We start from the raw sequence: 113,131 nt of genomic DNA, 5'->3' as shown, positions 1-113,131 counted from the left end.
TGCCCTGGCACGAGGGATGTATGACGAGAGGCCCCAGTCTGCGACCGTGAACAGAACGGCGCAGATGCCGGCTATGATCCCCACGGTTCCGAAGTCCCGAACACCGGCCCAGCGTGCGAGCAGTATGAAAGTCAGGGCCTGGACGGCCGTCGCAAAGACCCGGGCCAGCAGCAGTGCAAGGAACTGCGTTTTCATCCAGCCTCCGAAGTCGCCATTGCGGGCTATTGCGCTCTCCCAGCTAATAACGGGCGCCCCGTGTCCACCAGCGAAGTCGGGACTGGTCTTTGGTGGCCGGCATACGCATGTACAGTGCCGGTCTACTCATGCCGTGCCGATACATACTTGTGCGGCAGTTGCCTGCTACGCGGATTCAGCGGCGCATTACTGGACTTACGCGTCCCCCGGGAAAATCCGGTGACCTCTGCCACCGCACGCCTATAAACTCCCGGGAAAGGGGACATCCACACCGCGATGCTAAGGAATCGATATGGCCGGAACATCCCGCCCCGAGTCCGGGTCCTCCTCCGGGTCCGGGTCCTCCACCCCGTGGTCCAGATTCCTTGAGTACGAGACCCGGCGCCGGACAACTGTTCTGATGGGACTCGCCGCCGCGGGTGCGGTCGCTTTTTCCACGCGAACCCAGGCGAGCGCTGCGGACACCGCCACGGTTCTGCGCATCAATGCCGGGGGTCCCCAAATCACGACCGGCGGCGTTACGTGGGGTGCTGATCGCTACTACTCCGGTGGTAAGTCTTTCTCTAATTCCGCTGTGTCCTCAATAGGCGGCACCGCCGATGACGCGCTTTACCTGACCGAGCGGAGTGCCACGTCGAATCTCGGTGGCTTCAGCTACTCAATTCCGGTGCCGGCCGCCGGGGACTACACGGTAGTGCTGCACTTTGCCGAGATCTGGTTCGGAGCCACCGGGGGAGGCCCCGGTGGTGCGGGCAAGCGGGTGTTCAGCGTCAACTTCCAGGGCGGAGCAGCGGAACTGGTCAACTTTGACCTGTTCGCTGCTGCCGGGGCGATGAATGCCGTCACCAGGCAGTTCGTGGTCCCGGTCAGCGGCAGCAGCCTGGACATAGTGTTCACTGCCACGGTGGACCAGCCCAAGATTTCGGCCATTGAGGTGGTCTTTCCGGCAGCGCCGCCGCCTCCCGAACCGGCCGGCCAAGTGCTGAGGATCAATGCCGGCGGACCGGCCGTGACCGCAGGCGGCGTCCAGTGGCGCGCGGACCAGTTTTTCACGGGCGGCAAATCGTATGTGAACAGCAGTGTCGGGGACGTTGCAGGAACCACGGACGACGTGCTTTACACGTCTGAGCGCAGTGCCACGTCCAACCTGGGTTCCTTTGGCTACGCCATCCCGGTAACGGCCGCGGGCACCTATCTCGTAAAGCTGTACTTCGCGGAAATCTGGTTCGGTGCGCCAGGAGGCGGCCCAGGCGGGACAGGGAAGCGTGTCTTTAGCGCGAACCTGGAGGGTGGAGCGGTGGAACTGCAGGACTACGACATCTACGCAGAGGTCGGCGCGGCCCGGGCAGCCGTGAAAGTGTTCAGCGTACCGGTGAGCGACGGCACCCTGACCATCGACTTCACGGCCAAAGTTGACCAGCCCAAGATATCGGCACTGGAGATTGTCTTCCCCGACGGGGCACCGTTGCCGCCGGCGTCAACCGTGCCGTGGCCCTCGGCCTGGAGCCAGGGCGCCCCGTCTCCCGTTGCCTGCTTTGAGGGAGCAGGCCTGGCCCTGGGCGGCCTGCTGTACCGTTTCGGCGGATTCGATTCCTCGTTCCGCGTTCTGCGCAGCTACGGGACCTACAACCCCGCTACCAACTCGTGGTCCGCCCTGGGCACCCTTCCGGCTGGAATGGCGGAAAGCCACCTTGGAGTGGCCGATGATGGCCGGTACATCTACCTGGCGGGAGGCTTTGCCGGCAACCTCGATACAACCAAGACCCCCACCCAGACCGTCAGCGACAGGGTTTACAGTTTTGACCCCGGCTCCGGGGTTTTCCGCCTCATTACGAGGCTGCCCAAGCCGCGCGGGGCGGGAGCGCTCGCCTACCTGGACGGCAAGCTGCACTACATCAGCGGAAACCCCGCCGACCGGGTGACAAATGTGGGAGACCATTTCGTCTTCGACCTAGGCACTGGCACCTGGACATCCGCCGCACCGCTGCCGAATCCGAAGGACCACATGAGCTGCGCGGTGCTCGGGGGCAGGATCTTCATTATCGGAGGCGAACACGGCCACGATGTCCTGCACGAGCAGCAGGCGGACTGCCACGCCTATGATCCCGGAACCAACAGTTGGACTGCCGTTGCAAGCCTTCCAATGGCCAAAAGCCACATCGAGTCGGGAACGTTCATCTCCGACGGACGGATCATCATGGCCGGCGGGCAGACGGACAACTTCCAGCCCACCTCCCAGGTGGTGGCACTGGACGTGCCGAAAAATGCGTGGACGGTCCTTCCGTCCCTCCCCGCCCCCCGGCAGGGAGCGCTGGTTCAACGCGTCGGCAACAGGATCGTCATGGCACTGGGGGGAATCCAGACCCACGAACCCCAAAAAAGCGTCTTCCTCGGGACCATCCAGTAGCCACCCCGGTTATGAGAATCCTCACATGTGCCGGCGCGGCCTGTGCCGCCCGCGCCGACGTCCGGCCCGCGGCGAAGAATTCCTAACCGGTCGCTGACCTGCACAGAGTGGTCCGCTGCCGCCGTGGCGGAAAACGGCTCCCGGGCCCAGCAGCCTTGGGCGCGGCCGTCCCGTGTCGGCGCGCCTATTCGCGCTGCCCTGCGGACGTTCGGTAACGTTCTGATCTCAATGTCCACCTATTAAGGAAGCGGTTTCGTTGTAGGTTTCCTGCGACGAACTACGGATGCTGGGGCAGCGCAAACCGCTAGAGGTCTCGAATGTCGTATGAACAGCAAAACCTATTAACCGGCCGGCCAGGCTCTGCGTTTCTGTCACGCAGCTCGTTCCTGAAAGGCGTTGCAGCCGTTGCTGCAGCGGCGGCAGGAGCTACCGCGACAGGCAGCGCCGCCCAGGCCGTGACAACACGCAGTCCCTGGAAGCATCCGTTTGCCTCCAGTTCGTTTTGGAACATCTCCCTTGGTTCCGGGGCCCGGTTCGAATCCGTGACGGGCACCAAGACCGCCAGCTTCATCTCGGGCAGCTGCTACATCAACTGCGAGCAATGGTCGATTCCGGTCGTCAACGCCCGCACGACCGATCCCGTCGCCACCGTGCGCACCAGCTCGACATGGGCTTGGAATTACCGGGTCCCAACCACTGCCCAGGTCGCACTGGGCACGGACGGCCACTCTGTGGTTACCCAGCCCGACTACGCCGCGATCGCCTACGAGAACTGGGTGATGCGGAAGATCAGTGACACGTCGTGGACGTCCAAGTTCCAGGTCAGGACTGACATGCGGGGCAGCGGAGGGGTGAACGGCGTCCGGGCGGCCGGTGTGAGCGCGCTGGGCGGACTCATCCGTGCCCACGAAGTTGCTGCGTTGAACATCCCGCACGCCTTGGCCGTCGCCATTCCGCGGTCAAAGCTGAAGCTCGGACCCGTGTGGCCGGCCAACCGCCAGGACGGCAACGCCAGTTCCACCTACACCGGCCCCATTCCGATGGGTACCCTGCTCGGCATACCTCCGCAGGTCAACATCTCATCGCTGGGGCTAAGCCCGGAAGGGCTCGCACTGGCACGCGCTCTTCAGGATTATGGCGCGTACGTGGTCGATGCGGCGGGCGGAACCGTCCTTTACGCGGAGCCTGCCGCGGCCGGAGCGGCCTTCAACCGAATGCGCAACGATTTCGCCAAGGTACGGAAGTACATGCGGGTGGTCACCAATAACTCCTCGACCAATGTGGGCGGTGGCGGAACCCGGCGCCGTCCGGCTGCAGCACCATTGGCCTGATCCTGGGTAATGACATCGCGGTCCGCAGGGGGCTGGGGCAGGTCACGGCCTGCCCAGCCCCCGGTACGTCCACCCTGCAGCGCGCCACTTGGCAGGGTCCAGGACATTGCGGCCGTCAAGGACCCGGGCCGAGGACACCAAGGACTTGGTTGAATACGGATCCAGCTCCCGGTAGAGCTTCCACTCGGTGAGCAGGAGAACGGCGTCCGCCCGGGTAAGTGCCGTTTCCAGGTCCGGCTCCATCGGGAGCTCCGGGAACCTTTTCGCTGCGTTGTCCAGCGCTTGCGGATCGGTGACCGTGACCACGGCACCCTGAAGCTGGAGCTGTGCGGCGGCGCTCAGCGCCGGCGAATCCCGGACGTCGTCGCTCTCCGGCTTGAAGGCAGCGCCGAGGACCGCGATACGTTGGCCGAGAAGTATGCCGCCGCAGAGTTCCCGGGTCAACTCGACCACCCGGGTTCTGCGCCGCATATTGATGGCGTCGACTTCGCGCAGGAAGGTCAGTGCCTGGTCTGCGCCGAGTTCCCCGGCCCGGGCCATAAAGGCGCGGATGTCTTTGGGGAGGCATCCGCCGCCGAATCCGATGCCGGCGTTGAGGAATTTGCGTCCGATCCTCTCATCCATGCCGATGGCGTCGGCCAGGCGCGTGACGTCCGCCCCGGTGGCTTCGCAGACCTCAGCCATGGCGTTGATGAAGGAAATTTTGGTGGCGAGGAACGAGTTGGCGGCGGTTTTGACGAGTTCCGCAGTCGGATAATCCATAATGAGCCGCAACGTCCCGGCGGAAAGCGCCGTCCGGTAGACCTCATCGAGGACCGCTACTGCCGGATGGTCCTCGTTGCCGTCCGGGACTCCGTAGACGAAGCGGTCAGGACGCAGGGTGTCGTCAACGGCATGGCCTTCGCGGAGGAACTCAGGGTTCCACAGGAGGGCGGCCGCCGGCTGCCTGGCGGCGATGACTTCAGCGAGCCTTTCCGCGGTCCCTACTGGAACAGTCGATTTGCCGGCCACTACGTCCCCCGGAGACAAGAAGCCGGCCAGTTCCGCCACGGCTGCATCCACGAAGCGCAGGTCGGCTGCGTTTTCTCCCCGTTTCTGCGGCGTGCCTACGCAGATGAAGTGGACCTCGCAGCCTCCTGCAGCCTCCATGCCGGTGGTGAAGCTGAGGCGTCCGGACTCCTCCAGCTCTGTCAGGAGGGCATCAAGCTCAGGCTCGTAGAACGGTGCCTTTCCCTCGCTTAGCCGGGCGACCTTGCCATGGTCGACGTCGATCCCCACCACGTCATGGCCAAGCTTTGCCATGCATGCTGCGTGGACAGCACCCAGGTAGCCGCAACCAATAACAGAGATCCGCACAGCTCCACCATCCCGCACTGCCGGGGACATAACCATGGCCCTGCGAAAACCCTGCGGGCTTCCACAGGGCTTCCGCAGATGCCTCGGAGACGGCGTCGGACGTGGCTGGCCCGCGCAGGTACTGCTAGCCCAAAAGCCCCAGAAGCCCGATGACGGCGGTGGCGGCGCCAAGGACCATCGAGACGCTGACCAGCACCAGGTGGACGGTCAGGAACTTCGTTGCCTTTCCTGCCGCATCCCGGGCGCGCGGGTCCTTCCGGACACGGCGCAGGAACTGCGGCCACACCACCAGGGACCAGATGCCGGACACAATGAGCACCAGGCCGGCAAGTACGGGCAACTCCACGGTGCTAGTGGCTTTCCAGCCAGGCCTGCGCCTGGGCTGCCTGCAGGTTCAGGGCCTTGGCCACCATGGGCTCAGCGGCGTCGGCGATCTTGCTGCCCAGGAACGGCACCGAGGAGGTGACGTTGCCGGCGAGCTCAACCCGGGTGCTCCCGCCCTCGGCCACCAGGCGCTGGACTGCGGTGACGTCCACCGGCGCGCCGGCAACCTTCAGGGAGATGTTGCTCTGGCGCGAACCGTCCGCGGCGGGGGCGTCCCAGTTCTCCACCTGGGTGACCTTCAGGTGATCGCCCACGAACTTGCGGGCGATCTCGGGCAGGCGGGTGGTCGGCAGGGTACGCACGGATGTTGCACTGAAGGCGCCGGCAACGTCGCCGTCGACGGTGAAGGATTCCAGCGTGCCGCCTACCAACTGGCTTACGTGGCGCTGGAAGTCCTCGTTGACCAGCACGGCAGCGACGCTGTCAACGGAGTGGGGAAGCATAGTGGTGGCGCTCAGGGCCATGGGTCCTCCTGGGGGACATTCGGAACGAAATTGGCTCCAAACATCCTATGGGTTTGAGCCCGTCCGCTCCGCATCGGTGATTTTTTGCGCCGCGGCAGTGATGTTGTGTGCCATGGCCGGGAAAATCACCGAATGGAATGGCAGCACCGCCAGCCAGTACAACCGGCCGCTGAGACCCTTCGGAAAGAAGATGGCCCGCTGCCGGTAGCGGCTGCCCTTCCCGTCGGGTTCCACTGACAGCTCCAGCCAGGCCCGGCCCGGCGCACGCATCTCGGCCCGCAGCCGCAGCAGCCGGCCGCGGTCGATGCGTTCCACACGCCACCAGTCCACCACTTCACCTACGGCAAGGCTGTGCGGATGCCGCCGCCCGCGCAGCAGCCCCGCACCGCCGGTGAGCTTGTCCAGCCAGCCGCGAACCTGCCACGCAAGCGGAAGCGAGTACCAGCCGTTCCGGCCGCCGATCCCCTCGATGATGGTCCACACGTGTTCCGGGTCCACGTCCCCGTGGAAGGTGCGTTCATCGATGTAGACCGTATGGCCGGACCAGTCGGGGTCGCTGGGCAGGGGATCGGACGCCACGCCGGCGTTGGCCCAAGTGGTTTCCACCTGTCCGTCCCGTTCCTTGCCCAGTGCCAGCGCGACGGCGGTCCGATAGGGCGTGAGGCCGCCGTCGGGCTGCGGGATGTACCGGTCGATGTCATGCTCGCTGGACACGGCGTCGTGCTGCAGGGACTGGACCAGCGGGAACGCCATGGACAGCGGGATGGGGGTGGTGAGCGCCACCCACATCCCGGCGAGCTTGGGGGCCGGGACCGGCAGGGCCAGCACCACCCGGTAGGGCAGGCCGGCCTCGGCGGCGTACTCCTTCATCATCGCGGCGTACGTGAGCACCTGTCGGCAGCCGATATCGAAGCTCCGGTTGATGGACCCGTCCAGGGATGCCGCGGCCACCAGGTAGTACAGAACGTCCCGCACGGCGATCGCTTCGATCCGGTTCCGGACCCAGCTGGGCGCCGGCATCAGGGGCAGCGTCTCGGAAAGGTGCCGGATCATCTCGAAGGACGCCGAACCGGAGCCGATCACCACGCCGGCCTGGAAGACGATGGCGTCCACCTGGCCGTCGAGGAACACCTGGCCAACGGCCTCCCTGGAACGCATGTGGGTGGACAGTTCCACACCCTGCGGATGCAGTCCGCCCAGGTACACGATCCTGCCCACTCCGGCATCCGCCGCCGCCTGGGCCGCCACGGCCGCCATCGCCTTCTCCTTGGCCTCAAAACCCGCCCCGGCAGCCATGGAATGCACCAGGTAGTAGAAGACCTCGACGCCGTCCAGCGCCTTGCGCAGCGCGTCACCGTCGTCCAGGCTGCTTTCCACCACCTCCACCTTGTCCCGCCACGGCACCCCTGCAATCTTGTCCGGAGAGCGGACCAGCACCTTGACGGTGTGGCCCGCCTCGAGGAGCCGGGGCACCAGCCGGCCGCCGATGTAGCCGGTGGCTCCCGTCACCAGGACTGTCTTGGGGATCTGCGGTGCATTGGTTCCGGTCATGCTCGCTCCTGTTCGTCCTCAGCGGTTCGGAGCGGCAGCCTGTCCGGACGGCCGCGCCCGTAAATCAGTGAGCCCTGCTGAACCAGCGGCCCCCTGCCAGCCTAAGCGCAGGGGCCGCTTCCGGGACTGGCGGGGGCCCGGAATGCCGCCCGTGCGCGGTAGGCTGGAAGTTCCCCGGGATTCGCAGCGAATTTCGGGTTTTCGCGTTGCCTGCGATCCCCTTGAACACCACAGGAGCTTCCGCCATGAGCCTTCCCGGCCCGTCCGCCGCCGGCACATCCACTGCAGGACCGTCGCTGGATGGCCTGCGGCGCGTCCTCGCCGAGGACCAGACCTTCGCGCGCGTCCGGGCGGAAGCCGCCAGGGGATTCAGCGTCCGCGGCCAGGACTACCAGATCAGCGCTCCGGCCGGCCTGCGGCCCGTGCTGCTTGCCGAGATGGCCGACGGGCTGGCGGCCATGGCAGGAAACGAAGACGGCGCGCCGGGTGTCGTGCTGGCAGTCACCGCCACGGGACGCGAAGCCGAGGACCTTGCCGCCGCACTGCGCGCGTACCTTCCCGCGGACGCCGTGGCCGAATTCCCCAGCTGGGAAACCCTGCCGCACGAGCGGCTATCGCCACGCTCGGACACCGTGGGGCGGCGGCTGTCCGTGCTGCGCCGGCTTGCGCATCCGGAAGGTTCGACGGCGGGGCCGCTGCGCGTCGTCGTCGCGCCCGTCCGCGCCGTGGTCCAGCCGGTAGTGGCCGGCTTGGGGGACCTGGTTCCCGTCACGCTCAAGGTGGGCCAGGACATCCCGTTCACCGAAGTGGTCCGCAGCCTGGCGGATGCCGCCTACGCCCGCGTGGACATGGTGACGCACCGGGGCGAGTTCGCCGTCCGCGGCGGCATCATCGACGTTTTCCCGCCCACCGAGGACCACCCCATCCGTATTGAGTTTTTCGGGGATGAGGTGGACCAGATGCGCTGGTTCGCCGTGGCCGACCAGCGCTCGCTGTCAGCCCCCGGAATCCACCATCCCACGGAACTGCACGCCCCGCCGTGCCGCGAAATCCTGATTACGCCGTCGGTGATGTCCCGCGCCGCCACGCTCAAGGCACAGCTGCCCGCGGCAGCGGACATGCTGGAGAAGATCGCCGGCGGCATCGCCGTGGAGGGTATGGAATCCCTGGCCCCGGTGCTGGTCGATGCGATGGTGCCGTTCGTGGACCAGCTTCCGGAGGGTTCCATTTCCGTGGTCATCGAACCGGAAAAGGTCCGCACCCGCGCCCACGACCTCGCGGCGACCAATGAGGAATTCCTCGAAGCTGCCTGGTCCACGGCGTCCGACGGCGGGACGGCGCCTTTGGACCTCAGCTCCCAGGCGTCGGCGGCGCTGCACTCGGCCAGCTTCCGATCGCTCGCCGAGACCCGGAGCTCGGCCCTGGCCCACCAGGTCTCCTGGTGGTCCATCACCTCGCTGGCCCAGGACGCGGAACTGCTCCCGGAAATCGACGTCCTGAACCTGCACGCACGGGAGCCCCGCGGCTACCAGGGCGACGTCGCCGAAATGATGGACTTCATCGGTTCGCATGTGCGCGACCAGTGGCGGATCGTCGTGGCCACGGAAGGCCCGGGCCCCGCCCAGCGGCTCGCGGAACTGTTCCACGACGCCGACATCCCCTGTGCCCGGGTGGACAGCCTGGACCACGAGCCCCAGCCGGGGATCATCGAGGTGACCACCGCCGCCGTCGGACGCGGTTTCGTCCTGGACGGCCTGAAACTGGGGCTGCTCACGGAAGCCGACCTTCTGGGCCGGACCTCCGCAGCCTCTACCAAGGACATGCGGCGGATGCCGTCCAAGCGGCGCAACGCCGTCGACCCCCTGCAGCTGGTGGCGGGGGACCATGTGGTCCACGAACAGCACGGCATCGGCCGGTTCGTCGAGCTCATCCAGCGCAAGGTGGCCGGCGGTGCCGACGGCGTGCGCGAATACCTGGTCCTGGAGTACGCACCGTCCAAGCGGGGCGCGCCGGGGGACCGGCTGTTCGTGCCGACGGACCAGCTGGACCAGGTGACCCGCTACGTGGGTGGGGACACCCCGGTCCTGAGCAAGATGGGCGGCGCGGACTGGGCAAGCACCAAGTCCAAGGCCCGGAAGGCCGTCAAGGAGATCGCCGGGGAGCTGATCCGGCTGTACTCGGCTCGGATGGCCTCGCGCGGGCACGCCTTCGGCCCCGACACCCCGTGGCAGCGGGAACTGGAGGAAGCCTTCCCGTACGTGGAGACGCCGGACCAGCTGACCACCATCAACGAGGTCAAGGCGGACATGGAGCGGGAGATCCCGATGGACCGCCTGGTGTCCGGGGACGTGGGCTACGGCAAGACCGAGATCGCCGTGCGCGCAGCCTTCAAGGCGGTGCAGGACGGCAAACAGGTGGCTGTGCTGGTGCCCACCACGCTCCTGGCCCAGCAGCACTACGAAACCTTTACCGAACGGTTCTCCGGCTTCCCGCTGCGCGTCAAGCCGCTGTCCCGCTTCCAGAGTTCCAAGGAAGCGAAGGAGACGGCGGAGGGTGTCAAGAACGGCGCGGTGGACGTGGTGATCGGCACGCACCGGCTGCTGTCCAAGGACTTCGAGTTCAAGGACCTCGGACTGGTGATAGTGGACGAGGAGCAGCGGTTCGGCGTCGAGCACAAGGAGGCGCTGAAGAAGATGCGCACCAACGTGGACGTGCTGGCCATGAGTGCCACCCCGATTCCCCGGACCCTGGAGATGTCCCTCACCGGCATCCGCGAGACCTCCACCCTGGCCACCCCGCCTGAGGAACGCCACCCCGTGCTGACCTACGTGGGCCCGTACACGGACAAGCAGACCTCCGCCGCGATCCGGCGGGAGCTGATGCGCGAAGGCCAGGTGTTCCTGGTCCACAACCGGGTGTCCACCATTGAACGGACGGCGGCGAAGATCCGAGAGCTGGTTCCGGAAGCCCGCGTGGAGGTGGCGCACGGCAAGATGTCCGAGAGCCGCCTGGAACAGATCATCGTGGACTTCTGGGAGCGGCGCTTCGACGTCCTGGTGTGCACCACCATCATCGAGACCGGCCTGGACATCTCCAACGCGAACACCCTGATCGTGGACGGCGCGGACAAGTACGGGCTGTCCCAGCTTCACCAGCTTCGCGGCCGCGTGGGCCGCGGCCGGGAACGTGCCTATGCCTACTTCCTGTACCCGTCCGAGAAGCCGCTGGGGGAGGTGGCGCTGGAACGCCTCAAGGCCGTGGCGGCGCACAACGAGCTCGGCGCGGGCATGCAGCTGGCCATGAAGGACCTGGAGATCCGCGGTGCGGGCAACCTGCTGGGCGGCGAACAGTCCGGCCACATCCAGGGCGTCGGATTCGACCTCTACATCCGGCTGGTGGGCGAGGCCGTGGCGGACTTCCGCGGCGAAGCAGAGGAAAAGGCCGCCGAGATGAAGATCGAGCTGCCGGTCAATGCCCACCTGCCGCACGACTATGTCCCGGGTGAACGGCTGCGACTGGAGGCCTACCGGAAGCTCGCTTCCGCGCTCACCAATGAGGCGATCGACGAAGTCCTGGCCGAACTGGTGGACCGCTACGGCGAGCCGCCGCTGCCTGCGCAGAACCTCGTGGCCGTGGCCCGCTTCCGGGTGGGCGCCCGCGAAGCCGGCCTTTCCGACGTCGCCCTGCAGGGGAACTTCATCAGGTTCTCGCCGGCCCGGCTGCCGGAGTCCAAGGTCATGCGCCTGAACCGGATGTACCCGGGGTCGCAGGCCAAGCCGGCACTGGACGCGGTGCTGATTCCCAAACCCAAGACCGCACGGATCGGCGGGCGGGACCTGCAGGACGCCGAGATCCTGGAGTGGGCCAATGGCGTGATCCGCAACATCTTCACCGACCAGCCGGTTGCCGCCGCACCCGCGGCGGACTGACCGTGATGGGAGGACACCACGCCGCGTCGGGAGCTGCGGCGTGGGTTGCTGTTGCCTCGACGGGTCCGTACACCCTGGGCTGGTACCCGCTGGACGCCACCGGCATCCTGATCGGCGGCATGGCAACGGCCGGAACTGCCCTGGTGTGCGATTGGGACCACCGGTCCAGTACCGTGGCACATTCCCTGCCGCCGTTGTCCAACGCCGTCGCGCGGGGAATTGAGAGCGCCAGCGGCGGGCACCGGCAGGGCACGCACTCCATCGTGGGCGGAGGGGCATTCGTGGCGCTTGCCGCCGTGGCCGGACAGATACACCTGGATACACCCCGGGGCCAGCTGTCCATTGGCGCGGGCCTGCTGTGCATGTTCATGATCAACATCGCCGCCAAAGCCCTGAAGCTGTTTCCGAAGAACGGCTTCATCTCCAACTGGATCTTCGCGCTGGTGATGGCCGGGCTGGTCACCATTTATGCGCCGGAGCAATGGATATGGCTGCCCATGTCCATGCTGATCGGTGTGGTGGCGCACATCGTGGGCGACCTCATCACCACCGGGGGAGTGCCGCTGCTGTGGCCGCTGGTGGTTCGTCCGCCCCGTTTCCTGCGGAAGATGCCGTTGCTGCGGGCAGTCTGGCGGCCCAATGGGGCGTTGGCCCTGCCGTTCCTGGGCCGCGCCGGGTCGAAGCGTGAATGGCTGCTGCTGATCCCGGTCAGCGCCTACGCGATGGTGGGCATGGCCGCGGCAGGATGGGCCCTCGTGCAAGGCCACTGGCCCCGTGTGGCCGCGTTGGCAGCTGATGCGTGGGCGGGCCTGGGCCGCTGAAGCGGGAAGCAGTTGGCCCGGCAAACAGCAACGGCCGTTATGAATGTTCATAACGGCCGTTGCTGTCTTGGAAGAATCTAGTGCTCGCCGGCGGAATCGGAGCGGCCGGTGATCGTCAGCGGAACCCAGAATGCCAGCGCGAACAGACCCAGGCAGATGGCCATGGGCCACGAGTTGTCCAGGGTGAGGAAGGACAGCGAGTAGATCGCGCCGAGGAACAGCACGATGCACACCACAAACAGCATGACGCTGGTGGCCAGGTTGTTCTCGTTCTGCGGGGTACGGATGGGGCGGTCTTCCGCCGCGTCGGCAGTGGCCGTGATTTTGCTGGACATTGTTCCTCCTTGGCCCCGCGGGGCCCTCAGTCTGTGGCGTCCGGCAGGGAGCCGTCAGTAAGCGGATGAACCCTGTTCACCCTTGACGATGGCAATCCCCGAGCTGGCGCCGATACGCGTTGCACCTGCAGCAATCATAGCCTGAGCGTCTTCGCGGGACCGTACTCCGCCGGAGGCCTTGACACCGAGGTCCGGGCCAACGGTGCGGCGCATCAATGCCACGTCTTCCGCCGTGGCGCCGCCGCCATTGAACCCGGTGGAGGTCTTGACGAAGTCCGCGCCGGCTTCCACGGAGGCCTGGCACGCCATGACCTTCTGGTCGTCGGTGAGCAGCGCGGTCTCAATGATCACCTTCAGGATGGCGCCGCCTGCGTGCACGGCATCGGCCACCGCGGTGATGTCCTCCACGAGGGCGCCCTTGTCACCGGCCCGTGCCGAGGCGATGTTGATGACCATGTCCACCTCGTCCGCACCATCCAGCACGGCGCCGCGGGCCTCGAAGGCCTTGACGTCGGTCGGCGTGGCGCCCAGCGGGAAGCCCACCACGGAGCATGTCAGCACGCCGGAGCCCTTAAGCGCGGTCTTGACGGTCTTCACCCAGACCGGGTTGACGCAGACGGACTTGAAGCCGTATTCGGCAGCTTCAGCGCAGACCTTCAGGATGTCGGCTTCGCCGGCTTCGGGCTTCAGCAGGGTGTGGTCGATGAACTTGGCCAGGTTGCCGGTGGCTGCATCCGCGGGGTTGGCGGAAGGGGCGTCGTTGCTCATGGTGGTCCTCTCCGGCAGGCCTTGTGGGCATGCCGCATTACAGCGTCCGGGGCTCTTTCGGGAACCATCTTGCCACACACCGCATCCCGCACCGCACAGCCGCCTCAGCCCGCACCCTACCGCAGCGCGCGGATACTTCCGGCCCGATAGCGGCAGGGCGCACAGGGCCGGGGGCGGCCCGCGCTGCTGTTCAGGCTGCCGTCAGCAGCTGCGTGGCGCAGGCGCCCGCAGCGGAAGCGGCGGCCACCAGAAGCCCCAGCCGGACGCCGTCGAACGCTGCGGCGTCGCCGATGGCCCAGATGCCCGGCACGGAGGTCCGGAAGTCCTGGCTGATGACGATCCCGCCGGTGGCCGCCGTCACCAGGCCCGCACTGGCGGCGAGGCCGTCCCGGGATGCGCGTTCTTCGGCCAGGACCACCAGGTCGCCGTACATGCTGCTGCCGTCCTCGAAAACCACACCGGCGGCGGCAAAGCCCGACGTTGATGGGGCAGGGATTACGGAAGCGGGGCGCGCCGTCGTACGGACGGGGCGAACACCGCGGGCCCGGAGGACGGCCTCTGCCTGGCCAGCGGCTGCGCCGGTACCCACCAGGATTCCCAGCGGACGCCGGCCCAGCTCCCTGGCCACCTGGCTCACGGCCTCTCCGACGCGTGCGGCGTCGTCGATGGTGGAGTAGCTCAAGCACCGGGCTGCTCCCTCGACGGGGCGGGCCACGGCTGCCGAGCCGGTGGCGATAACCAGCTGGTCGTAGGCAAAGTCCATGCCGTCGGAGGTGGTCACCGTGCGGTTCACGGCGTCGATGTGGCTGGCCGGCTGCCCGAACCGCACTGAGACCTGCGGCAGCATGGCTAGCTTGAGCAGTTCCGCCGGGGTGTCGTCCCGGCTGCTCAGCACAGTGATGGTGCCGGCGAAACGGGCCCGGTCAAGCCGGCTGACCAGTGCCTGGGCAGCCGGGCCGGCCCCTGCGATGACGATGCGGGTGGCGGAGGTGGGTACCGGAGCGGACATGTGCTGGCCCTTTCGCTGGCGGCCGGAAACGGCCGGAACTTCGTGATGGACCCAGCGTAGGCCCGCCTCTTTTCCGGGGTGTTTCCCCGCAGTTGCTGTTTATCAGGGCCGCGTTCGCCAGTGTTTACCGGCCGGTAACAGAACCCGTGACCGGCCTCTCATCCGTGCGGGAATCCGACACATTAGCCCGCTTTGGACACCCTAGAGGCGGATCCGGTAACCCCGTTTCACCACGGTCTCCACGAGCTTGCCGTCGGGCAGCGCGGAGCGCAGCCTGCTGACGGTCATGTCCAGCGCGTGGACGGATCCCCGCAGTTCCAGCAGCTCGGACAGCGACTCCCGCGAGAGCACCGCGCCCCCCGCACCCAGCAGCGCCCGGAGCAACAGCAGCGGAGCCGGCGGCAGCTCCACGGGCTCGCCATCGATCCGCAGGCAGCGCCCCCGCAGCTCAATCATTCCCGAGCGGGTTTCCAGCCGGCGCACGTGGTTCAGGGCAAGGTGCTCGCAGACCAGCCGGATCAGGGCGCCCATGCGGTACCGCTCCGGCACGATCGGCGTCACTCCGGCGTCCAGCAGCGGCTGCGCGGTCACCGGCCCCACCACGGCCGTAGTGACGTTTGTCTTCAGGCTGTGGATGAGGTCCTGGTACACGCCCATCTCGTGGGCCGTGCTCCAGACGGCGTCTACCGCCGGGGCGCTGGTGAACGTCAGGACGTCCAGGTTTCCGCTGCACGCGGCCTCGATCAGCCGCGGCAGCCGGTCCGCACCGTCGGGCTTGACCCAGCGGTACGGCGTGACAGTCAGGACGGTGGCGCCGGACATCCGCAGGCGTTCCAGCTGCCGCACGTCCGTATAGCCGTGCAGCTGCACCGCCACCGTCTTGCCGCGCACGCCCTCCGCCAGCAGCATATCCACCAGGGTGGCGGTGGTTTCGTCACTGCTGATGCCGACGTCGGCAAGACCGGCCGCGCGCACGGCGCCGCGCGCTTTGGGTCCGCGGACGAACATCCGGCAGGCGCCCAGCGTTTCGAGCAGTTCGTCGCCGATCCCGAATGAGTCGGCCGCCTCGCACCAGCGCCGCATGCCATACGCGGTGGTGGCGATGCACAGGTCCGGCTTGGCGGCGATGATGGCCCGGGTGTCCTCGATGAGGTGCTGATCCTCCCGTACCGGGGCGATTTTCAGCGCCGGGGCGTGCAGCACTTCCGCCCCGCGGCGCTCCAGGGCCTCGATCAGGTCGCGGGAACGCCGATGGGACGTCACGCCGATGCGGAACCCTTCCAACGGCGTTTCCGGCACCGGCACGGACTCGGCGGGGTCAGGCAGCGCCACGGGCTGGGCGGCCTCGGCCGCTGCAAGGACAGTCATGGGGGTCAATCCTTTCATGAACCGAGCAGCGAGGCCGCCAGCCGGTCCAGGTCCGCGGCGGCCTCCGCATGCCCGCGGTTGGCCTCAGCCACCCGTACCACCTCGCCGATGACCAGCACCGCCGGGTTGCTGCTCCCCGCAGCTGCGGAGGCAATGGTGCCCAGGTCGGCGATGGTGGTCCGCTGGCCCGGGCGGTACCCGCGCTCGACGACGGCCATCGGCATGTCGGGGCGCATGCCTGCCCGCCGGAGTCCGGCCGCCAGCTGGTGCAGGGTGCCTATTCCCATCAGCACCACGATGGTTCCGCCCAGGCCCGCCAGGTGCCGGTGTTCCTCTTCGGTCAGCGGCGCGTGCCCGGAAACCACGGTGAACATGTGGCTGACTTCCCGGTGCGTGACCGGGATGCCCGCCGCTGCCGGCACGGAGATGGCGCTGGTGACTCCGGAGACGACGCGCACCTTGAGCCCAGCGGCCACGCAGGCAGCCACTTCCTCGCCGCCGCGGCCGAACACATAGGGGTCCCCGCCCTTGAGCCGGACCACGTTGTTCCCCGCCAGGGCGCTTTCCACCATTAGCTTCTCGATGTCCCGTTGGCTGACCTTGTGGTGCCCGGGCTTCTTGCCCACGTCCACGAGCTCGGCCGAGGTGAGGGACGGCAGCTCCTGGTACGGGGCCAGCCGGTCGTAGAACACCACGTCCGCGTCGCGCAGCGCGGTGACAGCGGCAACGGTCAGCAGTTCAGCCGTACCGGGTCCGCCACCCACCAGGGTGACGTGCCCGGGCGCACCCGCGGCCGGCTCGGCCGCCACCGGAATTCCGGCTTCCGCGCAGCGGGTAAGGAGCGCCGCCCAGCCGGGCTGGCCGTCGTCGACCGCCGCCACCAGGAACGGCCGTTCGGGCAGCGGGCCGTCATGGCCCGCGCCCTGCGGGGTGCTCAGGCGGTAGACGACGGCGCCCGCGGCTTCGTAGCGGCGCACCGCCTGCCGGGCGGCAGTGTCGGAGCCCGTGACCAGGACGTCGCGTCCGGTGAGATCGATGCTGAGCTGCATGGCTATGCCTCGTTTCCGGCGGTTTCCGGGGCGTCTGGCCTGACGGGGATGGAGGCCCCGATCAGGACCTTGCCCTTCTCTTCCGGAGTGGCGGGGCGCATCTGGCCGCGCTCGTCCGGGACAAAGGTGATGGAGTCGTCCTTCTGGTCGGGGGCGTTGACGAAGGAACGGAACCGGCGCAGGCGCTCGGGGTCCTTGAGGGTGTCGGCCCACTCGTCGATGTAAGTGTCCACGTGCCTGGCCATGGCCGCCTCGAGGTCCTCGGCGATGCCCAGGGTGTCCTTGACCACCACGTCCTCGACGTGCTTGATGCCGCCGTCGAGCTCTTCCTGCCAGCGGGCCGTGCGCTGCAGGCGGTCCGCGGTGCGGATGTAGTACATGAAGTAGCGGTCGATGTACTTGATCAGCGTTTCGTCGTCGAGGTCCTTGGCGAGCAGCTGTGCGTGCGCGGGGGTTGCGCCGCCGTTGCCGCCGACGTACAGGTTCCAGCCGTCCGCGGTGGCGATCACGCCCACGTCCTTGCCGCGGGCCTCGGCGCATTCGCGGGCGCAGCCGGAAACACCCATTTTGAGCTTGTGCGGACTGCGCAGGCCGCGGTAGCGCAGCTCCAGCTTGATGGCCATGGCCACCGAATCCTGGACGCCGAAACGGCACCAGGTGGAACCGACGCAGGACTTTACCGTGCGAAGGCTCTTGCCGTAGGCCTGGCCGGATTCGAAGCCGGCGTCCACCAGTTCCTTCCAGATTTCGGGGAGCTGTTCCAGCCGGGCGCCGAACATGTCGATCCGCTGCCCGCCGGTGATCTTGGTGTACAAGTTGTACTTCTCGGCCACGGCGGCGATGACGCCGAGCTTCTTGGGCGTGATCTCGCCGCCGGCGATGCGCGGGACCACCGAGTAGGTGCCGTCCTTCTGCATGTTGGCCAGGGCGCGGTCGTTGGTGTCCTGGAGGGTGCCGCGGCCGGCGTCCAACACGTAGGCGCTGTTCTGGCTGGCCAGGATGTTGGCGATGGTCGGCTTGCAGATGTCGCAGCCGGCGCCGGTGCCGTACTTGGCCATGATCTCTTCGAAGGAGGTCAGCTCCAGGACGCGGATGGCGTCGAACAGTTCCTGGCGGGACAGTTCGATGTGCTCGCAGAGTGCCTTGGAGACCTCGACGCCGGACTTGGTGAGTTCGGTTTCCAGCAGCTTCTTGAGCATCGGAACACAGGAGCCGCACTGGGTGCCGGCGCGGGTGCAGCCCTTCAGCCCGCCGAGTTCCTGGACGGGTGCGTTGCCCTCGCAGGCGCCGCAGCCGTTGATGGCGTCGCGGATGCTTCCCGCGGTGACGTTGTTGCAGGAGCAGAGGGTGGCGTCGTCCGGCAGCTCGGTCTCGGGTGCGTCGCCGCCGCCGGCGGCGCTGAGGAACGCGCCGGGCTCGGCGGGAAGTTCGCGGCCGAGGAGCGGGCGGAGGCTCATGTACGGCGAGGCGTCGCCGACGAAGATGCCGCCCAGCAGGGTCTTGGCGTCGTCGGTGGTGACGATCTTCTGGTAGACGCCGCGGGCCGGGTCGGCGTAGACGATCTCGAGGGCGTGCTCGGTCTTGGCGAAGGCGTCACCGAAGCTGGCCACGTCCACGCCGGAGAGCTTCAGCTTGGTGGCGGTGTCGAATCCGGGGAACGTGGCCTCGCCGCCGTGGAGGCGGTCGGCAACGATCTCCGCCATGGTGTTGGCCGGAGCCACCAGGCCCAGGCACATGCCGCCGTAGTTGGCCACCTCGCCGATGGCCCAGATGCCGGGTACTTCGGTTTCGCAGTAGTCGTTGATGACCGCGCCGCCGCGGGGACCCAGGCTGAAGACCTGTTCCTCGCCCTCGGCGGCGCGGAAGAGTTCGTCGCGGGGCCGGACGCCGATGGCCACGATGACCATGTCCGCATCGATGATGCGGCCGTCGGCCATGAGGACGCCGGTGACCTGCCCTTCGGCGTCGGAGAGGACCTCGGACGGGAAGACGCCGCCGTGGACTTCGAAGCCCTTTTCCTTGATCAGCCGGCCCATTGCCTGGCCGGCACCTTCGTCGAGCTGCGTGGCCATCAGCCATTGTGAGCCGTCGATGACTACAGGGGTAGCGCCGAGCTGTTCGGTGCCGGCGGCGGATTCGAGGCCGAGCAGACCGCCGCCGATGGTGACTGCCCTGACTTTGCGGCCCAGCTTTTTGGTGAGCTCTGCGATGGACTTGTTAATGGCCCACACGTCCTCGAGGGTGCGGTAGACGTGGGTCAGTTCGTTGCCGGGGATGGGAAGCCGCGCCGCGTTCGAGCCTGTCGCGACCACCAGCCCGTCGTATGCAAAGGTGTTGCCCGCAGCGGTCTCAACCGTTTTGGCCCCGGCGTTGATCTTCACCACGCGCTCGCCGGTCTTCAGCTCCAGCGACTCGTGGTCCCACATGGACGCCTCACCCAGGGTGAGGTCGTAGTCCATGTCGGTGAGGGCCTTGGAGAGCGCCACCCGGTCGTAAGGGAGGTGGGCTTCCTCGGTGAGGACCGTGACATGCCAGCCCTCAAGCCCACGGGCATGCATGGCGTCCACGAAACGGTGGGCCGCAGGGCCGCCGCCGGCGACGACGATGCGGCGCGGAATCTCTGTGCGGGAAGTCTGTTCGGTCACTGGCGGGCCTTTCGCAAGGGCTGCAGGTGAATGCTGCGCAGCCTTCTTTGTCGAGTGTCCATCCAGACTAGGGAGCCGCAGTTTCGCTTCAGTTTCCCGATTGTTTCGCAGACTTAACTTCTGCATCACGAACGCGTTTCCGGCTCCGTGAGGTGGCTTTTACCCGCCGGACACATTCATCGCATGCCCTTGAAACACCCCGGCTCTACCGTGGAAAAAGGCTGCACTGACGGCCACTGCACCTGCAGGCACGGACCACCATGGGGAGAGGAGCCGGATATGACGGCAACACTGGAATTTGGGGCACTGGCTACCGGTACTGACACGGCCGCCGGAACTGCGGCCGCCGGCTGGCACCGGGTGTGCCCGCTTGCGGACCTGGAGCCCGCATGGGGCGAGGCGGCGCTTATCGCGGGGCGGCAGGTGGCACTGTTCCGCACTGCGGACAGTGTCTACGCCGTGGCGCAGGAAGACCCGGCCACGGGCGCGCATGTCATGGCGCGCGGCATCCTGGGCTCGAAGGGAAGCCGTCTGACCATTGCCTCCCCGCTGCACAAAGAGGTCTACGACCTGGAAACGGGAGAGTGCTTCAGTACGCCCGGGCTCGGCCTGGCCACCTTCCGCACCCGCCTCACCGGGGGCTGGGTGGAAGTGGAACTTTAGAGCCCCAGCGCCTCACTCACGTCGCGCAACACCTCGTCGAGGGCTGCCCGGGCCGCCTGCCGCGCCCCGGGAAGTTCCGCGGCGGAGCCCACCTCATGGATGACTTCCAGGTAGCACTTGAGCTTGGGCTCGGTGCCGCTCGGCCTGATGATCACGCGGGTCAGGTCGCGGGTGATGTAAAGCAGGCCGTCCGTGGGCGGCAGCTGCTCCGAGCCCTCGGCCAGGTCAGCATAGACTGTCACGGCTGATGAACCGAACGATTCCGGCGGGGACACCCGCAGCCGGTTCATCATGGCGTCCAGCAGGCCCAGGTCCGCCACGCGGATGCTGAGCTGGTCACTGGCGTGCAGGCCGTGCTGGAGGTAGAGCTCGTCCAGCGTGTCGAAGACGGTTTTCCCGGCTGCCTTGGCGGCTGCGGCGAGTTCGGCGATCAGCAGCGCAGCCGAGATGCCGTCCTTGTCCTTGACGAGCTCCGGCGCCACACAGTAGCCGAGCGCTTCTTCGTAGCCATACACCAGGCCGGGAACCCGAGAAATCCATTTGAATCCGGTCAGGGTTTCCTCGTGGGCGTATCCCGCTGCGGCGGCGACGCGTGCCAGAAGGCGGGAGGAGACGATGGAGTTGGCGAAGACGCCGCGCTTTGCATCCCCGGCGGCTGTTTCGCCGGGGTGGGAAGCGCCGGCGTCCGCAGCATCTGCTGCCGCCAGGCGGGCCGCCACGTGGGCGCCCAGGAGCGCGCCCACTTCATCCCCGCGGAGCATACGCCAGGCGCCGGTGTCCGGATCCTTGGCTGCCACGGCGGCCCGGTCCGCGTCCGGATCGTTCGCGATGACGAGGTCCGCGTCTAGCCGGCCGGCGGTTTCCAGTGCCAGGTCCAGGGCGCCGGGTTCCTCGGGGTTGGGGAAATTGACCGTGGGAAAATCCGGGTCCGGATCGGCCTGCTCAGCCACCAGCGTGACGTCGTTGAATCCCGCAGCGGCCAGGACGGCCAGGGCCGTTTCGCCGCCCACCCCGTGCATCGGGGTGAGGACAATGCGCAGGTCCCGCGCCGGGAAGTGTTCCGGCCGGGCCAGGGCCGCCGTGTCGCGCAGGTACCCGGCGGCCAGGTCGTCTCCCAGGACCGTCCAGCCGTCCGCGGCCAGGGCGATGGAGTCAAGCGTTCCCACGGCCGCGATCCGGGCCGCGATCCGGGCGTCGTACGGAGCCACGATCTGGGCGCCGTTGCCGCTTTCCGGAACGGCGTGCCGCCCCAGGTAGACCTTGTAGCCGTTGTCCTGCGGCGGGTTGTGGCTGGCAGTGACCATCACCCCGCCGTCGCACTCGAGCGCCCGCACCGCGTAGGCCAGCAGGGGAGTGGGCAGGGCCGCGGGCATCAGGAACGTCTCGATGCCGGCGGCGGTGAAGATCGCGGCGCTCTCCTGGGCAAAGATGTCGGAGTTGTGCCGGGCGTCGTAGCCGACGACGGCGCGCGGCCGGGTTCCGGGGGAAGCCTCGCGGACCGTCCGGACCAGGAAGTCCGCGAAGCCTGCCGCGGTGCGGCGCACCACCACGCGGTTCATCCGGTTCGGCCCGGGTCCGAGGGCTGCCCGGAGTCCGGCCGTACCGAACTGGAGCGTGCCGTTGAAGCTGTCCTCAAGTTCCTGCAGCGCTGCCGGAACACCTTCCTCCGCGAGCCGGAGCAGGTCGAGCAGGGCCGCGGCTGTGGCGGCGTCAGGGTCCTGGGCAGCCCACCCGCGGGCTTCATCGAGCAGGCGGAGCGTGGGATCGGAAGACGTCATGGTCCTAACGCTATCGTCATTGCCCTGCCTCGGCTGCAATCCAAGCCGCTTCGGGCAGCTGCAGCCCCCCGGCGGGACGTGAACAGGCGCACATTTGTCCAGGAAACGGGCGACGGGGACCGGCCTGCCCGGATTGCGTAAGGTGGGATGGCCGGACGCTCCGCTGCGTCGGCCCGTCGCTGCAATAAGGTAGGCGGAACAGTTGCCCTGCCGCGGAAGGAACCAGAGTGACAGCCGGAGAAGCCGGTGCGGCCCCCCGCGGCCGCACGCATGACGCCCTTCTAAAGGACATCGAGGCGGACCTTCGCTCGGGCAGGATCAAGCTGGGCGACCGGCTTCCCGGTGAGCGTGCGCTGGCCGAGGCTTACGGCATTTCCCGGGCCTCGGTCCGCGAGGCCATCCGCGTGCTGGATGCCATGGGCGTGCTGCGCCGGTCGGTCGGCTCCGGACCCACCTCGGGGGCCATCGTCATCTCCGACCCTTCGGTGGGGCTCTCGTCGGCTCTCCGGCTGCACGTGGCCAGCAGCCGGCTGCCCGTGGCGGACATCGTGGAGACACGCATCCTCCTGGAGACGTGGTCCGCCAGGGCGGCCGCGGCCAGGGATGTGTCCGACGAAGACCTGGTCCAGGCAGCCGGCCTGCTGCACGCCATGGACAACACCGGCATCGACCGGGCAACGTTCCATGAGCTCGATGCGCGCTTCCATGTGGCGCTCAGCTCGCTGGCCGGAAACGCCGTGGTGGCCACGATGATGGAGTCCCTCAGCGGGTCCATCGTGGGATACGTCAAGGGCGCCATGGGAGCCATGGAGGACTGGCCGGAGGTCCTTGCCGTGCTGCGGGCCCAGCACCATGGAATCTTCGGTGCCGTCCGGGCCCGCGACGGCGACCTCGCCGCGCGGCTCCTGGAGGAGCACATCGAGTGGTTCCACCAGCAGGCGAAGGCGGCAACGGGCGGCGCCGTCCCCGACCCCAACGGCAGCGCGGGGTCACTTCCGGCCGGATGACACGCCGTCATCGGGCCGGGAGTGACCCCGCGTTCGGCTAAAGCCGGGAGATGATCCCCGCCAGCAGCCTGGAGATCCGGGGGCCGGCCGCCTGGCCGGACTCGATGACCTCCTGGTGGCTCAGCGGCTGGGGGCTGATGCCGGCGGCAAGGTTGGTGACCAGCGAAATCCCGAACACCTCCATGCCCGCATGCCGGCCCGCGATGGCTTCCAGCGCCGTCGACATGCCGATCAGGTCGGCGCCGATGCGCTTGGCGTACTGCACTTCGGCGGGGGTCTCGTAGTGCGGACCGGGGAACTGGGCGTAGACGCCCTCGGCCAGCGTGGGGTCGACTTCGCGCGCCAGGCCGCGGATGCGGGGCGAATACAGGTCCGTGAGGTCCACGAAGGTGGCACCTTCCAGCGGTGACGCGGCAGTCAGGTTGATGTGGTCGCTGATCAGCACGGGCGTGCCGGGGGCCCAGTCCTCGTTGAGCCCGCCGCAGCCGTTGGTGAGGACCAGGGTCGTGCAGCCTGCGGCGGCAGCCACGCGGATGCCGTGCACCACGGAACGGACGCCCTTGCCCTCGTAGTAGTGCGTCCGCGCACCGAGTACCAAAGCGCGCTTGCCCTCGGAGGTAAGGACGGAGCGGATGGTGCCCACGTGCCCTTCCACGGCCGGTGCGTGGAATCCTGGCACCTCCTGGGCGGACAGGGTTGCAGTGGTGTCGCCGATCAGGTCAGCGGCCTCGCCCCAGCCGGAGCCGAGGACAAGGGCGACGTCGTGGCTGTCCACGCCCGTTTCCTCGGCGATGTAGTCGGCGGCTGCGCGCGCGGCGGCGAAAGGATCCGTGTTCAGGAAGTCTGTTGTACTCACTGGTACAAGTTATCCTGCCGTTCCCGCTGCGCCCACCCCGGCCGCCCCTGGGGATTCTTGGCCCTCCGGTGCCGGATGGGCGAGAATGGTTGATTGTGACTACGCATCCAGATTTCAGTTCTCCCCGGATCGCAATCCTGGGAGGTGGTCCGGGCGGATACGAGGCCGCCATGGTGGCCGCCTCGCTCGGAGCGCAGGTGACCATCATCGAGCGCGCCGGCCTGGGCGGCTCGGCCGTCCTGACCGACGTGGTCCCGTCCAAGACCCTGATCGCCACGGCTGACCTGATGACGCGCGTGGGCGAGGCGGGGGAGCTGGGCGTGAAGTTCGACGTCGACGGCGGAGACTTCGTGCCGGTCATGCGGGCGGACCTCAAACACATCAACGACCGCCTGCTGAACCTGGCCCGCAGCCAGTCCAAGGACATCCACGACGGCCTGGAGCATCAGGGCGTGCGTATCCTGGCGGGCTCCGGCCGGCTGCTGGACAACCACACCATCGAGGTCCTCACCGCAGAGGGCACCGAGACCGTGGAAGCAGACACCATCCTGCTGGCCGTCGGCGCCCACCCGCGTGAGCTGGCCACCGCACGCCCGGACGGTGAGCGGATCCTGAACTGGACGCAGATCTACAACCTGGACGAACTCCCCGAGGACCTGATCGTGGTGGGCTCCGGCGTGACGGGCGCTGAGTTCGCCTCCGCCTACAACGGACTCGGGTCGAAGGTCACGCTGATCTCCAGCCGTGACCGCGTCCTGCCGGGTTCGGACACGGATGCCGCGGTGGTCCTGGAGGAGGTCTTCGAGCGCCGGGGCGTGCGTGTCCTCTCGCGGTCCCGCGCGGAGTCGGTGGAAAGGACGGACGACGGCGTAGTGGTCACCCTGGGTGACGGCACGAAGGTCACCGGCAGCCACTGCCTGCTCTGCCTGGGCTCCATTCCCAACACCGCGGGCATCGGGCTGGAGGAAGCCGGCGTGGCTGTCAGCGAAAGCGGCCACATCAAGGTGGACGGCGTTTCCCGCACCACCGCGCCGAATATCTATGCCGCCGGTGACTGCACCGGGGTCCTGCCGTTGGCCTCGGTGGCCGCCATGCAGGGCCGCATCGCCGTGGCGCACTTCATGGGTGACACCGTCACGCCGCTGAAGCTGCACCAGGTGGCGTCCAACATCTTCACGTCCCCCGAAATCGCCAACGTGGGTGTCTCCGAGGCGGAGATCGACGCCGGCAAGTACCAGGGCGACATCATCAAGCTTTCGCTGCGCAGCAACGCCCGTGCCAAGATGCGCAACCACCGGGACGGCTTCGTCAAGATCTTCGCCCGCAAGGGTTCCGGAACCGTCATTGGTGGCGTAGTGGTGGGCCCGAACGCTTCCGAGCTGATCTTCCCGATCGCGATCGCCGTGAAGCAGAAGCTGCACGTGGACGATGTGGCGAGCACCTTCACGGTCTACCCGTCGCTGACCGGATCCATCTCCGAGGCTGCCCGCCGCCTGCACGTGCACCTGTAACCACCTGCAGGACGGGCATCCGGGGGCGGCCCCGGGACCGGGGGCGGCCGCGCATTGGCGGCCTCCCTCCTCAACGAAGGCCTCGGGATACCCGGTGCTGCGGCCAGTATCGGCCCGAAGCGGTACTTTGGACCCTAGGGGGACCAGCCCCGCAGCGTCACACTGGCCCTATGTGTCCCCACCGCGTCCGGATTCCGTTGCCCACCCCCCGGTTTGCCGTCAGGCTGTTGGCAGGTGGGGCCTTCGTACTGCTGGCCGCGTCCTGCTCGCCGCCGGCCGGACCGAATGCGGGTTCTCCGCCGTCGACGGGCGGACCGGGCGCGGCACCCGTCACCGGCAGCCAGGCTTGCGATCTCATCACGCCGGAGATCGCGGCACAGGTTGTGCCCGGCCTGGAACCGTCGGGCCCGTATGGCGGGGCCAGGCCCCTTGGGAGCAAGGCCGACCAGTGTTCCTACTGGGCCAAGTCAGACACGGGCATGACTGCGCTGTCCGTGGCGCTGGTTTCGCCTGCGTCGGAGGAGGACATCGCCAAAGCGAAGGCCACGTCCGACTGCGCACCGGTGACAGGCATTGGTGACTTCGCATGCCTCCAGTGGACCGGATATTTCCGCGGTGAGGCCGGTGGTGCATCGGCGAACGTGGTCCTGACGGCCGTCCGCGGAACCGAAACGCTCGAAATGCCTTATGTCACCGGGCCGCCCACGGAGGGTGGCAGTGCTCCTGACGGCAATGCCATTGCGCGGGCCCTCGCCCAGGCCGCCGTGGACGCCGGCTGGGGAAACGGGGCTCCGCTCACCGTTCCGGCCGCTCCGCCGGTGGGCCCGCCGGCTACGACCAACAACCCGGTCTGCGCAATGTTCAGTGCCGCTGAGGTCAGGAACGCCTTTGGAGCGTCCAAGGAGCCGCAACTGCTTCCGGGTGAGGTCAGCTGCCGCTATACGTTTGGAGACCTGGGGACGCCGGGGCCGGATTCGACGATTTTCGTCGCCGAAGTCCTCCAGGCTTCATCTTCGAGCCCCGCCGTCCCGATGATGAAAGGGGAGCCGGTTACAGGAATCGGGGACAGGGCGACGTTCTCGATGAGCACCGAGCCCCCTGGCGCCAAGTCGCTTCGACCGTCCGGGGACGTGCCCATCACGGTCCTGACCATCCAGGCAGTCAGCGGGCGCACTTTGGCCACATTTGTCGCGCAGGTCCTGATTTCCCCGTCCGGACCGTCCGCCGAGGAGACCAAGGAACAACTCATCAACCTTGTCCGCCGCGCCAAATTCTGACGCCGGCCGGCCCCGCCCGAAGCAGTTCGGGCAGCGCCGGCCTGCTCACGCGGCAGAAACCGCCTGGAAGTGCTTTTCGATCAGCCCCTTGATGTCCTCATGGCAGCCGCCGCAGCCGGTGCCGGCGCGGGTAACCTTGGAGACCTCGCCCAGGGTGGCGCAGCCGCCGGCCACGGCGTCAGCGATGGTGCCGCCGGCCACCCCGGCGCAGCGGCACACGGTGCCCGCCGGATCCGCCGCTGCGGTGGCCAGCTGGTCGGGGCCGTCCAGGCGCAGCAGGAGCGACCGGTCTGCGGGCAGTTCGGCGGAGCGCTCGAACAGTCCGACCAGTTCCGCTGCCGTCCGCGGCATGCCCACCGCCACCAGCCCTTCCAGGACGCCCCCGCGGGTGGTCATCTTCACGTAGCGGCCGTGTTCCGGATCCGCCCATTGGGCCACCTGCAGGCGCGGCCGGCCCTCCACCGCTCCGGCTGTGAGCGCCTCTTCGTCCCAGGGGTCGGTGCCATTGTCCCCGGCCAACGCCAGGTTCATGCCCCGGGCCTTGAGGACGATGACGCCCGGCCTTTCGGCGGGCAGTTCGGGGAGCAGGCCGGCATCCTCCGGCAAACCGGAGGCCAGCAACGTCAGGTACCCGGCCAGCCATTCGGCCTGCCGCCACCCCGGGCCCACCAGCCCGGACGGGCCCTGCGCGCCGCGGCATTCGGCGCAGCCGGGATCCGGGCAGCGCACCTCCGCGCAGTCCCCGATGGCAAAGATGTGCGGCTCGTGGTGGGCGCGGAGCCGGTGGTCCACCAGGATCCCGGAGCCGGTGGACAACCCGCAGCCTTCGGCGAGTTCGGTGCGGGGGCGCACACCGCACGAAATGACCAGGAGGTCGCCGTCAATCGCGGAACCGTCGTCCAGCAGCAGGGCCGAGAACCCGCCGTCGGGCGCGTTATGTTCCACCCCCGTTGACCGCGCGTTGCCGGCCACCCGGACGCCGCAGCGGCGCAGCCCCGCAGCCAGCACGGCGCCGCCGCCCTGGTCGATGCTGCGGCCCAGCGGGTGCGGTCCGTTGTGGACCACCGTGACGGTGGCGCCCTCCTCGGCCGCAGCCAGCGCGGTTTCCAGGCCCAGCACGCCGCCGCCCAGCACCACCACGCGCTTGCCGCCGGCCACGGCCTGCCGGAGCACGCCGGCGTCGCGCAGGTCGCGCAGCGCGGTCACTCCGGCCGGAAGCACGGGTGAGGAGGGGTCCGGGTTGATACCGGTGAGATTGGGGATGACGGGCCGGGAGCCGGTAGCAAACACCAGCCGGTCGTAGCCGGCACGGGATCCGTCAGAGAGCAGGACCTGCTGCCGGGCGCGGTCCACCCGCTTCGCCCGGACGCCCAGCCGGACGTCCACGCCGTCCGCGGCCAGCGCCACGGCATCGGCCAGCGCCAGGGCGTCCATGGTGGTGCGGCCCACGCCCAGGTCAGCGACCAGCACGCGGTTGTAGGCCGCGGATGTTTCTTCGCCCACCACGGTGAGGCGCACCTGGCCGGCGCGCACGGCGGGCAGGAGCTCGTCCACCAGCCGGGCCGCAACCGGGCCGAAACCCACTATGACAATCTGCTCGCTCATGAGGCCTCCATCGTCTGCAGCATGCTGGCGGACGCGGGTGCGGCCACCGGCCGGACCCACACCTGGTTGGACTTGAATTCGGGCATCCCGGAGATAGGGTCCGTGGCGGCCTCGGTCAGCCGGTTGGCGCTCTCCGGCCCGGGGAAGTGGAACGGCAGGAAGACCGTTTCCGGGCGGATGGCCGGGCTCAGTTCCGCGGCGCACACCACCTCGCCACGACCGTTGGACGCTGACACCAGCGCCCCCTCGGTGATCCCCAGGGCTGCGGCTGCGGATGGGTGGATCTGCAGCTTGGCCTCCGGACGCGCGGCCAGCAGTTCGGCCACCCGCCGGGTTTGCGAGCCGGACTGGTAATGCTCCAGGAGGCGGCCGGTGATCAGGGTCATTTCCTTCGCTTCGGCGTCAGGGCCTCCTGCGGACGTACGACGGCGGCGCGGCGCCACCGGGACCAGGGCCGCCTTGCCGTCGGGGTGCGCAAAGTGGTCCAGGAACAGGCGTGGCGTGCCGGTGCTGCCGGCAGGATAGGGCCAGTACGCGGCTTCGCCGCGGTCCAGCATGGCGTAGTCGATTCCGGAGTAGTCCGCGAGCCCGCCGGCGGAGGCAGAGCGCAGCTCCTCGAAGACCGTTTCCGGGTCCTCGCTGAACGTGGAGGGTGCGCCCAGCCGCTCCGCGAGCCGGGCCATGATCCAGAGTTCACTCCGGGCTCCGGCGGGCGGGGCCAGGGCGCGGCGGCGGCGCAGGACCCGGCCTTCGAGGTTGGTCAGGGTGCCTTCCTCCTCGGCCCACTGGAGCACCGGCAGCACCAGGTCGGCCTCCGCCGCGGTCTCGGACATGAAGAAGTCGCAGACCATCAGGAAGTCCAGGCTTCGCAGGCCCGCGATGATGCTGTTGGCATCCGGCGAGGCGACCGCGATGTTGGAGGCGTGGACGAAGAGGCAGCGGACGCCGTCGGGCTGTCCCAGCGACTTCAGCAGCTGGACCGCGGGCAGGCCGGGGCCGGGAATGGTTTCCTCCGGAACACCCCAGACGCGGGCCATGTGGGCCCGGGCTGCGGGGTCGGTGATCTTGCGGTAGCCGGGAAGCTGGTCTGCCTTCTGGCCGTGTTCCCGGCCGCCCTGGCCGTTGCCCTGGCCGGTAAGCGTGCCGTAGCCGCTGTGGGCCGAGCCGGGCAGGCCCAGGAGGAGGCTGAGGTTGATGGCGGCAGTGGCGGTGTCCGTCCCGTCCACGTGCTGCTCAACGCCGCGGCCGGTCAGGATGTAGCTGCCGCCTTGCCGGGCACCGGCGGCCAGGCGGCGCGCGGTGTCCCGGATCAGGCCTGCCGGGACACCCGTGAGCGACTGAACGCGTTCGGGCCAGTACGCGTTGATGCTGCGGGCCACGGCGTCGAAGCCGGAGGTACGGTCCTGGAGGAAGGCCGTGTCCGCGAGGTTTTCGTGGATGACAACGTGGGAGATGCCCAGGAGGAGGGCCAGGTCGGTGCCCGGCCGGGGCTGCAGGTGGAGCCCGCCGCCGTCGTTGGTGAACGCAGCCGTGGCGGAGCGGCGCGGATCCACCACGATCAGCCCGCCGGCGTCGCGCACTCCCTGGAGGTGCTGCATGAACGGCGGCATGGTCTCCGCCACGTTGGAGCCGAGCATCAGGATGGTGCTGGCGGTGTCCAGGGCTTCCAGCGGGAAGGGCAGGCCGCGGTCAACGCCGAACGCGCGCATTCCTGCTGCTGCGGCGGAGGACATGCAGAACCGGCCGTTGTAGTCGATGCGCGAGGTACCCAGTGCGACACGGGCGAATTTGCCCAGCATGTACGCCTTTTCGTTGGTGAGGCCCCCGCCGCCGAACACGCCGACGGCGTCCGCACCGTGGCGTGCACGGGCGTCCCTGACGGACTGCGCGGCAAGGTCCAGCGCCTGGTCCCAGCCAATGGGCCGGTGGATGCCGTCGGGGCCCTTGAGCAGCGGCTCGGTGATCCGGCCCGGATGGTTCAGGAGCGTGGCGGACGTCCATCCTTTGCGGCAGAGGCCGCCGCGGTTGGTGGGGAAGTCGCGGCCCGAAACCTCCAGCAGGGGAGCCAGGGCCACGGGGACAGGCCCCGGCGTGGCAGCCGGGGCCTGCTCCTTGGCAGGAGTGAGCGTCATGGCGCACTGCAGGGCGCAGTAGGGGCAGTGCGTGTTGGCGCTTGTGGTCATGTTAGACGTGTCCCATCGCATTCCGGTTGGCGTTGCGGATATAGAAGAACCAGCACACGGACAGCATCACGACGTACGCTCCAACGAAGCCGTAGAACGCCGGGGTGTAGGAGCCGCTGGCGGTGTTGGAGGCATTGAGCACCTGGGGGATCACGAACCCTCCGTAGGCGCCGATGGCCGAGATCAGGCCCAGCGCCGAGGACGCCAGCCGCTGCGTTGCCACCGAACTGGCACCTGAGCGTGCCGCCCGGCTGGAGGTGGCGAAGATGACCGGGATCATGCGGTATGTCGCACCGTTTCCGAATCCGCTGGCGGTGAAGAGCATCAGGAACAGGGCCAGGAAGAGCCAGAAGTTCTTCAGCGGAAGCGTCCACACCATCACCAGCGTGATGACGGCCATGGCCGCGAAGGCGCTGACAGTCATCCGGGCCCCTCCCATGCGGTCAGCCATCCGGCCGCCGTAGGGCCGGGCCAGGGATCCCACCAGGGGACCCAGGAAGGCCAGCGAGAGGGCCACGGTTCCCAGCCCGATGGTGGAGAATTCCGGGAAGTAGTCCTTGATGAGCTTGGGGAACACACCGGCGAATCCGATGAAGGAACCGAATGTGCCGATGTACAGCAGGGCCATGATCCACAGGTGCGGTTCCTTCACCGCGGCGATCGATCCGGCTACGTCCCCCTTGGCGCTGGTGAGGTTGTCCATGTACTTGAACGCGCCGAACGCGGCGATGATGATCAGCGGAACCCACATCAGGCCGGCCATCGGCAGGTTGACGCTTCCGGCGCCCAGCAGGGTGATCGCCACCGGGACGGCAAGCTGTGCGACGGCCGCACCCAGGTTGCCGCCGGCCGCATTCAGTCCGAGCGCCCAGCCTTTCTCCCGGGCGGGGTAGAAGAAGGTGATGTTTGCCATCGAGCTGGCGAAGTTGCCGCCGCCGAAACCGGCAAGGGCTGCCACCAGGAGCATGACTCCGAAGGGGGTCTGCGGGTTGGACACACACAGTGCCAGGCCCACGGAGGGGATCAGCAGGAGCAGGGCGGAGACGATGGTCCAGTTGCGGCCGCCGAAGCGGGGGACCATGAAGGTGTAGGGGATCCGGAGCGTGGCGCCCACCAGGCTGGGCATCGAAATAAGCCAAAAAATTTCGGATGTGGTGAACGAGAACCCTGCGGCGGGGAGCTGGACCACCACGATGGACCAGAGCTGCCACACCACGAAGCCCAGGAATTCGGCAAAGATGGACCAGTTAAGGTTGCGGCGGGCGATGGAGCGCCCGGCGCTGTCCCACTGTCCGCGGTTCTCGGCATCCCAGTTGGCGATCCAGCGGCCAGGGCGGAAATCCAGTGCCGCTGCGGCTGCGGGACGCGTTGCGTCGTCAAGGTCCAGGGAATGTCCGGTACCGGCACCTGCGGTTCGGTCATCAGTCACGGGGTACCTCCTGTTGGGGGATGTTGTTCCTCCAAGGTAGGGACGGCGCGTTTCGCGGACCGACGCCGCGTGTTAACACGCTGTGACATTTGCCTATCTGCGTTCCCGGGCGGGGGTGAGGGCACTCGCGGCGCCTTCGCGCGACACGCCTGTCCGCATTGTGGACCTTTTGTCCAATGACTGGACGCCGCCAAGTAATATCGAACTCTACGTAATGCATCCCATGCATGCCGGGCTGATCAATGTCCGGCCGGTTTCTCACGAAAGCGCGCTTACATGTCCTCACTCGAAACCACGACGGAGCCGGGATCGGCACAACCGGTCAACTCCAAGGGCAAAGTAATCTTTGCCAGCCTCATCGGCACCACGATTGAGTTTTACGACTTCTACATCTATGCCACGGCGTCCGTCCTGGTGTTCCCCAAGCTGTTCTTCCCGAACGCTACGGACATCAACGCCCTCCTGAGCTCGTTCGCCATCTTCGGCGTCGCCTTCATCGCCCGCCCGGTCGGGTCCGTGCTCTTTGGCCACTTCGGCGACAAGTTCGGCCGCAAGGGCACCCTGGTGGCTTCCCTGCTCACCATGGGCATCGCGACCTTCCTGATCGGGTTGCTCCCCACGGCGTCACTGCCCGGCTGGGCCGTCCTGGCCCCGCTTATGCTGGTGGTGCTCCGCTTCGCCCAGGGCCTGGCCCTCGGCGGCGAATGGTCCGGCGCAGCGCTGCTGGCCACCGAAAACGCCCCCAAAGGCAAGCGCGCAGTCTATGGAACCTTCCCGCAGTTGGGCGCCCCGATCGGCTTCATCCTGGCCAACCTGCTGTTCATCTGGTTGAATTTCGCCCTCAGCCCGGAGGCCTTCCTCGCCTGGGGCTGGCGCGTACCGTTCCTGCTCAGCGCCGTCCTGGTGGTGGTTGGCCTGTATGTCCGGCTGAAGCTCGTTGAAAGCCTTTCGTTCCAGAAGGTCCTGAACGAGGACAAGGTGGCGAAGATTCCGTTCTTCGCCACGTTCAAGGGCCACTGGCGGCCGGTTCTCGCGGGCACCTTCATCATGTTTGCCACCTACGTCCTGTTCTACGTCATGACGTCGTTCACGCTGACGTACGGCACCAAGCCGGCATCCGTCGAAGCCGCCCAGGCAGCAGCAGAGAAGGCCGGCAAGCCAATGTCCGCGGCTGAAGTGGCCAACTTTGTTCCCGGCCTCGGCATCCCGCGGGGGGACTTCCTCTGGATGCTGATCCTCGGCGTCGTCTTCTTCGGTATCTTCACCCTGGTCTCGGGTCCGCTGGCCGAGAAGTGGGGGCGCCGGAAGTTCCTGCTTGGCGTCACCGCGGGAATCTTCGTCTTCGGTATCTTCTGGTTCACCATGTTCGGACCGGGTACGGCGGCGGCTGTCGTCGGCCTCATCGTCGGCTTCACTCTGATGGGCCTGACCTTCGGACCCATGGCGGCGATCCTGCCGGAGCTGTTCCCGGCCAACGTCCGGTACACCGGCTCCGCTGTCGCCTACAACCTCTCCAGCGTCATTGGCGCGGCACCGGCGTCGTTCGTGGCCATTGCGCTGTGGCAGGCGGCCGGGGGAGGCACCTGGCTGGTCGGCCTCTACATGGCGGCTGCCGCGGTGCTCACCTTCATCGCACTGTGGATGACCCGCGAGACCAAGAACACCGATTACGAGAACAACGTGGCCTGACATACCGGACTGCTTTGCGCTGGAATGCCCGGTGTGCTCCCTGTCGAAGCGGGGAGTGCGCCGGGCATTGTGCTGCCGGTGCCACCCTTCCTGAAGCGCCGGCGCCTCACCGGGCGTAGCGGCTCACGAAGTTCCTCAGTATGGCCATCGGCTCGGTCACCGTGGCCTGCCGGGCCGCTGCCATGAGCTCTCCGGCGGACTCGGGCGGAAAATAGCCTGCGTGCCGGTAAATGTCGATCCGCGTGGCCAGCCCCTCCGAGTCGAGCTCGGGGTGGAACTGGGTGGCGTACAGGTTTCGGCGGATACGGAACATGTGCACCGGACACGTGGCGGACCGGGCCAGCAGCACGGCGTGCGCGGGCAAAACCGTGCAGGCCTCCTTGTGGCCCGTGAATGCGGTGAACGACGGCGGCAAGCCGGCCAGCAGGGGGTCAGCGAGGCCGGCGTCGGTGAGCTCCACCTGTACGGCTCCCAGCGGCTCACCATAGGTACGGTCGATCAGTGCGCCCTGGTGCCTGCCCAGCGTACCCACCCCGTAGCAGGCGCCCAGGAACGGGAAATCGCGTTCGACGACGGCATCGAGCAGCTGCGAGAGCTCGCCTTCCACCCGGTGCTGCACGGCGCTTTTCTGCTCCACGGGATCGCTGGAGGTAAACGGGCTGCCCCCGACGATGATGCCCGAATAGCGCTCAAGATCCAGGCGCGGCAGGGGACCGGCCTCCAGCCGGATCCGGTGCAATTCCCTCGGATCCAGCCCGCAATACCGCAGGTAGGCGGCATATTCGTCCTCGGCGGCGGCATCTTCCGCGCGGGAGGCCAGGAGCAGGAATGGCAGCATCTGCTAAGTCTGCCTTGGCCGCAAGCCCGTGTCAGCCGGCGGGCTGCACCAGCGAGCGGCGGGAGCCGGGCTTGGCCGCCGGGTCGGCGTGGCGGTGCGCCAGCTTCCAGTAGCCCTCCTCGCGGCGGAAGATGCTGGTGACGCGCAGGGCGAACTCCTCCGATGCGGCTGCACCTTCGAGACGGGCCCGGAAGTGCTCGGTCTCGACCAGGTAGCCGGTGTTCTGCGCGTGGAAGGACGTGACGGTGTCGAAGCCCAGCATTTCGCCGTCCTGGAACTGCCGTGCGGCCTGGTCCAGGCGGGCCTCCACCTGGGCCCAGCCGCGGGCGATCCCGCCAAAGGGATTCGCCAGGGTGACATCGTCCTGCCGCGAATACAGGTCCTTGATGGGATCCGTGTTGCCACGGGTTATTTCGGGAACGGCCGCGTGGTAGCGGTCCACTTCTTCCTGGAAACTGGGTGCAAGCATGAGGTCCTCCCCGGGCCTAGTCTTCGATGGTGGCGATGACGGCGCCGGCGGATACAGTTTCGCCGGCGGCTGCCTTGAGCCCGGTAATGGTGCCGGAGCGGTGGGCGGTCAGGGGCTGTTCCATCTTCATGGCCTCCAGCACCACCACCAGGTCGCCCTCTGCCACGACGTCGCCGTCGGCAACGGCCACCTTCACGATGGTGCCCTGCATGGGCGATGCGAGCGCGTTGCCGGTGGCGGCGGCGGGCCCGCCGGAACGGGAGCGCTTCTTGGCCTTGGCAGGCTTGCCGGTGCCTGCGGAAGAAGCGGACACGGACCCCAGGGCAGCGGGCAGGACCACCTCGAGGCGTTTGCCGGCTACTTCCACCACCACGCGCTGGCGGTCGCCGCCCCCTGCGTCGGAGTCGGCCGCCCCGTCCGGGGTCCAGGCGGGCAGGTTGTTGGTGAAGCCGGTCTCGATCCAGCGCGTGTGCACGCTGAACGGACCCTCCGCCGGCGCGAATGCGGGATCCGAGACCACAGCGAGGTCGAACGGGATGACGGTGGGGATGCCCTCCACCACCATCTCCTCCAGCGCGCGGCGGGACCGCTCCAGTGCCTGTTTGCGGGTGGCTCCGGTGACCACCAGCTTGGAGAGCATGGAGTCGAAGTTCCCGCTGATCACGTCGCCCTGCTCGATGCCGGAGTCGATGCGGATGCCGGGGCCGGTGGGGTTCTTCAGGACGCGGACGGTGCCGGGGGCGGGCATGAAGTTCCGGCCCGGGTCCTCGCCGGTGATACGGAACTCGATGGAGTGGCCGCGGACCTCGGGGTCGCCATAGCCCAGCTCTTCGCCGCGGGCCAGCCGGAACTGCTCCCGGACCAGGTCGATGCCGGTGACTTCCTCGGAGACACAGTGCTCCACCTGCAGGCGGGTGTTGACCTCGAGGAAGGAGATGGTGCCGTCCTGGCCCACCAGGAACTCGCAGGTGCCCGCGCCCAGGTATTTGGCTTCCTTCAGGATGGCCTTGGAGGACTCGTACAGGCGTCGGTTCTGCTCCTCGGTGAGGAACGGCGCCGGTGCTTCTTCCACGAGCTTCTGGTTGCGGCGCTGCAGTGAGCAGTCACGGGTGGAGACCACCACCACGTTGCCATACGCGTCCGCCAGGCACTGCGTCTCCACGTGGCGCGGGGCGTCCAGGAAGCGTTCGATGAAGCATTCACCGCGTCCGAACGCGGCGGTGGCCTCACGCACGGCGGATTCGAAGAGCTCGGGGATCTCCTCCCGGGTACGGGCCACCTTGATGCCGCGGCCGCCGCCGCCGAAGGCCGCCTTGATGGCGACGGGAAGACCGTACTTGTCCACGAAGGCCAGGATCTCTTCGGCCGATTCGACAGGGTCCGCCGTGCCGGGAACCTGGGGTGCGCCCACCTTCTCGGCGATGTGCCGCGCCTGGACCTTGTCGCCCAGTGCGGAGATGGCCTCGGGGGAGGGGCCGATCCAGGTGATGCCGGCCTCAATGACGCGCGCGGCGAACTGGGCGTTCTCGGCCAGGAAGCCGTAGCCGGGGTGGATGGCGTCCGCGCCCGACCGGCGGGCGGCGTCGATGATCTTGTCCATCACCAGATAGGACTCCGCGGCGGTGTTCCCGCCCAGGGCGTAGGCCTCGTCGGCCAGGCGAACGTGCAGGGCGTCGCGGTCCGGGTCGGCGTACACGGCCACCGAGGCGATGCCTTCGTCCCGGGCAGCCCGGATGATGCGCACGGCGATTTCACCGCGGTTGGCTATCAGCACCTTTGTGAGGGTCGAGTGCGTCGGACGTGCGGACTGCTCCAAATTTGCTGACAAGGCGTCTCCTTCTTTCCTTCAGGGAGCCTAGCGCGGTTTTGGAGGTTCCGCCGATATTACTTGCGGATTCCGCGTGTAAACGGCGGCCGCTTTGTAGGGAAGCTACAAGTGCGCCAGAAACGGGACATTTCAGTACGACGTTTCCGGTGCCGTCCAGAGTTCGGTGATCCGCACGTTCGCGGCGGCCAGCAGACCCCGCAGCGTGGAAACGGAAAGGCCAACCACGGTGTGCGGGTCGCCGTCCACCTTCCGGATGAACGCCCCGCCCAGCCCGTCAATCGTGAAGGACCCGGCGCAGTGCAGCGGCTCGCCCGTGGCGATGTACGCGTCGATTTCGGCCGGTTCCATCTCCAGGAAGCAGACCTCGGCGGAGGCGACCGTCCCCAGCGTGGCGCCGGACCCCGCTACGCCCGCGCCGCCGTCGGCCGAGGTGTCCCGGCAGTCCACCAGCCAGTGGCCGGTGTGCAGGACGCCCGAGTTTCCGCTCATTCGCAGCATGCGTTCACGCGCGACGGCGGCGGTATAGGGCTTGCCGTGCGCCTCGCCGTCGAATTCGAAGACGGAGTCGCAGCCCAGTACCAGGGCCCCCTCGGCTTCCGGGAGCGCGGCCACCGCCTCGGCCTTGGCCCGGGCCAGCAGCAGGGCGGTGTCGTGCGGGTCCGTGACGCCGTACCTGGCCTGGACGGCGTCCTCGTCCACGTCTGAGACCAGCACGGTGTGCCGGATGCCGGCTTCGGCCAGGAGCTTGGTGCGGGCAGGGGACTGGGAAGCGAGAATCAGGCGGACCACGCCTCCAGCCTAGTGGACGGGCTGGGGCGCCGCGGCGGATGCCTCCGGGCGTGCCAGCTGCGCGCCTTCCACGTCCACGTCCGGGAGAATGCGGTCCAGCCAGCGCGGCAGCCACCAGGACTTTTCGCCCAGCAGGTACATGGCCGCCGGCACGATGGTCATGCGCACCACGAAGGCGTCCAGCAGAACCCCGAAAGCCATCGCGAAGCCCAGCGGACGCACCATGGTCAGGTGGCTGAAGATGAAGCCGGCAAAGACGCTCACCATGATGATCGCGGCCGCCGTTACCACTGCCGCGGCATGGTGGAAGCCCACCCGGACCGCCTGCCTGGCCGGAGAGCCGTGCATGAAGGCCTCGCGCATGCCGGAGGCAATGAACACCTGGTAGTCCATGGCCAGCCCGAACAGCACGCCGATCAGGATAATGGGCAGGAAGCTCAGGACCGCCCCCGGGTTGGCCACATCGAACACATTGCCCAGCCAGCCCCACTGGTAGACGGCCACCACGGCGCCGAAGGCTGCGGCGAGCGAGAGCAGGAATCCGCCCGTGGCCAGCAGGGGAACCACGATGGAGCGGAACACCAGCAGGAGCAGGACCAGGGACAGTCCGACGACGATCGCCAGGTAGGGCGGCAGGGCGTCGCCGAGCTTGGTGGAGACGTCGATGTTGCCGGCGGTCTGCCCCGTCAGCCCCATGGACACGTTGAAGTCGTCCTTGATTTCCGTGTTCAGGCCGCGCAGCTCGGATACCACCTGGACGGTGCCGGCGCTGGCGGGTCCCTCTTCGGGAATGATCTGGAAGACGGCCGTGCGGCGGTCCCCGCTCAGGGCCACGGGGACCGCTGCCACCACGTTGTCCACCGAGCGAAGCCTGTCCGCCACGTCGAACTGCAGGTTCTGCGCCTGTGCAGCGTCGAGGCCTGCCGGGAACTCCCCCACCGCCACGATGGGGCCGGTAACGCCTTCCCCGAAGCTGCGGGCCGTGACGCTGTAGGCCTGGTAAGCCTCCGACTCGACAGGTTCGGAACGGCCGTCCGGCAGGGCGAGCTGCAGCTGTGCGGCGGGCAGCGCCAGGGTGCCCAGCAGCAGGACGCCTGCGATAAGTGACAGAACCGGATGGCGGGTCACCAGCCCGCCCCAGCCCCGGTTGCTCTTCGCCCGGTCCTCGGCCTGGTCCGCGGCTTCGTGGCCAGGCTCGGCGTTGTGCGCCTCCGCCCGGGCCCATGCGCGGCGGGAAATGATCCGCCGGCCGATCAGGGACAGCACTGCCGGCGTCAGTGTGATGGCGACCAGTACGGCCACCGCGACGGTCCCGGCGGCCGCCAGGCCCATCACGGCCAGGAACGGCAGGCCGGGGACCACCAGGGCGGCCAGGGCGATGATCACTGTCAGGCCCGCGAACACCACGGCGTTGCCGGAGGTGCCCGTTGCGCGGGCCACCGATTCGGCCGGGTCCATGCCGGCCCGCAGCTGCGTCCGGTGCCGGTTCACGATGAAAAGCGAGTAATCGATCCCCACCGCCAGGCCCAGCATGAGGGCGAGCATGGGGGAGATGGAGCTCATGTCGAACACCCCGGAGAGTGCGAAGGTGATGCCCACCCCGATGCCCACCCCGATGACGGCCATAAGCAGGGGCAGCCCGGCGGCCACCAGGGTACCCAGCATGATGATCAGAACCAGGGCAGCGACGCCGATGCCGATGATTTCAGCAGTGCCGAACAGCTCCGAAATGTCCTCGGTGATTTCCTTGCTGGCCAGGGCAGTGACGCCGGCCTTGGAGGTTCCGTGCACGATGTCCTGGACCTGCTGCCGCAGCTCCGGACTGAGTCCGTTGATGGAGGTGTTGAACTGCACCTGCGCCACGGCGGCAAGGTTGTCTTCGGAAACGAACCGGATGCCTTCGGAGGCCTCCGCCTGGCGCTTGCCCAGCTCCAGCTTTGCCTTGCCGGCCTCAAGCTCCTTGGTGCCGGCCTCCAGCTTGGCGCGGCCTTCAGCGAGCGCAGCCTTTTGCTGGCCCAGCTGTGCTTCTATGACCTGGGCAGGGGCTCCTGCGGCGGCGAGCTGCTGCTCCGCTGCTGCAAGCTGTGCCTCGCCGGCTTCCAGCCGGGCCCGGTTGTCTTCCAGCTCCCTGGTGCCGTTGGCCAGCCGGGCTTCGCCGTCACGGATGGCCTGGCCGGCCTGGTCCAGTTCGGCCTGGGTGGCGAACGGGTCCACCGTGCCGCGGACCTCCGGCAGGGACTCCAGCTTGCCCAGCGCATCCGTCACCGCTGTGCGCTGTGCGGGGGTGAATCCGCCGTCGGGCGCTTCGAAGACGATGGTGGCCGTGCCGCCGGACGCCGACGGCAGGTCTGCCTTGAGCTTGTCCGCGATCCGCTGCGTTTCCGTGCCGGGGATCTGGAAGTTGTTGGACAGCGTGCCGTGGAAGACGGCGGCGGAACCGCCTACTGCCAGGAGGGCGGCGAGCCAGAGCGAGATAACCAGCCAGCGGCGGCGGTAGGAAAACATTCCAAGGCGGTAGAGGAGGAGTGCCATGAGGGAACCGATCTGGTCAGGAGGAACGGGAGGAAGAAGGCTGTGGTGCGGTGAAGCCCGAGCCCAGCAGGCCCATGGCATTGATGAGCTGCCCGCGGAGGGCAGCGAGGGATTCAGCGGAGAGGTCCGGCCCCCAGTGCCTGAACCAGACCTCCAGGGCGGCCTTGCCGCAGGCAATCACCGAGCCAGCGAGCGCGTGGGCGTAAAGGTCGCCGGCCGTGCCGGACGTGCGCTCCCGGACCACTGTGGTGATTTGTCCCCGGCAGTAGTCCCAGGCGGCGAGCTCGGACTGTGACATCAGTGCGCTGTCCGACGTCAGTGAGAACAGCTCGGCCAGCGGCGCCACGGCCGCCGGATCCGCCAGGGCCATCAGGGCCGCCTGGGCGGATTCCAGAATGGGTTCCCCGGTGGGCCGCAGCCGCAGTTGCTGGATGGCGTTGTCCAGGAAGCTGTGCGTGATGGCGGCCAGCGCGGCGTCGGTGCTGCCGAAGTAGTTGAAGAACGTGCGGCGGGAGATGCCGGCGGCCTCGGCAATGTCCTCTGCGGTGAAGTTTCCCGGGCCGTTGGTGCGCAGGAGGCCCAGCGCGGCGTCGGTGATGTTCTGGCGGGTGGCCGCCTTGTTAAGTTCGCGGCGGGATGCGGGAGGCGCCGGCGTTACGGCGGCAGGAATGCTCACATGATTACACTACGTGCAACTTTGCACTGTGAGCAAGTTCTTGCCCCCGCTCCTGGAGACACCTTCACAGCAGAATGAAAGGTTCCCGAAAGCCCGCACAGATCCTCCCCGCCCATGCTGGAAATGTCCCGGAAGGGAACGAACCGCAAGCAGCCGTCACGGACGGCGGATCCAGGAGATACAGCAATGTCACGCACAAAGAAAATGACCCTCGGACTGTCGGCCACCGCGCTGGCCCTCGGCGCCGGACTGGGACTGGCGGGCATGGCCGCCGCCACCACGCCCGCCCCGTCACCCAGCGCCAGCGCATCCGCTGAGAGCGGCGCCGCGGCACCTGAAGGCGGCATGGGCATGCATGGAGGCCGCGGCATGCACGGCGGCGGCATGCATGGTGATGAAAAGGCCGCGGCCCTCGCCGGGAAGCTGGGAGTGGAGGAAGCGGAAGTGACGGAGGCGCTGCAGGCCTTCCACGAAGCGAACCGCCCGTCCACCCCGCCGGCGGAGGGGCGCCCGGACCGGGCCGCCATGGATGAGAAACTGGCGAAATCGCTGGCCGAAGCCCTGGGCATCGAGGAGGCCAAGGTGACCGCGGCGCTCGAGGAGCTCCGGACCGAAGCGCAGGCTGAACGGGCTGCGGCCCTGAAGGACCGGCTGGACCAGGCTGTAACCGACGGCAAGCTCACGCAGGCGGAGGCCGACGCCGTTACCAAAGCCGTGGAGGCCGGCGTGATTGGCGGCGGCGGGCACTGATCCGGCCGCTGGCTGCAGAATGCACGCAAAAATCCCCGGGACAGGCGTCCCGGGGATTTTTCGGCGTGGAGGCTTAGGCCTTGGCGTCCTGGAGGACGAGGGCGTCCCCAGCGGCGGTGTCTTCGCTGTCATCCACGAACGGGGTGCCGTTGCGGGGTGCGTTGTACAGTGCTTCGTCCAGAATGCCGTGGCGCCTGGCCACAATGGTGGGCACCAGTGCCTGGCCGGCAACATTGACCGCGGTGCGGCCCATGTCCAGGATCGGGTCGACGGCCAGGAGGAGTCCGACGCCGGCCAGTGGCAGTCCCAGCGTGGAGAGCGTCAGGGTGAGCATCACTACGGCGCCCGTGGTTCCGGCGGTGGCCGCCGAGCCCAGGACGGAGACCAGGGCGATGAGCAGGTACTGGCTCAGGTCCAGCTGGACACCGAAGAACTGGGCCACGAAGATCGCCGCGATGGCGGGGTAGATTGCCGCGCAGCCGTCCATCTTGGTGGTGGCGCCCAGCGGCACGGCGAAGGAGGCGTAGGCGCGGGGGACGCCCAGGCTGCGCTCGGTGACACGCTGGGTCAGCGGCAGGGTGCCGACGGAAGAGCGGGACACGAACGCCAGCTGCACAGCAGGCCAGACGCCGGAGAAGTACTGCTTCACGGACAGTCCGTGGCTGCGAACCAGCGCCGGGTAGACACCGAAGATGACCAGGGCAAGACCAACATAGATGGCGAAGGTGAACCGGCCCAGCGAGCCGATGGTGTCCCAGCCGTAGACGGCTACGGCGTTGCCAATCAGGCCTACCGTGCCCAGCGGGGCGATCCGGATGATCCACCAGAGGACTTTCTGGATGACCGCCAGGGCCGAGGCGTTCAGCGCCAGGAACGGCTCGGCGGCCTTGCCCACCTTCAGCGCGGCGACGCCCACGGCAATGGCGATGACCAGGATCTGCAGCACGTTGAAGCTGACAGCGGTGGTGACCGCGCCGGTTTCGGCCACGGTGGAAGCGGCGCCGAGGCCCAGGAAGTTCTTGGGGAACAGGCCGATCAGGAAGGCCCACCAAGTGCCCACCTTGGCCGGCTCAGAGCCTTCGCCGGTGATCCCGGTGTTGGTGCCCGGCTGCAGGAGGATGCCGAGGCCGATGCCGATCAGAACCGCGATCAGGGAGGTGATGGCGAACCACAGGAGGGTGTTCCAGGCGAGCTTGGCTGCGTTGGAGACTTCCCGAAGGTTGGAGATGGAGCTGACCACGGCCGTGAAAATCAGGGGCACCACGGCGGTCTGCAGCAGAGAGACATAGCTGGAGCCGATGGTCTGCAGCGTGGCGCCCAGGCCGTTGGGCATGTCTTTGGTGCTTCCGGTGTACTTGGCCAGCAGGCCAAGGCCCAGGCCAACGATGAGGGCCGCGATGATCTGGACGCCGAAGGATCCGGCCCACCGGGGCAGCTGGAAGCCGGTCTTTCCGGCGGGGGGAAGGGTGCTAGTCGATGTGCTCACCGGTACAAGCTAGGCCCACGGTACATAGCACCACGAATGAACATTGAGAAATATTACGCAGCCGGAAATCGGCGCGGCCGCTTTAGTCGGTGCAAACACGCGGATCTCCGGCCGGAGTGTTACATATTCCCGGCCCGAATATGACATATCTCTCCCGGCGTGGTGCAGGGAAGGGCGGGCGCGGATCAGGCGAGGAGTGCCCGCCGGAGGGTGTCCAGCCCCACCGAGCCGATGTTCAGTGCGCGCGTGTGGAACTCCTTGAGGTCGAACCCGGGCCGGACTTCGAGTTCGGCCCGGATCTGCTCCCAAAGCCGCTGGCCCACCTTGTAGGAGGGAGCCTGTCCGGGCCAGCCAAGGTACCGGGCGAACTCGAAGTCAAGCTGGCCCTCACTGATGGGCAGGTTCTCCTTCAGGAAGGCATAGCCCTTGACCGCGGTCCAGGTCCCGGAGCCCCATCGTGCAGGCATGTCGAGTTCAAGGTGGACCCCGATGTCGAAGACAACGCGCGCCGCCCGCATGCGCTGCATATCCAGCATGCCCATGAGGTCGCCGGGATCGGACAGGTAGCCGAGTTCCTGCATCAGTTTCTCGGCGTAGAGGGCCCAGCCTTCGCCGTGGCCGGAGGTCCAGCACACGTTCCTTCGCCACTTGTTGAGCAGTTCGCGGCGATAGGTCGCGGTTGCCACCTGGAGATGGTGGCCGGGCACGCCCTCGTGGAAGACGGTGGTGGTCTCGGCCCACGTTGTGAAGGTATCGTCCCCGGCCGGGACGGACCACCACATCCGGCCGGGCCGGCTGAAATCGTCCGAGGGACCGGTGTAATAAATGCCGCCCTCATCGGTGGGAGCGATCCGGCATTCCAGCTTCTTCATCACATCCGGGATCTCAAAGTGCACCCCGGCCAGCTCCGCTACAGCCTTGTCGGACAACGCCTGCATCCACGCGCGGAGCGCCTCCGTCCCCTGCAGCTGCCGGGCGGGGTCGTTGTCCAGGAACTCTTTTGCCTCCGCGATGGTGGCGCCCGGCCTGATCACGCCGGCCACCTCCTCCTGCTGGGCGATGAGCCGGTCCAGCTCCTCCACGCCCCACGCGTACGTCTCTTCAAGGTCCACTGTGGCGCCCAGGAAGGACCGCGAAGCCAGGGCGTAGCGGGCCCGGCCCACCGCGTCCTTCTCCGGTGCGGACGGCAGCAGTTCCGTCTCGAGGAATTCGGCAAGGCGGGCGTAAGCGCCCCGGGCGGCTGCCGCGCCGTCGTCGAGCATTTTCTGCGTGGCGGAGCCCAGGGGGCCGGTTGCCGTCGCCGCATCGGCGGCGAGCCGGGCGAAGAAGCCGTCCTCCGCCGCGTACTTCGCAGCCTGCCCCGCCACTATCCTGACCTGGCGCGCGGCGGCAACCCGGCCGGCGTCGCGCGCTTCCCGCAGCGATTCGATATAACCGTCGATGGCTCCCGGAACGTTGCCGGCACGGCCGGCGATGTGCGCCCACTGCTCTTCCGTGTCGGTGGGCATGAGATCGAAAATGGCCCGGATATCCTGCGCAGGCGAAGCGATGTTGTTCAGTTCCGCATAGTCCCAGCCGGAGGCGTGGATCAGCAGCTGCAGCCCGAGCCGCTCCTGCATCGCATCGAGGGTGACGGCGTCCACATCATCTTCGGGCTCCAGGCCCTCCAGCCGGGCCAATGCGTCGCGGGCAGCCTCGGCAAACCCGGCGATTCCGGCCGGGGAGAAATCCTGGTACTCGGTTTCGTGGCCCGGGATGCCCAGGGTGGTGGCAAACGTCGGGTTCAGCGCGAGGAGGGTCTCGGTGTAATCGTCGGCGACGGCGTCAATCCGGGTACGCGGGCGGCGGGACGGGGCAGCGTCGGTAGTCACACCCCGAGACTAGCCGAACGTCAGCCCCTGCTGCGCTTCCAAGCCCCCGGTCCAGGGGTGGGCGCCAGACGCAGCTGTTGCCGCCGCACCCAGTGGCGGACGCCGGGACGGACGGCGCCGGCGTTTTGGCTTCCGCCCAGGGAAAGTACGACGGCGGTCAGCGCCGCGAGCTCTTCGGCTGTAGGTTGTCCCTTGACTACGGAAAGCAGCGGCGCTTCGGGCGCCTGCTCTCCGTTTGCCTGGGCTTCGAACGCCTGGTTTTCCTTGGGATCCGTCACAGCGGAATGTTCCCGTGCTTCTTGGCGGGCAGGCTGGCGCGCTTGTCCCGCAGGGCCCGGAGCCCGCGGATAATCTGCACCCGGGTCTCGGAAGGCGCGATGACGGCATCCACGTATCCCAGCTGCGCTGCCTGGTAGGGGTTGAGGAGCTCTTCCTCGTACTGACGGATCATTTCGGCGCGGCGGGCCTCGACGTCGCCCCCGGCCTCGGCCACGGCGGCGATGTCGCGGCGGTACAGGATGTTCACCGCGCCCTGGGCGCCCATCACACCGATCTGCGCCGTCGGCCATGCCAGGTTCAGGTCCGCCCCGAGCTTCTTGGAGCCCATGACGATGTACGCGCCGCCGTACGCCTTGCGCGTGATGACGGTGAGCTTGGGGACGGTAGCTTCCGCGTACGCGTAGAGCAGCTTGGCCCCGCGGCGGATGATGCCCTGGAACTCCTGGTCCTTGCCGGGCAGGAAGCCGGGCACGTCCACCAGGGTGATGATGGGGATGTTGAATGCGTCGCAGTGGCGGACAAAGCGGGCCGCTTTCTCCGAAGCGGCGATGTCCAGGGTGCCGGCGAACTGCAGCGGCTGGTTCGCGACGATGCCTACGGTGTGGCCTTCCACGCGGCCATAGCCGATCATCACGTTTGGTGCGTACAGCGCCTGCATCTCCAGGAAGTGCCCGTCGTCCACGATCTGCTCCACCACGGTGCGCATGTCGTACGGCTGGTTCGCGGAGTCCGGGATGAGCGTGTCCAGGGCCAGATCGTCGTCGTCGACTTCGAGCTCCTGGTGGTGTTCCAGCACCGGTGCTTCGGCGAGGTTGTTGGAGGGCAGGAAGTCCAGCAGTTCGCGGACGAAGTCGATGGCGTCCGTTTCGTCCGAGGCCAGGTAGGTGGAGGTTCCGGTGGTGGCGTTGTGCTGTCGGGCGCCGCCCAGGGTTTCCATGTCCACGTCTTCACCGGTGACGGTCTTGATGACGTCCGGACCGGTGATGAACATGTGTGAGGTCTTGTCCACCATCACCACGTAGTCGGTCAGAGCGGGTGAGTAGGCGGCGCCGCCTGCTGACGGGCCCATGATGAGCGAAATTTGCGGCACCACTCCGGACGCGTGCACATTGTTGCGGAAGATGTCCGCGAACATGGCCAGCGAGGCGACGCCTTCCTGGATGCGGGCGCCGCCGCCGTCCAGGATGCCGACGACGGGGCAGCCGTTGCGGAGCGCGAATTCCTGGACCTTGACGATCTTTTCGCCGTTGACCTGGCTCAGCGAACCGCCATAGACGGAGAAGTCCTGGCTGTAGACCGCGACCAGGCGCCCGTCCACGGTGCCGTAGCCGGAGACCAGGCCGTCTCCCAGCGGCTTCTTCTTCTCCATGCCGAATGCGGCGGACCGGTGGACGGCGAGGGCATCGAATTCAACAAACGAGTCTTCATCCAGCAGCAGGCCGATGCGCTCCCGGGCGGTGTTCTTCCCGCGCGCGTGCTGTTTTTCGATGGCCTCGGGGCCGGAGGGCTGCTCTGCACGGGCCTGGCGGTCGCGGAAATCGGCAATCTTTCCCGCTGTCGTTGTCAGATCGTGGCTCATCAATATCTCCGGCTCTGTAGCAGATTGGTTCTGTGGCGCTGTCTTTGCTGGCGGACCGCGGTGCTGGACTTTAAGTAGCTTCCACACAAAAAACGGACCCTGCTGGCTAGTCTAGTGACGCTTCCTGCGCCTGCAGCTGTAGGGAACCTACAATTTTCTGCCGCGCCGTCAGCCTCAACGTAATGTTACTCACCAGTAACTTAGTTGGGTTACAGTGTTGGCATGACTTCGAGCAACGACGCTTTGACGGCAGCCGGCGGCCCCTACCGGGCCACCGGATCCCTGCAGGGCAGGACCCTTCTCATCTCCGGCGGAAGCCGCGGCATTGGCCTGGCAATCGCGGAACGGGCGGCACAGGACGGCGCCAACATCGTCCTGATGGCCAAGACCGGCGAGCCGCATCCGCGCCTGGCCGGCACGGTATATACGGCTGCTGAACAGATCACCGCTGCCGGCGGCGCTGCGCTGCCGCTGGTGGGCGACGTGCGGCGGGACGGGGACGTGGCCCGCGCCGTTGAGGCGGCCGTGGAACGCTTCGGCGGCATCGACGCGGTCATCAACAACGCTTCCGCGATCGACCTTTCCACAACAGACGCGATCGACATGAAGAAGTACGACCTCATGCAGGACATCAACGTCCGCGGCACCTTCCTGCTGTCCAAGCTGGCGCTGCCGGCGCTGCGGCAGTCCCCGCACGGCCACATCCTCACGCTCTCGCCGCCGCTGAACCTCGATCCCGCCTGGGCGGGCCGTCACCTCGCCTACACCATGGCGAAGTACGGCATGAGCCTGACCACCCTGGGCCTTGCCGAGGAACTCGCCGAAGACGGCATCGCCGTTAACTCCCTGTGGCCGTGCACCCTGATCGACACCGCGGCGATCCGCAACATGCCGCACGGGGAAGCCATCGTCAAGGCCGCCCGGGGGCCGCGCATCATGGCGGACGCCGCCCACGCCATCCTGACCGGGACGATCGGGGAAGGGCGGGCGCCGAGCGGAAATTTCTATACGGACGAGGACGTGCTCCGGGCGGCCGGAGTGAAGGATTTCCGTCCCTACAGCCTGGGCGCGCCGGAAGACCGGCTTGTCCCGGACATCTTCCTCTAAGCCATCAGCGGAAGGCCCCGGGCCAGCCGGTTTCCGTGCAGGCCGCGGCCGGTCCGTGTCGATAGGATCAAGTCATGGACGACGCACTCACCCACGGCACCCCCCTGGACCGGACGGACCTGGCGGACCAGCGCTTCCTGTCCGCCGTCGGCATCCCGCGGCTGGACGTGGTGGACTCCACCGGCTCCACCAACGCCGACCTGCTGCGGGCCGTCGCGTCCGATCCCGCCACCTGGACGGACCTGTCCGTCCTTACGGCCGAGTACCAGACGGCGGCACGCGGGCGCCTGGAACGGCATTGGGAAGCGCCGCCGCTGAGTTCCGTCTCCGTCTCCTTTGTCCTGCGCCCGGTCAATGCGGAAGGCCGGCCGCTGCCCACGGACACCTACTCGTGGCTGTCCCTGATCGCCGCAGTGGCGCTGCGTGAAACCCTGCTGGAAACGGCAGGCATCCCCGCTGAACTGAAATGGCCCAACGACGTCCTGGTCCGGGGCCGGAAAATCGCCGGCATCCTGGCCCAGCTGGCCCCCATGGTGGACGGGGCCGTGCCCGTGGTGCTGGGCACCGGTTTGAATGTGACCCTACGGGAGGAAGACCTCCCGGTGCCCACGGCCACGTCCGTGGCGCTGGAGTCGCCGAAGACCGTGAACCGCACGGAGCTGCTTAAGAGCTACCTCTCGCACTTTGCCGCGCTTTACCGAAGTTTCTGCAATGCCGACGGCGACCCTGCGGCCGGGCTGGCCGGCGGACCTTCGCTGCACAAGCGTGTCGGGTCGGTCATGGTCACGCTGGGCAAGCAGGTGCGCGCGCAGCTGCCCGGCGATCATGAAATCATCGGACACGCCACGCGGCTGGACGAGTACGGGTCCCTGCTGGTGGTGGACCGGGACGGCCGTGAACATGTGGTCACCGCCGGCGACGTGGTCCATTTGCGGCCGTGGACACCGCCGGACAGTTCCGGCCAGGGCGGCTATGCGTAAACACCTGGTTCCGGGCGAGCAGGTAATTGTCACCACCCGTCCGCAGCCACGGAAACTTGCCGGTGCCGCCGTCGTCTTCGTGCTGGCTCCCGCCCTTGCCGCGTTCGCCACTGCCTGGGTGGTCCGCGGCGAGGCCGCCCGGCTCGTGCCGGCCGTCCGCCCGGGCTGGACACCCTGGCTGCTGGGAGCTTGCGCTGCCGCCGTCCTGGCGGCCTGGCTGGGCTACTGCCTGCCGCGGCTTCTCCGCTGGCACGGGACCCGCTACATCCTCACCAGCCGCCGCCTCCTGGCCCGTTCAGGGGTGGTGGGGCGCCGGGAAAACCAGGTGAACCTTGCCTCCGTGCGTAACCTCACCGTCCATGAAACGCTGGTACAGCGTCTGCTCCGGAGCGGGAATATATCCTTGGAAACCGGATACCAGGGCACTATGACACTCCCGGACGTGCCGGAGGCGGCGCGGTTCCGGGACTTCATCCTGGACGCCATCGCGGACCTCCCGGCGGACCCGCGGGAATCCGGAACAGGCGCGGAGGGATTGGGCAGCAGGGCGCCGGAGGGTGACGGTACAGGCAGTGGCGGGACAGGCAATGGCGGACAGCGGGCAGCGGGAGAAGGTGGACGGTATGAACGGTGAGCACGCAGAGGAGCCCGTCGAAGCCGCCGCGCCCGAAGCCCTGTCCGCCGAGCGGCTGGCAGCAAAGGCCCTCGAGTCCCGCCTGCTGGGCGGTGAACGCAAGCTCCGCCGTCGTGAAGTCGCTGCCGGTGCCGGCCTCTCCCTGCTGTCAGCGCGGAAACTGTGGCGGGCCCTCGGCTTCCCCAACTTCGGTGACGACGACGTCGCCTTCACCGAGCGCGACCAGGCGGCCCTCTCCACCGTCGTGGACCTGGTCCGCTCCGGGAAGCTGACGGAAGAAGCGGCCATCTCGATCACCCGCTCCATCGGCCAGATGACGGACCGGATGGTGGTGTGGCAGATCGAAGCCCTGGTGGAGGACATGGTCCACGAACAGGGCGTGACGGACGCGATAGCCCGCAAGAGGCTGGTCAACGAACTTCCCGCGCTGGTTGATGCCTTGGAGGAGATGCTCGTCTACTCCTGGCGGCGGCAGCTCAATGCCGGCATCCAAAGGCTGGCCGTGCGCGCCGAAGCCGGGCTCCGCGCCAGCGAGGAAGGCCGCGAAGGCGACGAGGATGATGCCCCGCTGCCGCTGGCGCGCGCCGTTGGCTTTGCGGACCTGGTCTCCTACACCAGCCTGTCCCGGCGGATGAACGAGAAGACGCTGGCCCGGCTGGTGCAGCGGTTCGAGAACAAGTGCGCCGAGATCATCTCCGTGGGCGGCGGCCGGCTGGTTAAAACGGTGGGTGACGAAGTCCTCTACATCGCCGAAACCCCGGCCGCCGGGGCAGAGATTTCCCTGGCGCTGGCGCAGGCCTTCACTGAGGACGAGATCCTGCCTGAAGCACGGGTGGCCATGGTGTGGGGCCGGATCCTGTCCCGCCTCGGCGACATTTACGGTCCCACCGTGAACCTCGCCGCCCGCCTCACCTCGCTGGCGGATCCAGGAACGGTGCTGATCGACTCCATGACCGCCGCCGCGCTGGAACACGACGAGCGCTTCGTCATGGAGCCGCGGCCGCCGGAGAACGTGCGCGGCTTCGGCGAGATCAGGCCGGTGCAGCTGACACGCGGACTGGGCAAGGGGCTGGTGGTGGACTAGGCCGGGTGCCTGTCCTAACGTGATGACGAAGATGAAAGAACAACCACACCAGGCCGCAGGGACTACCGCCCGCACCGGCCTCACCCTCGCCTGCGGGCACGGTACCGACCGGGGACACCGCCGGGCGTTGAACGAGGACGCGTACCTCGCCCAGGAACCTGTCTTCGCGGTGGCTGACGGCATGGGTGGCCACGAGGCAGGGGAAGTGGCCAGCGGCCTGTGCGTGCGTGCCCTTGAGGCCATTCCGCAGGTCGAAACGGGGGAGCGGAGCCTCACGGCCGCCGCCCTCCAGGACCACCTGCTCCGGGCAGACGCGGAAATTCGCCGCGCCACAGGGTCGCGCGCCGGAACCACGCTCTCCGGGGCGGTCCTGGTGGAGCATCTCGGCCTGCCCTACTGGCTGGTCATGAACGTTGGCGATTCCCGCACGTACCGGCTTAGCCACGGGCGGCTGGAACAGCTCAGTGTGGACCACTCATTGGTCCAGGAGCTGGTTGATGACGGTGAGATCAGCGCTGAAGAGGCCGCTGTCCACCCGCAGCGGCACGTGGTCACCCGGGCCCTGGGAACCGGGGAGGACAACGAGGCCGATTTTTGGCTGGTACCCGCGGAAGCCGGCGACCGCATATTGGTCTGTTCGGACGGACTGACGGGCGAATTGGCGGACCGGACCATCGCCCGAATCCTCCAAACGGTGGCCGATCCGCAGGAAGCCGCGATGGAATTGATCCACGCGGCACTGGACCACGGGGGCCGGGACAATGTCACCGTGATTGTCGTGGACGCCCTGGCAGCTGCCGTTACCTGATTTGCGGCCCTCCGGCTGGTATAGCAGACTACCGGTTGGACCAGAAAGCCGCGGGCGGGGGGACTGCGCGCATCGAAAGGTAGCAATGACCCCCTCCCATCCGGCACTCCGCGCTATGTCCGCCTCGGCCTCGGCTGCCGTCCTGGCGCTCTCGGTGAGCCTCTCGGCAGGCGGTGCAGCGGCGGCGGATTCGCCGGACGCCACCACGTCCCCGGACTGCGGCGACTCCTGCCTGGGAACGGAATCCCGTCCCGGCGAGGGACGCGGCAAGAACAAGGAAACGGCCGGCCCGCCGGCACCCGAACAGACCTCACCGCCGGAAGCACCGGCCCCGGGGGATCCCGTCGTGGAACCCGCTCCCGCGCCCGCAACCGATCCCGCGGCGCCTCCGGCCACGGCAGCGCCGTCGAAGACTGCCACATCCGCGGCCCCGGCTCCGGCCACGGCGGCTGCGTCGACGGGTCCGAACTGGGACACCCCCTACACCAGGTCCGACCGGCCCACACAGACCGCCGCTGTTTCCCGTTCCGGCGGCCCCGGGGGACCTGACCCGCTGAACATCACCGCCGGCGGCATGTTGGTGGGAATCAGTGCTGCCGCCTTCGCCTGGTACGGCAGGAACCGGGTACGGGCGCACTAAGCGGGCCCTGCGCGGGTAAGGCAAGATAGGTCTGTGAGCACAGGATCAGGCCCCGCAGAATTGACCGCCACCAGGATTGAAGCGCCGGAGGGCCAGGAGCCCACGCCGTCCGGTGCGATCCGTGAGGAGTACGAAAACCTGGTGGACCTGGTGCGCAAATACCGCTTTGCGTATTACCAGGAAGACGCCCCGCTTGTCTCGGACGCGGAGTTTGACGCTCTTTTCCGCCGCCTGGAGGAAATCGAGGCGCTGCACCCCGGGTTGGTGGCCAACGATTCGCCCACCCAGGAAGTGGGGGGTGAAGTCTCGACGGCCTTTGCGGCGGTGGAACACCTGCAGCGGATGTACAGCCTTGAGGACGTCTTCTCGCTCGAGGAGCTCGAAGCCTGGCTTGCCAAGGCGCAGGCCAACATCGCCAGGCTGGGCGACGGCGCATCCGCAACCGCCTGGCTGACCGAACTGAAGATCGACGGACTTGCGGTCAACCTTCTGTACCGTGACGGCAAACTCGTCCGGGCAGCCACCCGCGGAGACGGCACCACCGGTGAGGACATCACCCACAACGTCCTCACTATCAAGGAGATCCCGCAGCAGCTCACGGGTTCGGGCTTCCCTGCGGAGATGGAAGTACGCGGCGAGGTCTTCATCCCGTCCAGGGCGTTCACGGAGTTCAACGCGGCGCTCATCGAGGCGGGCAAGGCGCCGCTGGCGAACCCGCGCAACGCTGCTGCCGGCTCCCTGAGGCAGAAGGACCCCGCGGAAACAGCCAAGCGGCCGCTGAAGATGTTCGTCCACGGCGTCGGCGCCCGGGAGGGGCTGGTGGCCAGGAGCCAGTCCGAAACCTATGCGCTGATGAAGGAATGGGGCCTGCCGGTCAGCCCCTACTTCGAGGTCCTGGGCGGGCTGGACCAGGTGCTGGAGTTCATCCGGAAGTACGGTGAGCAGCGCCATAAGCTGCTCCACGAAATCGACGGCATCGTGGTCAAGGCGGACAACTTCGCCACGCAGCGGGCCCTGGGCTACACGAGCCGTGTTCCGCGCTGGGCGGTCGCCTACAAGTACCCGCCCGAGGAAGTCCACACCAGGCTGCTGGACATCGCCGTGAACGTGGGACGCACCGGCCGGGTCACCCCGTACGGCATCATGGAGCCGGTCAAGGTTGCGGGGTCCACCGTGGAGATGGCCACGCTCCACAACCAGGACGTGGTCAAGGCCAAGGGCGTGAAAATCGGCGATATCGTGGTCCTCCGCAAGGCCGGCGACGTCATCCCTGAAATCGTGGGTCCTGTCCTGGCGCTCCGCGGGCAGCAGGACCCGCCCGTCCGCGATTTCGTAATGCCCACTGAGTGCCCCTCCTGCGGCACGCCGCTGAAGCCGGCCAAGGAGGGGGACGTGGACATCCGCTGCCCCAACGCCAGATCCTGCCCGTCGCAGCTGCGCGAGCGGGTGTTCCACCTTGCCGGCCGCGGGGCGTTCGACATCGAAGCGCTCGGCTGGGAGGCGGCGATCGCTCTGACGCAGCCCGCTGAGCCTGAGCAGCCGCCGCTGACCTCCGAGGCGAACCTCTTCGACCTCACCCCCGAATCCCTCGCCGAGGTCCGGATCCGGCGGGAAAAGCGGAGCAAGGGCGTGCCCACCGGGGAGTTCGAACTTGTGCCGTACTTCTACAGCAAAGGCACGGCCAAATCTCCGTCCAAGCCCACGGCCACCACCCAGAAGCTCTTCAAGGAGCTGGACAAGGCCAAGTCCCAGCCGCTGTGGCGGGTGCTTGTGGCGCTGTCCATCCGGCACGTCGGCCCCCGCGCCTCGCGGGCACTGGCCACCGAATTCGGAACCATGGACGCCATCCGGCAGGCCTCGGAAGAGGAACTGGCCGGCGTGGACGGCGTTGGCCCCACCATCGCCGCGGCACTCAAGGAGTGGTTCGCCGAGGACTGGCACCGGGAGATCGTGGACCGCTGGGCAGCCGCCGGTGTGCGGATGGCCGACGAGCGCGACGAATCCACGCCCCGTACCCTGGAAGGCCTGACCGTGGTGGTCACCGGCTCCCTGCCCAACTTCAGCCGGGACGAGGCCAAGGAAGCCATCCTGGTCCGCGGCGGCAAGGCAGCGGGCTCGGTCTCGAAGAAGACCGACTACCTGGTGGCCGGCGAAAGCGCAGGCACTAAGCTGGACAAGGCCGAGCAGCTGGGCATTCCCGTCCTGGATGAGGACGGCTTCCGGAAACTGCTCGACGGCGGACCGGCAGCGCTGGGGGACCCGGCCGGCGACATCCCGGATCCGGATGCGCCGGAAGAAGCGGCCGTCACCGCGGAGGGTCAGGCATGACCGCCCCGGCCGAACTCCTGGCCGTGGCCAGGGCAGCCGCGTCAGCAGGCGCCGAAGTCCTCGCCGGGCGCACCGCCGACGCCCTGGCCGCCAGCAACAAGGGCGCGGCAGGAGACTGGGTGACGGCCTTCGACGTCGCCGCTGAGGACGCCGTCCGGGGCGTCATCACCGCGGCCCGTCCAGGCGACACCATCACCGGGGAAGAGCACGGCACCACGCGCCCGGCTGAACCCAGCGGCTACCGCTGGTCCATCGACCCGTTGGATGGGACCACCAACTTCATCCGCAATATCGTCTACTACGCCACCTCGGTGGCAGTGGCCGGTCCGGACGGGACGTGGCTGGCCGGCGTCGTCCATGCCCCCGCCCTTGGCCGGATCTACCACGCGGTGCGCGGCCAGGGGGCGTGGCTTGAGGAGGGCGGGCGGCTGGCCCGGCTGGAGGGCCCGGTGCCCGGGCGGACCGGGCAGATCCTGGCAACCGGTTTCAGCTACGATCCGGCCGTCCGGTCGCAGCAGGCGGCGGCATTCGCCGGGCTGGCGGAGGGCTTTGCGGACGTCCGTCGGCTGGGCTCGGCTGCCCTCGACCTGTGCATGGTGGCGGACGGCACGCACGACGCCTACGGCGAGCGGGGACTCAATGAACACGACTTCGCCGCCGGTGCCCTGATCGCAGAGGAGGCCGGCTGCTGGGTACGCCGGCCGCGGCTGGCCAGCCCGCTGGACGGCGGTCCGTCGGACCAGGAACGACTGGATGCCTGGACATGCGCCGCGGGGCTGGAGCTTTCGGGCAGGTTTCCGCTCTGACCCGGCACCGGAGTGATAGTTCAGTCACGGAAAATGCCCTCCGGCGCCTCTGGGGCCGCACCCGCCACTACCATTGACGGGTGCAGCCGCAGATAACCATCCGTCCCGCCGTCGAGGCAGATTACGACGACGTCGCCCGCATCACGCGCGACGCCTACCTCGCTGCGGGGTACTTCGATGACGCGGACCATCCGTACATGCGCAGGATCCAGGACGTGGCCCTGCGCGCCGGCGAGGCCACCATCTGGGTTGCCGAACGTGACGGCGCCGTCGTGGGGTCTGTGACGCTGGCTGTGGCCGGAGAGCCTTATGCGGACATCGCGCTGCAGGACGAACTTGAGTTCCGCATGCTGGTGGTGGACCCCGCCGTGCAGCGCAGCGGCGCCGGACGTGCCCTGCTGGAAGCGATCATCGCGCACGCCCGGGCGCTTCCGGGGATCCGCGCCGTGGCACTGACCACGGGCGAAAGCTGGCTCAGCGCGCACGGGCTCTACCAGGCGACCGGCTTCCGCCGGGTCCCGGAGCGTGACTGGCTGGTCCCCGGGACCGACATAAAGCTGCTGGTTTACCGGCTGGACGTGCACCAGCCCTAAAGTGGTGCCGACCCAGTCCAGTATTGAAAGGCTCCACCATGCGCAAAACCTTCGGCACCGGCTCTGTCTGGGAACAGACCCTCGGCTACTCCCGGGCCGTCCAGGTGGACAACACCCTGTACATCTCAGCCACCGCGGCAAGCGGTGATGACGGGATCGTAGGCGAGGACTTCTACTCCCAGACCCAGTACATCCTGGAAAAGCTCGGCAAAGTCCTGGCCGACGCCGGCTTCAGCTTCGAAGACGTGGTCCAGTCCAAGCTGTACCTGACGGACATCAGGAAATGGGAGGACGCCGGCCGCGCCCACGGCGAGGTTTTCGGCGACATCCGGCCCACGCTGTCACTGGTGCACGTCCTGCCGTTCCTGGACCCGAAGATGCTGGTGGAGATCGAGCTGGTGGCCCGGAAGAGCGGCTCCTAGCCGCAACGGTCCGGTACCGGCGCCCGCCGGGGGTGGTCCGGCGGGCGCCGCCGTTTCCCCACTAGACTGGATCGGAAAACAATTCGTACTTTGCAGGGGAGATCCATGGCTGCGATCAACCGTGACGATGTTGCGCATCTCGCGCGGCTCGCTCACATCGAGATGAGTGACCAAGAGCTGGACAGGATGGCGGGGGAACTCGCCGTCATCGTGGATTCGGTGAAGTCCGTCAGTCAGGCCGCCGGGGACGACGTCCCGGCAACGTCCCACCCCATCCCGCTGACCAATGTGTTCCGCGCGGACGTTGTGGGCCACACCTTCACGGCCGAACAGGCACTTTCCGGCGCGCCGGATTCCGAAGACAACCGTTTCAAGGTCCCGGCAATCCTGGATGAGGCATAACCATGACTGAACTGAACACCGCCGGCTCCGCCCTGATCCGGCTTTCGGCCGCGGAACTGGCCGCAAAGCTCGCCGCCGGCGAGGTCACCTCCGTGGCCATCACGCAGGCCTGCCTGGACCGTATCGCGGCCGTGGACGGCGGCGAACGCGGCGTCAACGCGTTCCTGCACGTCAACGCCGAAGAAGCGCTTGCCGTCGCCGCCGAAGTGGATGCCATCCGCGCCGCGGGAGGGGCCGAAGCGGAGGCCCTGCACGTCCTGGCGGGCGTCCCCATCGCCGTCAAGGACCTGATCGTCACCGTGGGCCAGCCCACCACCGCCGGCTCGAAGATCCTCGAAGGCTGGCACAGCCCCTACGACGCCACCGTGGTGGAGCGCCTGCGCGCCGCGAAGATGCCCATCCTGGGCAAGACCAACCTGGACGAGTTCGCCATGGGCTCCTCCACCGAGCACTCCGCGTACGGCCCCACCCGCAACCCGTGGGACCTGGACCGCATCCCCGGCGGCTCCGGCGGCGGGTCCGCTGCCGCCGTCGCTGCTTTCGAGGCCCCCCTGGCGCTGGGCACGGACACCGGCGGCTCCATCCGCCAGCCCGGTGCGGTCACCGGCACCGTGGGCGTGAAGCCCACCTACGGCAGCATCTCCCGCTACGGAGCCATCGCCATGGCATCCTCGCTGGACCAGATCGGCCCTGTCACCCGCACCGTCCTGGACTCCGCTTTGCTCCACCAGGTAATCGGCGGACACGACCCCCGCGACTCCACCTCCCTGCCTGAACCGCTGGCGGACCTCGTAGCCGCGGCGAAAACCGGCAACGTCGAGGGCCTGCGGGTGGGCATCATCAAGGAGCTGCACGGCGAGGGCTACCAGGCCGGCGTGGAAAACCGGTTCAAGGAAGCCCTGGCACTGTTGAAGGACGCGGGAGCGGAAATCGTCGAGGTGTCCTGCCCCAACTTCCAGTACGCCCTGGGTGCCTACTACCTCATCATGCCGTCCGAGGCCTCCTCCAACCTCGCGAAGTTCGACGGCGTCCGCTACGGCCTGCGCGTCCTGCCCGAAGACGGTCCCATGACGATCGAACGCGTCATGGGCGCAACCCGTGCTGCAGGCTTCGGCGACGAGGTCAAGCGCCGCATCATCCTGGGCACCTACGCCCTGAGCGCGGGCTACTACGACGCCTACTACGGCTCCGCGCAGAAGGTCCGCACCCTTGTCCAGCGCGACTTCGACGCCGCCTTCACGGTGGCCGACGTCCTGATTTCCCCCACGGCGCCCACCACGGCGTTCCGCCTGGGCGAAAAGCTGGACGATCCGCTGGCCATGTACCTCAACGACGTGGCCACCATCCCCGCAAACCTGGCCGGTGTTCCGGGACTCTCCCTGCCCGGCGGCCTGGCGGACGAGGACGGGCTGCCCGTCGGTATTCAGCTGCTGGCCCCGGCCCGCGAGGATGCCCGGCTGTACCGCGTGGGCGCCGTGCTCGAATCGCTGCTTGAGGACAAGTGGGGCGGCCCGCTGCTGGCCCAGGCCCCCGAACTTGCGGGCTCTCCGGCCCTCGAAACCCAGGAGGCAAAATAATGAGCACTGACGAAATCCTGAGCTTCGAAGAGGCCATGGAGAAGTACGACCCCGTCCTGGGCTTTGAGGTCCACGTGGAGCTCAACACCCGGACCAAGATGTTCTCCTCCGCGCCCAACGTCTTCGGCGACGAGCCCAACACCAACGTCAACGAGGTGGACCTCGGCATGCCGGGTGTCCTGCCCGTGGTGAACCGGACGGCCGTAGAGTCCTCGATCAAGATCGGCCTGGCGCTGAACTGCAAGATCGCAGAGAGCTGCCGCTTCGCCCGGAAGAACTACTTCTACCCGGACACCCCCAAGAACTTCCAGACCTCCCAGTACGACGAACCCATCGCGTATGACGGCTACCTGGATGTCGAACTCGGGGACGGCACGGTGTTCCGTGTGGAGATCGAGCGCGCCCACATGGAGGAGGACGCCGGCAAGCTGACCCACATGGGCGGTGCCACGGGCCGCATCCACGGCGCCGACTTCTCCTTGGTGGACTACAACCGCGCCGGCGTGCCGCTGGTCGAAATCGTCACCAAGCCCATCGAGGGCGCCGGCTCCCGCGCCCCGGAACTTGCCAAGGCGTACGTGGCGGCCATCCGCGAAATCGTGAAGAACCTGGGCGTCTCGGATGCCCGGATGGAACGCGGCAACGTACGCTGCGACGCCAACGTTTCCCTCCGCCCGCACGGGCGGGAACGGTTCGGCATCAGGTCCGAAACGAAGAACGTCAACTCGCTGCGCGCCGTCGAACACGCCGTCCGCTACGAAATCCAGCGCCATGCCGCCGTCCTGGACGCCGGCAACCCGGTGGTGCAGGAAACCCGCCACTGGCACGAGGACACCCGCACCACCACCTCGGGCCGGCCCAAGTCCGACGCCGACGACTACCGCTACTTCCCCGAGCCGGACCTGGTCCCCGTGGTGGCGTCGCGTGAATGGGTCGAGGAACTGCGCGCCACCCTGCCCGAGCCGCCGGCCGAGCGCCGCAAGCGGCTGAAGTCGGACTGGGGCTACTCGGACCTGGAGTTCCGCGATGTGGTGAACGCCGGCGTCCTGGACGAGATCGAGGAGACCATCGCCGCCGGCGCCAGCGCGTCTGTGGCGCGCAAATGGTGGATGGGCGAGATCGTGGGCCGTGCCAAGGCCGCCGACGTGGACCCAGGCCAGCTGGGCGTCCAGCCTGCCACCATCGTGGAGCTCAGCCGCATGGTGGAGGACGGCAAGATCAACAACAAGATGGCGTCGCAGGTGCTGGACGGCGTCCTCGCCGGGGAGGGCACTCCCGCGGAAATCGTGGAGAAGCGCGGCCTGGCCGTGGTGTCCGACGACGGCCCCCTCCTGGAGGCCATCGACGCCGCCCTTGCGGCGCAGCCGGACGTCGCCGATAAGATCCGCGGCGGCAAGGTCCAGGCCATCGGCGCCATCGTGGGCGGGGTCATGAAGGCCACCCGCGGCCAGGCCGATGCCGGCCGCGTCCGCGAGCTCATCCTCGAAAGGCTGGGCGTCTCCGCCTAGCTGTTCCCGCCCCGCCGGGTAGCGCAAAGTGTCGTTCTGATCGCCCAAACCGACGCTGGGCGCTACCCGGTTCACGCTTCAAGTACTCAGGTTGGCGCTGCAAAAAGTACTCGTGTGCAGTGGCGCCCCTCAGCCCTACACTGGACCCCACGGGGCCGCGGCTGCGGTCCCGGCCAGCTACGTGGAGGGGGGCGGCCGTGCCGTTCAAGGACCGGGGAAGGGCGCGGAGACTGGTACTCGCCGGCGCTGTTGCCCTCACGCTCGCGGGTACGGGCGCGGCACTGGCCTGGCCCGCCGACGGCCCCTCCCCGTCGCCGTCCTCCACCGCACCGGCCCCTTCGCCCTCTCACGATCCGTCGGGCCGTGCCGGTTCTCCGCCGGGCCACCAGGACAGCCAGTACCGGCAGGACAAAGGCGGCAAGCAGCACCGGGCCCACAAACAGCACGGGCCTGACAAACAAGACCAGGCCGACCATGCCCGCGGCGGCAGGCTCCAGCACAGCGAGAGTGTGGTCAAGGACGCGGACGGCAGCTTCCGGACCGTCCTGGTCCAGCGCGGAACCGTGGAAGCGGTCAGCGGCACCTCGGTTACCGTCCGGAGCGAAGACGGCTACTCACAGGCTTACGCTGTGGACGCCGACACCAGGATCAGCGGGCACCCTGCGGCCTTCGGCCACCGGTCGCCTGCAGCGGACGACGACGACAAGCCGGCCGGGCCGCGGACCGGCACCGTCCCGGACATTGCCGTCGGGGACTGGGTCCGCGTTTTCGGCGTCAAGGAGGGGGACCGGGTGACGGCGACGCGGATTGCCCCCGGCGCCGGAAATGTTCGGGGCGGAGGACGTTAATCCGGCTCCACCAGGCCGGCCATGATGTCCTGCAGCGTCTCGCAGACCACCATGACCGCGCGTCGCTTCAGGTTTTCGGGCCGGGCCAGGAGGTCTATCCGGCGCCGCGTGCTGATGCCTTGGAGGGGACGCAGGATGACGGCCGGGTTGAGGACCGGCCCCGCCGTGTACCTCGGCAGCAGGCCGGCCACGCCGCCGGCTGCCACCAGTGCGGCCACCGTGGAATAGTCGTTGATCCGGTGCACGATCCTCAGCTCCCGGCTGGACACCGCTGCGACGGCGGAGAGGACGTCCGCGGGGGAGTAGCCGGCGTGGCTGGTCACCCAGGCTTCATCCACCACATCGGCCACGGACACCGACTCCTGCTGCGCCAGCCGATGACCGGCGGGCAGGGCCACATCCAGCGGTTCGTGTGCCAGTGGAATGACGGTAACCCGTTCGCCCGGCCACCGCGGGCTGTGGTCCATCCGGTGGGCCAGGACCAGATCGTACCGGGCGGTGAGCGCGGGAAAGTCATTCTGGGCCACATCCTCGTCGGAGAGTTCGATCTTCGGCCGCCCGGGTCCGTCCAGCGCCTTGGCCAGCGGCGCGAACAGTGCCTGCCCGGCGCTGTGGAACCCGGACAGGGTGACGCGCGCCGCCTCGGAGCCGTGGTAGCTGCCGATCGCGCTCCGGGCGTCGGCCATGGCGCTGACCACCGCCGCCCCGGCGTCCGCGAGCACCTGGCCGGCCTCCGTCAGCACCAGGTTGCGGCCTTCCCTGCGCGTCAGCGGGACCTCCACGGAGCGCTGGAGCAGGGCAAGCTGCTGCGACACGGCCGAGGGCGTCACCATGAGCGTGTCCGCCACCGCCTTCACGCTGCCCAAGGCGCCAAGTTCGCGCAGGATTTCCAGCTGGTGTATTTCCATCGCATCAGTCTAAACATTAGGAAGTGCTACATCGTCGATTGAGATATTTGCTGTTGTTCTAAAGCTTCTTCCCGGCTGTAATGGGGAGGGCAGCACCCTGCCCAAGCGTATGGACGAAGAGTAAGGAAGCCGATGAGGGCTTTGTACAAGGCCGGCCCGCAAGCCGGATTTGAGCTGGTGGACCGGCCGGACCCCGTCACCGGCCCGGCGGACGTCAGGATCCGCGTCATGACCACCGGCATCTGTGGAACGGACCTGCACATCCAGTCCTGGGACGCCTGGGCGCAGGGCATCATCGAGGCGCCGCTGATTCCCGGCCATGAATTTTATGGCGAAGTGGTGGAAACCGGCGCGGGCGTCCGGGACGTCAAGGTGGGCGACCGCGTCTCCGGCGAAGGCCACGTGGTATGCGGGATCTGCCGCAACTGCCGGGCCGGCAGGCGGCAGATGTGCATCCACACCGTCAGCGTGGGCGTGCAGCGGGACGGCGCCTTTGCCGAATACGTTGTTATTCCCGAGACGAACGTCTGGGTGCACCATGACCCTTCCGTCACGCCTGAACTCGGTGCCATCTTCGATCCCTTCGGCAATGCTGTCCACACTGCCCTGAGCTTCCCGCTGGTGGGCGAGGATGTCCTGATCACCGGCGCCGGTCCCATCGGGCTGATGGCCATCGCCGTGGCCCGGCACGCCGGCGCCCGCAAAATCGCCATCACGGACGTCTCCGGGCCGCGGCTGGAGCTGGCGCGCCGCCTGGGCGCCGACCTTGCCATCGATGTCTCCACCACCCGCATCCGCGAAGCCCAGCAGGAGCTCTGCCTGCGGGAAGGGTTCGATATCGGCATGGAAATGTCCGGGCACCCGTCCGCCCTGCCGGAGATGATTGACAACATGAACCACGGTGGCCGCATCGCCATGCTGGGCCTGCCCAGCCAGGACATCACCATCGACTGGGCCAAGGTGGTCACCCACATGCTGACGCTGAAGGGTATTTATGGCCGCGAGATGTATGAGACCTGGTATGCCATGAGCGCCATGCTTTCCTCCAACCCTGTGCTCCATGCCGGGATTTCAGCGGTGGTGACCGATGTCCTGCCTGCCGCGGAATGGGAAAAAGGCTTCGACATTGCCCGCAGCGGGACCGGCGGCAAGGTCGTCCTCGACTGGACCAAACTCTAAGGAAACGCCATGTACACCTCAATCAAGGACCAACTGCGCGCCGAACTGGACGACATCCGCGCTGCCGGGCTGTTCAAGGCCGAACGCAGCATCAGTTCGCCCCAGTCCAGCCACATCACCGCCGGGCAGCCCGGCCGGCCGGGCGCGGACGTGCTCAACTTCTGCGCCAACAACTACCTCGGGCTGGCGGACCACCCGGACATCATTGACGCCGCGAAGGACGCCATGGACCAGCGCGGCTTTGGCATGGCCAGCGTGCGCTTCATCTGCGGCACCCAGGACCTTCACCTCGAGCTCGAGGCCCGGGTTTCGCGCTTCCTGGGCACCGAGGACACCATCCTGTTCTCCAGTTGCTTCGACGCCAACGGCGGTGTGTTCGAGTCCCTGCTGGGCGCCGAAGATGCAGTGATCTCGGACGCCCTGAACCACGCCTCCATCATTGACGGCATCCGGCTCTGCAAGGCGCAGCGCTACCGCTACGCCAACCAGGACATGGCGGACCTTGAAGCGAAACTCATCGAGTCCGCGGGCGCACGCCGCCGGATCGTCGTGACGGACGGCGTGTTCTCCATGGACGGCTACCTTGCTCCGCTGGAGGCCATCTGCGACCTTGCCGAGAAGTACGACGCGCTGGTCATGGTGGACGACTCGCACGCCGTGGGCTTCATGGGCGAGACCGGCGCCGGAACGCCGGAACACGCGGGCGTTTCGGACCGCGTGGACATCTACACCGGAACTTTCGGGAAGGCTCTGGGCGGTGCCTCCGGCGGGTATGTGTCCGGCCGGGCCGAGGTAGTGTCCATGCTCCGGCAAAAGGCGCGCCCTTACCTGTTCTCCAACTCGCTCGCGCCCGCCATCGTAGCCGCCACCATCAAGGCCCTGGACCTGGTGGAAAATTCGGCGGACCTGCGGAGCCGCCTGTTCCAGAACGCGGAACTCTTCCGCCGCCGGATGTCACAGGAAGGCTTCGACCTGCTGCCGGGAGAGCACGCCATCGTCCCGGTCATGTTCGGCGACGCCGTCCAGGCGGCCAAGGTGGCGGACCGCATGCTCGAGTACGGCGTCTTCGTGACAGCCTTCAGCTTCCCGGTGGTCCCCAGGGGAGCGGCCAGGATCCGGGTCCAGCTCTCCGCAGCGCATTCTGCCGGCGACGTCGAAGCGTGCGTCCGCGCCTTCATGGCCAGCCGCGCGGAGGTGGCGGCCTAGACCGCGGCCACGAGGCCCGTACTCTGCCATCATGGACCCATGAGCGCACAGTACGATGTCCTGATCGTGGGCGGCGGTATCGCCGGGCTGTCCCTGGCCTCCCGGCTTGCCGGCCATTGCAGTGTGGCACTCGTGGAGGCGGAGCAGGAGCTGGCGTACCACACGTCCTCCCGCTCCGCCCGCCAGCTGATACCCAGCTATGGGCCGCCGGTAGTCCAGGAGCTGACCATGCGGACGCTTGAGCTCATGGCCGAGCGCGACTCCGCGCTCCGCGAACCGGTCCTCACACCCCGCAGCTTCATGCTGGTGGGCTCGGAGGCTGCCGTGGCGGCACAAGCCAGCGGACACATGAAGCCCATTACGGCGGAGCATGCGCTTGAACTGTGCCCTGCGCTGGTTCCGGATTCCTTCCAGGCCGCCGGGCTGGACACCGGATCCTTCGCGTGCAACGCGCCGCTGCTCCTGGCGGACCACCGCCAGCGCGCCCTTGCCGCCGGTGCGGACATCATCACCGGCGCCAGGGTGCATTCGGCCCAGCGGCTTGGCTCCGGCTGGCAGGCGGGGGCAGGGACCGAGGCGTTCCAGGCCGGAGTGCTGGTCAATGCCGCCGGGGCATGGGCAGATGAACTCGCCGTGCTCAGCGGCGTGGAGAAGCTCGGCTTCCAGCCGTACCGGCGCACCGCGGCGATTGCCGCCGTCGACCGTCCCCTGCCGGAGTCCGCGCCGATGGTGGCGGCCGCCGACCGTACCTTCTATTTCCGCGCTGAAGGACGGGATGTGCTGATTTCACCGTCCGAAAGCGTGCCCAGCGGCCCGGAGGATGCACGGCCGCGCCCGGACGACGTCGAACGGCTGGTGGAACTGCTGAACACGGTGACCACGCTGGGAATCACGGCCGTGCGGAGATCCTGGACCGGGCTGCGGACCGAGGCTGCGGACGGCATTCCGGTAGCCGGGTTCGATGCCGAAGCGCCGGGCTTCTACTGGCTGGCGGGCCAGGGCGGCTACGGCTTCCAGACCTCCTCGGCCCTGGCCGAACTCGCCGCGGCGCAAATCCTGGCCGGCCAGGCGGCTGGAGGCAGTCCGGAATCCCGGACAACGCAGGCGGTGGCAGCCACGCGCTGGTCCATCCGGCGCTGAAGAATGGTTGCATGAGCACCCTGATCACGAACATTGCCGAGCTGATGACCCAGGACCTGGAGCACCGGGTCCTGAAGAGAGCGGCCGTGGTGGTGGAAGGGGAGCGGATCGCCTGGATCGGTTCTGCGGGAGACGCCCCGGCCGCCGATGAGTCCGTGGACGCCGGAGGCCGGGCCCTGCTGCCCGGCTGGGTGGATTCGCACAGCCACCTGGTATTCGCCGGGGACCGTACCGCGGAGTTCGAGGCACGCATGGCGGGGGAGTCCTACTCCGCCGGCGGCATTGGCGTCACCATGGGGGCCACCCGGGAGGCCTCCGACTTCGACCTGACCCGGCTGGCCGTGGGGCGGGTGGCGGAAGCGGCATCCCAGGGCACCACCTACCTGGAAACCAAGACCGGTTACGGCCTCGACGTGGAGCACGAGGCCCGCAGCGCCCGCATCGCGTCCACCGTCGCGGACGAAGTGACTTTCCTCGGCGCGCACCTGGTCCCGGCGGGCCAGGACCCGGAGGCGTACACGGACCTGGTGTGCGGCCCCATGCTGGACGCCGTCCGCCCCTATGTGAAGTGGGCGGACGTGTTTTGCGAGGAAGGGGCCTTCACCGCCGAGCAGTCCCGCAGGGTCCTGCTGGCGTGCCGCGACGCCGGACTGGGACTGCGGGTGCACGGCAACCAGTTGGGCGAAGGCCCGGGCGTGCAGCTTGCGGTGGAAGTGGGAGCGGCCAGCGTGGACCACGTCAACTACCTGTCGGAGCGGGACGTTGCCGCGCTCGCGGATACCTGGACCGGCTGGGATGCCGCCGCGGGCACCGGAAACCGCGGCACCGTGGCCACGTGCCTTCCGGCATGCGACCTCTCCACCCGCCAGCCGCTGGCTCCCGCCCGCACCCTGTTGGACGCCGGCGTCCAGGTGGCGCTGGCTTCCAACTGCAACCCCGGCACCTCGTACACCAGTTCCATGTCCTTCTGCGTCACTACGGCAGTCCTGCAGATGCGGCTGAGCGTTCACGAGGCCGTCCGGGCCGCGACCTACGGGGGCGCGCTCGCCCTCCATCGGGAGGCCGGAAAGGACGCCGACGGCGAACGCGCGGTGGGCTCCATCGCCGTCGGACACCGCGCGGACCTTCACCTGCTCAACGCTCCCTCCGCCACGCACCTCGCCTACCGTCCGGGCATGCCGCTGACGTACGCTGTGTGGCGGGCCGGCGTACGGGTGGCGTAGCAGCCGGCCCCCAGACTGCAATCCCCGGAGGCCGCATGACCCGAACCGACCGACTCACGGCGATCCTGGACCTGTTGGCCCGGACAGGCCAGGTGGAAGTCGAGGAGATCGTCAACACGTTGAACGTCTCGCCCGCCACCGCCCGGCGGGACCTGGACAGCCTGGCCAAGCGCCGGCTGCTCACCCGCACGCGGGGAGGGGCGACCACCGGTGCCCTGGCCTATGACCTTCCCGGCCGGTACAACCGGGACGACCACGCAGAGGCCAAGCAGCAGATCGCCCAGGCCGCGTCCGCGCTGATTACCCCCGGTGCCGTCATCGGACTGTGCGGCGGCACCACCAGCACGGTGCTGGCGCAGATCCTGGCCACGCGCGAGGACCTGAACGCGCCGTCCAACCAGCCCACCCTCACCGTGGTCACCAACGCCATCAATATCGCCGGGCAGCTGGCCGTCCGGCCCAACATCAAGGTCATGGTGACCGGCGGCATCCTCAACCCCCGTTCCTACGAACTGGTGGGCCCCTATACGGACATCATCATGCAGAAAGTGGTGTTGGACATCGCCTTCATCGGCGTCAACGGCATCGATCCCGAGGTGGGGCCCACCAACACCGGCGAAGGGGAAGCTTCCGTCAACACCCTCCTGGCCAGCCGGGCCCGCGTGTCCTACGTCCTGGCCGATTCCTCCAAGGTGGGGGTCCGCGCCTTCGCCACCATGCACGGCTACAACTTCACCAGGCTCATCACCGACGCCGGGATCTCCGCGCGTGACAAGGCCGCCTTCGAAGCCAGTGGCACTCAAGTGATCGTGGCGCCTGCCTGACATGCTGGTCTCATCGCGGCGACGCCTCACATTCGAAGTCCTCATCGTCCTGGGCCTGTCCCTGGGCCAGTCGGCGGTGTACTCCGTGGTGCAGCTCCTGGACAAGATGTCCCGCGCGCCGCTGGCACAAGGCACGTCCACGCTGAACCGCTCCCAGAGCAGCCGCGAGTACTTCGACCTGGCCTACCAGCTGCTGGACATTATCTTTGCCCTGGTCCCGGTGCTGCTGGTGATCTACTTCCTCACGGGCCAGCGGCAGGCAGGCACCGGGGATCCTGCCCAGAGCGGGTCAGCCTTCCGGAAACTGGGCTTCGACCTGGCCCGCCCCGGCCGGGACATCCTGCACGGACTGGGGCTGGCCGCCCTGATCGGGGTGCCTTCGCTGGGCCTCTACGCGGCCGGCCGGGCACTTGGTATCACCACCGCCATCGTCCCCAGCGCCCTGGACGCTTACTGGTGGACGGTCCCGGTACTGGTCCTGTCCGCCGTCCGCCACGGGGTAGTGGAGGAGGTCATCGTGGTGGGTTACCTGCTGGACCGGTTCGGAAAATTCGGCTGGAGCGTGCCGGCTGCCATTGCCGTCAGCGCCCTGCTCCGCGGCACCTACCACCTGTACCAGGGGTTTGGGCCCTTCATCGGAAACGTGGTGATGGGGATCGTCTTCGCCTGGCTGTACACCCGGACGCGCCGGGTCATGCCGCTGGTCGTCGCCCATGCCCTGCTGGACACGGTGGCCTTCGTCGGCTTTAGCCTCTTCGGCCGTGCCGTGGGCCTGGGCTGATTCAGCGCGGTTGAAGGGAATTTGGCTTAAAGAGAATTCGGCCGCCATCGGTGGGTGACGCCGTTGTCACCCGCTGATGGCGGCCGAAGCTGTGGTGCGGTCAGATCGTGACGGGGCCAGTGGCGGTCTCGAACGTGACGGCGAGGATGCCCGGGGTGCCGTGTGGGGCCACCCAGTCCACGGCCACGTCTTCCAACGGGCGTTCCACCGGCTCGCCGAGCCATTCGGTGACGCGCTCGGGGGAGCCGGCGATGGTCAGCGAGCGCATTTTCAGGCTGCTGTTGTAGGCGTTCGAGGGGTGCAGCGAGGGATCCCCCTCCCACTTGAGCATGTAGGGGACCTGCGGATCAGCGATCAGGCCCAGGATGCCGATCTGCTTCCAGACCAGTTCGCGGCCGTCAGGGAACTTGCGGTTGCCGTTGACCGCGGAGCGGCCCAGGCGCTCCTCGAAGGGTGCCAGGTCGTCCACTTCGACGCACCAGCCCATCCAGCCGCCGCCGGCCGCGGAACGGGAGCGGACGGCCTGGCCGAACGGAGCCTTGTCCGACGCCGGGTGGTCCAGGACCTCCACGACCTCAAGGTACTTGTGGCCCGCCAGAGGGATGATCATGTTGCGCGTCCCGAAGCGGGGATGCACCCCGCCCTTAACCGCCTCGACGCCAAGGGCGGAGGAAATCCGGTCAGTGGTGGCAGCCAGGCCATCGTGTTCACAGGCGTAAGAGACGTGATCCATGCGCATGGCAACATCTTGGCACTTTGTGATCGGGCTCTCAGCTTAGGATCGCCTTACTTGGAAATGGGCGGGGAGCCGTCCCGGACGACCACCCGGAAGGGCGCGCCGGCGTGACGCCGGATGTCATAACGGGTCACATGCGTGGCGCCGCCCGGGGGATCTTTCATACACTCGGGGGAGGTCATGAGTGCCAGCAACAGCCCCGGCTTGCTGGCCGGCAACCCTCCTTCCGCGGCGGGGTGCCCCGGGTGAGGACCTGGCCTGCCGGCCTCCCGGCGGCGGGCAAGCGCGCAGAAGAGGTTTGTATATGACAGTCACCGTTCCCCGTACCGCAGGGCCCCGGCATGGCGTGGTCCGCTACGCAGGCATTGGCGGGATGGAGCTGGAGGCCGGCGGATTCCTGCCGGATGTCACGCTGGCCTATGAGACCTGGGGCACCCTGAATGCCGACGGTTCCAATGCCGTCCTTATTGAGCATGCACTGACCGGCAGTACCCACGTGACGCGCGGCGACACGGACGAGGACGGCTGGTGGGAAGAGCTCGCCGGCCCCGGCGCGCCCGTGGACACGGACAAATTCTTTGTGGTGGCCATTAACATCCTGGGCGGATGCTACGGGTCCACCGGGCCGTCGTCGCCCGCTCCGGACGGGAAACCCTGGGGCTCCCGCTTCCCGCTGGTGACCCTGCGCGACAGCACCGTGGCCGAGGCGCGGCTCGCCGACCAGCTGGGCATCCGGTCCTGGTTCGCAGTGCTGGGTGGATCCCTGGGCGGGGCGCGGGCGCTGGAATGGGCCGTCACCTACCCTGAGCGGGTCCATCGCTGTGCGGTCATCGCCATCGGCGCAGCCAGCACCGCCGAGCAGATCGCCTTTGCCCAGGCCCAGACGCTCGCCATCCGACAGGACGCCAACTACAACGACGGCGACTATTACGACGGCGCGTTCCCCGAGGGCGGCCTTGCGCTGGCCCGCAGGATCGCCCACATCACCTACCGTTCCGCGCAGGAGTTTGACGGCAGGTTCGGCCGCAACCCGCAAGCGGGCGAAGCTCCGCTGCAGGCGGAGACCCTGGCTGGGCGCGGCCGGTACCAGGTGGAAAGCTACCTCGACCACCAGGGCGCCAAGCTGGTCCGGCGCTTCGACGCCAACAGCTATATCGTGCTCACCGAGGCGCTGATGAGCCACGACGTCACCCGCGGCAGGGGATCGCTGGCGGAAAGCCTGGCCCGGACTACCGCGAGATTCTTCGTGGCCGCGGTGGATTCCGACCGTTTGTATTTTCCGGAGCAGTCGCGCGAGCTCGCCGCCGCCCTGCCCGGAGAGGTGGACGTCCACCTCATTGCCGCGCCCATCGGCCATGACGGCTTCCTGACCGAGATCGGCCAGCTCGGCGCCCGGCTGCGTGATCACCTCGGCGCATAATCCGGGCCCCTTGCAGCCTCCTGTGTGCATTTATGCAGATGCCTTCTGCACTATTTGCCGTTGAGGTTGCGCCTGTAGAAAGGCCATACTCGTGTGAAGTGGCGGTATGTTGTGTACATCACATCGCATTGCCTCATCCTGGTCGCATCTGGCGTCGACGTAGACGCCGAAGGAGTTCATTAATGAGTACGGAAAAGTCAGCCGCAGGGCGGGTCGGGGAACCTGACGTCCAGGCCAGCGGCCTTAAGAAGGTCGTTACGGCTTCCATGGCCGGCACGGTCGTTGAATGGTACGAGTTCTTCCTCTACGCCTCGGCCGCCACGCTGGTGTTCGGCAAGACGTTCTTCCCCAATTCGGGTACGGAACTGGACGGCATCATCGCCGCCTTCGTGACGTACGCCGTCGGATTCGTCGCCCGCCCCATCGGCGGCATTGTCTTCGGCCACTTTGGCGACAAGTTCGGCCGCAAGCAGCTGCTGCAGCTCAGCATCATCCTGGTGGGCGTTGCCACCTTCCTCATGGGCTGCCTGCCCACGTTTGCGCAGATCGGCTACTGGGCACCGGCCCTGCTGGTCTTCCTGCGGTTCGTGCAGGGCTTCGCCGTCGGCGGTGAGTGGGGCGGCGCCGTCCTGCTCGTGGCCGAGCACAGCCCGAACAAGTCGCGCGGTTTCTGGTCCAGCTGGCCGCAGTCCGCAGTTCCCATGGGCAACCTGCTGGCAACCGGCGTCCTCTTCACCCTGTCCTCCACGCTCTCCCAGGAGGCCTTCCTCGGTTGGGGCTGGCGTGTTGCGTTCTGGCTCTCCGCGGTGATCGTCATCATCGGCTACTACATCCGGACCAAAGTCCAGGACGCCCCGATCTTCATCGAGGCCCGCAAGGAAGTTGCCGTTGAAAACAAGGGCTACGGCGTCGCAGAGGTCTTCCGCCGCTACCCGCGCGGTGTCTTCACCGCCATGGGCCTGCGCTTCGCCGAGAACATCCTCTACTACCTGGTGGTGACGTTCTCCATCACCTACCTCAAGGTCGTCGTGGAAACGGACACGTCCCGGATCCTGCTCCTGCTGCTGGTGGCCCACTTCATCCACTTCTGCACGGTGCCGCTGGTGGGCAAGATGTCCGATGCCTTCGGCCGCCGTCCGGTCTACATGGCCGGCGCCATCCTGGGCGGCACCTGGGGATTCTTCGCCTTCCCCATGATGGACACCGCCAACGACATGATTATCCTGGCAGCCATCACCATCGGCCTGATCTTCCACGCCCTGATGTACGCGGGCCAGCCCTCCATCATGGCCGAAATGTTCCCCACCCGGATGCGCTACTCCGGCGTATCCCTGGGCTACCAGGTGACCTCGATCGTTGCCGGTTCGTTGGCACCGATCATCGCCACGGCCCTGCTGAGCAACTTCGGCTCCTCCACGCCGGTGGCGCTGTACCTGCTCGGAGCCTGCGTCGTCACGGCCATCTCGGTCTTCTTCCTCAAGGAAACCCGGGGTATCTCGCTGCGCGACGTTGACGCTGCGGATGCCAAGGGCACCGCGGACCTGCTCGCCGCGTCCAAGAAGTAACCCACGGCGACACCAGCCAGGGCAGCTGCCCGGATCCGGTTTCCGGGTCCGGGCAGCTGCATGCCATGAACCATCCACAGCAAGGAGCCGCCATGCGAGCCGCTGTCCTCTACAACACCGTTCCCGCCGGAACCAGCTACACAGATGCCCGTCCCCTGGTGGTGGAGGAGCTTGACCGCCCCGAGCCGCGCGCCGGGGAACTGGGCATCGCCATCACCTATTCCAGCCTCTGCCATTCGGACCTCTCGGTGGTGGACGGATCGCGCGTTCGCCCGCTTCCCATGGCGCTGGGACACGAGGCGGTAGGACGGGTGCAGGCCGTGGGACCCGGCGTCGAAGGTGTCTCCGTGGGCGACCACGTGGTGCTGGTCTTCGTTCCCAGCTGCGGCGACTGCCGCGCCTGCCGGGCCGGCCGGCCTGCCCTGTGCCACCGTGCCGCCGAGGTCAACGGCTCAGGGGACCTGCTGCACGGTGAGGCCCTGCTTCGGACGGCCTCCGGGGAACGAATCAACCACCACCTGGGTGTCTCGGCGTTCGCCGATTACGCGGTAGTGGCCCGGGAGTCGGTGGTGGTCATCGACGACGGCATCCCGGACACCGTGGCGGCCATGTTCGGCTGCGCAGTGCTCACCGGCATGGGCGCGGTCTTCAACACGGCAGCGGTCGACGCCGGCCAGTCGGTCGCCGTCTTCGGCCTCGGCGCCGTGGGGCTTTCGGCAGTCATGGCAGCACGCCTTGCCGGCGCGGCCTCCGTCATTGCCATCGACCCGAACGAGGGCAAGCACCGGCTCGCCCTGGACTGCGGAGCCACGGCGGCGGGAACTCCGGACGATGCCTCCCGGCTGATCGCGGAGGCCACCGGTGACGGCGTGGACGTGGCAGTGGAGGCCGTAGGTTCCGCGCGCGTGATCGCGTCCTGCCTGGAGCAGGTTACCCGCGGGGGTGCAGTGGTGTCCGTGGGCCTGCCGCATCCCTCTGCGGAACTGACGGTCCCGGCCCTGCAGTTCGCCGGCGCGGGCAAGCGGCTGCTGGGCTCCTACATGGGCGACGCGGTCCCGGAGCGCGACATCCCGCGCTACCTGGGCTTTTGGCGTGAAGGACGGCTGCCCGTGGAACTCCTGCACACGGACACCCGGCCCCTGGCTGAAATCAACGAAGGCCTGGACGCCCTCGCGGCCGGCCGCGTAGTGCGGCGGCTCTTCCAGCCCTGAGCCGGCCCGGGCGCACGCATCAACGCAAGGCCCGGAAGGATGCTGTCCTCAGGACGCGAGCAGGTCCTGCCGCGCGGCCACCTCTTCCTTGAGCGCCGTAATGACCGCCTGCACCCGTCCTGAGCGCAGCGACTCCGGCCGGGCCACGGCCCAGATGGGCAGCTGCCGTTCGAAGTCGTGCGGCAGGACCGGAACGAAATCGGGGTCGCGGCTGACCATGAAGCTCGGCAGCAGCCCGATGCCCGCGCCCTGGCGCACCGCCTCGACCTGGGCGAAGATGCTGGTGGCCTGGAAGCTCGATTTCGGCATCGGAAGCTGCGAGGACCGGTGCCCCAGTTCCGCCACCTGGAGCGCGGACTCAACGTAGGAGACGAAGCCGTGCTGCCCGACGTCGTCGGGCGTGTCCGGAACCCCCCGCCGGGCCGCATAGCCGGCGCTGGCGTACAGCCGGAGGTAGTAATTGGTGAGGAAGATGGTCTGTGCATTCCGCACGTCCGTTCCCCCCACCACCACTTCCAGATCCACGCCGGACCTGTTCTGGCTGACCTTGCGGGTGGCGCTGAGCATCTCCACGTTCAGCAGCGGATGGCGCTGCTGCAGCCGGACCAGCGCAGGGGTGACGAAGTCGGCGCCAAAACCGTCCGAGGTGCTGATCCGCACCATCCCGGAGAGCGCATCGCGCTCCTGGCCGATGGCGCCGGCCAGGGTACCCAGCGTCTCCTCGATCGCCTCGGCCGCCGCCACGGCGGAGGCGCCGAGTTCCGTCAGTTCCCAGCCGTGCGGACTGCGCTCCAGCGTGCGGCCGCCCAATTGCCGGTCCAGGGCAAGGATGCGCCGCGAAATCGTCGTATGCGTGGTGCCCAGTGTCTCCGCCACCGCGTTGAACCGGCCCAGCCTCGCCACCGTCAGCAGAATCAGCAAATCGTCGGGGCTCGGCAGACTGCCCACGTGTTCCGCCCTCCAAGCCTGTGCATCAATGCACATGGCATCTGTGATTTTTTACCTTGATTGCACTTTAGCAGCATGTGATGGTGGACACAGACCATTCCGGCCAAGGCGGCCGGGACAGAAGCGAAGGAGCTTGCACATGGCAGTTATCGGTTGGATCGGGTTGGGAAACATGGGCGGATCCATGTCAGTGAATCTCGCAAAGGCGGGGCATGACGTACGGGGCTTCGACCTCAACCCCGCCGCCGTGGCCGCTGCGGAGGCCGGCGGGGTCAAGCCCGTCGCCGGTATTGCCCAGGCGGTGGAGGGGGCCGACGTCGTCTTCACCATGCTTCCCAAGGGCGAGCACGCCAAAGCCGTGTACCTGGGCCCGGACGGCGTCCTGGCCCACGCGTCCACCAGCACCCTCCTGGTGGATTCCTCCACCATCGACATCGCCTCGGCGCAGGAACTGCACGACGCCGCAGCTGCCGCCGGCTTCCGCTTTGTGGATGCCCCGGTGTCAGGCGGCATGAGCGGGGCCAAGGCCGGCACGCTGACCTTCATGGTGGGCGGCGAGGACGGCGCGGTGGCCGACGCCACCGAATACATCCGCCCCATGGCAGCGAACATCATTCCCACCGGCGGTGCCACCACCGGCCAGGCCGCCAAGATCTGCAACAACCTCATGCTCTTCATCAACCTGGCCTCCACCGCCGAAGGCGCCGTCCTGGCCGACCGCCTGGGCCTGGACAAGCAGGTCTTCTGGGACATCGCCTCGGTGTCCTCCGGGGACAGCTGGGCACTGCGGACGTGGTACCCCGTCCCCGGTGTGGTGGACACGGCGGCCTCCAACAACGACTTTGCCCCCACCTTCACCACGGAACTGGCCAACAAGGACATCGGCCTGGCCATCAGCGCAGCAGAGGACACCGGGACTCCGCTGGAAATCGGCAAGCACGTCCAGCAGCTGTTCCAGCGGCTGATCGATGCGGGGGAGTCCGGCAAGGACTGCTCCATGATCATCAAGCTCGCCGACGGCTCGCTCGACGCCGCAGACCAGTCCGCCTGACCGTACCGAACTTCCCAGCCCGAAAGAGACCCATGCAGACAATTCCGCACTTCATCAATGGCCAGCGCGTCAGCGACGCAGAGCGCTTCGGCCCTGTTTTCAACCCCGCCACCGGCGCCCAGGACAAGCAGGTTGCCCTGGCCTCCGGTGCCCGGGTGGAGGAAGCCATCGCGGCGGCGAAGGCTGCCCTGCCGGCGTGGCGCGCCACCAGCCTGGCCCGGCGCAGCAACATCTTCTTCAAGGTCCGCGAGATCCTCAACGAGCGGAAGCCCGAACTTGCCGCCATCCTTACCAGCGAGCACGGCAAGGTCCTCTCCGATGCCGAGGGCGAGATTTCCCGCGGCCTCGAGAACATCGAATTCGCCACCGGACTGTCCCACATGCTCAAGGGCGAGCGTTCCGAGCAGGTCTCCAGCGGAGTCGACGTCCACTCGGTCCGCCAGCCAGTGGGCGTGGTGGCGTGCATCACGCCGTTCAACTTCCCGGCGATGGTCCCGTTGTGGATGATCGGCAGCGCCCTGGCCTGCGGCAACACCGTGCTGCTGAAGCCGAGCGAAAAGGACCCGTCGTCGGCCGTTTTCATCGCCGAGGTGTTCGCTGAGGCCGGCCTGCCTGCCGGCGTCCTCAATGTGGTCCAGGGCGACAAGGAAGCCGTTGACGTCCTCCTTGAGCACCCGGACGTCAAGGCGGTCAGCTTCGTGGGGTCCACCCCCATCGCCCAGTCCATCTACAAGCGTGCGGCGGACCACGGCAAGCGAGTCCAGGCCCTGGGCGGCGCGAAGAACCACATGGTGGTCCTTCCCGACGCCGACCTGGACATGGCAGCCGACGCCGCGGTTTCCGCCGCGTACGGTTCGGCCGGTGAACGCTGCATGGCCGTCAGCGTCCTCGTGGCGGTGGGCAACATCGCCGACGACCTCGTGGAGGCAATCCGGACGCGGATGGCGGACCTGAAGATCGGCCCCGGCACGGATCCGGCCTCCCAGATGGGCCCGCTGATCACTGCCGAACACCGGGACCGCGTCGCGTCCTACGTGGCCGGCGCTGAAGACGAAGGCGCCGCCGTGGTGGTGGACGGCCGCCGGCAGCAGTTCGATTCGGACGGCTTCTTCATCGGCGTCAGCCTGGTGGACCATGTCAAGCCCGGCATGAAGGTCTACGACGAGGAAATCTTCGGCCCCGTGCTGTCCGTGGTCCGCGCCGAAACCTACAGCGATGCCGTCCGCCTGGTCAATGAGCACGAATTCGGCAACGGAGTTGCAATCTTCACCCGCGACGGCGGCGCGGCCCGGCAGTTCGAGTTTGATGTCGAGGCCGGCATGGTGGGCATCAACGTCCCCATCCCGGTGCCGGTGGGAACGTTCTCCTTCGGCGGCTGGAAGAACTCGCTGTTCGGCGACACGCACATGTACGGCCCGGACAGCATCCGCTTCTACACCCGCGGCAAGGTGGTCACTACCCGGTGGCCGGACCCCTCAACCTCCGTCATCGACCTCGGCTTCCCGCAGGTGGACTGACACTAGCCGTTCATGATCTCGTTGCGGCGGGCCATGTACTCCTCCATGGAGATTTCGCCGTCGCTGTACTGCCTGTCGAGTTCCGCGAGCTTCCGGGCACGGAAGCCCTGCGGGGCCGACGGCGGCGGGGGAGTGGCCGGGGCAGCCGGCTCTTCCGGAGCCGGCTGCTGCTGCCAGGGCCGGGGCGGCGCGGGCGGCCCGCCATAGAGATCCGGGAGCGGAGCCGGCGGCTCCACCGGACGCGGCCGGCTGATGTCCTGGAATCCGCCGGAGAAGTAGTCCTGCTGGGTGTAGCCGTCGCGCGGCTGCCTGTTCCGGGGGCCGGCTGATCCGGGGAACTGTCCGGGCCCCGGAAACTGCCCCGGGTACTGGCCGGGGAATCCCTGGTCCTGGTTCCGGCGGGCCACGGACTTCCGGTACATCCGCAGCCCCATGGGGATGAGGAAGGACAGGACAAGGATCCAGAAAAACAGGTTGTTCACGGGGAATCGCCTCTCAGGTGTGTCCCTCCAGCTTAAGCCCGGCTGCCCTGCCCGGCTCCTTCCCGGGTGCCTTCTTCCCGGGTGCCTTCTTCCCGGGTGCCCTGCCCGTTGGCGCTGCCGAGCGGCCCCTCGCCGGAACCCAGCGGAACCCCCGGGCCAAAGACGGGACCCGGCGTCGGACGTTTTGCGGTGATGCCGTCGCCGGAGGACTGGTGCCGGAGCCGGCGCAGCACCCACGGCACGAAGTACTCGCGCGCCCACACCAGGTCCCCGGAGCGCGCCTCGCGCCAGGTGCGGGGCGGCAGCGGCTTGGGCTGAAGCGGTTCCAGGGTGTGTTCCACGTTGAGGGCGTCCAGCACCATGGCCGCGATGGTGTGGTGACCCAGCGGGGAGAAGTGGAGCCGGTCCTGGTCCCACATCTGTGGATCCCTGAGCTGCCGGAGCGACCACATGTCCGCGATGACCGCATCATGCCGCGACGCGACCGTGCGCAGGTTCTCGTTGTAGATGGCCACTTTGCTGCGGATCCGGCCCAGCACCGAGGAACCGGTGTCGGGGCCGTTGAACAGCACGACCGTGGCCCCGCTCATGGCCAGGATCTGCACCACGGAATCGAGTTTCGCGGCCAGGGCGTCGGGATCGCCGCCGGGACGCAGCAGGTCATTGCCGCCGGCGGACAGCGTCACCAGGTTCGGCTTCAGTGCCAGGCACGGGGCCAGCTGCTGGTCCACGATCTGCTGCAGGAGCCGGCCGCGGACCGCGAGGTTGGCGTAGGCGAAGTCCGGCTGGGTCCGGCCCAGTTCCTCCGCCACGCGGTCTGCCCAGCCGCGGAAACCGCCGGGGCTTGAGGGTTCGGGGTCACCGATGCCCTCGGTGAAGGAGTCGCCCATGGCCACGTACCGGGTCCAGGGGTGGGAGCCCGGGCGGGCCGGCATGGTCTGGATGGCGCTGGTCTCACTCACGGTCCTATCCTGCCTTTCGCCGCTGTGCCTACGCGAACGTAGGTTGCTGCTGCTGGTGCGCCGGGAAGGTGCTGTAAGAATGGAAACCATGACTGAAGCCGAAGTATTTCCCGCCCCCGTTGTCCTGTGGTCCCACCCGGAGGACCAGCGTGACGGGAAGCCGCTGCTGGTGCTGCTGCATGGTTACGGCGCCAACGAACAGGACCTGCTGAGCCTCGCGGACCTGCTGCCGGGGGACTTCGCCGTCGCCTCCGTGCGCGCGCCCATCGCCATGGGTCCCGGCTTCACCTGGTTCCCGCTCACCGCGTCCATCGACTACTCCCTGGAGCGGGTCAAAGCCGCCTCCGCGTACGTCCTGGAGTGGATCGACGCCATCCGGGCGGGGCACCCCACGGTCACCCTTCTGGGCTTCTCGATGGGCATGGCTATGGCCACCACGCTCCTGCGTCAGCGGCCCACGGACTTTGCCGCCGTCGTCGGGCTTTCCGGCTTTGTGGTGGACGCCGGGGACGACCCCACCTTCCATGACGACCAGCTGGACGGCACCGTTCCGATGTTCTGGGGCCGGGACCAGCAGGATCCGGTCATTACCCCTGACAAGATCGACTTCACCATGGGCTGGGTCCGCAAGCACGTGAAGCTTACCAAGGTGCTGTACACGGGCATGTGGCACGGCATCAACCAGCAGGAAATCGGGCATGTGGGTGAATTCCTCACCCACGAGGTACTGCGGAAGTAGCGCGTACGACGCCGGAGCGCGCCCGCCGCGGGCCGGTTACCCTTCGCCGGGGCCGGCCACCCGCACGGACTGCCCGTTCACGGTGACGGTGTCGCCGTGGTGGAGCTGGCGGCCGCGGCGGTCCTCGATCTCCCCGTTGACCTTGACCAGCCCGTTCCTGATCAGTTCCGCCGCCTCCACGCCGTCCTCCACCAGGCCGGCGAGCTTCAGGAGCTGGCCCAGTCGGATCATGGTGTCGCGGATGGGGACGTCTTCAACGGGGTTGCTCATGAAGCAATGATGCCTGACGTAAGGTGTGTTCAATGACTTCTCCCTCCCGCCTGCCGCTGCTGGCCGGGCTTCCGCTGGCCGTCGGCGCCGGACTCGTCATTCCCGTCCAGGGCCGGATCAACGGCGCGCTGGGCACCCGGCTGGATGACGGCATTGCCGCTGCCGTGGTGAGCTTCAGCACAGGGCTGGTCCTGATGGTGGCGGTTTCGCTGCTCCTGCCCCGGGGCCGGGCGGGGCTGGCCAGGATCGTTCCCGCCCTCCGGAGCAGGGCGTTTCCGCCCGCCTACGCGCTGGCCGGAGCCATCGGCGCGCTCTTCGTTTTCGCACAGTCCTTCACCGTGGGGATCCTGGGTGTGGCGCTGTTCACTGTGGCCGCCGTGACCGGGCAAACCGTCAGCGGCCTCCTGGTGGACCGGATGGGCATCGGTCCGGCCGGCCGCAAAGCGGTCACCGGCATCCGGGTCGCGGGCTCGGTCCTGACCATCGCGGCCGTGGCGTGGGCGGTGTCCCCGCGGTTCACAGGGACAGGAGCCGCCGCTGCAGCCGGAGGGGCCGACGGTTCCGGCGGGCCGGGGGCGCTGCTGGTGCCGGTGCTGCTGCCCGTCCTGGCCGGCTTCCTCATGAGCTTCCAGCAGGCCATGAACGGCACCGCCACCATGCACTACGGATCGCCCATCGCCGCCACGCTGGTCAACTTCGTCGCCGGCACGATGGTTCTCTGGGGCGCGCTGGCTGTCAAGGTGGCCGTGTCCGGGCCGGTGAATCCGCTGCCGTCCGAGTGGTGGTACTACCTGGGCGGGCCGATGGGGTGCGTGTTCATCGGCCTGAGCGCCCTGCTGGTGCGGACCCTCGGCGTGCTGGTCACCGGGCTGGGAATGATCGCCGGACAGCTGACGGGTTCCCTGGTCCTGGACATCGCCCTGCCGGCCCCGGGCTCCGTGGTTGCCCCGGCCACAGTGCTGGGAACCCTGCTCACCCTCGCCGCCATCATCCTGACTACCCTGCCCTGGCCCCGGGGCGCCTTTCGGCGGCAGGGCCGGTAGGCTAGGTCTCGCAGCTTTCTTGCACCTTTTCCGCATCCGGGCCTCCGGCATCCCCGTGCTCTCCGCGCGGGAACCCCGGGGCCGGAACAACCGCGGACCGCACCCAGCGGCCCTGTAGAAATTGGAGTTCCCCCATGGCAGCAAAATCCGTCCTCGACCAGGTCATTTCCCTCTCCAAGCGGAGGGGCTTCGTGTTCCAGGCCGGTGAGATCTACGGTGGTTCGCGTTCTGCCTGGGACTACGGGCCCCTCGGCGCGGAGCTGAAGGAAAACATCAAGCGCCAGTGGTGGCAGTCAATGGTCCGCGGCCGCGAGGACGTGGTGGGCCTGGACTCCTCCGTGATCCTGCCCCGGCAGGTCTGGGAAGCGTCCGGCCACGTGGAGGTCTTCTCCGACCCGCTGGTGGAGTGCCTGTCCTGCCACAAGCGCTACCGCGCGGACCACCTCGAGGAAGAATACGAGGAGAAGAAGGGCCGCCCCGCGGAGAACGGCCTGAAGGACATCGCCTGCGCCAACTGCGGCACCCGCGGCGAATGGACCGAACCGCAGGAGTTCTCCGGCCTGCTCAAGACCTACCTCGGCCCCGTCGCCAGCGAAGAGGGCCTGCACTACCTGCGCCCCGAAACCGCGCAGGGCATTTTCGTGAACTTCAACAACGTGCTCACCACCTCCCGGAAGAAGCCGCCGTTCGGCATCGGCCAGATCGGCAAGTCCTTCCGCAACGAGATCACCCCCGGAAACTTCATCTTCCGCACCCGCGAGTTCGAGCAGATGGAAATGGAGTTCTTCGTCGAGCCCGGCACGGATGAGGAATGGCACCAGTACTGGATGAAGGAGCGCATGGCCTGGTACACCGGCCTGGGCATCCGCCAGGAAAACCTGCGCTTCTTTGAGCACCCGCAGGAAAAGCTCAGCCACTACTCCAAGGGCACCACGGACATCGAATACCGCTTCGGCTTCCAGGGCTCCGAGTGGGGCGAGCTCGAAGGCATCGCCAACCGCACCGACTTCGACCTCTCCACGCACGCCAAGGCCTCCGGTACGGACCTGAGCTACTTCAACCAGGCCACCAACGAGCGCTACACCCCCTACGTGATCGAGCCGGCGGCCGGCCTGACCCGCTCCTTCATGGCATTCCTGGTGGACGCCTACACCGAGGACCAGGCCCCCAACGCCAAGGGCGGCGTGGACGTCCGCACCGTCCTGAAGCTCGATCCGCGCCTGGCCCCGGTCAAGGCCGCCGTACTGCCGCTGAGCCGCAACGAGGACCTGTCCCCGAAGGCCAAGGACCTCGGCGCCCAGCTGCGGAAGAACTGGAACATCGACTTCGACGACGCCGGCGCCATCGGCCGCCGCTACCGCCGCCAGGACGAGATCGGCACGCCGTTCTGCATCACGGTGGACTTCGACACCCTGGAGGACCAGGCCGTGACCATCCGCGAACGGGACACCATGAGCCAGGAGCGCGTCTCCCTTGACAAGGTGGAAGGCTACCTGGCCGCACGCCTGATCGGCGCCTGAGCATGGCCATCGAGTACCGCGAATGGCGCGAGGGCGATGACCTCGCGCTCCTGGAAATCTGGGGCGGACCCGAAACCGCGCAGGCCGGCCAGTTCCGCAGTGCGCTGGCGGTTTCCTCGGACGGGTCCGGCGGCGAACCATGGCGCCGCTGCATCGTGGCCGAGGACGTCATCGACGGCGTCGGAATCCCGGTGGCTGCCGGTGTGGTCTACGAAGCCTCACTGCATCCTGAACGGCTCTGGACCTACATCGAGGTGGCCGGCGACCACCGCCGCTCCGGCATCGGCGCCACGCTGCTGACCATGCTGCGGCGCGAAGCCGGCCACGCGCCGTCGGGCGTTGAAAAGCTCCGCGCCAAGGTGGAGCCGGGCACCGCGGGCGCCGCCTTCGCGGAGGCCTTCGGCCTGGCGCCCATCCAGCGCTCCCGGCTGGTGGTAGTGGAGCCGGGCGCGCTTCGTCTCCCCGTATTCCCGGACGACGGCGGAACGGCCGGCGAAAACGCCGGCTCCGATGTGGTCATGGACCTGGCCACCGGTTCCGTGGAATTGACCGATGTGGTCGGCCGCTACTACTCGGCCATCCACAGCTGGGACCCGCCCGGCGTGCTGTCCGTGGGCCAAGTGCAGAAGCTGTTCCTGGACGACCTCACCGGGGCGCACGGGGCCATCGTGCTCCGGGCCAGGCCGGAATCGGCGTTCGGTGCCGGCGTGAAGCCCGCCAAAAAGGGCCGCATCAGGGCATTCGCGGTCAGCTATGCCGCTCCGGCGGATCCGGACGCCGCCCCCGGTTTGGCGGGCGCCCGCGCCCCCGGGAGCGATGACGCCGGCCCCGGCGCCGCCGGCCGGGAAACACCGACGGACGTCTTCGTGGGACACGAACCCGCGCTGGACCCGGCGGACGCTGCCGAAGCTGTGCGCGACATCCTTTCCCTGATCGCGTACCAGCACCCGGTCATGCTGGAACTGGACGATTCGATGACTGCCCTGCGCGCCGCCGTCGAACCCCTCCTTGACAGCGGCAAGGCCCGGCTCGCCGGTGCCGAAACGCTGGTGGTTTCGGACTAACCGACCCAGCTGGCTGCGCCCAGTGTCGTTTTGAGCACCCATAACGGCACTGGGCGCGGCCTGGTTGCGGTCATGGCCGCTTGGGAGGCCACGGGATGAATCCGCTCGTGGCCTCGACGTACTCGCGGTAGCCCGGCCGGCCGGACATGGCCTTCTCCGTCAGCGGCTTGCCGGTCTTCGCGGCGAGCGTCCACACCATCAGCGCGGGGGAGAGGACGGTCAGGACCCCCGGCCAGGAGTCCGCGGCAATCAGGAACAGGCCGGTCCACACTGCGGCGTCGCCGAAGTAGTTGGGGTGGCGCGTGTAGCGCCACAGCCCGGTGTCGAGCACGGTGCCCTTCCGGGCGGGGTCCTTCCTGAACTGCGCCAGCTGCCAGTCGCCCACGGCCTCGAACACGAAGCCCACCAGCCACAACGCCGTTCCGGCCGCTGCCAGCCACCCCGGCGGCCCGGCGGTGAACATGCCCACCTGGATGGCCAGCGATACGAAAAACATCACCGCGCCCTGCGGCAGGTAGACACGGCGCAGGGCATAGGCATTCCGTGAACCCGGCGCGCCGGCCAACAGGTTCCGGTAGCGCGGATCCTCATGCCCGCCGCGGGCCCGCAAGCCGATGTGCAGCCCCAACCGGAGGCCCCACGCGGAGGTCAAGACCAGGAGCAGGAGCCGCCGGCCGTCGTCGCCATGCCCGGCGGACAGCACCCACGCCACAACCGCCACCGCCACGAACCCGGGACCCCACGCCACGTCCATCAACGAGTGCCGCCCCTGCCGCACGGCCACGGCAAAAGTCAGCATCAGAACTACGACGACGGCGCCAGCGGTCCAGGGGAGCGAGGCCACGAAGGCGGCCCACGGGAAAGGAGTCACAGGGTCACCTGGAGCGCGGACTCCGGAAGCAGGCGGGCGAACGTGCGGGAGGGAACGGCGGGGGCGCCGGTGCTCTCGGCGAAGGCCTTCAGGACGAACCCGGTGGTGATCGACTGCCACAGCCGGACCTTGCGGAGCATGAAGTGTCCGGCGCCCGTGAGCGCCACATACTGTATTCCGGCGGCACTTTCAGCTGCCCGTCGGGCGAAGGTGAGGGACGCGGCGGGACTGGTCCAACGGTCCCTGGTGCCATGGATGATCAGCACCTTCTTCCCGGCCACAGCCGCTGTGGAGGTGGTCGGGCCCAGCCACGGTGCCAGCGCCACGACGGCCGCCACCTGCGGATGGCCGGCGGCAGACAATGCGGTGAGGCCACCCATCGAATGGCCCACCAGGAACACCGGTACGTCAGGATGCTGCTCCTGGATCAGCCGCAGCGCCCACCGGGCGTCCTGCAGCGGCGACATATCCGCCCCGTTCCAGCCCCGGACGCTGTTGCGCAGAATCCAGACCGCCAGCCCGTGCCGCCGGCCGGCACGGTGCAGGTCCTTGGCAAACGGCACCATCCTGGCCGGGCTGAGGTGCCTGGACTCCACGGGTTCCCTGCTCTGGGACTTGCCTCCGTGCAGCACCAGGGCCACACCGCGCACCGGTCCCAGGGGCGCCAGCACTTTGAGAATTGCGCCGTTGCTGCTCTGGACCATACATGCCGCCTTCCATCCTGCCGCGTACCCGTGCAGGCCATTTATCAACCCTAAGGTGCCGGCCGTAGAGTTCAAGGTATGAGGTTTCACTGCTGATGGGCGCCGGTCACTCCCATGCTCCTACAGACCATTCGGAGCCGACGCCCCAGGCGATGGCTGCCCGCCGGAAGGCCAACCGCATCCTGGCGGCCATCCTCGTTCCGCTCACGTTGCTGACGCTCGTGGCGATGGCCATGCTGTGGCCCTCCGGCAGCAAGGAAGGCATCTCGCTGGCCAACCCGTATTCCACGGCGTCGGGCGTCACTTTCGATACCGGCGCAATCCAGCGCGTGGTCACCGAACCGTGCATGCAGGGAGCCGGCCTCCAGGACCCCGGCCAGGCGGGCCAGGAAGGAAACCCGCAGGGCAGCCAGGCTGCCGGCTCGGAGTGCACTTTCGCGTACACGGAGCCGGACAAGGGCGGCAGCGCCGTTAAAGTGGTCATCAACCCGGATGTCGCCAAGTCCCACGGGGTGAACCCCGGTGACCAGATCCGCTACCTGAACCTGTCGGGCGCCGAGGGGGCCTCGGCGTCCGGATCCCCGGCCTATATCTTCGTGGACTTCGTCCGCACGCTGCCCATCCTCCTGCTCGCGCTGCTCTATGCGGTGGTGGTTATCGCGGTGGCGCGGTGGCGGGGGCTGCGCGCCCTGATCGGACTGGCGGGCGCCTACTTCGTGCTGGCCGGCTTTATGCTGCCCGGCCTGGTGGAGGGCAAGCCGCCGCTGCTGCTGGCGCTGGTAGGCTCCACGGTGATCATGATCGGGGTCCTCTACTTCGCCCACGGCTTCTCGGCGAGGACCTCCACAGCCCTCCTGGGCACCATCTTCGGGCTGGGCATCACCGCGCTGCTGGCGGCGTGGGCCACAGGCAGCGCCAACCTCGCCGGAGTCGGCAACCATGAGGCCACCACGCTGATCAACACCTCTGCGAACATCTCCATCTCCGGCGTGATCCTGTGCGGACTCATCATCTCCGGCCTGGGTGTCCTCAATGACGTCACCATCACCCAATCGTCCGCCGTGTGGGAACTGTACGAGCTCGCCCCTTCGAGCAGCGCACGCAAGCTGTTCACCTCCGCCATGCGGATCGGCCGGGACCACATCGCCTCCACCGTGTACACCATCGCCTTCGCCTACGCCGGCGCCGCGCTGCCCATCCTGATCATCGTGATGCTCTACGACCGGCCCCTGGCCGAAACGCTGACCAGCGCCGAACTGTCCGAGGAAGTCATCCGCACCCTGGTGGGGTCCATCGGCCTGGTTCTGGCCATCCCGGTCACCACCCTGATCGCCGTGCTGGTGGTCAAGGCCACCGGTACACCGGGTGCCGCACCCCGCCTGCACCACACCGCGGACGACGTCGAGGACACCGGAGCGCTCGCAGCGGCGGCCCTCACCGAACGCGGCGCCGGGACGGCAGAGAGCACGGACCTGCCGGAAACGCGCCGCGGGCGGAGGTCCCGGCACAGTTGAGCGGGAACACCGCACCGGCACCGCGCCGCCACGATTTGCCCGGCTTTGCAACAATGGACAGGTGACTGTTGCAGCAACCCCTCCCGCACCCAGGCTGGAACTCCCGCCCCTGAAGCTGGGCCCCATCACCGTGGACACGCCGGTGGTCCTGGCGCCCATGGCCGGCATCACCAACTCGGCCTTCCGCCGCCTGTGCCGCGAATACGGCGGCGGCATGTACGTGGCGGAGATGGTGACCTCCCGCGCCCTGGTGGAACGTACGCCGGAGTCGCTGCGGATCATCTCCCATGACGCGGACGAGAAGGTCCGATCTGTCCAGCTTTACGGCGTGGACCCCAAGACGGTGGGAGCAGCGGTCCGGATGCTGGTGGAGGAAGACCGCGCTGACCACATCGACCTGAACTTCGGCTGCCCGGTCCCCAAGGTGACCCGACGCGGCGGCGGCTCCGCGCTGCCGTGGAAAATCGATCTCTTCACCGCCATCGTGCAGACCGCCGTGAAGGAAGCCGGCAAAGGCAACATCCCGCTGACCATCAAGATGCGCAAGGGCATCGACGACGACCACCTCACGTACCTCGATGCGGGCCGCATTGCCCGTGATTCCGGTGTTGCCGCCGTCGCCCTCCACGGCCGGACCGCCTCACAGTTCTACTCCGGCCAGGCGGACTGGTCCGCCATCGCCCGGCTCCGCGAGGAACTCCCGGACATCCCGGTGCTGGGCAACGGCGACATCTGGTCCGCCGAGGACGCCGTCCGGATGGTGCGGGAAACCGGCGTTGACGGCGTAGTGGTGGGCCGCGGCTGCCAGGGCCGGCCCTGGCTCTTCGGCGACCTGCAGGCCGCCTTCGAAGGCAGTGACCTCCGGCACCGGCCCAACCTTGGCCAGGTGGCCGACGGCGTGTATCGCCATGCGCAGCTCATGATCGAAACCTTTGGTGGAGACGAGTACAAGGCCCTCCGGGAGATCCGCAAGCACATGGCCTGGTACTTCAAGGGCTATCCGGTCGGCGGAGACCTGCGTGCCAAGCTCGCCACGGTGCCCACCCTCGAAGTCCTCCGCTCGCTGCTGGACGAACTGGACCCGGACGTTCCCTATCCCGGCGTCGATTCAGAGGGCCCCCGCGGCCGCGCCGGTTCCCCGAAGAAGCCCGCCCTGCCCAAGGACTGGCTGGACTCCCGGTCGCTCAACGAAGACCAGTCGAGGGATATCGCCGCGGCGGAACTGGATGTGTCCGGTGGCTGAAACTTCCGTATCGGAGCCGCCCTCGGTGCCCCTGCTTTCGGGGTACGGCAGCCACGATTCCGCCCGCTGGGTGGAAGAGCCGGCCAAGAGCACCTACCGGTCGGATTTTGAGCGGGACAGGGCGCGCGTGCTGCACTCCTCGGCACTGCGCCGGCTCGGCGCCAAGACCCAGGTGGTGGCCCCGGACACGGACGACTTCGTCCGCACCCGGCTCACCCACAGCCTGGAGGTGGCGCAGGTGGGCCGCGAGCTCGGCCGGACGCTGGGCTGCGACCCCGACGTGGTGGACACCGCGTGCCTGAGCCACGACCTGGGCCACCCGCCCTTCGGCCACAACGGCGAGTCGGCCCTGAACGAGGTGGCACACTCCATCGGCGGGTTCGAGGGCAATGCCCAGACCCTGCGCCTGCTCACCAGGCTCGAACCCAAGGTGCTGACCGCTGACGGCGCGCCGGCGGGCCTGAACCTCACCCGGGCCAGCCTGGACGCGGCCGCCAAGTACCCGTGGTCCGCGTTGGAAGCCCCGGTGATCCATGGCCAGCGGACCAGCAAGTTCGGCGCCTACGAGGACGACCTCCCCATCTTCAACTGGATCCGCCAGGGCGCTCCCGAGCGCCGTTCCTGCCTGGAAGCCCAGGTCATGGACCTCGCCGACGACATCTCCTACTCAGTCCATGACGTCGAGGACGCAATCGTGGCGGGGCATTTCCAGCTGCGCTGGATGGACAACCCGGACCACCGCGCCCGCGTGGTGGGCTATGCCAGGCAGTGGTACCTGCCGCACAACGATCCCGCCGCCATCGACGCCGCCCTGGCCAGGCTCGAGGCCACGGACGTATGGGTCCGGGAAGCGGACGGCAGCCGGAAGTCAATGGCTGCCCTTAAAAACATGACCAGCCAGCTGATCGGCCGGTTCTGCCAGAGCGCGCTGGAGACTACCCGCGCCGTCTACGGTCCGGGCCGGCTGACCCGGTACAACGCGGAGCTTATGGTTCCCGACGAGACCGTCATGGAGATCGCCGTGATGAAGGGCCTGGCCACCACCTTCGTGATGACTACGGACCACCGGCAGCCCATCTACGAACGCCAGCGCGAGGTCCTCCACGCGTTGGTCACCGCATTGAGCGCCACGGGTGACCGGCATCTGGAACCCATGTTCGCCGCGGACTGGCGGGCAGCCGGGGACGACGGCGCGCGCCTCCGCGTGGTCATCGACCAGGTGGCCTCCCTGACGGACGGCTCGGCGCTGGCCATGTACGAACGCCTTGTGGGCAGCCTGCCGTCCCTGTGGTGACCGTCCCTGCCCTGGCCGGGCATGTGGCGGGCTGCGCCATAAGCTGCCCGCCGCCGTCGCACCCCCGCATTAGGATGGCTCTGTGGCCGGCCTGATCAAACGCGAAGACATCGACGAAGTACGCCAGCGTACGGACATCAAGGAAGTAGTTGACGGCTACGTCACACTCAAGGGCGCCGGGCTGGGCACCTACAAGGGCCTGTGCCCCTTCCATGACGAGCGTTCGCCCTCCTTCACCGTGCGCCCCCAAGTGGGCCGCTACCACTGCTTCGGCTGCGGCGAAGACGGGGATGTTATCTCCTTCGTCCAGAAGCAGGACCACACCTCCTTCCAGGAAGCGGTGGAAAAGCTCGCCGCCCGGATCGGCTACGAGCTCCGCTACGAGGACGGCGGCAGCGGTCCCAGCCGCGAGGAGGTTGGCCGCCGGCAGCGCCTGCTGGACGCGCACAAGATCGCCGATGAGTTCTTTCGCGCCCAGCTGCTCACCCCTGGTGCCGCCGAAGCCCGGAACTTCCTGTTCGGCCGCGGCTTCGACCGCTCCGCCGCTGAGCACTTTGGCTGCGGCTACGCCCCCCAGGGCTGGGATGCCCTCCTTAAGCACCTGCGCGGACGCGGCTTCACGGATGCCGAGCTGAAGCTGACCGGCATGTTTTCCGAAGGTAACCGGGGGATCTACGACCGCTTCCGCGGCCGCCTGATTTGGCCCATCAAGGACATCGCGGGGGACACTATCGGCTTCGGCGCCCGAAAGCTCTACGAGGATGACCAGGGTCCCAAGTACCTCAACACCCCGGAGACCACCCTCTACAAGAAGTCCCAGGTGCTCTACGGGATCGACCTCGCCAAGCGCAGCATCGCCAAGGAGCGGCAGCTGGTGGTGGTGGAGGGGTACACGGATGTCATGGCATGCCATCTGGCGGGAATTACGACGGCGGTGGCCACCTGCGGTACCGCGTTCGGCACCGAGCACATCAAGATCGCCCGGCGGCTCCTGTCGGACGACGGCACCGGGGGAGAGGTGGTGTTCACCTTCGACGGCGACGCCGCCGGCCAGAAGGCGGCCCTCCGCGCCTTTGAAGAGGACCAGCGGTTCACCGCCCAGACATACGTGGCCGTGGAGCCCGGCGGCGCCGATCCGTGTGACCTCCGCCAAAGCAAGGGCGACGAGGCGGTGCACGCCCTGGTGCAGTCGCGCCGGCCGCTCTTCGAGTTCGCCATCCGCACCACGCTGAAGCAGTTCAACCTCGACACCGTGGAAGGACGCGTGCAGGGCCTGAAAGCCTCGGTGCCGGTGGTGGCTGCAATCCGCGACGCGTCCACCCGCACAGGCTACTGCCAGGCCCTCACAGGCTGGCTGGGGATGCCGGACCCCAACGAGGTCCTGCGCCTGGTCACAGCCGCGGTGAAGCGCGGAGACACCGGCCGGCCCCCCGCCCAGGGAACACCTGCCCGGACGCCCGCCGTTGCCGGTGCTCCCGGCGTGGCTGACGGGGCGTCGTCGGGCGCTGTTCCATCGTTCCACCGCCCGGACCCCCGCGACCCCGTGGCCTCCATGGAACGCCAGGCACTGGAGGTGGCGCTGCAGCAGCCGGTGCTGCTGGGCGGACCGGCGTGGGAGCGGTTCGAGGCGGTCCGGTTCGCCACCCCCGCGTTCCAGGCGGTCCATGACGCCATGCGCGCCACCGGTCCCGGGCTGGCGGGGGACCCGGTCCGCTGGGTGGAGCACATCATGGCGGAGGTGCCGGAACCTTTGCGCCCGCTGGTCTCCGAGCTCGCCGTGGTCCCGCTGCCGGCCAGCACCGAGGAGGCCGTGCAGAAGTATTGCCGGGATATCCTGGCACGTCTTTTCGAGTTGCAGATCACCCGGGTCAAGGCTGACAAGATGGGCCAGTTGCAGCGGCTGGACCCGGTGGCGGACCCCGGAACCTACCAGCGGCTTAACCGTGAACTGATGATGCTGGAGATGGAACGCCGCTCGCTGCGGTCGGAGGCGTAGGCAGTCCGCCTGTGGCTTTGGGCACAACAGCGGCTCCGATTTTATTTCCTGGCCGGGTGTTTGCTAGGCTGATACCCGCTTCATTCCTCCTTAGCTCAATTGGCAGAGCATTCGACTGTTAATCGAAGGGTTGCTGGTTCAAGTCCAGCAGGAGGAGCTTCCAATCCCCGTTCCGGCCTCCGGAACGGGGATTTTTTGTCTCTTCGGGCAGGTGGAATTGGGGTGGGCGGCTCGGCGGGAGCCGATTTCGTATTCTCCCGAAACCTTTGCTAATGTCATACCTGCTTCATTCCTCCTTAGCTCAATTGGCAGAGCATTCGACTGTTAATCGAAGGGTTGCTGGTTCAAGTCCAGCAGGAGGAGCAATCACGGAAAATCCCCGTCACTCCCTATGGAGCGGCGGGGATTTTCCGTTCCTCAGACAAAGTCCATTTCCACTTGGAGGAACCGTTCAGCCTCGGCGATGGCCGCCATGAACGCTTCCTGCCCGGTGGGCGAGGTGCGCGGCTGCCGGGGGTTCCATTCGTGGGGTGCCGAGTGTACGTGCACCACCCCGCCGCCGGGCGGGGCGTAAAAGATTCCGAAGCGCTGTACTGGCCACTCGGGAGACGTTTCCGGCGCCACCAGCAGCGCGGCACCGAAAGCGGGGTTGAACCATTGGGCGATGGGCCGGCGCCGGTCTTCGGTGAAGAGCCCGGCGGCGTAGAGCGCCGCGGACTGCGGACCGTCGGCGGCGCAGAGCCGCTCCCACCACAGGGGGAGGATGCGGGCGTCGCACCGCTGCCATGTGGCTGGAATCCGGGGCTGGTCCTGCCGATGGGGCACAGACCTATTTTATCGCGGCACCCCCTTCAGGGGCAGGTGTCCTGCCTCTTGCCGACTGCCCCGGCGAATCCTGTCAGGGCCGGTTCCACGGGCCGGGGTTCACCCGGTAGAGCAACGCCGATCCGGCCACCATCCCCAGCGCGATCCCCAGGGCCGGGTTGCCGGATGAGCGCCCGGCAAAATAGCCCGCGACGGCGCCCAGCACCGCGCCGAGGAACAGCCCCCTCCGGTTCCGGTGGGGCCTGCGGCGGTTCCGGGGGTTGCCGGCAGGTGTTTTTTCGCGGCTCATGGGCATAGTCCTTCCGTAGACAGGGGTGCCTAGTGGATCGAGGGAACGGTGCGGGGGCGGACCACCAGCCAGAGCGCCGCCATTGCCAGCAGGATGCAGCCGGCCTGCACGGCTCCCATGGGGGTTGCGCTGTCGATGCCCAGCCAGCCGACCACCGGCGAGATGAGTCCGGCGGTGGTGAACGTGGCGGCCCCCAGCAGCGAGGCCGCCGTGCCGGCCTGCCCCGGGTGGCCGGCCAGTGCCAGCACCTGGACGCAGGGGAACAGGAACCCGGTGCCGAAGATGTAGAGCCACAACGGCACCATGACGCCCCACAGGCCCATGTCCAGCTGGTCAAAGAGCACGATCAGGCAGGCGGAAGTGAACATCCATGCCGTGGCGCCGGCGATGATCCACTGCGGCGGCACGCGCCTGATCAGCCGTGCACTGGTCTGCACCCCGGCCACGATGCCCAGCGAGTTGATGCCGAAGAGGTAGCCGTACTGCTGGGCGGAAAACCCGAAGACGTCCTGGAAAAGGAACGGCGACGCGGACAGGTAGGTAAACAGGCCGCCGAAGTTCAGTCCGCCCACCAGGAGCAGGCCAACGAAGATCCTGTCGCCGAAGAGGGCCTGGTAACGCTGCTTGGCCGTCAGCCCGGATTGGCCGCGCTTTTCCGGCGGCAGCGTCTCCCGGACCAGGAAGAGAGTGGCTACGATGACCACCGTGCCGTACGAGGCCAGGAACACGAAGATTCCCGGCCATTCCATCACCAGGAGCAGCTGTGAGCCGATTACCGGGGCAAGGATGGGTGCCAGCCCGTTCACCAGGGCCATCCGGGAGAACATCCGAACCATCGCATATCCGGAGAACAGGTCTCGGACCATTGCCATGGCCACCACGCCTCCGCCTGCCGCGCCCACGCCCATCAGCACGCGGAAAATCCCCAGGGCGGTGATGTCCGTGGACAGGGCCGCACCCAGCGACGCGGCGATGTGGAGCGCGGTGGCAAGGATCAGGGGGGTCCGGCGGCCGAACTTGTCGCTGAAGGGCCCCACCACCAGCTGCCCGAAAGCGAACCCCAGGGTGGTCCCGGCGAGGGTCAGCTGCACTTGGGCCTCGGTCACGCCCAGGCTTGCCTCCAGGGCAGGGAAGGCCGGCAGGTAGAGGTCGATGGTGAACGGTCCCAACGCCGTCAGTGCGCCCAGGAGGAGGATGTAGAGGAGCTTCCGGCGCCGGCTGAGCTGATCGCCCGGATTGGAGGGAGTGGTCACGGATACCAATCCTAGGCCCCGGCCCTGCCGGATCCGCGGTGCGGAGGCCACGCCGCCCTGCCCGGCCGGGAAGGGAGCCGCGGGCCTGAATGATAGTTTTGGGGTCGGGGACGGTGCAGTGGCACCCTCCCGCGAAATACGGAAGCCGAATCGACCCATAACCAGTAAGGCGGAACCGATGAGCGGACGTCATAGCGGCCAGGCCGGCAGGGGGCTGCGCATCACCGCGCTGCCCCGCACCGCCAAGCTCCTCTTCCGGCTGGCACCACGCCAGCTGAACGACGAGATCGCCTTTGCCAAGGCCGAAGTAAAGCGCAAGGGCATCCAGGTCGGGGTCGCAGCGGCCTTTCTCGCGGTGGCTCTCGTCTTCCTGTGCTTCCTCATTGTGGGCCTTATTGTCGCCGCCATCATGGGACTGGCCACGGTGATGCCCGCCTGGCTTGCCGCGCTGATCGTCTCCGCAGCGTTCCTGCTCATCGCCCTCGTCGGTGCCCTGGTGGGTCTCGGCAAGTTCAAGAAGGCCATGCCGCTGCTGCCGGAAGAAACCATCCGGGGCCTGAAGCACGACCTCGGCGTGGCCAGGGATGGCTCCGCCTACAACCCTGCCGTCCTGGACCCCAGGAGTTCCGAGGCCAAGGCGGCCAAGGCAGCCAAGGAAGAAGCGGAAGCAAAGGAAAAGGCGGAGAAGGCGGCCAAAGCTGCGGAGCATGCGCGCGAATTTCCGCAGGCGTCGGAGCCTGAGCTTGCCCGCCGCCTTGACCAGCGCCGGCGCCACCTCGGCGAGGTCCGCGATGACCTGGGCGCCGAACTGGACGTGAAAACCCAGTACCGGTTCCTTGCGGCGGCTGCCCGGGAGAAGCTGGAGGCCGCCCAGGCTGCTGCCCTCCGGAAGAAGGCTGCTTTCGCGGGGTCCACCACCGCAGATGGCGGTCCCGCGGCACGCTGGAAGCCGCTCGCCGTCATGGCCGCGGCCGGAGCCGTGCTGGTGGTGCTTCTTCGGAAGCTGATCCGCACCTACTGAGGCCGGCCCGCGGGCCGCATTGAGATTGCTGGCGGCCACACCGCCGCCGCCACGACTGGCAGGAAGGAAAGGGACCCGGGGTGAAATTCATTGGTGCCGGTTCCCGGCCCGGCCGCCCCCAGGTGGACCACGACTCCGTGTTCACCATCCCGAACCTGCTTACCGTGGTCCGCTTCATGGGTGTGCCGCTCTTTGTTTGGCTGGTCCTGGCCAGGCAGGAGTATGCCGCCGGCGTCATCGTCCTGGCCATTATGGCTTCCACGGACTGGATAGACGGCTACATCGCCCGCCGCTTTGACCAGGCATCGAAGCTTGGGCGGGTGCTGGATCCCATTGCGGACCGGCTCGCCATGATCGCCGTGGCCATCACTTTGGTGATTGCCGGCGTCGTCCATTGGCTCTACCTGGCCGCGCTGGTGATACCGGACACCGTGCTCCTGGTGCTTTCGCTGTCGCTCTTCCACGGCCATCCGGACCTGCCGGTCAGCGTGATGGGCAAGGTCCGCACGGGCCTGCTCCTGCTCGGAATGCCGCTGCTGGTGCTTTCGCGGCTGGACACGCCGGTCTCCGGCCCGGCGTACGTCGCCGCATGGGTGGTCCTGGGGCTGGGACTGGTGGGCCACTGGGTGGCGGCGTACAACTATTTCCGGGCCATGCTGCGCAAGGGCGGACTCCAGCCAACGAACGACGGCGGGGCCTCCTGATGGTGTGGTTCGCCGTCCTGCTCGCGGTGCTTGGGGCGTTCTGCCTGGCGCTGGGTGCACAGCGCCAGGGCAGCGCGGTCAAAGCAGACACGGGCGGCCTTGCGCTGAGTTCGAACGGATTCCTCCGACTGCTGCGCAACCCCCGCTGGGTCTTCGGCCTCCTGCTGCTCGGCGCCGGCATGGCCATGAACGCAGTGGCGCTGGTGTCCGCTCCGCTGACAGTGGTGCAGCCCATTGGGGCGATCGCGCTGGTGATCACCACTATCGTGAACGCCCGGGACCAGGACATCAGCATCAACCGCGCCACCGTCGTCGCCATCGCCGCCTGCGTGACCGGCTCGGCGCTTTTTGTCCTGCTGGCGGTGACGGTGACGCAGGAGAACCACCACGTCAGCATCAGCGACGAACTCACCATCGACCTGCTGCTTGCCGTGGCCGTTGGAGTGTTCGGCTCCTTGGCCGCCATGTTCCGGCACCGGATGAATGCCTTCGTGTACATCCTGGGCGCCGGCGTGCTGTTCGGGTTTGTCGCCGTCCTGACCCGGATCATCGGCAAGCACCTGCTGGACCCCAACGGACTGTTCCTGCTGAACGTGCAGTGGTATTCGGTGGTGGCCATCGTTGCCGCCGGAGTCCTGGGATCGTGGTTCGTCCAGAGCGCGTATGCCACCGGTCCGCCTGACCTGGTGATCGCCGGGCTGACCGTGGTGGACCCCATTGTCGGGATCGCGATCGGCATCGCCATCCTGGGGGAGCTGCGCCCGGACGTCCACGCCGTCATGGCCATTGCCATGGGAACGGCGGCTTCCCTTGCTATCGTTGGGGTCATCGCCCTCTCAAGGCACCATCCCGAGGTCACCAAGCGCAAGAAGGACGCGCGGAAGACCGCGGGCAGGGCGTCCCATTAGCAGTGCAATCCACGCAGCCGGGCGCCACCATGCCGCGGCCAACCGTGCTGTCAGTCCATGCTGTCCGCACCGTGACCATCAGGAGTTTTCCCCGTGACCACGCCAGCCGACCAGCGTCCCCTGACCATCCTGATCGCCGCGGATACGTATCCGCCCCACGTCAACGGCGCCGCCCAGTTCGGGTACCGGCTGGCCAAGGGAATGACCGGCCGGGGCCACGACGTCCACGTGCTGGCCTGCCGGGCCGACAACGGCCCGAGCTTCACCGAGTTCCGGTCCGAGGCAGCCGTTCACCGGCTCAGGTCCCACGGTGTCCCCACCCACGAATACTTCAGGATCTGCCTGCCTTGGGAGATCAAGAAGGAAATCAGCCTGCTCTTCGAGCGGATCAGGCCGGATGTGGTGCACATCCAGAGCCACTACATGATCGGCGAGCACGTGCTGTACGAGGCCGTAAAGCGCGGTGTACGGGTGGTGGCCACCAACCACTTCATGCCGGAGAACCTGAATCCCTTCCTGCCGTTCCCGCAGTGGTTCAAGGACATCATCGGCCGCATTTCCTGGAAGGACATGGGCAAGGTCATGGGACAGGCCGACGTGGTCACCACGCCCACGCCGCTGGCCGCAAAGGCGATGCACGACCACGCCTTCCTGCGGAAGGTCCTGCCGCTGTCCAACGGCATCGATTCCGCCGCATACGAACTCCAGCCCGGTGAGGTGGTCGACCCGCACCCGCGCCCAACAGTGATGTTCGCTGGCCGGCTGGCGGAGGAAAAGCATGTGGACGTGCTGATCGACGCCATTGCCAAGACTCCCGCGGAACTGGACGTGCACCTGGAGATCGTGGGCGGCGGCGAGGTACGGCCGGCCCTGGAGGCGCAGGTGGCCCGGCTGGGATTGGACGGAAGGGTCCGGTTCCTGGGCCTGGCCAGTGACGAGGACCTCCGTACCGCGTACATCAGGGCGGACCTGTTCTGCATGCCCGGCACGGCGGAGCTGCAGTCCCTGGTCACGCTGGAAGCCATGTCAGCCTCGACGCCGGTGGTCCTGGCGGACGCCATGGCGCTGCCGCACCTGGTCCGCGATGGCGAAAACGGCTACCTGTTCAGGCCGAACGACAGCGACGACCTGGCCAGGAAGATCACCCGGATCCTGCAGCTCCCCGCCGACCAGCGCTCCGCCATGGGCCAGGCCAGCCGGAGGATGGTGGAACCGCACAGCATCCAGGGCACCCTGCAGACTTTTGAGGACCTGTACCGGGGCGCCGGGTTCGAAGAAAAGGTGGTCTGAGCCCATTCCAGTATTTGCTAGAGTGATTCTGCCCTCCCGGCCGGGTGTCCTGCATCCGCATATGCAGTGCGGGGGGCAGGGGGCTATAGCTCAGCTGGTTAGAGCGCGGGACTCATAATCCTAAGGTCCTCGGTTCAAGTCCGAGTAGCCCTACCCTCATCCGAAGCCGCGGCCAACGTTCAACGTTGGCCGCGGCTTCTTTGCTTAAGGGCATGGATGCGGTATGTTACTCACCAGTAACTTTGATGCTCCCGATGCCGGGAACGTATCGCTCCGATCCAATCCGCAGACTCACCAGACCCATTGCGAGGTAGCCATGTCCGCTGTGTCCTCTCCCGCCGCGCCCGCCGTCGAGGCTCCCGCCCTGCCCTATGCTGACGGTGATTTCTATGCCTTTGAACAACTGCTGACGGACAAGGAACGGGACCGGCTCGCTGAAGTCCGTACGTTCCTGGGCCGTGAAGTGACGCCGATCGCCACGGACTGCTGGAACCGGGCCGAATTCCCGATGGACCTGATTCCCCGGCTCGCCCGTATTGACCTGGTCAGCCCTGTGCGGAGGCAGGGCTATTCCACCCTGTTCGCGGGGCTGCTGCACGCGGAAGTAACCCGCGCCGACGCTTCCATCGCCACTTTCCTGGGTGTCCACGACGGCCTCTTTACCGGCTCAATCGAAGCATTGGCGTCCACGGAGCAGCAGGAGGCCTGGCTGCCCGATATCTACTCCCTCCGGAAAATCGGTGCATTCGGCCTGACGGAGCCGCTGGGCGGCAGCGACGTCGCCGGCGGCACGCGGACCACCGCCCGGCGGGAAGGGGACCACTGGGTCCTCAACGGCGCCAAGCGCTGGATCGGAAACGCAACGTTCGCCGACTGGGTAGTGGTGTTCGCACGCGACGTGGCCGATGGCCAGGTCAAGGGCTTCCTGGTGGACACCACCCTCCCCGGCTTCAGGGCTGCGAAGATCGAAAACAAGATCTCGCTCCGTACCGTGCAAAACGCCGACATTACGCTGGAGAACGTGGTGGTCCCGGACTTCTTCAAGCTCGCCCGCGCCAACAGCTTCAAGGACGTCAACAAGGTCCTCAAGGTGACCCGGCTCGCGGTGGCCTGGCAGGCTGTGGGCCTGCAGCTGGCCACGTTCGATGTCGCCCGCCAGTACGCGGTGGAACGGCACCAGTTCGGCAAGCCGCTGGCCTCCTACCAGCTGGTCCAGGGCCAGTTGGTGCAGATCCTCGGTAACGCGGTCAGTTCCATGGGCATGATGGTCCGGCTCTCCCAGCTGGAAGCCGACGGCCAGGCCAAGGATGAACAGTCCGCCCTGGCCAAGGCCTTCACCACCGCCCGGATGCGCGAGAGCGCCGCCCTGGGCCGCAGCCTGTTGGGGGGCAACGGCATCGTCACCGACTTCGGCATGGCCAAGATCTTCGCTGACGCAGAAGCCATCTATTCCTACGAAGGCACCCACGAGATCAACACCCTGGTGGCCGGGCGCGGCGTCACCGGGATCTCGGCCATCGTCTGACCTGCCTGGGCGCGTTATCCCGCGACGTGCCTGCCTTTATTCCGCCGTCCTGCTGACCCGGCTCTCCTTCATACAGAGGCAGCAGGACGGAGGGCCGCAGGTCCATGACGAACTTCAGCGGATTGACGTAGCCACCGTCCTGGCGCACGCCCCAATGGACGCAGGGCCTGGTACCGCAGTGCCCGTTCCTGAGGATGCCCACCGCCTGGCCTGCCTGCACGGACGTCCCCTTGGCGAGCGTGCTCTCCACCGGCTCGAAACTGCTCCGTAGTCCGTTGCCGTGGTCGACCGTGAGGACCGGCCGGTCAACCACCGTCCCGACGAAACTGATCGTGCCGTCCGCAGGGGAGGTGACCTTGACGCCGTCGCCCGCTGCTCCCAGGTCCACGCCGCGGTGGCCGCTCAGCCAAGGCTGCGGCGGAGGGTCGAAATTCCGCAGGACCGGCGGCCGGGGCTGCAGCGGCCATTGCCAGGCGGGGCCGGTTCCCTCCGGAGCGGGCACGGAGCCGGCAGCGGAGGAAGCCGGCAGGAACAGCAGAGCGGCAAGGAGCCCCGTGGTTTTCATCTGCCCAGCATGGGGCGGCGGTCCGCCGGCGCGGCAGGGCTGTGCCGCCCTATGTGGAAAAGTGCCGAACCACCTGTCCCGGCCAGCCCCCGGCCGCCCGTCCGGCCGTACCTTCGGCGCGGGCTGCTGTAGTACACTTGGGGGAGCAGTTTGCTGCGCCCTCAACGCTTCCCGTTCCGGTGGATTATTCCAACGGAATTTTTCCCTGTCCGGGCAGCGTCAGCACATCTCATTCAGGAGTGTGGGGGAGCGGCGGCTGACTACGCGTATCCAGCCCTTCACAACAGAAGCCCCAAAACTTCGGCTGTGGAGGACTGCGCCTCCTGCGGTCCGGGCCATGTGGCACGGATGGGAAGCGCAGTGGATGCCAGGAGCACGGCCCGTCCGGGCCACGCTAAATCAACCGTCAACTATTGGCAGGGTAAGAAGCCTTAGGGCTGTCTCATGAATGACCTGCCGGAAGGAGCGTCGGCATGCCCGTCGTAACCATGCGCCAGCTGCTTGACAGCGGCGTCCACTTTGGACACCAGACCCGCCGTTGGAACCCGAAGATGAAGCGCTTCATCTTCACGGAGCGCAACGGCATCTACATCATCGACCTGCAGCAGTCGCTGTCCTACATCGACCGCGCCTACGAGTTCGTCAAGGCCACTGTCGCCCACGGCGGCACCGTGCTCTTCGTCGGCACCAAGAAGCAGGCCCAGGAAGCAATTGCCGAGCAGGCAACCCGCGTTGGCCAGCCCTACGTGAACCAGCGCTGGCTCGGCGGTATGCTGACCAACTTCCAGACCGTCGCCAAGCGTATCCAGCGCATGAAGGAACTCGAAGAGATCGACTTCGACGACGTCGCCGGTTCCGCGTACACCAAGAAGGAGCTGCTGCTCCTCAAGCGCGAACTCACCAAGCTGGAAGCCAACCTCGGCGGTATCCGCAACCTGACCAAGGCTCCGTCCCTGCTCTGGGTCGTGGACACCAAGAAGGAACACCTCGCCGTTGACGAGGCCAAGAAGCTGAACATCCCGGTTGTCGCCATCCTGGACACCAACTGCGATCCGGACGAGGTCGACTTCCCGATCCCGGGCAACGACGACGCCATCCGCTCCGTGAACCTCCTGACCCGCGTTGTTGCCGACGCCGTTGCCGAGGGCCTGATCGCCCGCAACAACCGCGGCACGGGCGCCACCGAAGCCCCGGAAGAGCCGCTGGCCGAATGGGAGCGCGAGCTCCTCGAGGGCAACAAGGCTGAAGAAGCCGCTGCTGCTCCCGCTGCTCCGGCAGAAGAAGCTCCGGCTGCAGCCGAAGCTCCGGCCGAAGACGCCAAGTAACAACAAGTAAATCCGGATTCTCCGGCGCCGCCCGCGGCGCCGGAGCTGCTGACAGGATGGCGGCCCGCCAGGCGGGCTGCTGTCCTGTCAGTCCGTACACCACATCAAATTTCTAGACAGAGGGGTTCACATGGCGAACTACACTGCCGCGGACATCAAGGCCCTGCGCGAGCGCACCGGCGCCGGCATGATGGATGTCAAGAAGGCTCTTGACGAAGCCAACGGTGACGCCGAGAAGGCCATCGAAATCATCCGCATCAAGGGCCTCAAGGGCGCTACGAAGCGTGAAGGCCGCTCCACCGCTGAAGGCCTGGTCGCCGCCAAGGTCAGCAACGGCGTTGGCGTCATGATTGAAGTCAACTGCGAGACCGACTTCGTCGCCAAGGCTGACAAGTTCATCCAGCTGGCCGACAAGGTCCTGGCCGTGGCCGTCGAGTCCGGCGCAGCCGACCTCGAGACCCTGCTGGCCACCGAAGTTGACGGCAAGCCGCTGTCCGAGGTCGTCGTCGAAGAAGGCGCAGTCCTGGGCGAGAAGGTTGTTGTCCGCCGCATTGCCCGCCTCGAAGGCGCAACGGTTGACGCTTACCTGCACAAGACCTCCAAGGACCTCCCGGCCCAGGTCGGCGTGCTGTTCGCTGTCGACGGTGAAGGCGAAGCCGCTTCCACGGCAGCCCACGACGTCGCCGTCCACATCGCCGCGATGGCCCCGAACTACCTGACCCGCGAGGACGTTCCGTCCGAGCTGGTCGAGTCCGAGCGCCGCATTGCCGAAGAGACCGCGAAGGCCGAAGGCAAGCCCGAAGCCGCACTCACCAAGATCGTCGAAGGCCGCGTGACGGGCTTCTACAAGGGTGAGGTCCTGGTTGACCAGGCATTCGCCAAGGACGCCAAGAAGTCCGTGGCCCAGGTTCTCGAAGAGGCCGGCGTCAAGGGAACGGCGTTCGCACGCTTCCGCGTCGGCTCCTAGTCGATCCATGCAAGGGGTGGCCACTTCGGTGGCCGCCCCTTTTGCATGCGCGCAGATTGCCGTCCAGCCGGTTCCGACCATCGGCCCGGGCAGGATAACCTTTTTTCAGATCATCAACGGGAAGGCATCATGGAAGCCGTCAACACTGTAATCCAGCCAGAGAAAAGCAGGCGCCGGGTCCTCCTGAAGCTTTCAGGCGAGGTCTTCGGCGGCGGAAAGCTGGGTGTCGACCCCGAAACCGTGCGGGACGTCGCAAAGCAGATCGCAGCGGCCGTGCCCGAGGTGGAAGTGGCCATCGTGGTAGGCGGCGGCAACTTCTTCCGCGGCGCCGAACTTTCCCAGAGCGGCATGGACCGCTCCCGCGCCGACTACATGGGCATGCTGGGAACCGTCATGAACTGCCTGGCGCTGCAGGACTTCCTGGAACAGGCCGGCGTGGAAACGCGGGTCCAGAGTGCCATCACGATGGGCCAGGTGGCCGAGGCGTACATTCCCCGCCGAGCCATCCGGCATATGGAAAAGGGCCGCGTTGTCATCTTCGGGGCGGGCGCAGGACTGCCGTATTTCTCCACCGACACCGTTGCCGCCCAGCGGGCGCTCGAGGTGCACGCGGACGTGGTGCTGATGGCCAAGAGCGGCGTGGACGCTGTCTACACCGCCGACCCCAAGAAGGACCCCACCGCGGAGCGGCTGGAAACCCTCAGCTATGACGACGCGCTGCGTCGGGACATCCGGGTCATGGACCAGACCGCCATGACGATGTGCAAGGACAACAACCTCTCCATGGTGGTGTTCGGCATGGAGGGTGAAGGCAACGTCACCCGCGCCATCCTTGGTGAGAAGCTGGGCACGCTGGTCACTGCCTAGCTGCGGCTAGGATGTTTGCAGGACAGTTTCGTCCCCGGCCGCGCGCCGGGGACGAAAGCAGCTACAGAGAACCACCTTGTGCATGGAACCGGCGCCCCGGACTGCACCAGAACCGTCAGGAGAGACCGTGATCGAAGAAACCTTGCTCGAAGCCGAAGAAAAGATGGACAAGGCAGTCGAGGTAGCCAAGGAAGACTTCGCGTCCGTCCGTACCGGCCGCGCCAACCCTGGCCTCTACAACAAGGTGCTGGTGGACTACTACGGTTCGCCCACCCCGCTGCAGCAGCTGGCCTCCTTCGCCATTCCGGACGCCCGCACCATCCTGATCACGCCGTTCGACAAGACCGCGCTGCGGGACATCGAGCGCGCGCTGAGCGACTCCGAGGTGGGTGCGAACCCGTCCAACGACGGCAACGTCATCCGGATCACCATTCCGGAGCTGACGAAGGAACGCCGCAAGGAATACGTCAAGATCGTCAAGACCAAGGGCGAGGACGCCAAGGTGTCCATCCGGAACATCCGCCGCAAGGCCAAGGAAACGCTGGACAAGCTGGTCAAGGACGGCGAAGCCGGCGAGGACGAGGGCACCCGTGCCGAAAAGGAACTCGACAGCCTGACCAAGGCCCACGTGGACGGCATCGACGAACTGCTCAAGCGCAAGGAAGCTGAGCTGCTCGAAGTCTGATGGGCCAGGCAGAACAGGCCCCGGCGCCGGGCCCGCGCACACGGGGAAAGCGGCCCCGGGCCAACCCCACCCCCAAGGCGGGACGCAACCTCCCCGCTGCGGTGGTGGTGGGACTGGCCATGCTGTTCGGCGTGCTGGGCGGCCTGCTGTTCCTTCCGCTCGGCTTCGTGGCGGTCACAACCACCTTCGCTGTCTTCGGCGTGTGGGAAATCTTCCGTGCCCTGGAAGCCAACGGGACCAGGCTGCCCATCATTCCCGTGATGACCGGCACCGTGGCCATGCCATTCGCGGCGTATTTCGGCGGCATCGAAAGCCTGCTCTTCGCCATGCTGCTGAGCTCCGTTGCGGTGCTGCTGTGGCGCTCCATTGAGGGCGCCGCGGGGTCGGCCAACAGCATCTTCGCCGGAGTCTTTGCCCTCGGCTGGGTGCCTTTCTTCATCAGCTTCGCCGCGCTGCCGCTGCACGCCGGCACCGGAGCGTCCCCCTTGGGACTGTGGCCCGGCGGCACCGTACCCGAAGGCGCGCTGCAGGTAGCCATCATGCTCCTGCTGGTGGTGGCCAACGACACTTTCGGCTACCTGGTGGGCGCGTCCCTCGGCAAACATCCCATGGCGCCGAAGATCAGCCCTAAAAAGTCCTGGGAAGGCTTTGCCGGCTCCGTGGCCGGGGCCGCGGTGGTGGGCGTGCTGGCCAGCGTCTTCGTCCTGGACAAGCCATGGTGGGTCGGAGTGGTACTGGCCGTGGCCCTGGTGGCCGCATCTACGGCCGGGGACCTGGCCGAGTCCATGGTCAAGCGCGAGCTCGGCATCAAGGACATGAGCTCCATCCTTCCCGGCCACGGCGGCGTGATGGACCGGCTCGATTCGATCGTCTTCGCGGCACCCGTGGCATTCATCCTGTTCGGGCTGGCAGCAGGGGCCTGACATCCATCCCGGCCGCGTCCGCGGCACCTAGACTGGTGCAAGCAATCCGGCAGAAGAACATTGAAGGAAAACACAGTGGCATTGGACCAACACCGGCAGATTCCCGCGTCCTTTGAGCGTGTGGGCCGCAGCGACTACGGCTACAACGCCAAGCAGGTGGACCAGTTCCTGGCCCGGGCACGGGTGTCATTGGAGACTCCGGAAGAGGCTACCCATCCCGTCACCAGCGGGGATGTCCGCAGCGTCTCCTTCGATCCGGTGAAGGGCGGCTATTCCGCTTCGCACGTGGATGCTGCCCTGGACCGGCTGGAGGATGCCTTCGCCCGCAGGGAACGGGACGACCTCATTGCGGCCCGCGGCGAGGAAGCATGGCTGCGTGGGATCGGGCAGCTGTCCGGTACCCTGCGGGGACGACTGCACCGGCCCGACGGTGACCGCTTCCGCCGGCCGTCCAGGAAAAAGGCCCGCAGCTACAACACGGCGGACGTGGACCGGCTGTGCCGCGAGCTCATTGGCTACCTGGAGCACGACAAGCCGCTCAGCGTCGACAGCGTCCGCCGGGCTGTTTTCCGCCCCGCCGAGGGCCGCGACGGCTATGAAGAAGCGCAGGTGGACGCCTTCCTGGACCGCGTGGTCGAGCTCATGGCCGCCATCGACTAGCAGGCCGTGCGGCCGCTGATCAGCGTTCGGTGGCCAGGGGCCGCTCAGGAGTGTGCAGCCGCGTCATGACCCGCTGCATGGTGGCCGGCACCCGCCGCGCGGTGGCCCGCGACACGAGCACCATGACGCCAAACGCTGCCGGCACGGTCCAGGCCGCTGGCTGCGCCAGCCAGCCCGGGATGTTGTGTGCACCGGCCAGCGCCCCCGCCACGAGGGCGCCGCCGCACAGCAGTCCTCCTGTGAGCATCCCCGCAATGGCACCGGCGTCCGTCAGGCCCCGCCACCAGATCCCCAGCAGGAGCACCGGGCATACGGTGGAGGCGGTGAACGCAAACACCAGGCCCACGCTGCCGGCCAGCGCGAAGGAATCCGTCATGAACGCGAAGCCGAGCGGAACCACCGCTGACACTACTGCGGCCAGGCGGAACCCGCCCACTCCGCCGCCCAGCGCATCCTGGCTGATGACTCCGGCCAGCGACACCACCAGCCCCGAGGTGGTGGAGAGGAACGCGGCAAAAGCGCCGGCCACCACCAGTGCGGACAGCAGGTCCCCGGCGGTCCCGCCCACCAGGCGCCCGGGCAGCAGCAGCACCATTGCGTCGGCCTGGCCGGTGCGGGCGAGGTCCGGTGCGAAAACCCGGCCCACGAAGCCAAACGCGGTAGGAAACAGGTAGAACACTGACAGCAGTCCAAGGACGATCAGGGTGGTCCGCCGTGCCGACTGGCCGTCAGGGTTGGTATAGAAGCGCACCAGTACGTGGGGCAGTCCCAGGGTGCCGAACAGCAGTGCCACCAGCAGTGAGATGTTCTGGTACGGCCCTGCCGGAACCGCGCCGGTCGGATTGATGTCCGGCCCTGACAGCGCGGGAGTCCCGTTGCCGGCCAACACGAAGATGATGAATATGACGGGCACCGCCAAGGCAGTGAGCTTGAGCCAGTACTGGAACGCCTGGACAAAGGTGATGGACCGCATTCCGCCGGCGACAACCGTCAGGCAGACGACGACCACGACGGCCACGGAGCCCGCCCAGGACGGCAGCCCGGTGGTGATCCGGATGGTCAGTGCGGCTCCGTGCAGCTGCGGGACGATATACAGCCAGCCCACCACGACCACCACCAGGCTGGTCACCCGCCGCACCGCGGGGGAGTCCAGCCGAGCTTCGGTGAAGTCCGGGATGGTGTAGGCCCCGGAGCGGCGCAGCGGGGCCGCCACGAACAGCAGCAGCATGAGGTATCCGGCCGTGTAGCCCACCGGGAACCATAAAGCGTCGGTGCCGGACAACAGGATGAGACCCGCCACACCGAGGAAGCTGGCAGCGGACAGGTACTCACCCCCGATGGCTGAGGCGTTCCACCACGGCCGCACCGTCCGGGATGCAACGTAAAAGTCGCCCGTGGTGCGCGAAATCCGGAGACCGTAGAAGCCGATGGCGGCGGTGGCCAGCACCACCAGGGCGACGGCGACCAGTGCTACTGCGGGGTTCATCCCCGTCTCACCGGTCTTCTGCGAGGTCGCGGTACCGCGCCTCGTTCCGGGCCGCGGCCCGGATGAACAGCCAGGCGCTCAGGCCGATCACCGGGTAGATGCCGGCACCGAGCAGCAGCCAGCTGAAGGGAATGCCGGCGACGCTGGTCTCCGCCAGGCCGGGTGCGGCGGCGAGCAGGAGGGGAAATGCGCCCAGGATCAGCAGGAAGCCGCCGGCCACCACCAGGGCCAGCCGGAGCTGCGACCGGATCAGCGAGCGGACGAACAACTGGCCCACCTCGGAGTCCAGCGCGGCTTCGCGGCTTTCCTTGGCCGGCTGCACCGCGGTACGCGGCGCGGTTACGCGGACCCGGGTCATGACTGCGGCCTGATCCGGGTGGCCTCGAGCTTCTCCCGGACCATAGGCAGATGCCGCCGGCTGATGGGCAGTCCCGCGCCGGCCACCGTGACACTGGGACCGTCGGCGGCGAGCTTCATCGAGGTAACGTGCTTCAGCGCCACCAGGTACGAACGGTGCGTGCGGATGAAACCGGCCTCAGCCCACTGCTGCTCCAGGTCAGCCAGCGGCACCCGGATCAGGTAGCTGGCGTCCGCAGTGTGGAGCCGCGCATAGTCTCCCTGCGCCTGGACGTAAGTGACGTCGTCGCGCCTGATCATTTTCGTGGTCCCGCCCTGGTCGACCGTGATCATCTCCGGCGCGGCGGCGCCGTCGTGCATCTCACTGATCCGCGCCACAGAGCGTGCCAGCCGCTCCGCCCGCACCGGCTTGAGGAGGTAGTCCACGGCGGCCAGCTCGAATGCGTCCAGCGCGTGGTCCTCGTCCGCGGTGACGAAGACCACCGCCGGCGGGTTGCTGCTTCCGGCGATGGCACGGGCGATGTCCAGGCCGGAGAGGGCGGGCATGTGGATGTCCAGGAAGACCGCGTCCACACCGCCGCCGGCCAGTGCCTTCAGCGCTTCGCTCCCGGACGTGGCGCGGAAGACCTTCCCTACCCGTTCGTCCCTGCCCAGCAGGAACGCGAGCTCTTCGACAGCGGGAAGCTCATCGTCGACGACGAGGACATTGATCATGTTCCTAGGTTAGCCAACGGGGCGTCAGGCATCGTGCCCCGGCTGGGATTTGGGAACGCGCATGGTGATGAGGGTGCCCTCGCCGGGCGCGGTCTCGATGACCAGGCCGTGGTCGTTGCCGTAGACCTGCCGCAGCCGGGCGTCCACGTTGCGCAGTCCCACATGGTCGCCGTCCGCGTGCCCGGCCAGGACGGACTGGAGCTGCGCCGGGTCCATGCCGACGCCGTCATCCTCGATGGTCACCTCGGCGAAGGCACCCGCATCGTTGGCCGTGATGCTGATGTGCCCGGGCCCCTCCTTGGCCTCCAGCCCGTGCCGTACGGCATTTTCCACCAAAGGCTGCAGGCTCAGGAACGGGATGACGGTGCTGAGGACCTCCGGCGCCACGCGCAGGCTCACCTGCACGCGCTCGCCGAACCGCGCCCGCTCCAGCAGCAGGTAACGGTCGATGCAGCGCAGTTCCTCCGCCAGCGTGGTGAAGTCACCGTGCCTCCGGAAGGAGTAGCGGGTGAAGTCGGCGAATTCCACCACCAGTTCGCGTGCCCGGGCAGGGTCCGTGTTGATGAAGGACGCAATCGCATTCAGCGAGTTGTAGATGAAATGTGGGCTGATCTGGGCGCGGAGGGCGCGCACTTCGGCCTCCATCAGGAGGGTGCGTGAAGCGTCCAGTTCGGCCAGTTCCACCTGCACGGCCACCCAGTCCGCCACCTCGCTGGTCGCCCGCACGAGCCCGGCACCGGCGGTGGGCGCAAAGGCCGCCACCGCACCGACCACCCGGGTGCCGGCCCGCACGGGCGCGATGACCGCGGCAAGGGCGCCGCCGGTAGCGTCAGCCGGTTCCGGCCCGGACGGGCTGCCGGCGCGCAGCACCGCGGTACGGCCGCCCGCCAGGACCCCCGCCGCCAGGTCCATCAGGCGCGGCTTCAGTTCCTCAGCGGCGCCGTCCCAAGCCAGCACGCCGGCCGTGTCCGTGATGGCCAGGGCTTCGCAGCCCAGCAGGGCCCGGAGCTGCCGGCTTGCCTTGGCCGCTCCGGCGGGATTGAGCCCGCGGCGCAGGTGCTGGCCCGCCTGGGATGCCGCGTGCAGGGTGTGGTACGTGGCCCGCTCGGCGTCTGTGCCCAGCTCGCGGAAGGAGCGGAGCAATTTCAGCCCCACGCCGACGACGACGGCGACGGCCAGGGCGATGACGGCCACTGCCGCGGCGGTCAGGAGGGGGGAGTCGGGCATGGTGCCCAGCGTAGCGGCGGGTGCCGTTTGTCGCAGCATCGGGACCGTTGAGCGACCGCGCGCGCGGCGGGGCTGGAATGTTGTCCACCGCACACAGCAGAGTGATGGGAGTCACAGCGCCGGTATGCCTTGCAAGGTCCTGCCGCCCGGTGTGTCCAGGCAAGTCTCAATGAGGAGGAATGATGGGTCACGATACCCACACTCCGGACGCAGCGGCGTCCGTGGACTTTGAAGAGGTCCAATCGACGGAGCGGTTCCAGGAACTGCGCAAACGTCACCGCAGCTTTGTCTTTCCCATGGCCGCGGCATTCCTGCTGTGGTACTTCGCGTACGTCCTGCTCGCGGACTATGCGGTGGAGTTCATGTCCACCAAGGTTTGGGGGAACATCAACATCGGCCTGATCCTGGGGCTGCTCCAGTTCGTCTCCACTTTTGCGATCACCGGCTGGTACGTGAGCTACTCCAACCGGCGGCTGGACCCGATCGCGGCGGAGATCCGCCACGAAATCGAAGGGCATGAATTTGATAAGCACGGCAACCCAGTGGGCGGAGTGAACAAATGATCGGAATCCCCGCTGCGGTGGACGTGTCCGCCCTGAAGGACACCACGCTGCTGAACATGGGCATCTTCGGCCTCTTCGTGGCCGTCACCATGGTCATCGTGTTCCGCGCCAGCCGGAACAACAAGACCGCCGCCGATTACTACGCGGCCGGCCGGTCCTTCACCGGCTCCCAGAACGGCACCGCCATCGCGGGCGACTACCTGTCCGCAGCCTCCTTCCTGGGCATCACCGGTGCCATTGCCATTAACGGATACGACGGCTTCATGTACTCCATCGGCTTCCTCGTGGCCTGGCTGGTGGCACTGCTCCTGGTGGCTGAGCTGCTCCGCAACACGGGCAAGTTCACCATGGCGGACGTGCTCTCATTCCGGCTGAAACAGCGCCCGGTGCGGATCGCGGCAGCACTGTCAACCCTGGCCGTCTGCTTCTTCTACCTCCTGGCGCAGATGGCCGGCGCCGGCAGCCTCATCTCCCTCCTGCTCGGTATCAGCGACTGGGGCGGCCAGGCGCTGGTGATCATCGTCGTCGGCGGCCTCATGATCATGTACGTCCTGATCGGCGGCATGAAGGGCACCACCTGGGTGCAGATCATCAAGGCCATCCTCCTCATCGCCGGTGCCGCGGTCATGACCCTCTGGGTCCTGGCCATCTACGGTTTCAACCTCTCCAGCCTGCTCGGTGCAGCAGTGGACACCGCCAACAACCCCGCCGTCCTCAACCCGGGCCTGCAGTATGGGAAGTCCGAGACCTCCAAGCTGGACTTCATGTCCCTGGGCCTGGCACTGGTTTTGGGCACCGCAGCCCTGCCCCACGTCCTGATGCGCTTCTACACCGTTCCCACGGCCAAGGAAGCCCGGAAGTCAGTGGTGTGGTCCATCTGGCTGATCGGCCTCTTCTACCTGTTTACCCTGGTCCTGGGCTACGGCGCCGCGGCCCTGGTGGGTGCCGACACCATCAAGTCCGCTCCCGGCGGCGTCAACTCGGCTGCCCCTTTGCTGGCCTTCCACCTGGGCGGTCCGCTCCTGCTCGGCTTCATCTCGGCGGTGGCCTTCGCCACCATCCTCGCCGTAGTGGCCGGCCTGACCATCACCGCAGCCGCCTCCTTCGCCCATGACATCTACGCCAGCGTCATCTCCAAGGGCAAGGCCGACGCCGACACTGAGGTTAAGGTGGCCCGCCGCACCGTTGTGGTCATCGGAGTCCTGGCCATCCTGGGCGGCATCCTCGCCAACGGCCAGAACGTCGCCTTCCTGGTGGCGCTTGCCTTCGCGGTGGCCGCCTCAGCCAACCTGCCCACCATCGTGTACTCCCTGTTCTGGCGGAAGTTCACTACGCAGGGTGCGGTGTGGAGCATGTACGGCGGCCTCGCGTCGGCGATCATCCTGATCATGGTCTCCCCGGTGGTTTCCGGGACGGAGAAGTCCATGATTCCGGGCGCCGACTTTGCCATCTTCCCGCTCAGCAACCCGGGTATCGTGTCCATCCCGCTGGCCTTCCTCCTCGGCTGGCTGGGAACGGTCCTGGACAAGAACCGGGAGGACAGCGCCAAACAGGCAGAAATGGAAGTGCGGTCGCTGACCGGCGTGGGCGCCGAGAAAGCAGTGGACCACTAAGCCGCCCGCGTCCGGGCAAGGGGCACTGCATCCAAGCGCCCTGGCAACCAGTTCGACCCGCACAAAACGAAGCCCCTGCGCCCTGGATCAACGGTCCAGTGCGCAGGGGCTTCGGGTTGCCTGCGGGGCCGGGGAAGCGGTCCGGGGGTGTTAGTCCGCCGGGCGCAGGGTGATGCTGGTCATCCTGAGCTGGTCAGCACCCTCGAACCGGTAGGAGAGGTCGATCTTCCTCTCGCCGCAGGTGATGAACCCGGTGACATCAGCGCGCTTCACGTCCTCGCCCTGGCCGTTGCCCACGGTGAAGTCGCTGAAAGCCGGCTCGCACGCCCCGTCCAGCTTCAGCGTTCCGAGTCCGGTCATGAACTGCTCCTTGGAAAGCTGCTCCTGCAGGGCCGGGTCAAGGTACTCGCGGTAGGCCTTGGCCGTATCGCCAGCAATCACCAGGTCCGTGAAGTCCTCCGCCAGGCCGCGCGCCTTGTTGCTGGTGCTGCCGGTGATGTTGAAAAACATGATGATGCCAAGAACCACCAGGACCACCAATGCGCCGGCGGCGGCAAGCAGGACCACTGGCCGGCGCCTGCTCTGAACGCGGGCCCGCCGCCGCCCGCCCGGCCGCCCGCCGTCGTCGGGATCCTGTCCGGGCGATTGCCCCGGCTGCCTTTCCGGCAGGGGCGGCAGGCCGCGCGGGAGGCCATGCTGCTGCGGCGGGTAAGGTTCCTGGAGACCGCTCAAGGGGAGCCTTTCCGGACATGGTGCGGGGCACCGCCTGGACGCGCGGGCTGAATCCGCGCAATAACGTGCAACAGCCTATAGGGCACCCGGCGGGGTCCGTACTTTCGTTGCGTGCCCGCCGCTGCCGTCAGGTCGCGGCGGATCCCCGCTCCAGCAATGGCTGGACGCGGAACGGAATGAGTTCGCCCATGGCCAGCGCCGTATCCGTGCGGTCAACCCCTTCGCATGCCAGGATCTTGCCGTTGATCCGGAACAGGTCTTCCGCATCCAGCGCCACCACGCGCAGCAGCAGGTCCGCGGACCCGGTCAGGCCGTAGCCTTCCAGGATCTCCGGGATGTCCGCGAGCTTGCCGGCCAGTTCACCCAGTTTTTGCTGCTGGACATGGACGGAAATGAATGCCATCAGCGGGTACCCCAGGGACGCCGGGTTGATGCGGCGCTCGAACGAGAGGAAGACGTGCTTCTTCTCCAGCTGGGCCATGCGCGCCTGCACCGTATTCCGGGAAAGTCCCAGCTTCTGGGCCAGTGCCACCACCGTCCTGCGGGGGTCCTGGGCGAGGGCTGACAGCAGGCGGGTGTCAGTGCCATCCAAAGCTTGCATAATGCGCAACGTTAGCACGGTCGCGAGTGCCCGGACAGAGCATTATGCTCAAGGAATTTCAAAGTGGTTGTGCCCCCTGAGCATTGTGAGTAGGGTCACAATATCCGGGGCAACGGCGCCCGGAAGGCCGGCGCTGGCCGGGGCCACAAGCTCCTCCAACCGCAGGTCAACGACGTAAGAAGGTTGCGGGCTATCGTGTCTACAGACGAAGCGGGCCAAAGCGGGGCAGGATCCCGGAACGGCGCCCGGAGTACCCAAGGAGCAGGGCAGAACCTGGTCCAGTTGATCACCCCGGCAGGGGAGCGCATCAGCCATCCCGAATTCGATTTCTGGGTCAGGGACGTGACGGACGAGCAGCTGTGCTCGCTCTACGAAGACCTCACCGTCATCCGGCGGATAGATGTTGAAGCCACCGCCCTGCAACGCCAGGGTGAACTTGCCCTGTGGCCTCCGCTGCTCGGCCAGGAGGCCGCGCAGGTCGGTTCCGCCCGGGCGCTCCGGGAGGATGACTTCATCTTCTCCAGCTACCGGGAAAACGGGGTCGCCTACTGCCGCGGCGTAGACCTCACTGACTTGGTGCGGGTGTGGCGCGGCAATGCCTCCTCCGGATGGGACCCGGCCACGGTGAACATGGCCACCCCGCAGATCATCATCGGCGCACAGACACTGCACGCCACCGGATACGCCATGGGCATCCAGAACGACGGCTCGGATTCCGTGGCCGTGACCTACTTTGGTGACGGTGCCACCAGCGAGGGCGACGTCAACGAGGCGATGGTCTTTGCCGCCAGCTACCAGGTTCCCGTCGTGTTCTTCTGCACCAACAACCACTGGGCCATTTCCGAGCCTGTGCGGCTGCAGTCCCACATCCAGCTGGCAGACCGGGCCACCGGCTTCGGCATCCCCAGTCTCCGGGTGGATGGAAACGACGTCCTGGCCGTCATGGCCGCCACCCGGGTGGCGCTGGACCGGGCCCGGCGCGGTGGCGGGCCCACCTTCATCGAGGCCGTCAGCTACCGTATGGGACCCCACACGACGGCGGACGACCCCACCCGCTACCGGGACCCCAATGAACTCGAGGACTGGGCTGCGAAGGACCCCATCACCCGCGTTGCCTCCCTGCTGGACCGCAAGGGCCTCCTCACCGAGGAGCTGGAGCAGCGGGTCAAGGACAAAGCCGACGCCGTAGCGAAGGAAATGCGGTCGGGCTGCATCACAATGCCGGACCCGGAACCCCTGGATGTCTTCAAGCACGTCTACAGCACGCCCCACTCCTGGCTGGACCGGCAGCAGGACCACTACGCCCGTTACCTTGCGTCCTTCGGTGACCCCGCAGGCGCCGCTTCCCAGGAAGGTGCACGCTGATGACGCAGATGACCTTTGCCCGTGCGATCAACACAGGGCTGCGCAAGTCGCTGGAAAATGACCCCAAAGTCGTCCTGCTCGGCGAGGACATCGGCACGCTGGGCGGCGTGTTCCGCGTAACCGACGGGCTGCAGAAGGACTTCGGCAAGCACCGGGTGGTGGACACGCCCCTGGCGGAATCCGGCATTGTGGGAACCGCCGTCGGCCTGGCCTACCGCGGGTACCGGCCGGTGGTGGAGATCCAGTTCGACGGGTTCATCTACCCGGCTTTCGACCAGATCGTGAGCCAGGTGGCCAAACTGCACTACCGCACCCGCGGGGCCGTCAAGATGCCCATCACCATCCGTGTCCCGTTCGGCGGCGGCATCGGTTCGCCCGAGCACCACTCCGAATCCCCTGAGGCCTACTTCACGCACACCTCCGGGCTGCGCGTGGTCACGGTATCCAACCCGCAGGACGCCCACACCGTCATCCAGCAGGCCATCGCCTGCGACGACCCCGTCCTCTACTTTGAGCCCAAGCGCCGCTACCACGACAAGGGCGAGGTGGATGAGTCCATCGACCCGGGCTCGGCATTCCCGATGGAGCAGGCGCGTGTCCTCACGCAGGGCTCCGACGTCACACTCGTGGCCTATGGTCCCCTGGTCAAGACCTGCCTTGACGTCGCCGCTGCCGCAGCGGATGAGGGCATCGCCATCGAGGTTATCGACCTGCGCTCCCTCGCTCCCGTGGATTACGGCACCGTGGTTGCCTCCGTGCGGAAGACCGGGCGCATGGTCATTACCCACGAAGCCGGCCAGTCCGGCGGCGT

The 113,131-nt window shown here is 67.6% G+C and carries 102 protein-coding genes, 3 tRNA genes and 1 riboswitch (2 of these 106 running past the window's edge); of the genes, 61 read left to right on the top strand and 44 right to left on the bottom strand.

The genetic code is table 11. The features are described from left to right. Nucleotides 1-195, bottom strand: the 5' end (the start) of a protein-coding gene (locus ACIQCN_RS08910; RefSeq protein WP_400605943.1) for a lipopolysaccharide biosynthesis protein. Its footprint begins 1,038 nt before the window's first position; 195 of the gene's 1,233 nt are visible here — the first part of the coding sequence; the start codon lies at nucleotides 193-195; its stop codon lies beyond the left edge, outside the window. Nucleotides 196-487: 292 nt separating this feature from the next. Here ACIQCN_RS08910 and ACIQCN_RS08905 point away from each other — a divergent pair, with 292 nt between their 5' ends. Both ACIQCN_RS08905 and ACIQCN_RS08900 read left to right on the top strand, forming a co-directional pair. After that, entirely contained in the window at nucleotides 488-2,602 is a 2,115-nt protein-coding gene (locus ACIQCN_RS08905; RefSeq protein WP_400605945.1) for a malectin domain-containing carbohydrate-binding protein, read from the top strand. Between the two features lie 455 nt (nucleotides 2,603-3,057). Then, nucleotides 3,058-3,933: a hypothetical protein gene (locus ACIQCN_RS08900; protein WP_400610488.1), complete on the top strand. Its 876-nt coding sequence runs from the start codon at nucleotides 3,058-3,060 to the stop codon at nucleotides 3,931-3,933. Between the two features lie 42 nt (nucleotides 3,934-3,975). On the opposite strand, the gene ACIQCN_RS08895 is transcribed toward ACIQCN_RS08900, so the two are convergent. From ACIQCN_RS08895 to ACIQCN_RS08880, 4 genes are all read right to left on the bottom strand, one after another. Beyond that, nucleotides 3,976-5,289: a UDP-glucose dehydrogenase family protein gene (locus tag ACIQCN_RS08895; RefSeq protein WP_400610486.1), complete on the bottom strand. Its 1,314-nt coding sequence runs from the start codon at nucleotides 5,287-5,289 to the stop codon at nucleotides 3,976-3,978. Between the two features lie 124 nt (nucleotides 5,290-5,413). After that, nucleotides 5,414-5,635, bottom strand: a complete 222-nt coding sequence (locus ACIQCN_RS08890) for an SCO4848 family membrane protein (protein ID WP_400605951.1) — start codon at nucleotides 5,633-5,635, stop codon at nucleotides 5,414-5,416. Nucleotides 5,636-5,639: 4 nt separating this feature from the next. Continuing rightward, nucleotides 5,640-6,137, bottom strand: a complete 498-nt coding sequence (locus ACIQCN_RS08885) for a DUF2505 domain-containing protein (protein ID WP_400605952.1) — start codon at nucleotides 6,135-6,137, stop codon at nucleotides 5,640-5,642. Nucleotides 6,138-6,182: 45 nt separating this feature from the next. Next, nucleotides 6,183-7,688 carry an SDR family oxidoreductase gene (locus ACIQCN_RS08880; protein WP_400610484.1) on the bottom strand — a complete coding sequence of 502 codons (1,506 nt, stop codon included), beginning with the start codon at nucleotides 7,686-7,688 and terminating at the stop codon, nucleotides 6,183-6,185. 245 nt (nucleotides 7,689-7,933) lie between these two features. Between ACIQCN_RS08880 and mfd the strand changes: the two genes are divergently transcribed. Next, entirely contained in the window at nucleotides 7,934-11,617 is a 3,684-nt protein-coding gene (mfd, locus tag ACIQCN_RS08875) for a transcription-repair coupling factor (protein WP_400610482.1), read from the top strand. Nucleotides 11,618-11,622: 5 nt separating this feature from the next. Next, nucleotides 11,623-12,438 carry a metal-dependent hydrolase gene (locus ACIQCN_RS08870; protein WP_400605958.1) on the top strand — a complete coding sequence of 272 codons (816 nt, stop codon included), beginning with the start codon at nucleotides 11,623-11,625 and terminating at the stop codon, nucleotides 12,436-12,438. A gap of 77 nt (nucleotides 12,439-12,515) precedes the next feature. Here the strand turns inward: ACIQCN_RS08870 and ACIQCN_RS08865 are convergent, their stop codons facing one another. The 6 genes from ACIQCN_RS08865 to nirB all read right to left on the bottom strand — a co-directional run bounded on the left by ACIQCN_RS08865 (nucleotide 12,516) and on the right by nirB (nucleotide 19,612). After that, nucleotides 12,516-12,773, bottom strand: a complete 258-nt coding sequence (locus ACIQCN_RS08865) for a hypothetical protein (RefSeq protein ID WP_400605960.1) — start codon at nucleotides 12,771-12,773, stop codon at nucleotides 12,516-12,518. A 54-nt stretch (nucleotides 12,774-12,827) separates the two neighbouring features. Beyond that, complete coding sequence (gene deoC / locus ACIQCN_RS08860; protein WP_400605962.1) at nucleotides 12,828-13,541, bottom strand: deoxyribose-phosphate aldolase; 714 nt, start codon at nucleotides 13,539-13,541, stop codon at nucleotides 12,828-12,830. 190 nt (nucleotides 13,542-13,731) lie between these two features. Next, nucleotides 13,732-14,550 carry an FAD-dependent oxidoreductase gene (locus ACIQCN_RS08855; RefSeq protein WP_400610480.1) on the bottom strand — a complete coding sequence of 273 codons (819 nt, stop codon included), beginning with the start codon at nucleotides 14,548-14,550 and terminating at the stop codon, nucleotides 13,732-13,734. 201 nt (nucleotides 14,551-14,751) lie between these two features. Further along, nucleotides 14,752-15,918 (bottom strand): uroporphyrinogen-III synthase, encoded by a 1,167-nt coding sequence (locus ACIQCN_RS08850; protein WP_400610479.1) that lies wholly within the window; start codon nucleotides 15,916-15,918, stop codon nucleotides 14,752-14,754. A 14-nt stretch (nucleotides 15,919-15,932) separates the two neighbouring features. Then, nucleotides 15,933-16,967, bottom strand: a complete 1,035-nt coding sequence (gene cobA / locus ACIQCN_RS08845) for a uroporphyrinogen-III C-methyltransferase (protein WP_400610477.1) — start codon at nucleotides 16,965-16,967, stop codon at nucleotides 15,933-15,935. A 2-nt stretch (nucleotides 16,968-16,969) separates the two neighbouring features. After that, nucleotides 16,970-19,612, bottom strand: a complete 2,643-nt coding sequence (nirB, locus tag ACIQCN_RS08840) for a nitrite reductase large subunit NirB (RefSeq protein WP_400610476.1) — start codon at nucleotides 19,610-19,612, stop codon at nucleotides 16,970-16,972. A gap of 279 nt (nucleotides 19,613-19,891) precedes the next feature. On the opposite strand from nirB, the gene nirD reads away from it, so the two are divergent. After that, a complete protein-coding gene (gene nirD, locus ACIQCN_RS08835) occupies nucleotides 19,892-20,275 on the top strand; it encodes a nitrite reductase small subunit NirD (RefSeq protein WP_400605973.1) in 384 nt (127 codons plus the stop codon). On the opposite strand, the gene ACIQCN_RS08830 is transcribed toward nirD, so the two are convergent. Further along, entirely contained in the window at nucleotides 20,272-22,053 is a 1,782-nt protein-coding gene (locus ACIQCN_RS08830) for a phospho-sugar mutase (protein WP_400610474.1), read from the bottom strand. The genes nirD and ACIQCN_RS08830 overlap by 4 nt on opposite strands. Before the next feature lie 227 nt (nucleotides 22,054-22,280). On the opposite strand from ACIQCN_RS08830, the gene ACIQCN_RS08825 reads away from it, so the two are divergent. Further along, entirely contained in the window at nucleotides 22,281-23,060 is a 780-nt protein-coding gene (locus tag ACIQCN_RS08825; RefSeq protein ID WP_400610473.1) for a FadR/GntR family transcriptional regulator, read from the top strand. Between the two features lie 37 nt (nucleotides 23,061-23,097). Here ACIQCN_RS08825 and ACIQCN_RS08820 read toward each other — a convergent pair whose 3' ends face one another. Further along, entirely contained in the window at nucleotides 23,098-23,916 is an 819-nt protein-coding gene (locus ACIQCN_RS08820; protein ID WP_400605981.1) for a purine-nucleoside phosphorylase, read from the bottom strand. A 95-nt stretch (nucleotides 23,917-24,011) separates the two neighbouring features. Here ACIQCN_RS08820 and ACIQCN_RS08815 point away from each other — a divergent pair, with 95 nt between their 5' ends. Then, complete coding sequence (locus ACIQCN_RS08815; protein ID WP_400605982.1) at nucleotides 24,012-25,427, top strand: NAD(P)H-quinone dehydrogenase; 1,416 nt, start codon at nucleotides 24,012-24,014, stop codon at nucleotides 25,425-25,427. A 170-nt stretch (nucleotides 25,428-25,597) separates the two neighbouring features. Then, on the top strand, nucleotides 25,598-26,704 hold the full coding sequence (locus ACIQCN_RS08810; RefSeq protein ID WP_400610471.1) for a hypothetical protein: 1,107 nt from the start codon (nucleotides 25,598-25,600) through the stop codon (nucleotides 26,702-26,704). A 45-nt stretch (nucleotides 26,705-26,749) separates the two neighbouring features. On the opposite strand, the gene ACIQCN_RS08805 is transcribed toward ACIQCN_RS08810, so the two are convergent. From ACIQCN_RS08805 to ACIQCN_RS08795, 3 genes are read right to left on the bottom strand one after another with little or no spacing between them, the layout of a single operon-like run. Continuing rightward, nucleotides 26,750-28,309, bottom strand: coding sequence for an FAD-dependent oxidoreductase (locus tag ACIQCN_RS08805; RefSeq protein WP_400610469.1), 1,560 nt, complete (start codon nucleotides 28,307-28,309; stop codon nucleotides 26,750-26,752). Next, on the bottom strand, nucleotides 28,306-30,492 hold the full coding sequence (locus ACIQCN_RS08800; RefSeq protein WP_400610467.1) for a molybdopterin oxidoreductase family protein: 2,187 nt from the start codon (nucleotides 30,490-30,492) through the stop codon (nucleotides 28,306-28,308). Before ACIQCN_RS08800 ends, ACIQCN_RS08805 begins: the two co-directional genes overlap by 4 nt. Before the next feature lies 1 nt (nucleotide 30,493). Then, nucleotides 30,494-31,921 (bottom strand): MFS transporter, encoded by a 1,428-nt coding sequence (locus ACIQCN_RS08795; RefSeq protein WP_400605990.1) that lies wholly within the window; start codon nucleotides 31,919-31,921, stop codon nucleotides 30,494-30,496. A 276-nt stretch (nucleotides 31,922-32,197) separates the two neighbouring features. Between ACIQCN_RS08795 and ACIQCN_RS08790 the strand changes: the two genes are divergently transcribed. Further along, a complete protein-coding gene (locus tag ACIQCN_RS08790; RefSeq protein ID WP_400605993.1) occupies nucleotides 32,198-33,610 on the top strand; it encodes an MFS transporter in 1,413 nt (470 codons plus the stop codon). 106 nt (nucleotides 33,611-33,716) lie between these two features. Here the strand turns inward: ACIQCN_RS08790 and ACIQCN_RS08785 are convergent, their stop codons facing one another. From ACIQCN_RS08785 to ACIQCN_RS08760, 6 genes are all read right to left on the bottom strand, one after another. Next, entirely contained in the window at nucleotides 33,717-34,448 is a 732-nt protein-coding gene (locus ACIQCN_RS08785; protein ID WP_400610465.1) for a glutamine amidotransferase, read from the bottom strand. 31 nt (nucleotides 34,449-34,479) lie between these two features. Then, nucleotides 34,480-34,917: a YybH family protein gene (locus tag ACIQCN_RS08780; RefSeq protein ID WP_400610464.1), complete on the bottom strand. Its 438-nt coding sequence runs from the start codon at nucleotides 34,915-34,917 to the stop codon at nucleotides 34,480-34,482. Between the two features lie 16 nt (nucleotides 34,918-34,933). Then, nucleotides 34,934-36,745: an acetyl/propionyl/methylcrotonyl-CoA carboxylase subunit alpha gene (locus ACIQCN_RS08775; protein WP_400610462.1), complete on the bottom strand. Its 1,812-nt coding sequence runs from the start codon at nucleotides 36,743-36,745 to the stop codon at nucleotides 34,934-34,936. Nucleotides 36,746-36,874: 129 nt separating this feature from the next. Next, on the bottom strand, nucleotides 36,875-37,534 hold the full coding sequence (locus ACIQCN_RS08770; RefSeq protein ID WP_400610461.1) for a Maf family protein: 660 nt from the start codon (nucleotides 37,532-37,534) through the stop codon (nucleotides 36,875-36,877). Between the two features lie 9 nt (nucleotides 37,535-37,543). Then, complete coding sequence (locus tag ACIQCN_RS08765; RefSeq protein ID WP_400605999.1) at nucleotides 37,544-40,066, bottom strand: MMPL family transporter; 2,523 nt, start codon at nucleotides 40,064-40,066, stop codon at nucleotides 37,544-37,546. Between the two features lie 16 nt (nucleotides 40,067-40,082). After that, a complete protein-coding gene (locus tag ACIQCN_RS08760; RefSeq protein WP_400610522.1) occupies nucleotides 40,083-40,736 on the bottom strand; it encodes a TetR/AcrR family transcriptional regulator in 654 nt (217 codons plus the stop codon). A 192-nt stretch (nucleotides 40,737-40,928) separates the two neighbouring features. Here ACIQCN_RS08760 and ACIQCN_RS08755 point away from each other — a divergent pair, with 192 nt between their 5' ends. Then, nucleotides 40,929-41,492: a hypothetical protein gene (locus ACIQCN_RS08755; RefSeq protein ID WP_400610459.1), complete on the top strand. Its 564-nt coding sequence runs from the start codon at nucleotides 40,929-40,931 to the stop codon at nucleotides 41,490-41,492. A gap of 73 nt (nucleotides 41,493-41,565) precedes the next feature. Here the strand turns inward: ACIQCN_RS08755 and ACIQCN_RS08750 are convergent, their stop codons facing one another. The 4 genes from ACIQCN_RS08750 to ACIQCN_RS08735 form a co-directional block, all read right to left on the bottom strand. Further along, entirely contained in the window at nucleotides 41,566-42,978 is a 1,413-nt protein-coding gene (locus tag ACIQCN_RS08750) for a dicarboxylate/amino acid:cation symporter (RefSeq protein ID WP_400610458.1), read from the bottom strand. Between the two features lie 185 nt (nucleotides 42,979-43,163). After that, entirely contained in the window at nucleotides 43,164-44,849 is a 1,686-nt protein-coding gene (locus tag ACIQCN_RS08745; RefSeq protein ID WP_400610456.1) for a DUF885 domain-containing protein, read from the bottom strand. A gap of 20 nt (nucleotides 44,850-44,869) precedes the next feature. Further along, nucleotides 44,870-45,127 (bottom strand): acyl-CoA carboxylase subunit epsilon, encoded by a 258-nt coding sequence (locus ACIQCN_RS08740; RefSeq protein ID WP_400610454.1) that lies wholly within the window; start codon nucleotides 45,125-45,127, stop codon nucleotides 44,870-44,872. Next, on the bottom strand, nucleotides 45,124-46,707 hold the full coding sequence (locus ACIQCN_RS08735) for an acyl-CoA carboxylase subunit beta (RefSeq protein ID WP_400606010.1): 1,584 nt from the start codon (nucleotides 46,705-46,707) through the stop codon (nucleotides 45,124-45,126). The genes ACIQCN_RS08740 and ACIQCN_RS08735 overlap by 4 nt, the downstream gene beginning before the upstream one ends. A 222-nt stretch (nucleotides 46,708-46,929) precedes the next feature. Between ACIQCN_RS08735 and ACIQCN_RS08730 the strand changes: the two genes are divergently transcribed. From ACIQCN_RS08730 to ACIQCN_RS08665, 14 genes are all read left to right on the top strand, one after another. Beyond that, the gene (locus tag ACIQCN_RS08730; protein WP_400606012.1) at nucleotides 46,930-47,814 is read left to right on the top strand and encodes an SDR family oxidoreductase; all 885 of its coding nucleotides are present in this window, start codon (nucleotides 46,930-46,932) and stop codon (nucleotides 47,812-47,814) included. 74 nt (nucleotides 47,815-47,888) lie between these two features. Further along, nucleotides 47,889-48,794 (top strand): biotin--[acetyl-CoA-carboxylase] ligase, encoded by a 906-nt coding sequence (locus ACIQCN_RS08725; RefSeq protein WP_400606015.1) that lies wholly within the window; start codon nucleotides 47,889-47,891, stop codon nucleotides 48,792-48,794. Continuing rightward, nucleotides 48,787-49,428 (top strand): PH domain-containing protein, encoded by a 642-nt coding sequence (locus ACIQCN_RS08720; protein WP_400610452.1) that lies wholly within the window; start codon nucleotides 48,787-48,789, stop codon nucleotides 49,426-49,428. Before ACIQCN_RS08725 ends, ACIQCN_RS08720 begins: the two co-directional genes overlap by 8 nt. After that, entirely contained in the window at nucleotides 49,418-50,512 is a 1,095-nt protein-coding gene (locus ACIQCN_RS08715; protein WP_400610520.1) for an adenylate/guanylate cyclase domain-containing protein, read from the top strand. Before ACIQCN_RS08720 ends, ACIQCN_RS08715 begins: the two co-directional genes overlap by 11 nt. Before the next feature lie 31 nt (nucleotides 50,513-50,543). Continuing rightward, nucleotides 50,544-51,320, top strand: coding sequence for a PP2C family protein-serine/threonine phosphatase (locus tag ACIQCN_RS08710; RefSeq protein WP_400610450.1), 777 nt, complete (start codon nucleotides 50,544-50,546; stop codon nucleotides 51,318-51,320). 85 nt (nucleotides 51,321-51,405) lie between these two features. Further along, a complete protein-coding gene (locus tag ACIQCN_RS08705) occupies nucleotides 51,406-51,960 on the top strand; it encodes a hypothetical protein (protein ID WP_400610448.1) in 555 nt (184 codons plus the stop codon). Between the two features lie 33 nt (nucleotides 51,961-51,993). Beyond that, nucleotides 51,994-54,288, top strand: coding sequence for an NAD-dependent DNA ligase LigA (ligA, locus tag ACIQCN_RS08700; protein ID WP_400610446.1), 2,295 nt, complete (start codon nucleotides 51,994-51,996; stop codon nucleotides 54,286-54,288). Further along, entirely contained in the window at nucleotides 54,285-55,094 is an 810-nt protein-coding gene (locus ACIQCN_RS08695; protein WP_400610444.1) for an inositol monophosphatase family protein, read from the top strand. The genes ligA and ACIQCN_RS08695 overlap by 4 nt, the downstream gene beginning before the upstream one ends. A gap of 80 nt (nucleotides 55,095-55,174) precedes the next feature. Beyond that, nucleotides 55,175-55,687, top strand: coding sequence for a GNAT family N-acetyltransferase (locus tag ACIQCN_RS08690; protein WP_400606025.1), 513 nt, complete (start codon nucleotides 55,175-55,177; stop codon nucleotides 55,685-55,687). 38 nt (nucleotides 55,688-55,725) lie between these two features. After that, the gene (locus ACIQCN_RS08685) at nucleotides 55,726-56,109 is read left to right on the top strand and encodes a RidA family protein (RefSeq protein WP_400610442.1); all 384 of its coding nucleotides are present in this window, start codon (nucleotides 55,726-55,728) and stop codon (nucleotides 56,107-56,109) included. Nucleotides 56,110-56,214: 105 nt separating this feature from the next. Beyond that, nucleotides 56,215-56,511: an Asp-tRNA(Asn)/Glu-tRNA(Gln) amidotransferase subunit GatC gene (gatC, locus tag ACIQCN_RS08680; protein WP_400606030.1), complete on the top strand. Its 297-nt coding sequence runs from the start codon at nucleotides 56,215-56,217 to the stop codon at nucleotides 56,509-56,511. Nucleotides 56,512-56,513: 2 nt separating this feature from the next. After that, nucleotides 56,514-58,088 (top strand): Asp-tRNA(Asn)/Glu-tRNA(Gln) amidotransferase subunit GatA, encoded by a 1,575-nt coding sequence (gatA, locus tag ACIQCN_RS08675; protein WP_400606033.1) that lies wholly within the window; start codon nucleotides 56,514-56,516, stop codon nucleotides 58,086-58,088. Further along, a complete protein-coding gene (gene gatB, locus ACIQCN_RS08670) occupies nucleotides 58,088-59,596 on the top strand; it encodes an Asp-tRNA(Asn)/Glu-tRNA(Gln) amidotransferase subunit GatB (protein WP_400610440.1) in 1,509 nt (502 codons plus the stop codon). The genes gatA and gatB overlap by 1 nt, the downstream gene beginning before the upstream one ends. Before the next feature lie 197 nt (nucleotides 59,597-59,793). Beyond that, nucleotides 59,794-60,444: a DUF5666 domain-containing protein gene (locus tag ACIQCN_RS08665; RefSeq protein ID WP_400610437.1), complete on the top strand. Its 651-nt coding sequence runs from the start codon at nucleotides 59,794-59,796 to the stop codon at nucleotides 60,442-60,444. Here the strand turns inward: ACIQCN_RS08665 and ACIQCN_RS08660 are convergent. Beyond that, nucleotides 60,441-61,352, bottom strand: coding sequence for a LysR family transcriptional regulator (locus tag ACIQCN_RS08660; protein ID WP_400610435.1), 912 nt, complete (start codon nucleotides 61,350-61,352; stop codon nucleotides 60,441-60,443). The genes ACIQCN_RS08665 and ACIQCN_RS08660 overlap by 4 nt on opposite strands. 132 nt (nucleotides 61,353-61,484) lie before the next feature. On the opposite strand from ACIQCN_RS08660, the gene tdh reads away from it, so the two are divergent. Genes tdh through ACIQCN_RS08630 form a run of 6 tightly spaced genes read left to right on the top strand, consistent with a single transcriptional unit; the run spans nucleotide 61,485 to nucleotide 67,705 of the window. Continuing rightward, on the top strand, nucleotides 61,485-62,531 hold the full coding sequence (gene tdh / locus ACIQCN_RS08655) for an L-threonine 3-dehydrogenase (RefSeq protein WP_400610433.1): 1,047 nt from the start codon (nucleotides 61,485-61,487) through the stop codon (nucleotides 62,529-62,531). Between the two features lie 9 nt (nucleotides 62,532-62,540). Then, nucleotides 62,541-63,737, top strand: coding sequence for a glycine C-acetyltransferase (locus ACIQCN_RS08650; protein WP_400610431.1), 1,197 nt, complete (start codon nucleotides 62,541-62,543; stop codon nucleotides 63,735-63,737). 39 nt (nucleotides 63,738-63,776) lie between these two features. Next, nucleotides 63,777-64,877 carry an NAD(P)/FAD-dependent oxidoreductase gene (locus ACIQCN_RS08645; protein ID WP_400610429.1) on the top strand — a complete coding sequence of 367 codons (1,101 nt, stop codon included), beginning with the start codon at nucleotides 63,777-63,779 and terminating at the stop codon, nucleotides 64,875-64,877. Nucleotides 64,878-64,888: 11 nt separating this feature from the next. Then, nucleotides 64,889-66,100 (top strand): imidazolonepropionase, encoded by a 1,212-nt coding sequence (hutI, locus tag ACIQCN_RS08640; RefSeq protein ID WP_400610428.1) that lies wholly within the window; start codon nucleotides 64,889-64,891, stop codon nucleotides 66,098-66,100. Between the two features lie 35 nt (nucleotides 66,101-66,135). Beyond that, nucleotides 66,136-66,924: a DeoR/GlpR family DNA-binding transcription regulator gene (locus ACIQCN_RS08635; RefSeq protein ID WP_400606047.1), complete on the top strand. Its 789-nt coding sequence runs from the start codon at nucleotides 66,136-66,138 to the stop codon at nucleotides 66,922-66,924. Nucleotide 66,925: 1 nt separating this feature from the next. Further along, nucleotides 66,926-67,705: a CPBP family intramembrane glutamic endopeptidase gene (locus ACIQCN_RS08630; RefSeq protein ID WP_400606049.1), complete on the top strand. Its 780-nt coding sequence runs from the start codon at nucleotides 66,926-66,928 to the stop codon at nucleotides 67,703-67,705. Nucleotides 67,706-67,805: 100 nt separating this feature from the next. Here the strand turns inward: ACIQCN_RS08630 and ACIQCN_RS08625 are convergent, their stop codons facing one another. Further along, nucleotides 67,806-68,444: a VOC family protein gene (locus ACIQCN_RS08625; protein WP_400606050.1), complete on the bottom strand. Its 639-nt coding sequence runs from the start codon at nucleotides 68,442-68,444 to the stop codon at nucleotides 67,806-67,808. Nucleotides 68,445-68,617: 173 nt separating this feature from the next. Continuing rightward, a riboswitch (SAM riboswitch) is annotated at nucleotides 68,618-68,733 on the top strand. A 12-nt stretch (nucleotides 68,734-68,745) separates the two neighbouring features. Here ACIQCN_RS08625 and ACIQCN_RS08620 point away from each other — a divergent pair. The 3 genes from ACIQCN_RS08620 to ACIQCN_RS08610 all read left to right on the top strand — a co-directional run bounded on the left by ACIQCN_RS08620 (nucleotide 68,746) and on the right by ACIQCN_RS08610 (nucleotide 72,637). Continuing rightward, nucleotides 68,746-69,861 (top strand): homoserine O-acetyltransferase, encoded by a 1,116-nt coding sequence (locus tag ACIQCN_RS08620; RefSeq protein WP_400606052.1) that lies wholly within the window; start codon nucleotides 68,746-68,748, stop codon nucleotides 69,859-69,861. A gap of 182 nt (nucleotides 69,862-70,043) precedes the next feature. After that, nucleotides 70,044-71,426, top strand: coding sequence for an MFS transporter (locus tag ACIQCN_RS08615; RefSeq protein WP_400606053.1), 1,383 nt, complete (start codon nucleotides 70,044-70,046; stop codon nucleotides 71,424-71,426). Nucleotides 71,427-71,518: 92 nt separating this feature from the next. Continuing rightward, nucleotides 71,519-72,637, top strand: a complete 1,119-nt coding sequence (locus tag ACIQCN_RS08610) for a zinc-dependent alcohol dehydrogenase family protein (protein ID WP_400606055.1) — start codon at nucleotides 71,519-71,521, stop codon at nucleotides 72,635-72,637. 48 nt (nucleotides 72,638-72,685) lie between these two features. Here the strand turns inward: ACIQCN_RS08610 and ACIQCN_RS08605 are convergent, their stop codons facing one another. After that, a complete protein-coding gene (locus ACIQCN_RS08605; protein ID WP_400606057.1) occupies nucleotides 72,686-73,585 on the bottom strand; it encodes a LysR family transcriptional regulator in 900 nt (299 codons plus the stop codon). A 139-nt stretch (nucleotides 73,586-73,724) separates the two neighbouring features. Here ACIQCN_RS08605 and mmsB point away from each other — a divergent pair, with 139 nt between their 5' ends. Both mmsB and ACIQCN_RS08595 read left to right on the top strand, forming a co-directional pair. Beyond that, a complete protein-coding gene (mmsB, locus tag ACIQCN_RS08600; RefSeq protein WP_400610426.1) occupies nucleotides 73,725-74,636 on the top strand; it encodes a 3-hydroxyisobutyrate dehydrogenase in 912 nt (303 codons plus the stop codon). A 32-nt stretch (nucleotides 74,637-74,668) separates the two neighbouring features. Further along, nucleotides 74,669-76,153 carry a CoA-acylating methylmalonate-semialdehyde dehydrogenase gene (locus ACIQCN_RS08595; protein ID WP_400610424.1) on the top strand — a complete coding sequence of 495 codons (1,485 nt, stop codon included), beginning with the start codon at nucleotides 74,669-74,671 and terminating at the stop codon, nucleotides 76,151-76,153. A 2-nt stretch (nucleotides 76,154-76,155) separates the two neighbouring features. Here ACIQCN_RS08595 and ACIQCN_RS08590 read toward each other — a convergent pair whose 3' ends face one another. Beyond that, nucleotides 76,156-76,635 (bottom strand): SHOCT domain-containing protein, encoded by a 480-nt coding sequence (locus ACIQCN_RS08590; RefSeq protein ID WP_400606064.1) that lies wholly within the window; start codon nucleotides 76,633-76,635, stop codon nucleotides 76,156-76,158. Nucleotides 76,636-76,667: 32 nt separating this feature from the next. Continuing rightward, the gene (locus ACIQCN_RS08585; RefSeq protein WP_400610518.1) at nucleotides 76,668-77,570 is read right to left on the bottom strand and encodes an SGNH/GDSL hydrolase family protein; all 903 of its coding nucleotides are present in this window, start codon (nucleotides 77,568-77,570) and stop codon (nucleotides 76,668-76,670) included. A gap of 115 nt (nucleotides 77,571-77,685) precedes the next feature. Between ACIQCN_RS08585 and ACIQCN_RS08580 the strand changes: the two genes are divergently transcribed. Further along, entirely contained in the window at nucleotides 77,686-78,336 is a 651-nt protein-coding gene (locus ACIQCN_RS08580; RefSeq protein ID WP_400610422.1) for an alpha/beta hydrolase, read from the top strand. 36 nt (nucleotides 78,337-78,372) lie between these two features. On the opposite strand, the gene ACIQCN_RS08575 is transcribed toward ACIQCN_RS08580, so the two are convergent. Next, on the bottom strand, nucleotides 78,373-78,606 hold the full coding sequence (locus ACIQCN_RS08575) for an RNA-binding S4 domain-containing protein (protein WP_400610421.1): 234 nt from the start codon (nucleotides 78,604-78,606) through the stop codon (nucleotides 78,373-78,375). Nucleotides 78,607-78,638: 32 nt separating this feature from the next. Between ACIQCN_RS08575 and ACIQCN_RS08570 the strand changes: the two genes are divergently transcribed. The 3 genes from ACIQCN_RS08570 (at nucleotide 78,639) to ACIQCN_RS08560 (ending at nucleotide 82,233) form a co-directional block, all read left to right on the top strand. Continuing rightward, entirely contained in the window at nucleotides 78,639-79,649 is a 1,011-nt protein-coding gene (locus ACIQCN_RS08570; RefSeq protein ID WP_400610419.1) for a DMT family transporter, read from the top strand. Between the two features lie 134 nt (nucleotides 79,650-79,783). Continuing rightward, entirely contained in the window at nucleotides 79,784-81,169 is a 1,386-nt protein-coding gene (locus ACIQCN_RS08565; RefSeq protein ID WP_400606072.1) for a glycine--tRNA ligase, read from the top strand. Nucleotides 81,170-81,171: 2 nt separating this feature from the next. Beyond that, entirely contained in the window at nucleotides 81,172-82,233 is a 1,062-nt protein-coding gene (locus ACIQCN_RS08560; protein WP_400610417.1) for a GNAT family N-acetyltransferase, read from the top strand. Between the two features lie 70 nt (nucleotides 82,234-82,303). Here the strand turns inward: ACIQCN_RS08560 and ACIQCN_RS08555 are convergent, their stop codons facing one another. Together ACIQCN_RS08555 and ACIQCN_RS08550 are read right to left on the bottom strand one after the other, a co-directional pair. Beyond that, complete coding sequence (locus tag ACIQCN_RS08555; RefSeq protein ID WP_400610415.1) at nucleotides 82,304-83,104, bottom strand: DUF1295 domain-containing protein; 801 nt, start codon at nucleotides 83,102-83,104, stop codon at nucleotides 82,304-82,306. Then, nucleotides 83,101-83,808, bottom strand: a complete 708-nt coding sequence (locus ACIQCN_RS08550; protein ID WP_400610413.1) for an alpha/beta hydrolase — start codon at nucleotides 83,806-83,808, stop codon at nucleotides 83,101-83,103. The genes ACIQCN_RS08555 and ACIQCN_RS08550 overlap by 4 nt, the downstream gene beginning before the upstream one ends. 152 nt (nucleotides 83,809-83,960) lie before the next feature. On the opposite strand from ACIQCN_RS08550, the gene ACIQCN_RS08545 reads away from it, so the two are divergent. The 6 genes from ACIQCN_RS08545 (at nucleotide 83,961) to ACIQCN_RS08520 (ending at nucleotide 90,218) form a co-directional block, all read left to right on the top strand. After that, the gene (locus ACIQCN_RS08545) at nucleotides 83,961-85,322 is read left to right on the top strand and encodes a YibE/F family protein (protein WP_400606082.1); all 1,362 of its coding nucleotides are present in this window, start codon (nucleotides 83,961-83,963) and stop codon (nucleotides 85,320-85,322) included. A 61-nt stretch (nucleotides 85,323-85,383) separates the two neighbouring features. Next, entirely contained in the window at nucleotides 85,384-86,565 is a 1,182-nt protein-coding gene (dusB, locus tag ACIQCN_RS08540; protein ID WP_400606083.1) for a tRNA dihydrouridine synthase DusB, read from the top strand. Continuing rightward, complete coding sequence (locus ACIQCN_RS08535; RefSeq protein ID WP_400606085.1) at nucleotides 86,549-87,859, top strand: deoxyguanosinetriphosphate triphosphohydrolase; 1,311 nt, start codon at nucleotides 86,549-86,551, stop codon at nucleotides 87,857-87,859. The genes dusB and ACIQCN_RS08535 overlap by 17 nt, the downstream gene beginning before the upstream one ends. An 82-nt stretch (nucleotides 87,860-87,941) precedes the next feature. Then, nucleotides 87,942-89,855, top strand: a complete 1,914-nt coding sequence (gene dnaG / locus ACIQCN_RS08530) for a DNA primase (protein WP_400606087.1) — start codon at nucleotides 87,942-87,944, stop codon at nucleotides 89,853-89,855. A gap of 84 nt (nucleotides 89,856-89,939) precedes the next feature. Next, nucleotides 89,940-90,012, top strand: a tRNA-Asn gene (locus tag ACIQCN_RS08525). Between the two features lie 133 nt (nucleotides 90,013-90,145). Beyond that, a tRNA-Asn gene (locus ACIQCN_RS08520) sits at nucleotides 90,146-90,218 on the top strand. A gap of 54 nt (nucleotides 90,219-90,272) precedes the next feature. Here ACIQCN_RS08520 and ACIQCN_RS08515 read toward each other — a convergent pair. The 3 genes from ACIQCN_RS08515 to ACIQCN_RS08505 form a co-directional block, all read right to left on the bottom strand. Continuing rightward, nucleotides 90,273-90,680 (bottom strand): hypothetical protein, encoded by a 408-nt coding sequence (locus ACIQCN_RS08515; RefSeq protein ID WP_400606089.1) that lies wholly within the window; start codon nucleotides 90,678-90,680, stop codon nucleotides 90,273-90,275. Between the two features lie 73 nt (nucleotides 90,681-90,753). Next, entirely contained in the window at nucleotides 90,754-90,969 is a 216-nt protein-coding gene (locus ACIQCN_RS08510) for a hypothetical protein (protein ID WP_400606091.1), read from the bottom strand. A gap of 29 nt (nucleotides 90,970-90,998) precedes the next feature. Beyond that, the gene (locus ACIQCN_RS08505; protein ID WP_400610411.1) at nucleotides 90,999-92,222 is read right to left on the bottom strand and encodes a multidrug effflux MFS transporter; all 1,224 of its coding nucleotides are present in this window, start codon (nucleotides 92,220-92,222) and stop codon (nucleotides 90,999-91,001) included. Nucleotides 92,223-92,400: 178 nt separating this feature from the next. On the opposite strand from ACIQCN_RS08505, the gene ACIQCN_RS08500 reads away from it, so the two are divergent. The 6 genes from ACIQCN_RS08500 (at nucleotide 92,401) to ACIQCN_RS08475 (ending at nucleotide 97,670) form a co-directional block, all read left to right on the top strand. Continuing rightward, nucleotides 92,401-93,243 carry a phage holin family protein gene (locus tag ACIQCN_RS08500; protein ID WP_400606096.1) on the top strand — a complete coding sequence of 281 codons (843 nt, stop codon included), beginning with the start codon at nucleotides 92,401-92,403 and terminating at the stop codon, nucleotides 93,241-93,243. Nucleotides 93,244-93,323: 80 nt separating this feature from the next. Beyond that, on the top strand, nucleotides 93,324-93,947 hold the full coding sequence (locus ACIQCN_RS08495) for a CDP-alcohol phosphatidyltransferase family protein (protein ID WP_400610410.1): 624 nt from the start codon (nucleotides 93,324-93,326) through the stop codon (nucleotides 93,945-93,947). Further along, nucleotides 93,947-94,855: a DMT family transporter gene (locus ACIQCN_RS08490; RefSeq protein ID WP_400610408.1), complete on the top strand. Its 909-nt coding sequence runs from the start codon at nucleotides 93,947-93,949 to the stop codon at nucleotides 94,853-94,855. Before ACIQCN_RS08495 ends, ACIQCN_RS08490 begins: the two co-directional genes overlap by 1 nt. 93 nt (nucleotides 94,856-94,948) lie before the next feature. Next, on the top strand, nucleotides 94,949-96,145 hold the full coding sequence (locus ACIQCN_RS08485; protein ID WP_400610406.1) for a glycosyltransferase: 1,197 nt from the start codon (nucleotides 94,949-94,951) through the stop codon (nucleotides 96,143-96,145). A gap of 79 nt (nucleotides 96,146-96,224) precedes the next feature. After that, nucleotides 96,225-96,298 (top strand) — tRNA-Ile (locus ACIQCN_RS08480). A gap of 163 nt (nucleotides 96,299-96,461) precedes the next feature. Beyond that, complete coding sequence (locus ACIQCN_RS08475; protein ID WP_400606157.1) at nucleotides 96,462-97,670, top strand: acyl-CoA dehydrogenase family protein; 1,209 nt, start codon at nucleotides 96,462-96,464, stop codon at nucleotides 97,668-97,670. On the opposite strand, the gene ACIQCN_RS08470 is transcribed toward ACIQCN_RS08475, so the two are convergent. Beyond that, on the bottom strand, nucleotides 97,645-98,235 hold the full coding sequence (locus ACIQCN_RS08470; protein ID WP_400610404.1) for a M23 family metallopeptidase: 591 nt from the start codon (nucleotides 98,233-98,235) through the stop codon (nucleotides 97,645-97,647). The two genes, ACIQCN_RS08475 and ACIQCN_RS08470, sit on opposite strands and share 26 nt — an antisense overlap. Nucleotides 98,236-98,708: 473 nt before the next feature. Between ACIQCN_RS08470 and rpsB the strand changes: the two genes are divergently transcribed. The 6 genes from rpsB (at nucleotide 98,709) to ACIQCN_RS08440 (ending at nucleotide 103,662) form a co-directional block, all read left to right on the top strand. Next, nucleotides 98,709-99,560, top strand: a complete 852-nt coding sequence (gene rpsB, locus ACIQCN_RS08465) for a 30S ribosomal protein S2 (protein WP_377215444.1) — start codon at nucleotides 98,709-98,711, stop codon at nucleotides 99,558-99,560. A gap of 130 nt (nucleotides 99,561-99,690) precedes the next feature. Continuing rightward, nucleotides 99,691-100,527, top strand: a complete 837-nt coding sequence (gene tsf / locus ACIQCN_RS08460) for a translation elongation factor Ts (RefSeq protein WP_400610402.1) — start codon at nucleotides 99,691-99,693, stop codon at nucleotides 100,525-100,527. A 129-nt stretch (nucleotides 100,528-100,656) separates the two neighbouring features. Further along, complete coding sequence (pyrH, locus tag ACIQCN_RS08455; protein WP_079595549.1) at nucleotides 100,657-101,394, top strand: UMP kinase; 738 nt, start codon at nucleotides 100,657-100,659, stop codon at nucleotides 101,392-101,394. A gap of 127 nt (nucleotides 101,395-101,521) precedes the next feature. Beyond that, nucleotides 101,522-102,079 carry a ribosome recycling factor gene (gene frr / locus ACIQCN_RS08450; protein ID WP_400606163.1) on the top strand — a complete coding sequence of 186 codons (558 nt, stop codon included), beginning with the start codon at nucleotides 101,522-101,524 and terminating at the stop codon, nucleotides 102,077-102,079. Next, on the top strand, nucleotides 102,079-103,002 hold the full coding sequence (locus ACIQCN_RS08445) for a phosphatidate cytidylyltransferase (RefSeq protein ID WP_400606165.1): 924 nt from the start codon (nucleotides 102,079-102,081) through the stop codon (nucleotides 103,000-103,002). Before frr ends, ACIQCN_RS08445 begins: the two co-directional genes overlap by 1 nt. A gap of 75 nt (nucleotides 103,003-103,077) precedes the next feature. Beyond that, nucleotides 103,078-103,662, top strand: coding sequence for a DivIVA domain-containing protein (locus tag ACIQCN_RS08440; protein WP_400606168.1), 585 nt, complete (start codon nucleotides 103,078-103,080; stop codon nucleotides 103,660-103,662). Nucleotides 103,663-103,681: 19 nt separating this feature from the next. On the opposite strand, the gene ACIQCN_RS08435 is transcribed toward ACIQCN_RS08440, so the two are convergent. From ACIQCN_RS08435 to ACIQCN_RS08420, 4 genes are read right to left on the bottom strand one after another with little or no spacing between them, the layout of a single operon-like run. Then, nucleotides 103,682-105,148, bottom strand: a complete 1,467-nt coding sequence (locus tag ACIQCN_RS08435; RefSeq protein WP_400606169.1) for a cation acetate symporter — start codon at nucleotides 105,146-105,148, stop codon at nucleotides 103,682-103,684. A gap of 7 nt (nucleotides 105,149-105,155) precedes the next feature. Beyond that, complete coding sequence (locus ACIQCN_RS08430) at nucleotides 105,156-105,506, bottom strand: hypothetical protein (RefSeq protein ID WP_400606171.1); 351 nt, start codon at nucleotides 105,504-105,506, stop codon at nucleotides 105,156-105,158. Next, the gene (locus ACIQCN_RS08425) at nucleotides 105,503-106,219 is read right to left on the bottom strand and encodes a LytR/AlgR family response regulator transcription factor (protein ID WP_400610400.1); all 717 of its coding nucleotides are present in this window, start codon (nucleotides 106,217-106,219) and stop codon (nucleotides 105,503-105,505) included. Before ACIQCN_RS08425 ends, ACIQCN_RS08430 begins: the two co-directional genes overlap by 4 nt. A 24-nt stretch (nucleotides 106,220-106,243) precedes the next feature. Next, nucleotides 106,244-107,446, bottom strand: coding sequence for a sensor histidine kinase (locus ACIQCN_RS08420; RefSeq protein WP_400610398.1), 1,203 nt, complete (start codon nucleotides 107,444-107,446; stop codon nucleotides 106,244-106,246). 182 nt (nucleotides 107,447-107,628) lie between these two features. On the opposite strand from ACIQCN_RS08420, the gene ACIQCN_RS08415 reads away from it, so the two are divergent. Continuing rightward, nucleotides 107,629-108,009: a DUF485 domain-containing protein gene (locus ACIQCN_RS08415; RefSeq protein ID WP_400610397.1), complete on the top strand. Its 381-nt coding sequence runs from the start codon at nucleotides 107,629-107,631 to the stop codon at nucleotides 108,007-108,009. Further along, nucleotides 108,006-109,622 (top strand): cation acetate symporter, encoded by a 1,617-nt coding sequence (locus ACIQCN_RS08410; protein ID WP_400606178.1) that lies wholly within the window; start codon nucleotides 108,006-108,008, stop codon nucleotides 109,620-109,622. Before ACIQCN_RS08415 ends, ACIQCN_RS08410 begins: the two co-directional genes overlap by 4 nt. A 150-nt stretch (nucleotides 109,623-109,772) precedes the next feature. Here the strand turns inward: ACIQCN_RS08410 and ACIQCN_RS08405 are convergent, their stop codons facing one another. Further along, nucleotides 109,773-110,189, bottom strand: a complete 417-nt coding sequence (locus tag ACIQCN_RS08405; RefSeq protein WP_400610395.1) for a hypothetical protein — start codon at nucleotides 110,187-110,189, stop codon at nucleotides 109,773-109,775. Between the two features lie 292 nt (nucleotides 110,190-110,481). Beyond that, nucleotides 110,482-110,955, bottom strand: a complete 474-nt coding sequence (locus tag ACIQCN_RS08400; protein WP_400606181.1) for an Lrp/AsnC family transcriptional regulator — start codon at nucleotides 110,953-110,955, stop codon at nucleotides 110,482-110,484. A 195-nt stretch (nucleotides 110,956-111,150) separates the two neighbouring features. On the opposite strand from ACIQCN_RS08400, the gene pdhA reads away from it, so the two are divergent. Both pdhA and ACIQCN_RS08390 read left to right on the top strand, forming a co-directional pair. Beyond that, on the top strand, nucleotides 111,151-112,320 hold the full coding sequence (pdhA, locus tag ACIQCN_RS08395) for a pyruvate dehydrogenase (acetyl-transferring) E1 component subunit alpha (RefSeq protein WP_400610394.1): 1,170 nt from the start codon (nucleotides 111,151-111,153) through the stop codon (nucleotides 112,318-112,320). Further along, on the top strand, nucleotides 112,320-113,131 hold the 5' portion of the coding sequence (locus ACIQCN_RS08390) for an alpha-ketoacid dehydrogenase subunit beta (RefSeq protein ID WP_400610392.1). It continues 199 nt past the right edge of the window; the window shows 812 of its 1,011 coding nt (coding positions 1-812); its start codon is at nucleotides 112,320-112,322; the stop codon falls past the right edge of the window. Before pdhA ends, ACIQCN_RS08390 begins: the two co-directional genes overlap by 1 nt.

Origin of the sequence: Pseudarthrobacter sp. NPDC092424, assembly GCF_044754925.1 — a bacterium.
Taxonomy (GTDB): domain Bacteria; phylum Actinomycetota; class Actinomycetes; order Actinomycetales; family Micrococcaceae; genus Arthrobacter.
This window is presented reverse-complemented; position numbering and strand designations above follow the sequence as displayed.

What these genes read in the sequence shown, in the direction of transcription:
- ACIQCN_RS08720 (WP_400610452.1), top strand. Translation starts at nt 48,787, where the DNA reads ATGCGTAAACACCTGGTTCCGGGCGAGCAGGTAATTGTCACCACCCGT.
- ACIQCN_RS08615 (WP_400606053.1), top strand. Translation starts at nt 70,044, where the DNA reads ATGAGTACGGAAAAGTCAGCCGCAGGGCGGGTCGGGGAACCTGACGTC.
- ACIQCN_RS08415 (WP_400610397.1), top strand. Translation starts at nt 107,629, where the DNA reads ATGGGTCACGATACCCACACTCCGGACGCAGCGGCGTCCGTGGACTTT.
- ACIQCN_RS08565 (WP_400606072.1), top strand. Translation starts at nt 79,784, where the DNA reads ATGGCAGCAAAATCCGTCCTCGACCAGGTCATTTCCCTCTCCAAGCGG.
- ACIQCN_RS08475 (WP_400606157.1), top strand. Translation starts at nt 96,462, where the DNA reads ATGTCCGCTGTGTCCTCTCCCGCCGCGCCCGCCGTCGAGGCTCCCGCC.
- ACIQCN_RS08755 (WP_400610459.1), top strand. Translation starts at nt 40,929, where the DNA reads ATGTCACGCACAAAGAAAATGACCCTCGGACTGTCGGCCACCGCGCTG.
- ACIQCN_RS08780 (WP_400610464.1), bottom strand. Translation starts at nt 34,917, where the DNA reads ATGCTTGCACCCAGTTTCCAGGAAGAAGTGGACCGCTACCACGCGGCC.
- ACIQCN_RS08685 (WP_400610442.1), top strand. Translation starts at nt 55,726, where the DNA reads ATGCGCAAAACCTTCGGCACCGGCTCTGTCTGGGAACAGACCCTCGGC.
- mfd (WP_400610482.1), top strand. Translation starts at nt 7,934, where the DNA reads ATGAGCCTTCCCGGCCCGTCCGCCGCCGGCACATCCACTGCAGGACCG.
- pyrH (WP_079595549.1), top strand. Translation starts at nt 100,657, where the DNA reads ATGGAAGCCGTCAACACTGTAATCCAGCCAGAGAAAAGCAGGCGCCGG.
- ACIQCN_RS08585 (WP_400610518.1), bottom strand. Translation starts at nt 77,570, where the DNA reads ATGCCGGCCCGCCCGGGCTCCCACCCCTGGACCCGGTACGTGGCCATG.
- ACIQCN_RS08435 (WP_400606169.1), bottom strand. Translation starts at nt 105,148, where the DNA reads ATGAACCCCGCAGTAGCACTGGTCGCCGTCGCCCTGGTGGTGCTGGCC.
- ACIQCN_RS08470 (WP_400610404.1), bottom strand. Translation starts at nt 98,235, where the DNA reads ATGAAAACCACGGGGCTCCTTGCCGCTCTGCTGTTCCTGCCGGCTTCC.
- ACIQCN_RS08855 (WP_400610480.1), bottom strand. Translation starts at nt 14,550, where the DNA reads ATGTCCGCTCCGGTACCCACCTCCGCCACCCGCATCGTCATCGCAGGG.
- ACIQCN_RS08645 (WP_400610429.1), top strand. Translation starts at nt 63,777, where the DNA reads ATGAGCGCACAGTACGATGTCCTGATCGTGGGCGGCGGTATCGCCGGG.
- ACIQCN_RS08905 (WP_400605945.1), top strand. Translation starts at nt 488, where the DNA reads ATGGCCGGAACATCCCGCCCCGAGTCCGGGTCCTCCTCCGGGTCCGGG.
- ACIQCN_RS08510 (WP_400606091.1), bottom strand. Translation starts at nt 90,969, where the DNA reads ATGAGCCGCGAAAAAACACCTGCCGGCAACCCCCGGAACCGCCGCAGG.
- ACIQCN_RS08635 (WP_400606047.1), top strand. Translation starts at nt 66,136, where the DNA reads ATGACCCGAACCGACCGACTCACGGCGATCCTGGACCTGTTGGCCCGG.
- hutI (WP_400610428.1), top strand. Translation starts at nt 64,889, where the DNA reads ATGAGCACCCTGATCACGAACATTGCCGAGCTGATGACCCAGGACCTG.
- ACIQCN_RS08785 (WP_400610465.1), bottom strand. Translation starts at nt 34,448, where the DNA reads ATGCTGCCATTCCTGCTCCTGGCCTCCCGCGCGGAAGATGCCGCCGCC.
- ACIQCN_RS08830 (WP_400610474.1), bottom strand. Translation starts at nt 22,053, where the DNA reads ATGACGTCTTCCGATCCCACGCTCCGCCTGCTCGATGAAGCCCGCGGG.
- ACIQCN_RS08500 (WP_400606096.1), top strand. Translation starts at nt 92,401, where the DNA reads ATGAGCGGACGTCATAGCGGCCAGGCCGGCAGGGGGCTGCGCATCACC.
- ACIQCN_RS08550 (WP_400610413.1), bottom strand. Translation starts at nt 83,808, where the DNA reads ATGGTCCAGAGCAGCAACGGCGCAATTCTCAAAGTGCTGGCGCCCCTG.
- ACIQCN_RS08610 (WP_400606055.1), top strand. Translation starts at nt 71,519, where the DNA reads ATGCGAGCCGCTGTCCTCTACAACACCGTTCCCGCCGGAACCAGCTAC.
- ACIQCN_RS08735 (WP_400606010.1), bottom strand. Translation starts at nt 46,707, where the DNA reads ATGAGCCACGATCTGACAACGACAGCGGGAAAGATTGCCGATTTCCGC.
- gatA (WP_400606033.1), top strand. Translation starts at nt 56,514, where the DNA reads ATGACTGAACTGAACACCGCCGGCTCCGCCCTGATCCGGCTTTCGGCC.
- ACIQCN_RS08880 (WP_400610484.1), bottom strand. Translation starts at nt 7,688, where the DNA reads ATGACCGGAACCAATGCACCGCAGATCCCCAAGACAGTCCTGGTGACG.
- rpsB (WP_377215444.1), top strand. Translation starts at nt 98,709, where the DNA reads ATGCCCGTCGTAACCATGCGCCAGCTGCTTGACAGCGGCGTCCACTTT.
- ACIQCN_RS08705 (WP_400610448.1), top strand. Translation starts at nt 51,406, where the DNA reads ATGACCCCCTCCCATCCGGCACTCCGCGCTATGTCCGCCTCGGCCTCG.
- gatC (WP_400606030.1), top strand. Translation starts at nt 56,215, where the DNA reads ATGGCTGCGATCAACCGTGACGATGTTGCGCATCTCGCGCGGCTCGCT.
- ACIQCN_RS08850 (WP_400610479.1), bottom strand. Translation starts at nt 15,918, where the DNA reads ATGACTGTCCTTGCAGCGGCCGAGGCCGCCCAGCCCGTGGCGCTGCCT.
- ACIQCN_RS08650 (WP_400610431.1), top strand. Translation starts at nt 62,541, where the DNA reads ATGTACACCTCAATCAAGGACCAACTGCGCGCCGAACTGGACGACATC.
- ACIQCN_RS08420 (WP_400610398.1), bottom strand. Translation starts at nt 107,446, where the DNA reads ATGCCCGACTCCCCCCTCCTGACCGCCGCGGCAGTGGCCGTCATCGCC.
- ACIQCN_RS08445 (WP_400606165.1), top strand. Translation starts at nt 102,079, where the DNA reads ATGGGCCAGGCAGAACAGGCCCCGGCGCCGGGCCCGCGCACACGGGGA.
- ACIQCN_RS08400 (WP_400606181.1), bottom strand. Translation starts at nt 110,955, where the DNA reads ATGCAAGCTTTGGATGGCACTGACACCCGCCTGCTGTCAGCCCTCGCC.
- ACIQCN_RS08715 (WP_400610520.1), top strand. Translation starts at nt 49,418, where the DNA reads ATGAACGGTGAGCACGCAGAGGAGCCCGTCGAAGCCGCCGCGCCCGAA.
- ACIQCN_RS08630 (WP_400606049.1), top strand. Translation starts at nt 66,926, where the DNA reads ATGCTGGTCTCATCGCGGCGACGCCTCACATTCGAAGTCCTCATCGTC.
- mmsB (WP_400610426.1), top strand. Translation starts at nt 73,725, where the DNA reads ATGGCAGTTATCGGTTGGATCGGGTTGGGAAACATGGGCGGATCCATG.
- ACIQCN_RS08865 (WP_400605960.1), bottom strand. Translation starts at nt 12,773, where the DNA reads ATGTCCAGCAAAATCACGGCCACTGCCGACGCGGCGGAAGACCGCCCC.
- ACIQCN_RS08560 (WP_400610417.1), top strand. Translation starts at nt 81,172, where the DNA reads ATGGCCATCGAGTACCGCGAATGGCGCGAGGGCGATGACCTCGCGCTC.
- ACIQCN_RS08800 (WP_400610467.1), bottom strand. Translation starts at nt 30,492, where the DNA reads ATGACCACAAGCGCCAACACGCACTGCCCCTACTGCGCCCTGCAGTGC.
- tdh (WP_400610433.1), top strand. Translation starts at nt 61,485, where the DNA reads ATGAGGGCTTTGTACAAGGCCGGCCCGCAAGCCGGATTTGAGCTGGTG.
- ACIQCN_RS08730 (WP_400606012.1), top strand. Translation starts at nt 46,930, where the DNA reads ATGACTTCGAGCAACGACGCTTTGACGGCAGCCGGCGGCCCCTACCGG.
- ACIQCN_RS08425 (WP_400610400.1), bottom strand. Translation starts at nt 106,219, where the DNA reads ATGATCAATGTCCTCGTCGTCGACGATGAGCTTCCCGCTGTCGAAGAG.
- ACIQCN_RS08595 (WP_400610424.1), top strand. Translation starts at nt 74,669, where the DNA reads ATGCAGACAATTCCGCACTTCATCAATGGCCAGCGCGTCAGCGACGCA.
- ACIQCN_RS08695 (WP_400610444.1), top strand. Translation starts at nt 54,285, where the DNA reads ATGACCGCCCCGGCCGAACTCCTGGCCGTGGCCAGGGCAGCCGCGTCA.
- ACIQCN_RS08580 (WP_400610422.1), top strand. Translation starts at nt 77,686, where the DNA reads ATGACTGAAGCCGAAGTATTTCCCGCCCCCGTTGTCCTGTGGTCCCAC.
- ACIQCN_RS08410 (WP_400606178.1), top strand. Translation starts at nt 108,006, where the DNA reads ATGATCGGAATCCCCGCTGCGGTGGACGTGTCCGCCCTGAAGGACACC.
- ACIQCN_RS08810 (WP_400610471.1), top strand. Translation starts at nt 25,598, where the DNA reads ATGTGTCCCCACCGCGTCCGGATTCCGTTGCCCACCCCCCGGTTTGCC.
- ACIQCN_RS08620 (WP_400606052.1), top strand. Translation starts at nt 68,746, where the DNA reads ATGACAGTCACCGTTCCCCGTACCGCAGGGCCCCGGCATGGCGTGGTC.
- ACIQCN_RS08625 (WP_400606050.1), bottom strand. Translation starts at nt 68,444, where the DNA reads ATGCGCATGGATCACGTCTCTTACGCCTGTGAACACGATGGCCTGGCT.
- ACIQCN_RS08490 (WP_400610408.1), top strand. Translation starts at nt 93,947, where the DNA reads ATGGTGTGGTTCGCCGTCCTGCTCGCGGTGCTTGGGGCGTTCTGCCTG.
- nirD (WP_400605973.1), top strand. Translation starts at nt 19,892, where the DNA reads ATGACGGCAACACTGGAATTTGGGGCACTGGCTACCGGTACTGACACG.
- cobA (WP_400610477.1), bottom strand. Translation starts at nt 16,967, where the DNA reads ATGCAGCTCAGCATCGATCTCACCGGACGCGACGTCCTGGTCACGGGC.
- ACIQCN_RS08790 (WP_400605993.1), top strand. Translation starts at nt 32,198, where the DNA reads ATGTCCTCACTCGAAACCACGACGGAGCCGGGATCGGCACAACCGGTC.
- ACIQCN_RS08575 (WP_400610421.1), bottom strand. Translation starts at nt 78,606, where the DNA reads ATGAGCAACCCCGTTGAAGACGTCCCCATCCGCGACACCATGATCCGA.
- gatB (WP_400610440.1), top strand. Translation starts at nt 58,088, where the DNA reads ATGAGCACTGACGAAATCCTGAGCTTCGAAGAGGCCATGGAGAAGTAC.
- ACIQCN_RS08535 (WP_400606085.1), top strand. Translation starts at nt 86,549, where the DNA reads ATGTGTCCGGTGGCTGAAACTTCCGTATCGGAGCCGCCCTCGGTGCCC.
- ACIQCN_RS08545 (WP_400606082.1), top strand. Translation starts at nt 83,961, where the DNA reads ATGGCTGCCCGCCGGAAGGCCAACCGCATCCTGGCGGCCATCCTCGTT.
- ACIQCN_RS08725 (WP_400606015.1), top strand. Translation starts at nt 47,889, where the DNA reads ATGGACGACGCACTCACCCACGGCACCCCCCTGGACCGGACGGACCTG.
- ACIQCN_RS08805 (WP_400610469.1), bottom strand. Translation starts at nt 28,309, where the DNA reads ATGAGCGAGCAGATTGTCATAGTGGGTTTCGGCCCGGTTGCGGCCCGG.
- ACIQCN_RS08660 (WP_400610435.1), bottom strand. Translation starts at nt 61,352, where the DNA reads ATGGAAATACACCAGCTGGAAATCCTGCGCGAACTTGGCGCCTTGGGC.
- deoC (WP_400605962.1), bottom strand. Translation starts at nt 13,541, where the DNA reads ATGAGCAACGACGCCCCTTCCGCCAACCCCGCGGATGCAGCCACCGGC.
- ACIQCN_RS08885 (WP_400605952.1), bottom strand. Translation starts at nt 6,137, where the DNA reads ATGGCCCTGAGCGCCACCACTATGCTTCCCCACTCCGTTGACAGCGTC.
- ACIQCN_RS08870 (WP_400605958.1), top strand. Translation starts at nt 11,623, where the DNA reads ATGGGAGGACACCACGCCGCGTCGGGAGCTGCGGCGTGGGTTGCTGTT.
- ACIQCN_RS08710 (WP_400610450.1), top strand. Translation starts at nt 50,544, where the DNA reads ATGAAAGAACAACCACACCAGGCCGCAGGGACTACCGCCCGCACCGGC.
- tsf (WP_400610402.1), top strand. Translation starts at nt 99,691, where the DNA reads ATGGCGAACTACACTGCCGCGGACATCAAGGCCCTGCGCGAGCGCACC.
- ACIQCN_RS08570 (WP_400610419.1), top strand. Translation starts at nt 78,639, where the DNA reads ATGACTTCTCCCTCCCGCCTGCCGCTGCTGGCCGGGCTTCCGCTGGCC.
- ACIQCN_RS08765 (WP_400605999.1), bottom strand. Translation starts at nt 40,066, where the DNA reads ATGGCACTCCTCCTCTACCGCCTTGGAATGTTTTCCTACCGCCGCCGC.
- ACIQCN_RS08430 (WP_400606171.1), bottom strand. Translation starts at nt 105,506, where the DNA reads ATGACCCGGGTCCGCGTAACCGCGCCGCGTACCGCGGTGCAGCCGGCC.